Below are 114,777 nucleotides of genomic sequence, written 5' to 3'. Positions count from 1 at the left end.
CTCGGTTCCGTTGCGAGCGCAAGCCGACTTCCCCAAAGCCGCAAGGCTACTAAAAACGGATGAATTTTCATCCGTTTTTCGTTTGCGGCCGTGGCGCCGTACCGCGCATTTCGTCGTGTACGGCCGGCCCACCGGCAACGAGGCGCGTCTTGGCCTCGTGATCGGCAAGAAGTATGCACCGCGCGCGGCGACGCGTAATCTGGTCCGCCGGATCGCTCGTGAAGCCTTCCGGCTGCGGCGCGCGGAATTCGGCGGTTGGGATGTGCTGCTGCGTCTACATACGCGTTTCGACAAAAAAGCTTTGCCGAGCGCGTCGTCGCCGCCGTTAAAGGCGCTGTGCCGCAGCGAAATCGAGGCGTTGCTCGACAAGGCAGCGCGCGAAATTACCCGTCGTCAGGCGCCGCCCGCGGAAGCGCCCCGGACGGATTGACGCAGTGACCACCCGCACCACGGCCGCCGCCACTGGCGTGGCGCCGGCAGCTTCAGGGCGCGGTCGTCGCCCGGTATTTCACGTTGCGCGGCGCCGTCCCGCCGCACCTGCCATGCAAACGGTACTCATCGCTTTATTGCGTTTTTACAAGCTTGCCGTGAGCCCCATGCTCGGCAACCGGTGCCGTTTTTACCCTTCCTGCTCTGATTACGCGCGCGAGGCAATCCAGTATCATGGCGCCGCGCGCGGGACTTATCTCGCCGTGAGGCGTGTTTGCCGCTGTCACCCGTTTTCCGCGGGCGGCATCGATCTCGTCCCGCCACCCACTTCTGAAAAGCGCTGACGCGCCGTTCCATCGACACTGAGACAACGCATGGATATCAAACGCACCGTCCTATGGGTCATCTTTATCATGTCAGCTGTCATGCTGTTCGACAACTGGCAACGCGACCACGGACGCCCGTCGATGTTCTTCCCGAGCACGACGCCGACCCAGACCGCAGGCAGCGCCGCGCCGGGCACCACGACGCCGGGCACCCAGCCGGCCGATCTGCCGGCCACCAACGCGGCCGCGCCCGGCAACGCGCCGGCAGCTGCACAATCGCAACTCGTGAAGTTCAGCACTGACGTCTATAGCGGCGAAATCGACACCCGCGGCGGCACGGTGTCGCGCCTGTCGCTCGTCAAGCAGGGCGACGGCAAGCAGCCGGATCTTGTGATTACGCTGTTCGACCGCACGAACAACCACACGTATCTGGCGCGCACCGGCCTACTCGGCGGCGATTTCCCGAATCACAACGACATCTTCACGCTGATGCCGAATCAGCCGACCCAACTGGCTGACGGTCAGAACTCGTTCCAGATGAGCTTCGAGTCGCCGGAAAAGGGCGGCCTCAAGGTCATCAAGACGTACACGTTCACGCGCGGAAGTTACGTGATCGGCGTGGAGACGAAAGTCCAGAACGTCGGCACCACGGCAGTGACGCCACAGGTCTATATGGAACTGGTGCGTGACGATCAGCCGGTCGAAACACCGCGCTTCTCGCACACGTTCATCGGACCAGCTGTCTACACGAACGAGCATCACTTCCAGAAGATGACGTTCAGCGATCTCGACAAGAACAAGCAGAACTTCGCGACGTCGGCCAACGATGGCTGGGTCGCGATGGTCCAGCATTACTTCGCGTCGGCGTGGATTCCGCAGGAAGGCACAAAGCGTGAGTTCTACGCCGAGAAGTTCGATCCGTCGCTGTATCGCGTCGGCATGAAGCAGGATCTGCCGACCATCCAGCCGGGCCAGACCGTCAGCGTGTCCGCGCGTCTGTTCGCCGGTCCGGAAGAAGAGAAGATGCTCGAAGGCATCGCACCGGGGCTCGAGCTCGTGAAGGACTACGGCTGGGTCACGATCATCGCGAAGCCGCTGTTCTGGCTGCTGTCGAAGATCCACAGCTATGTCGGCAACTGGGGCTGGTCGATCGTGCTGCTCACGGTGCTGATCAAGGCGGTGTTCTTCCCGCTGTCGGCCGCGAGCTACAAGTCGATGGCACGCATGAAGGCGATCACGCCGCGCATGCAGGCGTTGCGCGAGCGCTTCAAGGGTGACCCGCAGAAGATGAACGCGGCGCTGATGGAGCTGTACAAAACCGAGAAGGTCAATCCGTTCGGCGGCTGTCTGCCGGTCGTGATCCAGATTCCGGTGTTCATCTCGCTGTACTGGGTGCTGCTGTCGTCGGTGGAAATGCGCGGCGCGCCGTGGATTCTGTGGATTCAGGATCTGTCGCAGCAGGACCCGTACTTCATCCTGCCGATCCTGATGGCCGTGTCGATGTTCCTGCAGACTCGCTTGAACCCGACGCCACCGGACCCGGTTCAGGCGAAGATGATGATGTTCATGCCGATCGCGTTCTCGGTGATGTTCTTCTTCTTCCCAGCGGGCCTCGTGCTGTACTACGTCGTGAACAACGTGCTGTCGATCGCGCAGCAGTACTACATCACGCGGATGATGGGCAGCTCGAAGGCGAAACCGGCCTGATGTTCTGTCCCGCGGCGGCCGGCATGGCCGCCGCCGACCCAAGCTGAAAACGAAAAGCCGCCCGGTGCGAACCGGGCGGCTTTTTTTATGGTGCGGTTGAAGGAAATGCGGCGCGCGGCCGCGTGATTAATCTTCGTCGCTCACTCTTCGTCAGAATCTTCACCATAGAAGCGCACGATCATTTCCTCGACCAGGTTTCGGTCTTTCGGCGTCAGCGATGCGATCTTCGAAGCCAGCTCGATCGTTTCGGGCGTCGGCGGGTACTTTTCGCCGCGGGCCATCGGTCTTGCGCTCGTGCCGGGCGGCGGTCCGTAATGGAGCCAGTGCTCCTTGACGTTCAACCATTCGGCGAGCGTGCGCAACTTGTCCGGCTTTGGAATCGTCGTGCCCGTCAGCCATTTGTGCGCGGTCTGCGGTGTCACGGGACGCTCGCCGTGATAGCGAAGATTGAACTGCTCGGCGAGTTTGGTCCCGCCGCGAATTTTCAGCGGCTCGAGCAGATCTTTCAGCCTCCTCGCGAAGGCGGCTTTTTCTTTGTCGGTTGGCATGGGCCAGATTGTGCAATTCAGCGTTCACCCAGTTGACAACCGATCAAGCTTCCATTTCTCCTATTTGAGATAGTTTTAGCTTGCAGCGCGCGCCAGACAACGCATAGCGCGAAAACGAATTTTTTCATCTCTCTGTTGCCTGGCTTGCCTTTTCCAGAACTGCAGGTCTTGTTTTGTCTCGACGGTTCTTAAGTACCGTAGTAATGATCCTAGCTTATTTAAGATAAATCCGAGTTCTTCAGACGACAGGCCGAGCAAGCACATCATCCGCTTCGCCCCCTTGCCGCAAGTCCATCAGTTCGAGACACGCGCGTTACAATGCCTCGCGCCCTTTCCATCGGCGCGGCCCTGCCCTTCCCCTCGCGTTTTCGCCCGACTTCCCATGCTCACGACCGACTCCGATCCCATCGTTGCCATTGCTACCGCGCCCGGCCGGGGAGGCATTGGCGTCGTCCGGATCTCGTTCGGCCGTGCCGGAGAGGCGGCGGCCCGGCCCTTGATGCAGGCGCTCACCGGCCAGACGCTCGCGCCGCGTCACGCGAGCTACGTGCCATTTCTCGATGCGAGCGGCAATCCGCTCGACCGCGGCATCGCGCTGCACTTTCCCGCGCCGCATTCATACACCGGCGAGCACGTGCTCGAACTGCAGGGCCACGGCGGCCCGGTGGTGCTGCAGCTGGTGCTGCAGCGCTGCATCGACGCCGGCCGCGCGTTCGGTCTGCGCCTCGCCGAGCCCGGCGAATTCACGCGCCGCGCTTTCCTGAACGACAAACTCGATCTCGCGCAGGCCGAAGCCGTCGCCGATCTGATCGAGGCAAGCACCGAGGCCGCTGCGCGTTCGGCCGGCCGCTCGCTCGACGGCGCCTTCTCGCGCGACATCCATGCGCTGGTCGAAGAAGTGATTACGCTGCGGATGCTGGTCGAAGCGACGCTCGACTTCCCTGAAGAGGAAATCGACTTTCTCGAAGCCGCCGACGCGCGCGGCAAGCTCGCGCGCATTCGCGAGCGTCTCGCGCACGTGCTGAGCGAGGCGCGCCAGGGTGCATTGCTGCGCGAGGGTTTGTCGGTCGTGCTGGCGGGGCAGCCGAACGTCGGCAAGTCGTCGCTGCTGAACGCGCTTGCCGGCGCCGAACTGGCGATCGTCACACCGATCGCCGGCACGACGCGCGACAAGGTCGCACAGACGATCCAGATCGAAGGCATCCCGCTGCACGTGATCGACACGGCCGGCCTGCGTGAGACGGAGGACGAGGTGGAGAAGATCGGCATCGAGCGCACGTGGGGCGAGATCGAGCGCGCGGACGTGGTGCTGCATCTGCTCGACGCACGCACCGGCATGACGGCCGACGACGAAACGATCGCCGGGCGCTTTCCGCGCGGCGTGCCGGTCGTGCGCGTGCTGAACAAGACCGACCTGACTGGGCTCGCGCCGGCGACGCAGGCGCTCGACGCCGATCTCGAACTCAGCGAGGTGCGATTGTCGGCGAAGAAGGGTGACGGCGTCGCGTTGCTGCGCGACGAACTGCTGCGAATCGCCGGCTGGCAGGCAGGCGCGGAAAGCGTCTATCTCGCGCGCGAGCGGCACCTGATTGCGTTGCGCGCGGCCGAGGAGCATCTGGCGACCGCCGCCGCGCATGCTGAGCAGAATGCGCAGGCGCTCGATCTGTTCGCCGAGGAATTGCGGCTCGCGCAGGATCAGTTGAATTCGATTACCGGTGAGTTCAGCTCGGACGATCTGCTCGGAGTGATTTTCAGTCGATTCTGCATCGGCAAGTAACGCCGGAGTTGCATGTCCGCAGGCGTTCGCCGTCGCACAGCCCGCCGCGATCAAATAAGCACTGCTTCGGCGCGACCGGAAATCACATCCCGTCGACCAAAAACCGGTTCATTTTTTGGTACACAGCCAACGTAAAGGTTTAAAATCCCCGCTGTCCGAGTCTCAACGTACAGCGTCCAGCATGCCTCGCCTCGCCACCCCGCTCACAGAATCCGAGATCCGCGCGCTCGAACCGCGCGCGGCCCGCTACTGCGTCGCCGACGGCAACGGCCTCGTGATCGAGGTCATGACGACCGGAACCAAGGTCTGGCGCTTCCGCTATACGTTGAACGGCAAGCGTCAACCGCTCGCGACGATCGGCGATTACCGGATGATTTCGCTGCGCGTCGCGCGCGCGAAGGCGCAGAAGTACGCGGCACTCGTCGCGCAGGGCATCTCGCCGGTCGCGACCGCGCGCCGCGATCGCGGCGCCGAAAGCAAGGCCGACGTGCTGCGAGAAGCGGCCGAGCTTTATCTCGCGACGGCGCTGGCCGGCAAGTCGGACGAATATCGCCGCACCACGCGGCGCGCGCTCGACAAGGACGTGCTGCCGGCGATCGGCAACAAGCCGATCGGCGCGGTGAGTGCCGACGATATCGTCACGATCTGCGAGCGCATCAAAAGCCGCGGTTCGCCGAAGATGGCGCTGCACACGCGTAACGTCGTGAAGCGCCTCTACGCGTACCTGATCGCGCGGCAGCTCGCGACCAGCAATCCCGCGGAAGTCGTGCCCGCGCGCTCGATCGCGACCTTCGACAGCCGCACCCGCGTGCTGTCCGGCGCCGAGATCGGCGTCACGCTGCGCACGATCGACACGTCGAACATCCGCCGCCCGCTGAAGCTCGCGCTGCATCTGCTGGTGCTGACGATGGCGCGCAAATCGGACCTCATCGAATCGACATGGGCCGAGTTCGATCTGGACGACGCGCTGTGGACGATCCCCGCCGCGCGCCTGAACGCGCGCGAGGATCGCATCGTCTGTTTGCCGCGTCAGGCGGTTGCGCTGCTGCGCGAACTGCAATGCGCGCGGACCAGCGAGAAGTTCGTCTTCCCGAGCGTCAGGGGCGACGATCGGCCGATCGCGAAAAGCACGCTGAACCAGGCAGTCAAGGCATTGGGGCTCGACGTCGAGCATTTCGTGCTGCATGACTTTCGTCGCACCGCGTCGACGCACCTACGTGACATGGAGCTGCAATCAGGCGCCGAGGGCGACACCACGCAGCGTGAAGCGGCGCGCCAGCGGCGCCTGCTTCAGGGTTGGGCCGACTTTGTCGATAGCCAGATAGAAGTCGCACGGCAAGCGGCGAACGGGATGACTTGACGGCATTGTCATGGGTTTTGGCGCCATGCGACGCTTGCCGTCATGCCGCAAACGGGATGGTACACAGGCCGATGCGACCTCTCCCCAAACCTACGCAAATAAACGAAAAGCTATAAAACGATCAGGTTTCGAAGTCGGCCGGAAACGCGCCTTTTCCGCTTCTCGCGGCCGCTTCACATCGTCGTTCCTTCCCCGCTTCCATCGCCTAAACTGACAGATGGATGCACGCCGATACGGAGGTTCCGATGTCTGAATCGATGCTCGCCTACCTGCTGGGGCCCACCGTCATGCTGCTGGTTGGCATTGCCATCTGGATGATGTCGCGTCACCACGACCCGTCCAAGCCACCCAGGCTCGAGCGCTGGCTAGATACGCATTACGCGGAGTGGCTGCATCACAAGCATTAGGCCGTGCCTTACATAGAAAAGGCCGTCGCACTGGGCGACGGCCTTTTTGTCTGCGCGCTGCTCATGCGGATCATTCGCGCATCAGAGCCTTCACAGGCTCACCACTGCGGCTGAGGTTGCGGCTGCTCGTACCCATACTGTCCGGGCGGCGGTGCGCCGCACGCGACATAGGCGCGCTGGTACTGGTCATAGCAATAGCCGGGCGGCGGTGCCGCGTAAACCGGCGCGGGCTGATACGCGGGCTGCGCATAGACCGGCTGCGGATAAGCGACCACCGGCGCCGGCGTCAACGCCGAAGTGACCACCGCGCCCAACACCGCGCCGCCGATCAGCGCCCCCACGACGTCCCCGCCGTTTCCGTGCGCGGACGCCTGGCCCGCCACCGTCAAACTGCCCGCCATTACCAACGCCACTGCGATCTTTTTCATATTGAGCTCCCGCCGTTCAGGCATGGATGAATTGTCGCCGGTGCGCACGGAAATAGATGCTGCAGTTGGTAACGGGGCATTAACTCTGTAACAGCCGCATAACGATCAGCATCGGCGCGGCGATGGTGGTGCTGTCTGTCGCCGAGCCGGTGACGACGCTGATCGAAGCCGCCGCCGTGGGCGTGTATCGCGCGCAACACGACGGCAAGAATCAGGTGGCGATGAGCGGCTGAGTCCCAGGCGGCCCTCCCCACCTTCTCTTTCAGGCCACCACGGCTCGCGTATAGCGCCCGGCCGGCGCGCTGTGCGACAGATTCGGCTGCAGATGCAGACGTGCGCTGTTCAGCCGCTCCCAGTCGGCGGCATCGGGTAACGACGGGATCGTCACCAGCTCACCCTGATCGAGGCCGGCGAGCGCCGCGTCGACCATGTCCTCGGCGCTCATCACGATCTGCGAAGGCAGGTTCTCGACCGCGAGACCCGCGCGGTCCCAGAACGCCGTGCTCGTCGCGCCCGGCAGCACCGCCTGCAACCGCACGCCCTTGCCGCCCACCTCGTGATGCAGTGACTGCGTGAGGTTCAACACGTACGCCTTGGTGCCGCTATAGGTGCCGTTCAGCAATTCCGGCGACAGCGCGACGATCGACGAGATGTTGATCACCGTGCCCGCGCCACGCGCGATGAAGCCCGGCAACACCGCCGCCGTCAAGCGGGTGAGCGCGGTCACGTTCAAGTCGATCATCTTCTCGAGCTGATCGATGTCCGAGTCGATCAGCGTCGAGGTTGCGCCGACGCCCGCGTTATTGACCAGCATCGTGATGCCGCGCTCGGCGCGCAGCTGGTTCTCGATGCGGTGCACGTCGGCCTTGTCGGTCAGATCGGCACTGACGGTGCTCACGAGGCGGCCGGTCTCCTTCGTAAGCCGGTCGGCGAGACTGTTCAGGCGCGCGCCGTCGCGCGCGATCAGCAGCAGATCGTAGCCGCGCCGCGCGAGCCGGTCCGCATAGACCGCGCCGATACCCGAGGAGGCGCCCGTGATCACCGCCGTGCCCTTGCCCTCGTTCGAACCGCCTTGTACGCCCTTCTCTGCCTGCGTTGCCATTGAAGCTCTCCTTGCGGGCTGCGCGTATTGCGGCCGCCCTATCCGTTGAATGGGAACATCCGTGAACTCGCCGCCCCGCTCCCGCACTGATGCGGCGGTGTTGACGAGCTGAGTGTAGGCGCGTACCGTTTTGTCTCAAATGTCATATTTCCCTCGTTTCAGGACATCGCAATGAAACGCATCGGCGTGGTGGTGTTTCCGGGCTTCCAGATCCTCGACATGATCGCGGTGTCGATTTTCGAACTTGCCAATCAGGGCACCGACGTGCCTGCGTACGACGTCACCGTGATCTCCGAGCACGGCGGCATGGTGCGCAGCTCGTCGGGCGTCGAAGTCGCCACGCGGCCGCTCGGCGATCCAGCCTATGACACGGTGATCGTCACCGGCGCGATGGAGATCGCGCCGTCGTCGCCCGGGCTGCTCGCGTTTCTGAATGACGCGCTCGCCGTCTCGCGCCGCACCGCGAGCATCTGCACAGGCGCGTTCGTGCTCGCCGAAGCGGGCATTCTCGACGGCCGCCACGCGACCACGCACTGGGCTCATGCGCGCGATCTTCAGCGGCGCTTTCCGCGCGCGCGGATCGACGAGGACCGCATCTTTATCGTCGACGGCTCGGTGTGGACGTCGGCCGGCATGACCGCGTGCATCGATCTGTGTCTCGCGCTTGTCGAGAACGACCTCGGCGTCGCGGTGTCGCGCGCGATCGCGAAGAAGCTCGTCGTCTATCACCGGCGCACGGGCGGACAATCGCAGTACTCGGCAATGCTCGATCTCGAACCGAAATCCGATCGGATCCAGAACGCGCTGTCGTATGCGAAGAGCCATCTGCGCGAGGCGCTGAGCGTCGAGCAGCTCGCCGACGTCGCGCATCTGAGTCCGCGCCAGTTCAGCCGGGCGTTTCGCGACGAGACGCGCCAGTCGCCGGCCCGCGCGATCGAGGCGCTGCGCGTCGAAGCGGCACGCACGATGCTCGAAACCGGCCGTCATTCGATCGAAACGGTAGCGGCCGACACTGGCTTCATCGACACCGAGCGGATGCGGCGCGCGTTTCTGCGCGCATTCGGCCAGCCGCCGCAAGCGATCCGGCGCGCCGCCCGCGTGCCGTGAGCAATCTGGTGGAGAATAGGAAACCTGCGGTGTGAAGCTGGGCAAAAAAACAGTCTCCCGCTCGACCCGTGAATCGAACCCAGCCTAAACGAGTAAAGGAAACGCGATGAGCTACAACGACAGCAACCCGTTCGCCAAAATCCTGCGCGGCGAACTACCGTGCATCAAGGTGGCCGAAAACGACCAGGCTCTGGCTTTCATGGACTTGATGCCGCAAGCCGACGGCCATCTGCTCGTCGTGCCGAAAGAAGCGGTGGCGGAAATTTTCGATCTGTCGGATGCAGCGCTCGTCGCGTCGATGCGCATGGCGCAGAAACTCGCGATCGCGGTGCGTGCGGCACTGCGCCCGGACGGGGTGTTCATCGGCCAGTTCAACGGTGCGGCGGCGGGACAGACGGTGCCGCACGTTCATTTCCACGTGATTCCGCGCTGGGAGGGTCAACCGCTGAAGCTGCATGCGCGCGAACTCGCCGATACGGACACGCTCGAGGCGCTCGCCACACGGATTCGCGCGCACTGGCGCGCCCATTGAAGAAGCACGACGCGAGGCGCACTGATGCGCATCGCATCGCGGTCACGTTCGGTAACAACTGTAAAAGCCGTTGCAACCGTGAATAGGCGCGGCGCCGTTAGACTGCTATTGCCTTGTGTTCAAGGCATTGAGTGTGGATCTCTTTTTAGCCTGCCCGCAGTGGCAGGCTTTTTTCTTTGGGCGATCCGCTTCGCAATCTCAGACCCGATCGCGCGAACGGCGCAACGGATGCCGCCAGTCGATGCGTCGGGGTCGCGCTGGCAATGGCCGGTCTTCGTGCAGGTCTCGGTGCTCCTGCCACAATTCGTCGGAAAAAAGAAACATAACGATCAGCAGCGGAACGACCAGAAAAATCCCGAGTATGACGTGCTCGTTCACGATAGCCTCCAGTCGCAGGAGATTCGTTTCAATTGTAGAGCAACGCTTATATCCGCATGGCGGCCAGGCGCGTCGGAAAGATGCTCGATCAGCGGCTGGCACTGTTTATCTTCTACATCTGCCTCGTTATTGCGCATGCCGGCCTTTGCCCGCTGAATGACTTTGTGTGCGACGCACAAAGCGGCGGATTAAATAGTAGTAATTCTCTTAATTTCTCCTACGCGTTTACGAGAATACGCGCGCAAAGCTTTACCAGTTAAAGGCGCGCGAACGATCAATTTATTATTTATCCGTTTCATTGCTGTTCGATCAGGGGTTTGGTCAAGCCTTAATCAGCAGCGACACTGGGTGCGACAATTCGACACTGTTGCAACCGCACACAAGATGTGCTTGTCGTTCTCCATGGTTCTCCTAGAGTGCAAGTTGTGGGTCAATCGATAAAGTTAAATACATAGCTAACCCGAGTATTTTTTCGGCCCGCACCGGAGGAAGAAATGAAAACTCGAATTGCCGTTGTTTTCGCCATTGCGGGTTTGGCTGCCGCTAGCGTTCAGGCGCAAGACGTCGTGATCAAGCCGCAGCAAACGATCCAGTTCAAGGCCAATGGGTATGGTTGCGTATCGAAAGACAAGCTCGATGCCGCCGACCACCACGCGCAAGCCGGCGAACAGCAGCAAATGCAGGAATTCTTCTCCGGATACCAATGCGTATCGACGCCGACCGACTCAAGTTTCCGTGTGGTGCGCGTAGTTGGCCACGACGTCGAGTTCGTGAATGCCGGCAATAGCGACACCGAAGGACTCTGGGCGAACGACCGATTTATCAAGCAATAAGCACAACACCGGTATTCCGGCAAAAGCCGGAATGCGGTCGCATGCGTGTCCGCGCGGCTTTGAAAAGTCGCAAGCGTGAACGCGTGAGCTGAAAGACGGCTTGGCCATTCAAATGCCAAGCCGTTTTTTTATTGCCCTTCATGCCGGCCCGGCTTCGCGTGCGATAAAAAAAGCCGATGCGGATTTTCTCGATCCGCGTCGGCAGTACGCCTTCTCGCAAAGCGCAGGAAACCGGCCGCGAGCAACGGCGCGTCAGTGCACGCGCTTGCTGCGGCGGAACTGGTCGAACAGCACCGCGAGCAGCAGGATGCCGCCGCGAATCAGGTATTGGTAGAACGTCGGCACGTTCAGGAGGCTCATGGCGTCCTGCACCGAGCCCATGATCAGCACGCCGACCAGCACGCCGGAGATCGTCGCGACACCACCCGTCAGCGACACGCCGCCGAGCACACACGCGGAAATCACACCGAGTTCCAGCCCGACCGACGTCTTCGGATCGCCGAGGCTCATGCGCGACGCGAGCATCACGCCCGCGAAACCGGTCACGAGGCCTTGCAGCACGAACACGGTGATCTTGATGCGCGTGACGGGCAGCCCCGCGAGCACGGCCGCTTCACTGTTGCCGCCGACGGCCAGAACGTTCTTGCCGAATACGGTCTTTTTTAGCAGGAAGCCGAACAGCACGAAGCCGACGATGTTGCTCCAGATCGGATATGAAATGCCGAGGAACGCGCCGCCGCCGAGATCGAAGAAGCGCTCCTCGGAGATCATCACCGCGTCGCCGTTCGACGTGATGTACGCGAGGCCGCGCACGACCTCCATCATCGCGAGCGTGACGATCAGCGAGTTGATCTTGTAGCGCGCGACCAGCGTGCCGTTGACGAGCCCGACTGCGCCGCCAGCGAGCACACCGGCCGCGACGCCGACGAACACGCTATGCGTCGCGGTGATCAGCACGGAAGCGACCACGCCCGAAAACGCGACGATCGACGCCACCGACAAGTCGACCTCGCCGAGCGCGAGCACGAACATCATCGTGACGGAGATCGAGCCGATCAGCGTGACCGACAGCAGCAGGCCCTGGATATTGCGCGTGCTCAGAAAGTCGGGGACCGTGAACGACAGCACCGCGAACAGGATGATGAACACCATCACGATGCCGGATTTGTTGATCAGGTCCCAGGTGCGCGCGGCGCGGGCGGTCAAGCCCGCGGAAGCGACGGCGGGGGTCGAGGAATCGGTTGAAGGTGTGTTCATGATGTCTGTTCCATTCAATGCCGTTTTCGTTGCGGTATTCGGTAAGAGCTCGGGTGGCGCGACCCGGTTGGCGATCAACGCGGCAACGCCAGCTTGATCAACGCATCGGGCGTGGCCTGCGCCTTCGGCAGATCGCCGACGATGCGGCCTTCCTTCATCACGATCACGCGATCGGTCACGCCGATCACCTCGGCGAGATCGCTCGACACGACGATGACCGTGCGGCCCGCCTCGGCGAGCCCATACAGCAGCCCATAGATCTCGCTGCGCGCGCCGACGTCGATGCCACGAGTCGGCTCGTCCATGAGGAACACATCGATCTCTTCCGCGAGCCAGCGCGACAGGATCACCTTCTGCTGATTGCCGCCGGAGAGCGTGCCGATCGGCGTGTCGCCGTTGCGTGTCTTGATCGCGAGCCTGCCGATGAACTCGCGCGTGGTCTGCGCTTCCTTGCGGTTGTTGAGCACGTTGAAGCGGCTGAAGTGGCGGCGGCAGCTGATGTTCAGGTTGTCCGAGACTGACGCGATCGACACGATGCCTTCCTGCTTGCGATCCTCGGGACACAGCGCGACACCGGCGCGCACCGCGTCGCGCGGCGTGGCGAACTGCACGCGCTTGCCCTTCAGCGCGACCTCGCCGGCGCTCGGCTTGACCGCGCCGTAAATCAGCTTCATCAGCTCGGAGCGTCCCGCGCCGACGAGCCCGAAAAAGCCGACGATCTCGCCCTTGCGCGCCGAAAACGTGGCTGCCTCGCGCAGGCCCGGTCCCATCACGCCATCGACCTGAAGCTGCACCTCGCCGAGTTCGCGCGCGCGATAGCCGTACACGTCGGCGATCGAACGGCCCACCATGCAGCTGATCAGCCGGTCGCGATCAAGTCCCGCGCCGGCTTCGAAGGTCTCAATGCGGCGGCCGTCGCGAAACACGGTGACGCGATCGCACAGCTCGTAGACTTCATCCATCCGGTGCGTGACATAGATGATCGCGCGGCCTTCGGCCTTCAGTGCCCGGATGATGCGGAACAGTTGCGTCGTTTCGCGCGACGACAGCGAGCTGGTCGGTTCGTCGAACGCGATCACGCGCGCGTCGCGCATCAGCGCCTTGCCGATTTCGATCATCTGCCGCTGACCGATCGACAGATGCTTGACCTGTTGCGACGGATCGAGCTTCTCGCCAAGCCGTTCGAGCTCGCGCATCGCGCGTGCGACCAGTGCCTTTTCGTCCAGTACACCGAACCGATTTGGCAGCGCGCCGAGCATCAGGTTCTCGGCGACGGTCAGCTCCGGCACCAGATGCAGTTCCTGATAGATGATGGCGATGCCCGCGGCGATCGCCGCCTTGGTCGTCGCGAACTGCTGCTCGACGCCATCGAGCGACAGCGTGCCCGCAACTGGATGATTGACGCCGGACAGCACCTTCAACAGAGTGGACTTGCCGGCGCCGTTTTCGCCCATCAGGCCGTGCACCTCGCCGCGGCGCACTTCGAGCGAAACCTGATCGAGCGCGAGCACGCCCGGAAAGCGCACGGTGATGCCGTCGAGCCGGAGATAGGGGGTCTCGGATGCGGGCGTCAATGAAGGCGAGGGCGCGAGCGCGGCCCCGCTGGCATGCGACCCGGTGAATAAGGACGTCATCGAAAAACCTCGAACGGATGGAACCTGAGCGGGCCGCGCTCGCGCGCTGAACGCGCCGCGCGATGCGGCCCGCCATCTGCTGCGGGAACTCCGCTTAGATACCCAGTTCCTTGCGCACGTCCTGCCAGTTGCCGCGCACCATCAGCTTGCCGGTGGTCTGCGTGTCGGCGGGCGGCTGCTTGCCGTCCTTGATCCATTCGACGAGATTTTCCGTGCTCTCTTTGCCGTGGTTCGTCGAGCTGACGGCGATCGTGCCGAAGAAGCCCGTCGGTTCCTTCTTCTGGAACTCGGCGAACGCCTCGCCCGCGCCGTTGATGCCGACGCCGATCACGTCCGCGGCGGGAATATGCAGCTGCTCGGTCGCGCGCACGCCGCCGAGCACGCTTTCCTCGTTGAGCGCGAAGATCACCCACTTCTTGATGTTCGGATGCTGCGCGAGCACCGGCGACACCGCGTTGAAGCCGCCTTCGTCGTCGGTGGTTTTCTGCGGCGCATCGAAGATGTTTTCCTTCTTGAAGCCGCCGGCGAGCAGCGACTGCGTCGCGCCGTCGGTGCGCAGCTTCGCGGTCGGCAATTCGTAGTCCGTGATACGCAGCGCGCCGACTTCTTCAGGCTTCCAGCCGCGGCGCTTCATTTCTTCGCTGATCGCCTGGCCGACCTGGTTGCCGATCTTGAACGCCGACATGCCGAGGTGCGGCACGTTGGCGAGCGGCTTGCCGGTCGAATCGACCAGCTGATCGTCGACGGTCACGAACTTCATGTTGTAGCGCTTCGCGCGCGCCTGAATCGCCGGTCCGAGGCGCACGTCGGGCGCGCAGATCACGAAGCCCTTCGCGCCTTGCGCGCCGAGGTTGTCGATCGCGGCCAGCACTTTTTCGCCGTCGGGCGTACCGATGTTGACGACCGAGAATCCGTCCTTCTGGCCGACCGCGGTCGCGGCCTTCTGTTCGTTGATGAACCACGCCTGTTCCGGCATTTTCACGAGGAAGCCGACCTTGAGCGGCTCGTCGGCGCGCGCGGACAGTTGCGCGGCAAACGGCGCGGCGAGGGCGGCGGCGGCCATTGCGGTCAGGGTCAAACGGCGAAGCTTGCTGGTCATCTCTTGTCTCCTCAGACTAAAAAGCTGCATCGATGTCATGTAGTTGCAGCGGGGTAACGCGGGCGGCGAAAGCCGTGGCTCGGCTCATCGGGTCTAGCCCGCCACGTATGCCGTTTTCACGGCGGTCCAGAACGCGGCATCGCTGGCGCCGTAAGCCGACGCCTTGCGCCCGCCGCCAGGTCCGTGATGTTCCACGGCCGTGGTCGGCAGATTGATCGTGACGAGACCGCTCTGCACGTGGCGGCGAAAATGCCGCGCGCGTTCGAGCGAGCGCGTGCAGATGCCGGCGCACAGTCCGTAGGCGGTGCCGTTCGCGAGATGCAGTGCGTGTTCGTAATCGTCCGCGCGCAGCACGACCGCGAGCGGGCCAAAAATCTCTTCGCGCGCGATGCGATGCTCCGGTTCGCCGATGAACAGCGCCGGCTCGAAGAAATAGCCGCGCGTCGCGCGCGTGAGCGCTCGCCCGCCGCGCAGCAACTGCGCGCCTTCCTGCTCGCCGATGCGCACGTAGTCGAGATTGCGTTCGAGTTGCGCGGTGTTCGCGAGCGGGCCGATATCGGTGCCGTGCTTCAGCGCGTGATCGACGCTGAGTCTCGCCAGCTTCGCCTGCAACGCGTCGACGAACGGCGCGAACACCGCGCGCTCGACGATCAGCCTTGCGGCCGCCGTGCTGCGCTGGCCCGCCGCGCTGAAGGCGCCGGTGAGCGCCGCGTCGACTGCGCCGTCGAGATCGGCGTCGGCCAGCACGACGAACGGATTCTTGCCGCCCATCTCCAGCTGCACGCGCGCCTGGCGCGCGGCGGCGGCCTGCAGCACGCGCGTGCCGGTGTCGGTCGAGCCGGTAAAGCTGATCGCCGCGACGAGCGGATGCGCGACGATGCGCGCGCCGACCTTGCGCCCGCTGCCCATCACGAGATTGAACACGCCGGCCGGCAAACCCGCTCGACTGACGATCGACGCCAGCGCCGCGGCGCAGGCCGGCGCCGATTCGGCCGGCTTGTAGACGACGCAGTTGCCGTGCGCGAGCGCAGCGCCGATCTTCGCGGCGGCAATCGCGAGCGGCGCGCTCCACGGCGCGATGATGCCGACCACCCCGAGCGGCTCGCGCGTCACGTCGATGTCGACACCGGCACGCGCCGACGCGTGCGGCTCGGCGAACGCGCGCAGCGCCTCGGCCGCAAACAGCTTGAACAGTTGCCCCGCGCGCGTCGCTTCGGCGAGCGCTTCGGCGAGCACCGTGCCGACTTCACGCGCGAGCAGCCTGCCAAGCTCCTCGCGGCGCGCGAGCATTTCGCTGCCGATCGCATCGAGCGCGTCCGCGCGGCGCTGCGCGGAGGCGAGCGACCAGTCGCGAAACGCCGCGTGCGCGGCCTCGATCGCGCTATCGGTCTGCCGCACGTCGGCGCGCACGTATTCGCCGACCGGCTCGTCGAGATCCGACGGATTGAACGACACGCCCGCGGTCGCGCCGGTCTCCCATCCGCCGTTGATGTAGTGGCGAAATGGACTGGCAATGAGCGGAACGAGCAGATCGCGGTTCATCGGCGGAAAAGGGCGCACAAAAGTACGGCGCGACGCGGGCGCCTGATCAAAAATCTCAAGGAAGTTCGCAAAGTCCACGAATGGTATGAGCGGCCCCAATAACTTTCCAATCCCTTTTTTGGTCTCTCCGATATCAGTTTCGATATGGCATCATGGAAGCTTCAGCGGAACAACGTATAAACATCGCTTGTAAAACCCGGAGACCACGCAATGACGCGTAGCTATTCGAACTGGTTCGTGCGCGCGCGGCTAAAGACGCGCCAGTTGCTGCTGCTTGCCGCGATGGAGGAGGAGGGCAACGTGCGCCGCGCGGCCGACGTGCTCGGCATGACGCAGCCGGCCGCGTCGCGTCTGCTGAAGGAACTCGAGGACATGCTCGGCGTGAGCCTGTTTGACCGCACGCCGCACGGCATGCACGCGACGCTGTACGGCGAGGTGATGATCCGCCACGCGCGTATGGTGTTGTCGAACCTGAGTCAGGCCCACGACGAAATCTCGGCGTTGCGCGCGGGGCTCGCGGGTCAGGTGCGCATCGGCGTGATCGCAGCGGCCGCCGCGACGATGGTGCCGCTCGCGATCGCGAGCGTGAAGGAGCGCTATCCGCAGCTGCAGATCTGGACCGAGGTCGAGACCTCCGACGTGATGTTGCCGCGGCTCGCCGAAGGCGATCTCGACATCATGATCGGCCGCGTCCTGGAGCGTCAGAACCAGTTCAAGACCGACGTGCGCTACGAGCCGCTCGCCGACGAACCCTTGTGCGTGGTCGCGCGCCCCGGCCACCCACTCGAAAATGAAACGGATTTGACGCTGCGCGGCATCGTCAACGCGAGCTGGGTGCTGCATCCGCCGGGCAGCGTGCTGCGCCATCGCTTCGATATGATGTTTTCGCAGATCGGCCTGAATCCGCCGCAAAACGTCGTCAATACGAACAACTTCCTTGCGATTTCGAGCCTGCTGCTGCAAAGCGATATGTTGGCGGTGCTCCCGGACGAAGTGGCGCGTCAATACCAACAGTACGGCGTATTGAAGCGCGTACCGATCGATTTACCGTGCAGGATGGATACATTCGGTATCATCACGCGCCAGTCGCATCTGTTGTCTCCGGCGGCCGCGGTCGTGCTCGAAGCGTTGCGGGACGCGGCTCGCGACGTATACGGCACGGCCACGGAGCCCGCAGTGGCCCGGTAAATGCTTCCTCCTGTGTCACAGGCACCGGCCCACGGCGCGGGAGGAACATGCGATGTACAGCAAACACAAGAAACGGCAACGCGCCGTCGACGATTCATTTTCGCTGCGCTCCTGTGGAGCGGGCGCCTGGTTTAGCAACGGCATGGCTCTCAAATCGACGATATACAAGGCTGAACTGCAGATCGCGGACATGGACCGGCACTATTACGCCGACCATTCGCTGACGATCGCGCGTCACCCCTCCGAAACCGACGAACGGATGATGGTCCGCGTCGCCGCGTTCGCGCTGTTCGCACAGGAACGGCTGGAGTTTTGCAAAGGTTTGTCGGATGTCGACGAACCCGATCTGTGGGCGAAGGACCTGACCGGCGCGATCGACACGTGGATCGAGGTCGGCCAGCCCGACGAGCGGCGCATCGCGAAGGCGAGCGGCCGCGCGAATCACGTGATCGTGATCGGGTATGGCGGGCGGACCTCGGAGATCTGGTGGCAGGGCGTGCGCAACAAGGTGGAGCGCCTGCGCAACGTGACGGTATGGACGCTCGGCGAAGACGTCGCGGCATCCCTCGGCTCGCTCGCCGAACGCACCATGCGGCTGCAATGCACCGTGCAGGACGGCGAGGCATGGCTTGGCAGCGCCGAAGCCGATGCGGTGAAGATCGACTGGACCGTACTGAAAGCCCCCGCCGACGCGTGATTGCACAGATCTGAAACGGTTTTAGCGCAGTTTCGTTTTCGCATTCAGAGCGATGTGACCCGTGCCGCTTCCGGCGGCCCCTTCAGTTCGACCATGTTGCCCTCCGGGTCGAACAGATACAGCGACGGTCCGAAGCCGTCCGCACCATAACGCACCCCCTGTTCGCCGAGCCGCGCGCCATGCGCGCTCAGATGCGCCTTCAGCGCGTCGGCGTCGAACGACTCGACGCGCAGACACAGGTGATCCATGTTGCGTCCCGCTCCCGCCGCGCCGTTTTCCGCGCGATCCAGCTTCGCACCGGCCTGCAGCACATCGATCAGCGAACGTCCCGCGCGCAGTTGTGTGAGGCCAAGTTCGCGCTGCTCCTTTTCAACGCTGCAACCGAGCACGTCGCAGTAAAAGCGCGACAACGTGTCGGCGTGGGTCGCGCGGATCACGACGTGGTCGATCTCGCGAATGTGGATTTTCATGTCGAACGCCCTCTGGCTGTTTCGGAGAACCGATTAGCGAAGTGTAGGAGAAAGGGCGGGGCGGATCGTCGGGAAAGCGCCGGCAGGGCCGAGAAAAACGCGGGCAAAAAAAGCCTGCTGCACAAGGATCTCTAGATTTCTCACACGAGATTAGGAGGCACTAGTTCGGAGTAAGCAATACGCAAACGTTTGTTTTGTGATTGTAATAAAATGTTGTTTACGGTGGCGCCTAGGTCTGGCACGCTTTGTGAATTAGAGCAATGAAAAAACAACAATGACTGTATCCGGGGATGTGTTTTTTAGTATTGTCGGAGTGGCGATCCTGGCAATGTCTGACGTTGGCGCGGTAAAGACTCGCCTGCACAAGGCTATCGCACGACGGCTCGCAAGGGATAGGCAAGGCAGCGCAGACCTCTTAGTTGATCACGGCTCTCTCGCGGAAAGTCCAAGCAAGAGCGAACCAGCAGATGTTGCTTCGGCCTATACCGACCGTGACTTCGAAGAAGCGGTCGCCTTCGCGATCGAAGTCGAACGCGAGCGCCAGATGCCCTACCCACATGAGTGGGAATAACGCCCTATACAATCCGATGACCTGCGGCTGATCATGGCCGACTACAGCCCGTCTGCAAGCCGCCTCCTCGGAAATCCGCGAAAAACCAAAAAAAAAGCCCGCTCAAGTGGAGCGGGCTGAATCCATATCAGGAGGAGACATGGAGGAGACAGTTCCTAATATACACATCGGGTTGGTGCGACGCAATAACTTTTTAAGGGAAAACCCGACATCGTGCCAAATTGTCGCAATTTGAGGCGAAAAGCCCGGCCAGCAGGCGGTTCGAAGCGTTTCGGATTGCGATTTAACGAGTTTTGACCCTACAACAACCAAGCGAAAGCGCGGTCGAATGACAGAGCAAGAACCGGCGCGTACTGTGTAGAGATCGGGCCTACATTGATGACCATCGTCATCACCTGCTCATCCGGGCTCCGAGGACATCATGAACGCCACCACCCGCCAATTCGCCACCGTGCACACCGCCGGCGACGTCGACACCACCCAGTGGCGCACCGACGACGAACGCTGGGACGCCGTCACGCACCGCGACCGCGACGCCGACGGCGCATTCTTCTACGCGGTCAGGACGACCGGCGTGTTCTGCCGGCCATCTTGCGCGTCGCGCCTGCCGCACCGCGAAAACGTCGCCTTCTTCACCGATGCCGCCGCTGCTCGCGCCGCGGGCTTTCGCGATTGCAAGCGCTGCCAGCCCGGCGGCCTGCCGCGCGAGCTCGACATCGTCGCTCGGGCGTGTGCCGCGCTCGACGCCGATCCGCAGCAGCGCCTCACGCTCGCGCAACTGAGCGACGCCGTGCACGTGAGCCCGTTTCATTTGCAACGCCTGTTCAAGCGCGTGGTCGGCGTGTCACCGCGTCAGTACCAGGCCGCGCAGCGCGGCGCCGCGTTGCGCGATGCGCTGCAAGGCGGCGCCGACGTCACGCGCGCGACGCTCGACGCCGGTTTCGGCTCGCCGTCGCGGATGTACGACAGCGCGCCGGCCGAGCTCGGTATGGCGCCGTCCGCGTATCGGCGCAAAGGTGCCGGGCTCACGGTGTGCTACGCGAGCGCGCCGAACTCGCTCGGCTTCGTGCTGGTCGCCGCGACAGACAAGGGCATCTGCAAGATCGGCTTCGGCGATGACCCCGCCCCGCTGATCGATGAATTGCGCGGCGAGTTCGCGAATGCCGAGCTGCGCGAAGACGCCGGGCGGCTCGCGCCGTTCATCGCGCAGATCGACGCGTATCTGCGCGGCACTCGCCAGGACTTCGACCTGCCGCTCGATATCGCCTCGACCGCATTCAAGCAGCGCGTGTGGGATGCGCTGCGGCGCATCCCGTACGGCGAGACGCGCAGCTACTCGCAGATCGCCGAGGCCGTCGGCTCGCCGCGCGCGGTGCGCGCAGTGGCCAGCGCATGCGCGACGAATCCAGTCGCGCTCGCGATTCCATGCCATCGCGTCGTGCAAAAGGGTGGGGCGCTCGCCGGCTATCGCTGGGGGCTGCCGCGCAAGGCCGCCTTGCTCGACAATGAGGCGCAGCACGCAGGCGGCGTTTCAGCCGGCGACGCGAGCCGTGCCGATACCGACGCTCATTCCCGCAACTCCCAACTGGATCACGCCGCTTGAGCACGCTTAACGACGTCGCAACGCTCGAATTACCGTTCAAGGCACCGTTCGACTGGCCTCGGCTGCTGCGGTTTTTCAGCGGCCGCGCGACGCCCGGCGTCGAGGCCGTCGAGGACGGCGCGTATCGCCGCGCGATCGACTGGAACGGTGACAGCGGCACGCTCAGCGTGCGGCTGCATCCGCGCAAGCGCTGCATCATCGCGAGCATCGAAGGGCCGGCGAGTCGTCACGCCGATGCGCTCTCGACGCCAGTCGCGAAGATGTTCGATCTGCGTGCTGATCCGAAGAAGATCGCCGCCGCGCTCGCCTCGGACCCGTGGCTCGCGCCGCTCGTCGCTGCGGTCCCCGGTTTGCGTGTGCCGGGCGCGTGGTCGGGCTTCGAGCTGGTGGTGCGTGCGATCGTCGGTCAGCAGGTCAGCGTGAAGGCCGCGACGACGATCATCGGGCGGCTCGTGCAGCGCGCGGGCGAACGCATCGACGGGCATCCACATGAAAACACCGCGTGGCGTTTTCCGACGCCGGCCGCGCTCGCCGGAGCCGATCTCGCGCAGATTGGCATGCCGGGCAAACGCGTCGCTGCGTTGCAGGGCTTCGCGCGCGCGGTCGCGAGCGGCGACGTGCCGCTCGACAGCGATGCCATCGACGCCGCAAGCCTGCGCGCCGCATTGCTTGCGCTCGCGGGCATCGGGCCCTGGACCGTCGAATACGTCGCGATGCGCGCATGGCGTGATCCCGACGCATGGCCCGCGTCGGATCTCGTGCTGATGCAATCGATCTGCGCGCGCGATCCATCGCTCGTGCGGCCCGCGCAGCAGCGCAGCCGCACCGACACGTGGCGGCCTTATCGCGCGTATGCCGCGATGCATCTGTGGAACGAGGTCGCTGATCGGGCTGGCGCGGCGCGCGGCGGATGAGTGTCGCCGTGGCATGGCGATGGTGATGGCGTAGCTCAGCGCAACCCTCCTCCAGCGAGGCGGGCGCAAGCAGCCGTTCTGGCGAGATGTTAAAGTGCCCGCTACCGAAAATTCCGCCGAACGCTGTCAGCCGCTGTACCGTCTGCGAATCATCAGGCGATACACAGCGTACCTGCAACGCGCGACTCGCATCAATGCCAAACACGACACCTTCCCGCGCGACCGACGCGCTTTCGCACCGCTTGTCCGTGCTCGGCTCGGGCCCGCAGCGCGATGCGCTGATACGCGGTCTGCGCGGCATCGAGAGGGAAAGCCTGCGCGTGACGCGCGACGGCCAGCTCGCCATGACGCCGCATCCGCGCGCGCTCGGCTCGGCGCTGACCCATCCGTCGCTCACAACCGACTACTCCGAGGCGCTGCTCGAGCTGATTACCCCGGCCGAGCAGGACGTCGCCGAAACGCTCGCGCAGCTCGACCTGCTGCATCGCTTCGTCTACGCGGAGCTCGGCGACGAAATCCTGTGGAACAACTCGATGCCGGGCCTGTTGCCCGCCACCGACGACGGCATTCCGATCGCGCACTATGGGACGTCGAATATCGGCAAGCTGAAGTACGTGTATCGCGTCGGCCTCGCATTGCGCTATGGCCGCACGATGCAATGCATCGCCGGCATCCACTACAACTATTCGCTGAACGAAGAAGTGTGGCGACTGCTGCACGCCGATCAGCGATCCACCGCGAACACCGTCGACTTCCAGTCCGACCGCTACCTCGCGCTGATCCGCAATTTCCGGCGCACCAACTGGCTGCTGATGTATCTGTTTGGCGCATCGCCGGCGCTCGATCGTCGATTTCTCCGCGATCGCAAACACACGCTCGACACGTTCGATGCCGACACGCTGTATCGCCCGTACGCGACGAGCCTGCGCATGAGCGACCTTGGCTATTCGAACACCACCGCGCAAGCCGCGCTGCGCGCCGACTACGACACGCTGCCCGGCTATCTCGACGCGCTCTCGAAGGCCGTCAGCCAGCCTTACCCGGCCTACGAGAAGATCGGCACGCAACGCGACGGCGAGTGGGTGCAGATCAACACCAACGTGCTGCAGATCGAAAACGAGTTCTATTCGACGATTCGTCCGAAGCGGGTCACGTATCCGGGCGAGCGGCCGCTGCATGCGCTCGCCGCGCGCGGCGTGCAATACGTCGAGGTGCGTTGCATGGACATCGATCCGTTTGAGCCGACCGGCATTTCCCTTGAAACGTCGCGCTTTCTCGACGCTTACCTGCTCGTGTGCGCGCTCGACGACAGCGCGCCGCTACCGCCGCTCGCCTACACGGAAGCGAACCAGAACTTCGGCCGCATGACGATGGAAGGTCGCAAGCCCGGCCTCGAGCTGATCCGCGACGGCAAGCCGGTCGCAATGACCGACTGGGCCAACGAACTGCTCGCGAAAATCGACGCCGCGGCCGCGGTGCTCGACAGCCTGAACGGCGGCGACGAACATGCGCGCACGGTCGCCGCGCAACGCGCGAAGCTCGCGGACGTGTCGCTGACGCCGTCGGCGCGCGTGCTGCAAACGATGCGCGACCGGCAGCAGAGCTTCCTCGCGTTCGGCCTCGCCCAAAGCGAAGCGCACGCCGCGTACTTCCGCGCGCGTCCGCTCGACGCCGCGCAGTCCAAGGCGTTTGCAGACCTCGCGCTGCAATCGCTCGACGAACAGGCGAAGCTCGAACGCGAAGAAGTCGGTTCGTTCGATGCGTTCGTGGCTGCGTATCGGGCCTATACGCTCAATCGCTTTAGCGTCTGAGCGTTCGCCCCCATCTCGAGACGCAGACAAGCGGCCCGCGCGGCCGCTTTTTCGTTGCCCCAAATAACTCCGCGCGTCGTCGCAATTCTCTGATCTGGATGAAACACGGCCTCGGCGTGCCGGTCCAAAATGTTATGACACGATGCACATGGGGAGGTATCGACGTGAAGAACAAAGGTCTTTTGGCCGCGCTGTGTCTCGTGGCGACGGCAGCATGCTCGACCCAAGGTCAGGTCGATCCGGACGTCATGCAGATCGCGACCGAACCGCTGACGTGTTCGAACAAGGCCGAATGCGATCTCTGGTGGCAACGGGCGCACACATGGATCGCGAGCCATTCGAAGTACGAGATCGCGATCGCTAACGACTCGTTGATCCAGACCACCGGACCCGACGGCGGCAAGCGCACGCTCGCGTATCAGATCACGCGCGCCGCGAATCCCGACGGCACTACGACGATCGGCTTTTCCGCGCATTGCGACAGCTCGCTCGGCTGCAAGCCGAATCCGTGGGAAGCGGGTGCGGATTTCAAGCGGTATGTGAGAGGCGCGGGCGCCGGCGTGCCGCAAGGCAGCGCGACACCAATGCAGAACGCGCCCGATGCGACGCATCCGGAGACGCTGCCCGGCAAAACGACGACGCTGCCGAACGGCGAGGCGATGTCGCAATAGCGGACTGATGCGCGGCGTCGGCAGCGGCGCTCCAGGCACCGTTGCCGCGCCGTCTACCTCAGTGTCCTAACGAAGCCCCGGCACCGTTGCGCGGCTTCGTCATCCACACGAGCAATGCCAGCACGATAAACGCCGCGCACGAGATGCGGAAGAAGTCGTTGGTGGCCATCATGTACGCCTGGCTCGTTACCACCTGGTTCAGCTGCGCGGTCAGGCTGTCGCCGGACAACCCCGCGCCCGCGAGCGCATTCGTATAGGCATTGGTGTTCGCCGAATATGCGTTGACCGTATCGGCCAGCATCGCGTGGTGGTAGATCGTGTCGTTTTCCCAGAAGGTCGTGCTGATCGCCGTGCCGATCGCGCCCGACAACGTGCGGAAGAAGTTCGACAAACCCGAGGCGCTCGCAAGACGCTCGTCGGGCACGCTGGACAGCGTAATCGTCGTCATCGGCACGAAGAAGCACGCGACGCCGATGCCCTGTACGAGCCGCGGCAGGATCACGTGGCCGAACGGCACGTCGAGCGTGAACGTCGAGTTCCAGAACGACACGATCGCGAACACGATAAACGCGAAGCTCGCGACCATGCGCAGATTCAGCCGATGCATGTTCTTGCCGATCATCGGCGACAGGAACAGCGCGAGCAATCCGACCGGCGCCGTGGCGAGACCCGCGAGGCCGGCCGTATAGCCCATCACCGTTTGCAGCCACAGCGGGAAGATCACCACCGAGCCGAAGAACGCCATGAAGCCGAACGAGATGATCACCACGCCGAGCGCGAAGTTGCGATCCTTGAACAGCGACAGGTCGACGATCGGCTCCTTCTCCGTCAACTCCCACACGAGCAGGAACGCTATCGACACGAGCGCGATCACGCCGAGCGTGGCGATGAACGTCGAGTTGAACCAGTCGCGGTCCTTGCCGAGGTCGAGCATCATCTGCAGACACGACACACCGGTCACCAGCAACACGAGGCCGATCACGTCGATGCGCTGGCGCGTCGTCTGCGTCTCGCGGCCCCGTAGCAGCAGGTACGCGCAGAACGCCGAGAACAGGCCGATCGGCACGTTGATATAGAAGATCCACGGCCACGTGAAATTATCCGTGATGTAGCCGCCCATCACCGGGCCGAAGATCGGCGCGCAGATCACGGTCATCGCCCATAAGCCGAGCGCGAGGCCGCGCTTCGCGGGCGGGTAGGAGCGCATCAGGATCGTCTGCGACAGCGGCACCATCGGCCCGGACACGAGCCCTTGCACGAGCCGGAACGCGATCAGCGATTCGAAGTTATGCGCGAAACCGCAGGCCGCCGATGCGATCGTGAACAGCAGTACCGACAGCGTGAAAAGTCGCACCTCGCCGACGCGTCGCGCGAGCCAGCCGGTCAGCGGCACGGCGATGGCCGAGGCGACCGAGTACGACGAGATCACCCAGGTGCCCTGGCTTGTCGCGACGCCGAGGCTGCCGGAAATGGTCGGCACCGCGACGTTCGCGATCGAGGTGTCGAGCACCTCCATAAAGGTGCCCAGTGCAAGACCGACGGTCAGCAGCGCGAGCGCGCCGCCTTGCAGCGGGACGGGTTCGGTGACGGGCAGCGCGGCGTTGGAAGCCGTGGTGTCCATAGGTTGTTCTCCTCAGGTGGCAAAAGCTTGTCGCGGCAGCTTTATCACGCGTTTCAGACGCGGTGTTTGCATGCCGGATCACCCTCTGCCCAGACAGATATCTTAAGACAATAACGCCTTCAAAAAAGGCGCCTCTTGGTTGCGCTGCTAGTACTTCGTGATGAAGCGCCGCCTGGTGACGACGACTGCGCTTCGCTTCAAGTCTGTGGCTCGTCGGGCTGGGGCGCCGGTCCGCAGCCCACGCCGGCTTCTCCCTCGGGACCGTTCGCGATGAAACGGGCGAGCAGGTGAATCAGCGTCGCGTGCTCTTCGGCCGTAAAGCCGCGCAATTGATCGTTCAGCACGGTCGCCCCCAGATTCGGCAATTGCCGCGCGGCGTCATGGCCCTGGGGAGTCAACTCCAGCTTCACCATGCGACGGTCGTCACTGCTGCGCGTGCGCACGACGAAGCCCTTTTTTTCCAGGCGGTCGAGCAGACGCGTCATCGAACCGCTGTCGTACGACATCGCGCGCGACAGCTCGAATGGCGTGCTCGCGCGCCGCGACGACAGCATCAGAATCACGCCGATCTGTTGCGCGGTGAGCCCGAGCGGCTTGACCGCGCGGTCCGTGCGCTCCACCAGCACGTTACGCGCTTTCGTCAGGTAGTAGCCGAGACTGCTCGTGAGCTCGACCTCGTCCGCTTTGTAGGGGCCATCAGTCATGGGGTATCCGCAACATCCACAAGCAAATCGAAGTTTAGCTGCCTAAGCAGACAAGTCAAATCACATTTTGCGGTGCACGACCGGCCAACCTAAAAACAACAGTCGAAATGTCCGCGCGGCGCAGTATCTTGAAATTTAATTGCATAGTCAATATTATGACTAGCAATGAGTTTCGCGCGTCCTGCGCCATTTGAGACCATGTTCTGACCGATCGACGCACGCCGCCCCGCTCGCGACGCGCGCAACAGGATTTCCCCGATGCCGTACCTCAAAAACACGCTTGGCGGCCTCAGCCGCTCACTGACCGATTCCGCACTTCACAGCTTCCAGGGCCGACACCGTTGGTGGAAGCTCGCGCTGTTCGCGGGACTGATGGTGCTGCCGGGCGGATCGGTGGGCGTCGCGCTGCTCGCTTGGGTCGAGCATCGACGGGGGACGAAGCAGGCGAAGAACGACAGCGCCACGCTCGCGGAATCCAACGAGATCGTGCTGCCTAAGGAAAGCTTGGCGATTGAAGCGACAGACGTCGCGGCAGCCAACAGCGGCAGCGCTTGCGTTGCGCCCGGCGGTGCATCGTGCCGGGCTTCGGCGGGCAAACTCGCGCGCCAGCGTCAGCGCAAGCAGACCCAAACCGCAGATTCGCGCCTCTAACGACGCGCCGCTTCCCAACGCGCTTTCGAGACACCCGTTTGCTTCCGCTCGCCGCCTGAGCCGCAGCGCACCCGCAGTTCCTCGTGCCTGCCGGTAACAACGCGTAACCATCGCGTCGCCGCAAGTAACACACCTGCGCAGCGCGTCGCATTAACCTTTCAGCTTTCAGTTTCCCGCGCTCGCGCGGACTCATACGCTAACATTCCGGCAGACCATGATCTCGCCCCGCCGGTGGCGCCGCTCCCTGCCGCACCGCGGCGTCCAGAAGGAATTCATTGCATGCAGTCTGATCGAATCGCGCGCGCGCGGGCGTTTGCGCCGCGCGTCCTGACCCTCGCCATCAGCGCGGCCTGCGCGACGCTCGTCGCCGCCTGCGCGGTCGGCCCGAACTATCAGCGGCCGGCCACCCAGATCCCCGCGTCGTTCAAGGAAGCCGCGCCCGGCTGGAAGGTCGCCGAACCGGCCGATCAACACGACCGCGGCAACTGGTGGGCGATCTACGAAGACCCGAAGCTCAACGAACTCGTAGACAAGCTCAACGCCGCGAACCAGACCATCGCGCAATTCGCCGCGAACTACCGGCAGGCGCGCGCGCTCGTCGGCGAAGCGCGCGCCGCGTACTTCCCGACGATCGGTGCGTCGGCGGGCGTGACACGCTCCGGCAACGGCACGCAAACCGGCGGCAATGCGACGACGGCGACGAGCCGCGCCGGCATCAGCAACAGCTTCAACGTCCAGATGCAGGCGAGCTGGGAACCGGACCTGTGGGGCTCGGTCACGCGCTCGGTCAACGCACAGACAGCCGGCCAGCAAGGTGCGGCCGCCGACCTCGCGAACGCGCGCCTGTCGGCGCAAGCCACGCTCGCGCAGACCTACTTCCTGCTACGCGCGCTCGATTCCACGCAAAAGCTGCTAGACGACACCGTCGAGGCCTATCAGCGCTCGCTGCAGCTCACACAGAATCAGTACGCGGCCGGCGTCGCCGCGCGCTCGGACGTGATCCAGGCGCAAACCCAGCTGCAATCGGCGCAGGCCGCCGCGATCGACAATGGCATCCAGCGCGCGCAGGACGAGCACGCGATCGCGGTGCTGATCGGCGTGCCCGCGTCGACGTTCTCGCTGCCGCCGATGCCGCTCACCGCGACGCCACCCGCCGTGCCCGCGCAAATGCCGTCTGCGCTGCTCGAACGCAGGCCGGATATCGCGTCCGCGGAACGCAAGGCCGCTGCGGCGAACGAGCAGATCGGCGTGGCGATCGCCGCGTTCTTCCCGTCGCTGACGCTGTCGGCGACCGGCGGCTTCGAGAACTCAGTGTTCTCGCAACTGCTGACCTTGCCGTCGCGCTTCTGGACGCTCGGCCCGCAACTGGCCGGAACGATCTTCGACGCCGGCCTGCGCCAGGCGAAAACCGAGGCCGCGCGCGCCACCTACGACGCCGATGTCGCGACCTATCGGCAAACGGTGCTCGCCGCGTTCCAGGACGTCGAGGACAACCTCGCGTCGCTGCGCATCCTCGAGCAGGAAATCGTCGTGCAGCGGCAGGCGGTCGACTCGGCGCGCCAGGCGCTGGCGATCGTCACGAACGAGTACAAGGCGGGTACGGTCGGTTTCGTCAACGTGCTGACCGCGCAGACCACGGCATTCACGGCCGAACAGAAGCTCGAGACCATCGCCGGGCAGCGGATGGTGTCGTCGGTGGGTCTCGTGAAGGCGCTCGGCGGCGGCTGGGACGTGTCGCAGATGGATCGCGAGACCGGCGATGTCGCCGCGCCCGCACCGCTGCCGGCGTCGGCTCCAGCGGCTGCCGCAGTGGCGGCACCCGGCGCGACGTCCATCGCGCAAGGCATCACGCAAAGCGCAGACGCGCCGCAAGCGCGGGTGCAGAGCAAATAACGGCCGCCGCGCGCGCCTCGGTCAATGCGAAGCGCGCAGCGCAAAACAGCGCACCTCAGTGCACGAACGTCAGCGCCACCGTATCCGGTCCGCTCGGCCGGCCAAGCAGATTCAGCAGGCCGGCGAGGTTGTCGTGCTGCTCCGGCGCGGCGCTCGCCGTGCCACGAAACGACGTCGATGCGGCCGAGACCGTGCCGGTGCCGTTCAGCGTCAACGGTCCCTTCACCGTGCTCAGATCGAGCGCCGACGACATGCCCTGCGCCTGAAACCTGACCCGGTACGACCCGAGCGGCTTCACGAGCGACACGCGTGAGCTGAGGTCGTCGAGCATCATCGTCAGTTGTCCGAACGCTTCGCCGTTGAAGCTACGCCAGTCGGACCACGACAGCTGCACGTTGCCCTGCAGATCGAGCGTGTTGAACGGCGCGCCGAGCCCCGCGAGCAGCGACGCCGGCACCACGAGCACGCCCGGCGTGACGGTTGCCCCGCGCAGTGTCGCATCGACCGTGATCGGGTCGGGCATCGCTTCGCTTTGCCGCATGACCATGCGCACACGCCCGGTGAAAAGCGGCCAGAAGGCGGTGCGCCATTCGATCCGCCCAGGCAGCATTGTCGCCGCGCTCATATCGGAACCGGCGGCCAGCATCAGCGTCGCCGAGCCGTGCCACAGCGAGCCCTCGGCGTCGACGAGATTGACATGCCCGTGCGTTTGCCGCGCGAACTGCGGCGTAATCCAGGCGGCCGGCAGCAACGCGAGCGTCACGGCCGCGACCGACAAAATGGCCACGACCAGCCACGGCAGCGCCACACGCAGGCGCCACATCCAGTAATTCATTCGAGATCCTGTCGCGAGCGGCGCGTTGTTATTTCGCGGTCGATGGTTGCAGCGCCACCGTCAGGTCCACCTGGCCGTCGTCCTTCAACGCCGTGATGTGAGCCTCTGAGACCTGCACCTTGAACTGCTTGCGCACGTCATCGACCCACGTGGTCCAGGCGGGAAACGCCACGTTTTTCATCTGCACCTGCACCGCGTTGCCAACGAACTGCACCTGCGTCGCGGCGAGGCCATGCTCGCCGAGCGATGCGCTCAGCGCGTCCTTGAGCGCGGCGCCGGTCGGCGCGACACCTTGCGCGGCCGCCGACAGCGAGCGTGCCTCGTTGGCCTGCGAGGTCATCTGCGCGAGCTGGCGCTGCAGACTGGGCAGCGATTCGTGCAGATGTGCGCGGCCTTCCTGCGCGGGTGCCCACAGCACCGACCACGCGATCGCCACGGCGAGCGCGGCGCCGCCCCACGTCAGCAGCGCTTTTTCACGATCAGTGCGCTGTTCCCAGAAGCCAGCCCATGTTTGAGCGAGTTCAGCTTTCATTGTCCGTTCCTGATGGTCCACTTTCCGGTACTGCTGTCGATCGCGCCGGTGAGGCCGTTGCGCGCGAGGCGCTTGGCAAAGTCGGGGTCGACCTTGATCGCGGGTTTGAAGGTCACGTCGAGGCGGTGGTCGTGATAGTCGAGCGCGGCGATGCCGTTGACCGGCAGAGGCGACAGCGAACGCGCGAGACCGTCAGCGATGGACAGGAAATCCTCCGGCGACAACTCGCCCGCCGCGACCCGCAATTGCTGCACCTGACGCGCCATCTGATCTGGCGCGTCGAGCACGACGGTCGTCTTCGGGAACGTGTTGAGCAGCAACTCCGTCATCTGCGTGTTGATCGCGTCGCGCTGACGCGAGAGCATCAGCCACTGCACGTTCGCGCCGATGATCGCGACGACGAGCGCGGCGATTGCGAGTCCGATCGGAAGACGCAGACGCCGCAGCGTCGCACGATCGAGGCGCCACGGCTGCGACGCGAACTCGAACTGGCACAGGTCGAAGCGGCATTCGAGCGCGCGCCGCGCGAGCTGTTCGAACGGCAGAGGACTCGCGCCGTGGATGTGCGCGGCGAGCCGTGCGGGACTCGTCGTGGTGTGGCTCGGCTCGTTGCCGGGCACCTCGGTCAGCATGTACAGCGAGACCGGAGCCGCACCGGCGAGCGCGGCGAGGGTTGCATTGACCGCGTTGGCAGGCGCCGCGAGGCCTTCGCCCTGCGCGCCGCGCGCAATCGCCAGTTCGACGCGCGGCACGCCGCTGTCGACCGCGCCTTCGAGCAGCAGCGCGGGCGCGGTCTGCACCACCGCACCGAGCACTGCCGCCACCATCGGCACGATGGCCGGCGCTTCGGGCGCCACCACCGGCTCGCGCGCGTCGGCTGTTTCATCGACGCTCGCGGCCACTTCGGCCACCGGCGCCTGCGGCAGGCAACGCGTGACCGGCACCGCGCGCAGACTGCGATGACCGGCCGCTGTGAACGCCTCGCAGACGAAACGGAACCAGCCGCGATCGACGATCGCGAGCAGGTGCCGGCCATCGCCGAGCCTCTGCGGATCGACCGCGATATGGCAGGTCTGCGGGTCCTGGATCAGTTGATCCTCGACGATATTAGGCAATGCCTGGCGCAGCTTCGGGCCGCGTAGCGGCGGCAGCGTCGCGGGCATCAGCAGCAGGTCGCGCGCGGCGACCATCAGCACCGTCGTGCTCGCGCGCGGCAGTAGCGCGAGCGCCGAGCGGCCGGCGCGCTGCGTGCGCCCCGCCTTATCGAGCAGCAGAAATGTCAGCTCGGGCAGTTGCCATTCCTGCGAGGGCACCGCCGGATCACGCGGCGGCAATAGGACGATCAGCGTGCTCAAAGGCCACCCTCTCTGTGGATTGCATTATTCATAGTTGGTCTTGTACCCGCACGATACGCGTGGTGTGAGTCAGCGGATCGCGATAGACGAGCGTCGTGCGATCCACTTCGGCGCGCTCGTGCTGCACACTGCCGTGGACTAAAAAGTAGTTCGAGTTGACGTCGAACTGGTTCTGATCGATCGACACCGACGGCACGCCAGCCGCGGTCAGCGCGAGCGACACGTCGCCGACGTTGCGGAAGAACACGGTCTGCCGCCGCGCGACGAGTGCCTGCGCCTGCGACACCGTCATGCCCGGCACCACTGCCGCGATCACTTCGGCCGACGCGGTGTTCATGTTGATCGCGGTGGTCGTGGGCAACACGGTGACGAACGGGCGCAGCCGCGCGATGGTCTCCGGCGTATAGCCCGGAATGTCGAGCAGCGAATCGACGCTCGTCATCAGGAGCGGCGCGACCGCCACGTTGTCGTCGCCGTCCTCGATGCCGGGCTGGTTCGCGAAGTTGCCGCCCGTCATGCCGCCGCCACCGACCTGCGTCGAACTGGTGACCGAGGTGCCGGTCTGAAAGCGCGTCGCCGATTGCGACAGCCCCGCACGCATGTGCAGCGCGGTCACTTTGGCGAGCTGTCCGCTCAGGCCGAGCGACACGAGCAAACGCTGATACGCGGCCATCTGCTCGGCGCTGATCTGCATCACGCCGGGCGCCGGACTCGCGACCAGATTGCGCAGATTGAATCGGGATTGCGCGTCCTCGATCGAGCCTGACAGGTACGTCGCCGCACCTTGCTCCGCACGCACCTCGCCGATCTGGCCGAGAAAATCCGACAGCCGTGTTTTTGCAATCGGCACGCCCCACAGGCCACCCAGATACGTGATGCCCGCCGACGTATCGCCTTCGGAACGCAGGATCAGCCGCGTCCAGTCGAGCGCCCCGCGCGCAACCCACTGCGCCTGCGACAGCAGCCGCTGATTCTCGATGCGCCGGATCTGCACCTGCTGGCGCCACAACATGCCGGACACGAGGACCGCCGACAGCGCGACGACGAGCAGCGCGCTGATGATGGCCGCGCCGCGCTCGCGTGCACGCGAACCCGACGCGGACTTTTTCGGCAACGACGAGGAGAACGTCATCTCATTCTCCGACCAGAAAAACGCGCGTGATCGGCCGCGCGAGCGACGTCGCGCCGATGCTGATCTCGAGCCCCGTCACCGAGCGCGGCATCGGCGCGTTGCCGAGCTGCGGCACCTTCAGGTTGTTGGTGGCCTCCGTCATCGCGGTTTGCACGTCGTTCATCTGTGTGGTCCAGCCGAGCTTCGGCACATACATGCGCGCCGAAATCGAACCGACGCCGCCCATCAGCGGCACCGCGCTCCAGCCTTCGTCGCTGCCGTGCAGCGCGCGTCGCAACTCGCCGACATTGCCAAGCGGCGGCGACGCGTAGCGCACCACCCGGCCGTTCGAGATCTGATAGCGCACCACCTGAAGACGCGGCGCGATGCCCGGCAGCACCATGTGCCGCACGATCTGCAGCGTGTTGCCGTTGATCGAAACCGCGGCCTCACCCGATTCGTCCCCGGCGGCCTGGCGCGCATCGATGCGCATCTGGTCGAACAGCTGCGCGAACACGCGCTCGTCTTCCATCGCGTTCGTGATCGTCGTGCGGCCGCGGATGATCTGATCGAGTCCGCGCCACGACAGCACGGCGATGACCGCGAGGATCGCGATCGCGACCAGCAGTTCGATCAGCGTGAAGCCGCGCGCGCCGTACCGGCGGCGGCGCTCACAGCGAGCGGTTGGTTTCATTCGCGACCACCGTGACCATCTGGGCAAGATTGCCGGTTTGCCCGGGCATCGTCACCATTACTTCGACACGGCGAAACACCGGATTGGGCGTCGCCGTCACATGCTCGGTACAGAGCAGCTGCAGATTGCCTTGCGAGCAATCGAAGCTCGTTGAGCCGATGTTCGGCCATACATGCTTCAGATGCAGTTGCGCGAGCGTGTTATCCGCGCTCCAGCCGGCGAGCAGACGCCGGTGCAGATCGGCTTCGCCGCTCGCGAGACTGCCGACCGCGCGCAGCGACGCGGCGAGCGCAACCGCGATGATGGCGAGCGCGACCAGCACCTCGATCATCGTGAAGCCGCGCGACTTGCGGCCCGCGCCGTGACGCATCATGAAGGGGGAGGGGGCGCATGCGGCCCTGCCATAACGACGCATCGGCATCTCAACGCACCTCGTAGCGGCCATTGCCGGTACCGACGATCGTCGCCTGGCCGGCCGCCGAAAACAGCGTGACCTGCACCGGCACGTCGATCGCTTCGGTACCGAACACGATGCGATCGGCTTGCGAATCCGAGCCCGGGTAGCTGATCGCGACACCGGTCACACCGCCTTCCCACTGACGCGGTCCGAGCAGATCGTCGCGCAGCGGACGCCAGCCGTCTTCTGTGCGCTGATCGAAACGGAAGCCGCCCTCTAGCGGCCGCCACGCGATCGGCCGCGCGCGCACCTGCGCTTCGTCGCCGGCGGATTCGAACAATAGCGCGAGACGCTGCGCTTCCTCGTTCAGATCGGTGCGCGGATTACGCGTCATCGTCACCGCGGTCAGCGACACGAGCAGGCCCGCGATCACGAGCACAACCATCATTTCGAGCAGCGTGAAGCCGGCCGCGCGGCCGCGGCGCTGGCGCAAGCGCGGCCGCGAAACCGTACACGAATTGTCCACGCGGGACTTGCAAGCGGACGTGCGCATAGTGCCGGCCATCGACGATCAACGAAAATTCAAACAGCAATGCATCGGTGAAGCACGCGCGCCTCGACGCGCCGCGAAAATTGCGGCGCGGCGGGCAGGGCGCTCGGCGAAACCAGCGGCCAAACCGATGGCAAAGAGGGCGCGTACATGGACATCTTCGAGCCTGGCGGGAACCTGGGGTTCGGCGCGTTTATTGCCAGGACCCGACGTCGGCATCGTTGCCTTCGCCGCCCGGTTTGCCATCGGCGCCGTAGCTGAACACATCGATCTCGCCGTGCACGCCCGGATTCAGGTACTGGTACGGATTGCCCCACGGATCGTTCGGCAGACGCTCGAGATAGCCGCCGTCCTTCCAGTTGTTGGGGACCGGGTCGGTGGAGGGCTTTTCGATCAGCGAGCGCAGACCCTGTTCCTGGGTCGGATAGCGGCCATTGTCGAGGCGATAGAGCTTCAACGCCTGCATCACGGTGCCGATATCCTGCTTCGCGGCGACGCGCCGCGCTTCGTCCGGACGGCTCATGATCTTCGGCACGATCAGCGCGGCGAGAATGCCGAGAATCGCGATCACGACCATGATTTCGATCAGCGTGAAACCACGCTGACGACGGCTGCGCGGACCCGCGTTGTCAGCGCGGCGAATGGTCGACAGTTGCATAGCTTGCTACCTCTTTTCAGGTGAAATTTTCGACTCCGGCTGTCAGATTGAACACGCCGGGCCGGTCATTTTAATGTCATGCAGTTGAAGGGTTTCAACCCACCGCAATTTTCACAATAGTCCGTACAATGAGCGCATGAACGCCATCCAAATCCGCCTCCTGTCGCTCGCGGTGTTCGCCGCTTTCTGTGCGACGCTGACCTACTGGGTCATCACGCTCACCACGATGTCCGGCGCGCCGTTGCCGGCCGCCGCCGCACATACGCAGGTCTCGACCGACCAGGCCGCAGCACTGTTCGGCGGGCAACTCACGCGCAACGTCAATCAGGACATCCATCTCTTTGGCATCCTCGCGTTGAGCGAAGGCGCCGCGGCGATCGTCAGCGTCGGCGGCGAACCGCCTCACGCGGTGTCGCTTGGCAGCGCGCTCATGCAAGGCACCAGACTCTCCGAAGTTCGCGCCCGCTCGATCATCATCGACCGCAACGGCGCCCACTCCGAAATATTCCTGCCCGCCAATGCCGGCGGACCTACCATCTACGTGCGCTGAAACCTGAAACGATTGCGCGGCTGATGCGGTAAGCCGCGCAATTCTTTCTTTTCCTTCCTCGCGCTGCTGCTACTGCACGAGGTTGTTCAGCTCGATGATCGGCAGCATCACCGCGAGCACGATCACGAGCACCACGCCCCCCATCGCCAGAATCAGCAGCGGCTCGAGCAGGCTCGTCAGGAACATCGTGCGACGCTCAAGCTCGCGCGCTTCGCCGTCGGCCGCGCGATCGAGCATCGTCGTCACGTCACCGGTCGCTTCGCCCGAGCGGATCAGGTGCACGAGCACCGGCGGAAACGTCTTCGTATTGCCGAGCGCGCGCGACAGCGACGTACCTTCGCGCACCCGCACGATCGCGTCGTCGATGTTCTCGCGCATCGCGTTGTTGCTGAGCGTTTCGGCCGCGGCCTGCAACGCGCGCAGAATCGGCACGCCCGCCGCGGTCAGAATGCCAAGCGTGCTCGCGAAGCGCACGGTGTTATAGCCGCGCACGAGCTTGCCGATCAGCGGCGCGGTGAGCAGCCAACGGTCGAACGCGAGACGCGGCGCCGGTTGCCTGAGCGTCGCGCGCACCAGATAGCCGACCACGAGCACGCCGATTAGCATCGCCCACCACCAGTGCCGCACGAAGCCGGACAGCGCCATCATCACGATCGTCAGAAATGGCAGTTGCTGTTTCGTGCTCGCGAACACGTTGACGACCTGCGGCACCACATAGCTGAGCAGGAACGTGACGATGCCGAACGCGATGAACGTGACGATCGTCGGATAGGTGAACGCCAGCACGATCTTCTGCTTCAGTGCGTTGCGCTGCTCGATATAGTCGGCGAGCCGCGACAGCACCAAACCGAGCTTGCCCGTGTGTTCGCCGGCCGCGACGAGCGCCCGGTAGATCTCGGGGAAATCCTTCGGATGCTGCTGCAGCGCGTTGGCGAGCGAATGACCGCCGAGCACTTCGGCGCGAATCGCCGCCATCAGCTCGCGGATGTAATCGCGCTCCGACTGCTCGGTCAGCACCGCGAGAGCTTCGTCGAGCGGCAAGCCGGCGATCAGCAGACTCGCGAGCTGCCGCGTCAGAATGGCCTGCTCGCGCTGCGACAGACGACGCCCGAGCGCGAGCCGCCGATTGCGCTCGCCGCGCGTGCGCGATGCCGCTGGTTCGACGACGAGCGGGGTGAGCCCCTGCGAACGCAGGCTCGTGCGCGCGCCGCGCGCGCTGTCGGCGTCGAGCACGCCTTTTTGTGGCTTGCCCGCCGCGTCGATCGCTTCAAAACGAAATGCCGGCATGCGCTTACGCTCCGCCCGTCACGCGAATCACTTCTTCGAGCGACGTCAGTCCCGACGCAAGCCAACGCTCCGAATCGTCGCGCAGCGTGCGCATGCCCTGCGAACGGCCGGCTTCGAGAATTTCGGCATCCGCCGCGTTGCGGTGGATCAGCGAGCGGATCGTTTCGTCGATCAGCAGCAACTCGTAGACGCCGCGCCGTCCCGCGTAACCGGATTGGCCGCAACGGTCGCAGCCGACCGGATGCCAGCGCTTGCTGCCGTCCTCTTCGGTGCGCTCTTCGCGGCACACCGGGCATAGACGCCGCACCAGCCGCTGCGCGAGCACGCCGAGCAGCGATGACGCCAGCAGATACGGCTCGACGCCCATGTCGGTCAGTCGCGTGACGGCAGATGCCGCGTCGTTCGTGTGAAGCGTCGCGAGCACCAGGTGGCCCGTCAGCGATGCCTGCACCGCGATCTGCGCGGTTTCGAGGTCGCGGATTTCACCGATCATGATGACGTCCGGGTCCTGACGCAGAATCGAGCGCAATGCGCGTGCGAAGCTCATGCCGATCCGCTCGTTGACCTGGGTCTGGCCGATGCCGGACAGGTCGTATTCGATCGGATCTTCCACCGTCATGATGTTGGTGGTCGCCGTTTCCAGTCGCGACATCGACGCATACAGCGTCGTGGTCTTGCCGGAACCGGTCGGGCCCGTCACGAGCACGATGCCGTGCGGCTTGCCGATCAGCTTGTCGAACTGGCCGAGCGTGTCGGACGCCATGCCGAGCGCTTCGAGATTGAGTCGTGCCGCGTCTTTTTCGAGCAGACGCAGCACCGCGCGCTCGCCGTGACCGGTCGGCAGCGTCGATACGCGCACGTCGACCGGGCGACCGCCGACGCGTAGCGTGATGCGGCCGTCCTGCGGCAGACGTTTTTCCGCGATGTCGAGCTGCGCCATGATCTTGATCCGCGAGATCAGCGCGCCGTGCAGCGCTTTTTTCGGCCGCACCACATCACGCAGCGTGCCGTCGACGCGAAAGCGCACCACGGACGCATTCTCGAACGGCTCGATGTGGATATCGGATGCCTGCTCGCGCGCCGCTTGCGTGAGCAGCGCGTTGATCATGCGGATGATCGGCGCGTCATCTTCCGACTCGAGCAGATCCTCGACCTCGGGGATGTCCTGCATCAGACGCGACAGATCGACTTCGCCTTCCACTTCTCCGACCACCTGCGCAGCGCTGCCGTCCTGGCGCGCATACGCCTGGTTGATCGCCTGCGCGAGCTCGTCGGCGGGCATGCGCACGACCGACACCGTGCCGTAATTGCGCGCGACTTCGGCAAGCGCGGCTTCGCTCGTGCGCTCGCTGATCCAGACTTCGAGGCTGTCGGCATGCTGATGCGCGACCAGAATCTGGCCGCTGCGCGCAAAGCCGTACGGCACGAGCCGGGCGGCAAGCGGCGACGGCGCCGCGCGCTCGCCGTCGGCGCCGTCACTGTTCAGCAGACGTTGCGATGGCGCGGTTTGCGCGGGCGTCTGCGTCACGGATGCGCTCCCGGCGACACCGTGCTCGACACCACGCCGCTTGCCGGATCGACGACGGCGGCTTGCGGCACCGCCTGCGGCGGCATCTGTTGAGGAACCTGTTGAGGGATCGGTTGCGGTGCCTGCTGCTGGCGGCGCATCTGGTTCAGGTCGAACAGGTTCATCGCCGGCACCCCGCCCTGGCTCGGGCCGACTGGCATCGGCGGCACGACTGGATCGTCGTGATCCTTCATGACCCTGTTGTCCGAACGGTACGCACCCTGCACACCCTGGATGTAGTCGTAGCGGTTCGCCGAGACGGCCTGCGTGGTTTCGCGGTCGGCGAGGATCACCGGGCGCAGGAAGACCATCAGGTTGGTCTTGTCGCGCGTCTTCTGCTCGGAGCGGAACAGCTGGCCCAGCCAGGGAATGTCGCCAAGCAGCGGCACCTTGCTGTTGCTGACCTGGTAGTTGTCCTGCATCAGGCCGCCGAGCACGATGATCTCGCCGTTATCGCACAGCACGGTCGACTGGATCGAACGCTTCGTGAATTCCGGGCCCTGCGGGTTCGTCGACGCGTTGTTCGTGCCGTTGACGATCGCCGAGTCTTCCGTGTAGAGCTGCAGCTTCAGGATGCCGCCATCGGTAATTTGCGGCTTCACGTGCAGCGTCAGACCGATGTCGACGCGGTCGAACGTGTTGAAAGCCGTGCTCGTCGTGCTGCTCGTCAGGTTCGAATACGAGCCGGTCTGGATCGGCACGTTGGTACCGACGATGATCTTCGCTTCTTCGTTGTCGAGCGTGATCAGGTTCGGTGTGGACAGCACATTCGCGTCGGCGGTCTGCGACAGCGCCTGCAGCAACGCGCCGAGACCCTGAACGCCAAAAATGTTGTGAATCCAGCCGACGTTCAGGCCTTGTTGCAGGCCCTGGGTGCCCAGCGCCGTCGCGAGGCCGCCGGTCGATCCAGCCGCGGCCGCCGCGGCCGTCAGGTTGATGATGCTGTTGCCCGAGCCAGTCGCCAGGTTGGTACCGGCAAATAAGTTACCGTTCGCGACCTGCCACTGAATACCGAGGTTGCCGCTCGTATTCGAATTCAGCTCGACGATCAGTGCCTCGATATACACCTGAGCGCGACGCGCATCGAGCTGGTCGATCACCGCGCGCAGATTACGGTACACCGCCTCGGGCGCCGTGACGATCAGCGAGTTGGTCGCCGCATCGGCGGTGATCATACCGCCGCCCTGGTCCTCGCTGCCCTTCTCCTTGTCGCCACCGAGGAAGCCGCCGGACTCCTTGCCCGAACCGGAAGAGCCGCCCATCGGCGACGAGCCCATCGAACTGCTGCCGAGACCACCCGACGGCAACGGCGCCGTGCCGGCAACGCCCGTCGAAGTGCTGCTGCCGCCCCCACCGCCGGCGTTCTGGTTGAACGCGTTGGCCTCGTTCGAGCCAGCCGACGAACCGCCTTCGCCGCCGGCGCCCTTACCGAGCATCGAGCGCAGCGTGCGCGCGAGCTTTGTCGCATCCGCGTTGCGCAGCGGCACGACGTGAATGTTGCCGGGCATCGTGGTCGGCACGTCGAGCTGTTTCGCGAGCTCCTTCGCCGCCGCGAGGCGTGCGGTGTTCGATGCGCGCATCAGCAGCGAGTTGGTGCGCGCATCAGACGAAATCGACACCTTCAGCGTCGCGTCCGTGCTGCCGATCGAGCCCGGGTCGAGCATCTTGTTCAGCTGCTGCGCGATGTCGATCGCGTTCGCGTTCTTCAGCGGCACGACCGCAACCGACTGGCCCGCCGCGCTATCGACGCCCGCGATGATCTGCGCGATGCGCCGAACGTTGTCGGCGTAATCGGTAACGACAATAGTGTTGTTAGAGGGGTAGGCTGCGACGGTGTTGTTCGGCGAGATCAGCGGACGCAGTACCGGCAGCAGGTTGTTGGCCGATTCGTTCCTCAGTGTGAAGACCTGTGTGACGACCTGGTCGCCGCGCGCGGTCGGCACGTTGCCCACATAGGTCGGCACGCCTTGCAGCTTGGCGTCCGCCTCGGGCACCACTTTCAGCACGCCATGATCCTGTACGAGCGCGAAGCCCTGCATGCGCAGCGCGGACTGCAAGGTTTTGAGTGCCTGATCCTCGGGCACCGCGTTTTCGGAGACGAGGTTCAGTTGCCCCTTCACCCGCGGATCGACGATGATCGTCTTGCCGGTCGCAGCGCCGATCGCTTTCGCGACCTGATCGATGTCGGCGTTGACGAAGTTCAGTGTCACCTGTGCCTGTGCTGCCTGCGCGGTGATCAGTCCAGCCACCAGCAGCGCCGTTGCAACGCGACGCAAAGCCATACTATTTCTTCTCATGGGATGTGATATCGATACCGGCAGCCTCGGCCACCGACGGTCATGCGATGCGGACCTGGCAGCAAGCCGCCGCCCAATCGGCCTGTGAGCCCGCCTTAACAGCGAACTTCGCTTCGAGCTCAGGCGCCCCGACGTCCGAAAAGATCGAACAGTAACAGCTTTTCATGTCGGATTTGAAACAAAACGAGCGACCGCATGCGAATCCGTTAAAGATTCACGCTGCCGTTATTAAAATGAAAGCTAACCGGCACCACCGTACGCTCCCGACATTAGCCGGGCTTATGCGGTCTTATGTCGGTTAGCCAACTTGACGATGATCGGACTGCCGGTATGATACGAGCCGTTCGACTCGCTGTTTTGTGTTTGCTGACACGGGTTTTCCCCGATGTCCGACAAACGCCCGGCCAGCTTGCTGTTGCGGCCGCATAGCGGCCGGCAAACCGCCTTACCAATTCTTACCTCGACTTTAATTAGTCGTCTTGATTGATGAAACGTCCGCTTGTCACCGTCACCGCCACGCTCGCGCTGTTTGCCGCAGCCGCCTCCGCGCGCGCCGACTGCTTCGACGAGGCGGCGAAGTACCAGAAGGTCAATCCGCTCGTTTTGCGGGCAATCGCCTGGCAGGAGTCGCATAACCGGCCGGATGCCCAGCACAAGAACGCGAATGGCTCGACCGACTACGGTGTGATGCAGATCAATTCGATACATCTGCCGGTGCTCGCGCAGTACGGGATCTCGCAGGGCACGCTGATGGAGCCGTGCAAGAACGTTTATATCGCGGCGTGGCATCTGCGCCACCAGATGAACAAGTACGGCAATACCTGGCAGGCGGTCGGTGCCTACCACTCGGAAACACCGGCGTTGCGAGACAAGTACGCCCAGCAGATCGTCGCGATTCTGCGCAGCTGGAAGTTGATGCCCGCGCAGTAAGCTTTTTCTGGCGCCGTGGCCCGCGCGGGCCGCACCCGTTTTGATGCACAATGCGGCTTCATGCTGCCGCCGCGCCGTCGCAGCGCCGACGGACTGACCCCGCGCCCGGCACGCCTTCCAATCTTCCCGTATTCCGTACCGCGATGAACCAGCCGCTATTGCCCATCACCGTGCTCTCCGGTTTTCTGGGCGCCGGCAAGACCACGCTCCTGAACCATATCCTCGCGAATCGCGCCGGCTTGCGCGTCGCGGTGATCGTCAACGATCTCGCCACCGTCGATATCGACCCAACGCTCGTGCAGACTCCGGCCGAGCCGCCACGTGTCGGCGAACAGGTGGTTGAACTCACGAACGGCTGCATCTGCTGCACGCAGCACGACGATCTGCTGGATGAAATCCATCGCCTCGCCGGCGAAAAGCGCTTTGACGCGTTCGTGATCGAATCGACCGGCGTCACCGAACCGATACAGATCGCCGAGACCTTCACGTTCGTCGACGACAACGACGGCGCGTCGCTTGCCGATGTCGCGCGGCTCGACACGATGGTCACGATCGTCGATGCCTTCAACTTCCTGCGCGACTACGCGTCGGCCGACGCGCTCTCCGAACGCGGCATCGCAGTCACCGAGGACGACGACCGAACGGTCGTCGAACTGCTGATCGAGCAGATCGAGTTTAGTGACGTGCTTGTCGTGAACAAGATTGATCTCGTCAGCGCCGACGAACTCGCACGTTTGCAGCGCATCCTCGCGTGCCTGAACCCGCGGGCCGTGCAACTCGTGAGCCGCTTCGCCGAGGTGCCGCTCGACCAGGTGCTGAACACCGGGCGCTTCGATTTCGACGCGGCGTCGAATGCGGCGGGCTGGCTCGCGGCGCTCGAGCACGAACAAGAGCACGAGCACGGCGCTCAGCACGGCCACACGCATCACAGCGAAGCCGACGAATACGGCGTCGGCCATTTTGTCTATCGCGCGCGCCGGCCCTTTCATCCGCAGCGGCTGTGGGAGTTGCTGCATCAGGAGTGGAAGGGTGTGCTGCGTAGCAAGGGTTTCTTCTGGCTCGCGACGCGCAACGATATCGGCGGCTCGCTATCGCAGGCAGGTGGCGCTTGCCGGCATGGTCCGGCGGGCATGTGGTGGGCTGCGCAGGATCGCAGCGAATGGCCGGAAGGCGACGACGAGCTGGCCGCCGAAATCGCCGCGGACTGGTACGGCGCACCGGACGATATGAGCATCGGCGATCGTCGTCAGGAGTTCGTGCTGATCGGCGTCGATATCGATCCCGCCATCTGGCGCGCGAGGTTCGACGCGTGTCTCCTCACCGACGACGAATACGCGCTAGGGCCGCAAGCCTGGCAGCAGTTCCCCGATCCGTTCCCGGCGTGGGACTTCGATGATGACGATCACGATCACGATCACGGCCACCATCACCATCATCACGGACACGGCGACGACTGCGAGCATTGCGGACATGGCCAGACCGTGCATCGTCACGACTGAGCGAAGCACGCGGCGTGTTTGAAGCACACCGCATGGACGAAAAAAAACCCGCCATTGGCGGGTTTCTCGCGGGTGTCAACTGCCCGACGGTAATCTGCTTAGCGCTTGTTGACCGCGTCCTTGAACGCCTTGCCTGCCGTGAACTTGACTGTCTTGGCAGCCGGAATCTTGATAGTTTCGCCGGTCTTCGGATTGCGACCCGTACGCGCTGCGCGCTTGCCCGAACCAAAGCTCCCGAAGCCGATCAGCTGGACCGCATCACCCTTCGACACAGACTTCTTGATCACATCAAGCAACGTGTCCAGCGTTTCACCGGTTTGAGCTTTGCTGGCGCCCGTCTGTCCTGCGACAGCGTCGATCAGTTCCTGTTTGTTCATTAAGGTTCCTTTCTGAGTTTAGGTTGATACGAACAGCGCGACCGCGCCGATTATACGTGCGCGCACCGCGCCGTCGAGCAGCTGCGGTCCTGATCCTGAAGATCTCTCGCGCCAAACAGAACCCTGTTCGGCGGCCGTGCTGCCGCTCCCTTCGCGGCGCTTGCTATGATAGCGCAGCGCAAACCCAATCAGGATAAGGCTTTCGAAGAAATGCGCGGTTCTCGGGCCGTTCTTGCGAGGAAATCGAAATTTTGCCCCTCTGCACCCCCTAAACGAGGCCTGAAACCCAGTCCTGGCGGGGCTTGGCGTTGGTTTTTTCCAACGCGGCAAGGCGCCCGCACGTGTCCCGGTGGGTCTTTTAGGACGAATCGCGAGCGGCACGCACCGACTCGGTCCATCGAACCTGCTCTTTCGAGCGTCCTTTTGAGCGTGTTTTTTCGTCGCGCATGACCGATCCGCTGATCTCCGCCGTCCTCGCTTTCCGCGACAACGGCAGCCCCTATTCACCGTTCTACGACGACATCTATCACAGCGCCGTCGGCGCGCTCGAGCAGGCTCACTACGTCTTTCTGCGTGGCAACGAATTGCCCGAACGATGGCAAGGCCGTCGCACGTTCACCGTGCTTGAAACCGGGTTTGGCATCGGCATCAACTTTCTCGTGACGTGGGCTGCATGGCGCGCCGATCCCGCACGCTGCGAGCGGCTGCATTTCGTGTCGACCGAGAAGCATCCGTTTAGCGCTGCCGATTTGCGCCGCGTCCTCGCGATGACGATCTCCGAACCGCTGATATCCGAACTCGCGGACACGCTCGCGACCGAATGGCCGATGCTCGTGCCCGGCACGCACCGGCTCGAATTCGAAGGCGGACGAGTCGTGTTGACGCTGATCTTTGCCGATGCAGTCGAGAGCCTGCCCGCGTTGCGGCTGCGTGCCGACGCGTTTTATCTGGATGGCTTCGCACCAGCGAAAAATCCGGAGCTATGGAGCCCGGCCATCTTCAAGTCGCTCGCACGCGTCGCGGCCGATGATGCGACCTTCGCCACTTACACCAGCGCGGGCGACGTCAAACGCGCACTGACGCAATGCGGCTTCGAGTATCGGAAGGTCGACGGCTTCGGCTGGAAACGCGCGATGCTGGTCGGCCGCTTCGCGCCGCGCTGGCGCGTGCGCCGTTATGAGCCACCCGCGCCGTTCGCGTACGACGCGCGACATGCGGTCGTGATCGGCGCGGGGCTGGCTGGCTGCGCGGTGATCGAACGGCTCGCGGCACGTGGCTGGCGCGTCACTTCACTCGAACGGCATGCGTCGGTTGCGCAGGACGCGTCCGGCAATCCGGCCGGCGTATTCCACCCAATGATTTCGCGCGACGACAGCGTCGCGTCGCGCGTCACGCGCGCGGGCTTCCTTTACGCGCTCAATCGTTGGGCCGCGCTCGAACGGGCAGGGCATCAACTCGCGCGGGGCGATCGCGGCTTGCTGCAGATCGCCGCGGACGACGACGAAGCGCGCGCGATCGGCGACGCGATCGCCACGTTCCGCTATCCGTCCGACTACGTGACGCCGGTCGGCGCGGCCGATGCAGCGCAACTCGCCGGCATGCCGATCGCGCGTGGCGGCTGGTTCTTTCCGCGTGGCGGCTGGATCGATCCGGCCTCGCTGTGCGCGGCGCAGCTCGCCGCGGCAGGCGGGTTGGTCGAACGACGCTTCGGCGTCGACGTCGCGCGTCTCGAACGTTCCGGCGATCAGTGGACCGTCTTCGACACCGCGGGCAATGCGCTCGCGCGTGCGCCGGTCGTGATCGTCGCGGGCGCACATGAAGCCGCGCCCATCGCCGGCTTGCGTTATGCGCCGACGCGCAGCATTCGCGGTCAGTTGAGCTTGCTGCCGGCGGGTACCGTCGCGCCGCTCACGTTGCCCGTGATCGGCGAGGGCTACGCGGTGCCGCTCGCGAACGGCGTCACGCTGACGGGGGCGACCTATGAACTCGATGACCCCGACACGTCATTGCGGGCCGACGGTCATCGCGAGAATATCGAGCGCGTCGCACAGATGCTGCCCGCGTTCGCAGGCGCACTCGATGCCGCGCCGCTGACCTCGCTCGCAGGTCGCGTTGCGTTTCGTTGCGTGACCTCCGACCGCATGCCGATGATCGGCCAGCTCGCCGACGAAGTCGCGGCTTCGCGCGACGCTGCGCGCCTACGCGGTGCATGGCCGCTCGATCTGCCACGCGTCGACGGCCTGTACGGCGCATTCGCCTATGGTTCTCGCGGGCTGGTGTGGGCCGCGCTTGGGGCTGAGCTGATCGCATCGCAGATCGAAGGCGAGCCGTGGCCGCTCGAACGCGACCTCGCCGAAGACATCGACCCTGCGCGTTTTTTGCTGCGCGCGTTGCGGCAAGGGACGGTCAGTTAACCGGCTGTGACTATTTCGAAGTTAACCACTGCGTCGGGCAGATGAGCGCCGCCCACCGGGTAAACCGCGTTAACCGGCGTTCCGGCTTATCCACCGCAACCTGTGGATAACTGCGCAGTTAACCTACGCAAGTCGTGTGGAACCATTGTGGACGTAAACGGGGTAACTCGAACGTCGCGAAAAAGCGCGAAAAGTTGCTCGCGTATACCGGCGGCTGCCGCACATGCTGTGCATCCGGTTATGCGGTCGGCAACTCGCTGATTCATTTCGGTAAACGTGGGTTATCCACAGAAACCGAGGCATCTTGTTAACTGTTACTACGTATACATACGGTAAACCAGTAAACAGCAAAGCCGGGGGCTAACGCCCCGCCCATCGGGCTGGCTGAATTCCATTCGATTTCGCGTAAACGGATCTCCCATTGCCTCGGGTAAACGTAGACGCGCGTAAACGAGCAAGCGGGAAACGCAGACGAAACCACATATCGAGATCACACGCGCCGCGTAAACACTGGCGCTCGAGTCCGCTGTTCGCGAGGTAGTCGAAACTGGCGTGATATGTCGAAAAAAGGTCGCTTTTTCCGTTCGTCGCGAAAATAACGTACTTATTTACCGTTTTGCCAGCAAGTTAACGTCTTTTCGGTCGATGCGGAAAAAGCTGTGGCACAATCCCCGTTCTTTTCCGCGCCGTGCCACAGCATCTGGCGGCACGCGCAGCATTGGAACGGTGCCGGTCAAACAGAATCTGATTCGAAGTCGACGGCGTTCCTTCACCGTGCGTGTTGCACCAGCCGCATCCGTGAATGTGCCGGACTCTGTGCGGTTCTTTGCGTGCGCGGCGCGTTCCGATCATCCGATCATTGAAACCTCGCAACGCTGACTTCGCGAAGCGCTTGCGACAACGAGCGCGCTCGGTTCGCTCGTGCCACGGCGTGCGTCTGCGTCGTTTCGTGTCGTCTGCCGTTGCTGCCAAGGAGAACCCATTACGATGAATTCGGCGTTTTCGTTTCTGCCAGCGTGGCCGCTTTCACCTGACGCCATTTTCTGGGCAGGTCTTGCGTTGCTTGCCGCCGGTCTGTGCGGCGAGCTCTGCTATCGCGCCTGGCGTTTACCTCGTATTTCCGGCTACGCGGTGATCGGCCTCGTGGCCGGCACGGCTGGCTTTGGCGTGATCGATGCGGAATCCGCGAGCGCCGCGCGGCCGCTGCTCGACGTCGCGCTCGGCCTGTTGTTGTTCGAACTGGGCAGCCGGCTGGATTTGCGCTGGATTCGCCGTAATCCGTGGCTGATCCTGTCGAGCGTCGCCGAAGCCACGCTGACTTTCGTGCTGGTACTGCCGGTGCTTCTGTTCCTGCACGTGCCGTTGATGGTCGCGACCGTACTCGCCGCGATCGCGATGGCGACATCGCCGGCGATGGTGATCCAGCTCAAAACAGAACTGCGCGCCGAAGGCCAGGTCACGCAGCGTCTTCTGACCTTGACCGCGCTGAACAGCATGTATGCGGTCGTGATTGAAAAGCTCGTGTCGAGCTGGCTGCATCAGGAGGTTTACGGCAACGTGTTTGCGACCATCCTGCAGCCGTTGTATCTGCTGGTCGGCTCGCTCGTGCTCGCGTATCTGCTCGCGCGCACCTGCACATTCTTTTATCGGCGCCTTAACATGCACGACGAGCATTCGTTCGTCGCGCTGTTCGGTCTCGTGCTGCTCGCGATCGCGATCGCGCATCTGTTTAAGCTGTCGACGATTCTCGCGCTGCTCGCCGCAGGCATCATCGTGAAGAATCACGAAGCGCGTCCGCAGTTGTGGCCGCAGCATTTCGGCACGGCCGGCTGGCTGCTGACCGTTATCCTGTTCGTGTTGACGCTGACGTCGTTCGAGTGGAAGCACATCGCGTTGGGCGGAGTTGCGGCGCTGGGGCTGATCGTTGCGCGGCTCGCGGCGAAGCTGGTCGGCGTGCTTGCGTTTGCGAAGCCAAGCGGCCTGAACTGGAAGCAGGGCGTGGCGCTGGGGCTGTCGTTGTCACCCATGTCGGCGCTTGCGTATCTGCTCGTCGACGACACCTACAACCTTTATCCGAATTTCGATCCGCAACTGCGCGCGATCGTCATGTGTTCGATCTTCGTGCTGCAGATTCTCGGGCCGTGGCTCGTCTATCGCAGCCTCGCGCTCGTCGCTGAGCGGCGCGAGGAGTAAGCGCGAAACGCGCATTTTGTTGGCTCGCGCGTTTCACGAACCCTTTTTCAACACCATCGCTTCAAACGACCTGACCTAGGGGACGCCATGTCACTCGAACCCTTCATCGATTCGAAACCGTTTACGTTCGGTATCGAGCTCGAAATGCAGATCGTCAATACGCATGACTATGATCTGACCAAAGCCGGTACGGACCTGCTGCGCCTTATCAAGGATGAAAAAATCCCCGGCAATATCACGCCGGAGATCACGGAGAGCATGATCGAGCTGTCGACCGGTATCTGCACGTCGCACGAGCAGGCGGTCGCCGATCTACGCAAGATTCGCGACACGCTGGTGTCCGCAGCCGATCATCTGAACGTCGGCCTGTGCGGCGGCGGCACGCATGCCTTCCAGCAATGGAGTGAGCGGCAGATCGTCGATACGCCTCGCTTTCAGTATCTTTCCGAGTTGTACGGCTATCTCGCGAAGCAGTTCACCGTGTTCGGCCAGCACGTGCACATCGGGTGCCCGAATCCGAACAGCGCGCTGTATCTGCTGCATTCGATGTCGCGATTCATCCCGCATTTCATCGCGCTGTCGGCGTCGTCGCCTTTCGTGCAGGGCGTGGATACCGGATTTCATTCGGCACGGCTGAATTCCGTGTTCGCGTTTCCGCTGTCGGGCCGGGCGCCGTTCGTGCTGACGTGGGACAGCTTCGAGGAGTACTTCTCGAAGATGGTCCACACGGGCGTGGTCAACAGCATGAAGGATTTCTACTGGGACATCCGCCCGAAGCCCGGCTTCGGCACGATCGAAGTGCGGGTGATGGATACGCCGTTTTCGGTGGATCGCGCCGCGGCTATCGCCTGCTACATCCAGACGCTCGCGCGTCATCTGCTGCTCGACAAGCCGATCACGCCGCAGGAAGACGACTATCTGGTCTACACGTTCAACCGTTTCGAGGCCTGCCGCTTCGGACTCGGCGGTACCTGCATCAATCCGCAAACCGGGGAACGCAAGACGATTTCCGAGGATATCCTCGAAACGCTCGAACGGATCGCTCCGCACGCGCAAGCGCTCGGTTCGGTCAACGCACTGGCCGAAATCGGCGCGATCGCGCGTGGCCAGGTCAATGACGCGAAGTGGCTACGCAGCGTGTTTGCGCAGGAAAAGTCCTTACACGAAGTGGTGCGGCAACAGTGTCTGCAGTGGCGTGCGTAGTCGTGAAGACTGCAAAAAAACGTTTGCGTGCGCTACGTACGCGACGTTTCGACGAAACCCGCCGCGTGCGGGTTTTTTTTCGTAAAAATTTTTTTATGATTTTTCACGCGCGCAGCCCTTCAGGTTTTCCGAAACTTTACGTATACAAGCGTAGTATTCGTAAGCAGGCTTGCTAAAGGCTGTGGACAACTGAATAATTTCTTGCAAAGTCAACGCGCTGGGGAAATGATAACTGGGCTCGTAAAACCGCTGTCGGCCAAGCCCTGCAAGCAGAACCGAGGAATCGTTCAACTTGCTGCAAGTGCTTGTTGTAAAACGCTGCACAGGCTGTCCAAACGTTTTCCCCTGCTTATCCACAGCCCCCTTTGGATAAGTTAGCTGTACGATTTGCAGCTCTCGCATAGAATGTCGTTTTCGCCGCCTGGAGCTTCCAAGGCGGTATATTTTTGAGATAGTAAAAACGGCTTCATCCGCGGTTGGGAGAAGCTACCCCACACACGCAACGGGCGTATTCCGGCAAGCAGTCGCCGGCATCGCACCGAAACGGTAAATAAACGAATCGAAGATTATGAGCGAAGGCGTATACGGAGAACAGGCAAACGGGCGAGTGACCCACAGCCTCTTGCGATTGAGCACGGCGATGCGAAGCCAGGCTTGGGAATGGGCGGAAGCCGCAGGCCTTACGCCGACCCAGGGCGAAATCCTCGTGCTGTTGATGCAACGCAAGGGGCCGATGCGTCTCGGCGAAATCGCGCGTGAAACGGCGCTGACCGCCGCGACCACCAGCGATGCGGTGAGCACGCTCGAAACCAAGGGCCTGGTCGAAAAGCGTCGCGCACTCGACGACGGTCGTGCGCTCGCGGTACGCCTGACCTCGCGTGGCCGCACCGCGGCCAAACGCGCCGCGCAATGGCCGGACTTCCTGAGCAAGGCGGTCGGTACGCTGCGCGACGAGGAGCAGGCCGTGTTCTATCGCACGCTGCTCAAGACCATCTATCAGCTCGAAGCGCAAAACACGATCCCGTCGCATCGTATGTGCCTGAGCTGCACGCATTTGCAGCCGAGCAAGAATCCAAAGAAGACGCCGCATCACTGCGCGCTGCTCGACCTGAACATGGCGGACACCGATCTGCGTCTCGACTGCTCCGTGCACGAAACCGCGGACGTCGCCACCCAGAAGAAAACTTGGAAGATCTTCGCCCAGTAACGCGGCGTCTTCCGGGGCAATCCGCTAACATGGCCTGGCCGGCAGCGGCGGGCGGCATGCGCCGTCTGTCTGCCGGCTGGCGCCGTGCAAGGATTGAGTCGTTGCCGGCAAGTCGTTAGTTAACCTGAAGATAGGGTAGGCCGATGAACCGGGAAGTACTGGCCATTCGCCATGTGCACTTCGAGGATCTGGGCAGTCTCGAGCTCGTGCTCGGCGAGCGCGGGCGTCCGGTCCGCTATCTCGATGTGGGCCTCGCCCGTATCGAGGCGCCCAATCCGGTTGCCGCGTCGCTGATGGTCGTGCTCGGCGGCCCGATCAGCGCCTCTGACGAGGCGCTCTACCCCACGCTCAAGCCGCTGCTGTCGTTGATCGAAAAACGCATCGCGGCCGGTCTGCCGACGCTCGGCATCTGCCTCGGCGCACAACTGGTCGCGCGGGCGCTCGGTGAGCGCGTCTATCCTGCGGCTCAGGCCGAACTCGGCTGGACGCCGCTCACGCTGACCGATGCCGGTCGCGTCTCGCCGCTGCGCCATCTGGATGGCGCTCATACGTCGATGCTGCATTGGCATGGAGATACCTTCGATCTGCCCGCCAACGCGACCCGTCTCGCTTCGACTCCGGCCTGCGAGAATCAGGCCTTCACATGGGGCGATCACGTGCTGTGCTTGCAGTGTCATCCTGAGATTCGCACCGACCGGTTCGAGCCCTGGCTGATTGGGAATGCGAACGAACTGGCCGGCCGCGGCATCGACGCGCGTCAGTTGCGCGCCGACACCGCTCGATACGGCCCCGCGCTCGAAGCCGCCGCGTGTCGCATGTTCGGCGAATGGCTCGATCAGGTCGAGTCGAAAGTCTGATTGGCTAACCGAATGGCCCCGTTGGCGTCCGACCAGGCGCCACGTTCATGCAGTAAACCCCTTGCAGTGCTATGCTCGATCGCTCTCGGGCTTTCATTGGGCGTAATCCATGAGCGCGCTTTTCTCTCCGCTCACGCTGCGTAGCGTGACGCTTCCCAATCGTATCGTCGTCTCCCCGATGTGCCAGTATTCCGCGGAACGCGGCGAAGCGACCGCATGGCACATGATTCACCTCGGCAGTCTCGCGCTGTCCGGCGCGGGCATGCTGTGCATCGAAGCAACCGCAGTCGAACCGGATGGCCGCATCACGCCGGGCGACCTCGGCTTGTGGGACGACGCGACCGAAGAGGCACTCGTGCCGGTGCTGGCCACGATCCGCAAGCATTCGCATATCAACGTGACGATGCAACTGGCGCACGCGGGCCGCAAGGCATCAAGCCATGTGCCGTGGGAAGGCGGTCAGCTGATTCCGGTGTCGCAAGGCGGGTGGCTGCCGCATGCGCCGTCGTCCTTGCCGCACAAGCCGGGCGAGGAACCGCCGCTGGCGCTCGATGTCGCCGGCCTGAACCGGATTCGCGAGGCGTTCGCCGCATCTGCGCGGCGTGCCGCGCGTCTTGGCATCGATGCGCTCGAAGTGCATGCCGCGCACGGCTATCTGCTGCATCAGTTCCTGTCGCCGATCGCGAATCAGCGCACCGACGACTACGGCGGCTCGCGCGAAAACCGCATGCGTTTTCCGCTCGAAATCTTCGACATCGTGCGTGCCGCATTCCCTGCCGACAAACCGGTCGGCGTGCGCGTGTCGGCGACTGACTGGGTCGAAGGCGGCTGGACGCTCGAAGACACGATCGCGTTTGCGCACGAGCTGGAAAAGCGCGGCTGCGACTGGATCGACGTGTCGTCGGGTGGCGTGTCGCCGTTGCAGAAAATTCCGCTCGAACCGGGCTATCAGATCCCGTTCGCGAAGGCGGTCAAGCACGCAACCGGTCTCGCGACGATCGGCGTCGGACTCATCACCGATCCGCTGCACGCCGAGCAGTTGATCGAAGCGGGCGATGCCGATCTGATCGCGCTGGCTCGTGCGTTGCTCTATAACCCACGCTGGCCGTGGCATGCCGCCGCGCAACTCGGCGCGACCGTCGAAGCGCCGCCGCAGTACTGGCGTTCGCAGCCGCGCGATCAGAAAGCGCTGTTCGGCGAGATTTCGTTCGGTCAACGGTGACGCCCGTCGTACGTTGAACAAACGGAGCGGCTGACTGTTGAAGGAAGTCGCCGACAGCGTGTAGGATGCCGGTTGTGGCGCGATGCGCGTCGCAAGTCGACGCGGCGCTCGCAGGGCGCCGCGTTTGTTATTCGCGTCAGAAAAAGCCGCGCGCAAGACGCGCCTGACGATTGCCAGACTTCATTCCCCAGTTCTTCACAAGGATTCATTCAATGAATTCACGCAGGATCGCCGTGCGCCGTTCGGGTGTGCACGGCAAAGGCGTGTTTGCTCTCGAGCCGATCGCGGCCGGCGAGCGGCTGATCGAATACAAGGGCGAGCGGATTAGCTGGAAAGAAGCGTTGCGCCGTCATCCGCATAATCCGGCCGAACCGAATCACACGTTTTATTTCGCGCTGGATAACGGCAAGGTCATCGACGGCAAGGTGAACGGCAATAGCGCGCGCTGGATCAACCATTCGTGCGCGCCGAACTGCGAGGCCGAGGAAATCGACGGGCACGTGTACGTGCACGCGCTGCGCGATATCGCCGAAGGCGAGGAAGTCTTTTACGACTACGGGCTCGTGATCGACGCGCGTCAGACAAAGAAGCTGAAAAAGGAATACGAATGCCGCTGCGGCGCGCGCAAGTGCCGCGGCACGATGCTGGCGCCGCCGCAGAAGGGCAAGGGCGGCAGCAAGCCGGAGAAGTCGGGCAAGTCGGCGAAGAAATCGAAGAAGAAATGAGGCGCGGCCCGGGAGTGAGGCCGCTCACATCCCTATAAATCCACCGGCGCCGAGTGCGCCGGTTTTTTTGTGGTGCGCCGCGCATTGGCATCGTGGGCGGTGCCAGCACCTGCGGACTCACCTCGCGGCAACAACGGAATTCTCACGATAAAGCGTGCGCCTCCCTCCGGCGCATCCTCGTAATGCACGCTGCCATGATGCAGCACCATGATGTCGTGGACGATCGCGAGGCCCAGACCCGCACCGCTGTCGACGCCCGCGTCGGCCTGCCCGTCGCCCCGGAAAAATCGCTTGAACAGATCCGCCTGCTGCGAACGCGGCACGCCTGGCCCGTTGTCTTCGACGACGATCTCGGCCATGCGCAGATCGTCATTCGAGGCCTGCGAAACCGTCACCGTGATACGGGCGCCGTCGGCGCGCGAGGGTGGCACATACTTCAGCGCGTTATCGAGCAGATTCGCGATCACTTCGTGCAGCAGCACCGGGCTGCCGCGCACCATCAACGGCTCACCGTTCGACGGATCGTCGAGGCGCTGGAAGCCGAGATCCACGTGTACCCGAAGCGCGCGCGGCACCCACTCGGCGCCGGTGTCGAATGCGAGCGCGGCCATGTCGAGATTGACGAAGCGGGCCGCCTGCTCGCCTGGCTCGGCGCGCGCGAGCGACAGTAACTGATTCGACAGCCGCACCGCGCGATCGGCCGCGGCGCGCAGCTCGCGCACGGCCGCGAGCGTCTGCTGCGGATCGCGCGCGACGGCGGCCTGCTCCGCATGCAGCTTCACCGCGGTGAGCGGTGTGCGCAACTGATGCGCGGCATCGGCGATGAATTTGCGTTGGGCGTCGAGGGCGGCTTTCAAACGATCGAGGAGCGCATTCAGCGCGCCCGTCAGCGGACGGATCTCGACCGGCACATAGGTTTCGTCGACCGGTTCGAGTGACGTGTGGGTCTGCCGGTTCAGTGAATCGGCGAGCGCAGTCAGCGGATTGAGCTGCTGATTGACGACGCGCCACACGATCACCCAGCCGGCCAGCAGCAGCAACAATAGCGGCATCATGATCGCAACCAGGAACTCGGCGGCGATGCGGAAGCGGTGATGCACCGGCTGGCCCACTTCGACGACGATCGGATTGCCGTTCGGCTGATCGACCCGCACCTGCGCGACGCGCACGGTCACGCCTTGGTGCTGCGTCTCGAATACGTATGCGTAATGCATGCGGCGCACGTTGGTGCCTTGCAGCGGCAGATCGTTGTCGCCGGCAATTTCGGTTTCGCCGTTGCTGATCCGGTAGACCAGATGTTCGACCGGGTCGGAGAACATCGCCTGCGCGAGCGGCGGCACCGTGACGGGCGCGTCCGGTCCGGCAATCTGAATCTGTTTGGAAATTGCGGTCGCGAGGTCCGCGAGCGAGCGGTCGACCACGTGCTGCGTGTACTGCCAGGCGAGCCAGTAAGCGATCAGGCCGCTCATCAGCGCGAGCAGCGACAGGGGAGCAGCGAGGCGTCGCAGCAGCGTGCGGCGCAGACTATTGGCGGCCGGCTGGTGCATGTTCGTACGCGCGGGAAAGTGGCAACTGCGGTGGCAACGACGCGAAGCGCCCAGAGACCGTTTGGATGCCGGCACGGCGCGCAGCGGGCGCAGCCGCTGCGCGGCGCCGGTCCGGGGCCGTCAGGCCGCGACTCGCTGCGCGGCCTTCACGACGATCATGCGGCCTGGCGAATTTCCTGCAACAGGTAGCCGAAGCCACGCACGGTGACGATTTCGACACGGCAGTTCTCGAGCTTCTTGCGCACGCGGTGCACGTAGACTTCAATCGCGGTATCGCCGAGATCGCCGCCGAAGTGCGTGAGGTGATCTTGAAGCTGCGCCTTGCTGACCACGCGGCCATGACGCAGCAGCAGCATTTCGAGCACCGCGAACTCGCGCGGCGACAACTCGAGCGGCTTGTCGTCGTTGAAGATGCGGCGATCGACGCCCGACAGGCGTACGCCACCCAGCGACACCTCCGGGCGCGGCATGTCACCGTGCGGACCGCTGCGGCGCATCACCGCGCGAATGCGCGCTTCGAGCTCGGCGGGTTCGAACGGCTTCAACATATAGTCGTCGGCGCCCGAGTTCAGGCCCTGGACGCGATCGTTCAGTTCGTCGCGCGCGGTCAGGATGATCACCGGCGTGTGACGATTACTCTGGCGGAAACGCGACAGCAGCGTCATGCCGTCGATGCCCGGCAGACCCAGATCGAGAATCACGAGTTCGTGGCGGTTTTGCGTGAGGGCCTGCTCGGCAAAGATGCCGTCATGGACCATGTCGACGGTGAAGCCGGCTTGTTCGAGACTGCTTTGGATGCCGCGTGCGATGGGGCGGTCATCTTCGATGAGAAGGAGTCGCATGGATTTCGCTCAAGTACAATGGGTTTAGGCGTTTGGGCAAGTGGTTCGCCGGGGCGCCTGCTACACAGGCAGCGTGCGAAGCGGCGGAAAACGCGCCGCAAAGCCGCTGTCGAGCTGCCTCGAAGCACCTTACCAGCCGTCGCGAAGTCATGTCCGAGATAAGCATTCACGAACTGGAAGCCGCGATCAACTTCTGGCGCGCCCGCTCACCTTCGAGCGGCGACGAACTCGTTCTGTGCAAGGAGGCAAGCGCGCTCTCCAAGCCATATGCGCTGCTGATTGTACAGCGTCAGAAGTCGCTATCACTGGATCGTTTCGACCCGATTGCAAGGCAGGCGTGGGAAGCTTACGTTCAACTTAATAATAGCCTGTAGATCTGAAGGTTTACCCAGGGAATTGCCTGCATTGCCCTTTCATTGTGGCCTGATTACGCGACCAGCCGTGGATAAACACGCGTCAAAGCCCGTAATTATTTGTATCAGGCAGCAATACTGTCGATGAACGTGGCCAGCGCGATGTCGCGTTCGGTCACGCCATTCGCTTCATGGGTGGACAGCATGATGTCAACCTTGCTGTACACGTTGAACCACTCGGGATGGTGATCCATTTCCTGCGCCTTGATGGCGACGCGCGTCATGAAGCCGAACGCCTCATTGAAGTCGGCGAACTCGAATGCGCGGCGAATCGCGTCACGCTCCGGCACGCTTTCCCAGCCATGCAGTTTCGCCAGTTGCCGGGTGCGCTCCCCGGAAGTCAGTTTCTGAATCATGGTGTGTCATCGCTGGTGTGCCAGCCTTCGCGGTTTCCTCGCGTGATTACGAAGTCGCTGTCGAACACGTCGCCGGCCGCATAGGCGGGTGCGTTGGCGAGCTTCGCCAGCAGCGGCGCGAAGTCGGTTTGCGCGACGCCGAACAGTTGCGCGAAGTCATCGATTACGAAGTAGGTTTTCTGGAACGTGTCGATCCGATAACGCGTGCACATCACACGTTCCAGCGCGAAGCCGAGACGGTTCGGCGCCGCGCTCTGCTGGCTGTAAAGCGTCTCGCCCTTGCTCGAGACGATGCCCGCACCGTAGATCTTCACGCCGTTCGGACTCCCTGCATCGCGGATCAGCCCGAACTCCACTGTGTACCAATAAAGCCGCGCGAGCAGCGGCAGCGCGCCCGCGTGATTGGCCGCCAGTGCGGCGCGGCCGTACGCGTGCATGTAGTCGGCGAACATCGGGTTGATCAGCAGCGGCACATGGCCGAACAGATCGTGAAAGCAGTCGGGCTCCTGCAGATAGTCGAGCTGGTCCGGGCTGCGCATCCACCACGTAACCGGAAAGCGGCGATTCGCGAGATGCTCGAAAAACACCTGATCCGGCACGAGGCCGGGTACCGCGACGATGCGCCAGCCGGTCGCGGGCGTGAGCTTCGCATTGACGTCGGCGACGCACGGCACCCGGTCGGGCGGCAGGCCAATGCGCTCGACGCCCGCGAGGAATTCATCGCAAACGCGGCCTTCGAGCAAGGTCGTTTGCCGCGCGTATAGCTGTTGCCAGACCGCATGATCGACCGCGCCGTAGCGTTCGATCGGCTGGTCGATCGTAAAGTCGGCGCGGATTTCGAGACCGGCGTCGAACGGTTCCTTGAGTTTGGCGGTGCTGGCGGCGGTGGACATGGCGAAGCTGCTCTAACAGCTTGAATTGCGTGAGATCGGTGAATGCAAGTGTAGAGCGGAGCACACGCGGGAAGGGCGCAAGATTGGCGAGATGATGCGACGATGTGCAATAATCGTGCATTAAATAGCCATTTGATGCGGGAAATGAACATGCTGGAACTCGATCACTTCGATCTCGCGCTGCTCGACGTGCTGCAGCGCTTTGGCCGCGCTACGCATCAGCAGCTGGCCGAGCAGGTGCCGCTGTCGCCGTCGCAGATCGGACGGCGCTTGCAGCGGCTGGAACAGGTCGGTGTGGTGGATGGCTATCGCGTCGTGCTACGGCCCGAAAAGCTCGGGCTCGGCGTCACCGCCTTCACGAGCCTGAAGCTCAAGCATCACGGCGATTCGATCATCGAGCAGTTTCAGCAGCAAATCGACGTACTGCCGGAAGTGCTCGAATGCCATGCGGTCGTCGGCGATGCCGACTATCTGCTGCGCATCGTCGCGCCGGATCTGAATTACCTGTCGACCTTCGTGATGAAGAAGCTGATGCGCGTGCCGGGCGTCGATAGCGTGCGCTCGAATATCGTGCTGACCACGTTCAAGCGCAATGGGCCGTTGCCGCTGGGGCATCTGGCGCCGGGGGCGGCGGCGGGTTGAGGGATTGACGAGATTGCCGGCGACGCCGGCAGGTGGAAAGAGGGAGCCGCGCGTACGGTGCCGCGGCTCCTGCGGTGCCCCGAGCTTTATGCCGCCTGTTTTGGCTGATCTTCGGCATTGAGCAGATCGACATAGGCGACCGGCACGAGATCCGCTTCGGACACGCCGAGGCTTTTGAACATCGCGTGCGCTTCGGCATGCCCGCCTTCTTCGTCGTCATTCTGCGCGAGCACCACTTCGAGTTCGACGAAATCGCCGAGACCGTCAACGCGATCCAGATGGATCCGCGTGCGCCCGATCAGATACACGTGCCGTTCCTTCGAGACGATGCCGCGGGTGGTCAGGGCGGTCGCGAGCAGCGCATGCATTGCTTCGGGATTCGTCACCGGACTGCGCGTGTAGTACGACGCCTTTGGGCCGTCGCGGTCGTCACGCTGATAGAAGATCAGCTCGGCCGGCGTGCCGTCGTCGAACTGACGCAGCTTCAGGCGTCCGCGCGGCACGTCGTAGAAAAAGTCCTGCTGGCGGAAGATCAGCGGAGCCTCCGTCGCGAGCTGCGCGGCGCGCTCGCGCAGTTGGTCGAAGTGCTGGGCGCGGGCTTTGATTTCGATGTTGCGTGCCATGTCAGGCTCCTGTCGATGGATGGAGTGACCGGCGGCTTCCGCGGTTGCTGGTGTTGCCGGGGAGAAGCCGCCGGGAAGGACAAAGTCAGGCGGAAGGGAAAGCGGCGCGAGGCCGCGGCGCGGGCGTAGATCGACAATCTAGCAAAAACTTCGTGACAAGTTGGTTTCAGTGCGGCGCTCAGGTGGGAGAGGGGCGGGCATTAGCGAGACTCATATCGCAACGCGAGTCGGACCGCCCCCGCTCAGGTCGCCCACTGCTGTTCGATCAGCTTCAACGCCGCCGCGATCGCCGGCTCGTCCTTGCGCTCGTCGAGCGTAATGAAGCTCAACTGGGTCGGCACCGTGATGCCGTCGACGATCGTCAGCGCGTGCGCATGCGCCTCGGCGATCGCGGTCGCGTCGCGCGCGAGCGTGAGACCGACGCCCGACTTGACCAGATCGAGCATCGACGGCTCCTGGTCCACCTCAGCCACCTTGACCGGCTTCACGCCCGCCTCGCCGAAGCACCGCGACAGCAGCCGGTTGTGCGCGGACGCCGGCGGCGTCCAGATCCACGGCAGCGCCGCGAGCGAGCGCCAGTCACGCGCACCCTTCACGCGATCTTTCCAGCCCGCCGGCGCGAGCACGCGATACTGGAAATGCGTGAGCGTGACCGCGTGAAACGTGGCGCCATCGCGGGTGTCCTCGTCGGACGGCAGGCCGATGTAGTAGCCGACGTCGAGCTCGCCCGCGCGAATCTGCTCGCGCACCCAGCCTGACATGCCGTGGCGCAGCGCGGTCTCGATCTGCGGCCAGGTCTCGACGAGCTGCTTCAGGAAACCGCCGAGGCGCAGAAACTCGGGGTCGAGAATCGTGCCGATGCGCAGGCGCCCGCGCACCTCCTGGCGCAGCGTCTGCGCGGCGCGTTGTACGTCGGCTGCCGCGCCGAGCGCGCGTTCGGCGTGCGGCAACAGCGCCTGGCCGTCGCGCGTCAGCGCGAGCCCGTGCGAAGTCCGCGTGAACAGCGTCACGTCGAGCGTCTCCTGCAAGTGCTTGATTTGCAGGCTGACGGCAGGTTGGGTCAGGTGCAGTTGCACCGCGGCACGCGTGAGGTTGCCCTCGCGTGCGACGGTGACGAAGGCCCTAAGCAGAGTCAGATCCATAACCTGATATTAGCGCGGCTTATAGCGCAATTGAGCATTACTCATTGGATTTGTCGTCCGTAAGCGCCGTACGCTTGGCATTCAGCATGCTTCGGCGCGCAGTATCGAGCGCGAAGCGGAAGATTTCACAGGAAGAGGAACGAGATGAGCGAGACATATCAGAACGAAACCGCGCCGAACGAAAGCGCCCAGGACGTCGCAGCACGCCGGGCGGCTGGCGCACGCGCGCTGAGTCATTTCATCAACGGCAAGCCCGTCGAAGGCACGAGCGGGCGCTTTGGCGATGTCTTCAATCCGGCGCTCGGCAGGGTCAGCGCGCATGTGCCCCTCGCGAGCGTCGCCGAGGTGGATGCCGCGATCGCGGCCGCGAAAGCCGCGTTTCCCGCATGGAGCGAAACCGCGCCGATCAAACGCGCGCGCGTGCTGTTCAAGTTCAAGGAATTGCTCGACCGTCATCACGACGAACTTGCCGAGTTGATCACGCGCGAGCATGGCAAGGTGTTTTCCGACGCGAAAGGCGAGGTGATGCGCGGCATCGAAATCGTCGAATTTGCATGCGGCATCCCGAATCTGCTGAAGACCGACTTCACCGATCAGATCGGTGGCGGCATCGACAACTGGAATCTGCGTCAGCCGCTCGGCGTGGTCGCGGGTATCACGCCGTTCAATTTCCCGATGATGGTGCCGTGCTGGATGTTCCCGGTCGCGATCGCGTGCGGCAACACCTTCGTGCTGAAGCCGTCCGAACGCGATCCGTCCGCGTCGAACCGGCTCGCCGAACTGCTGAAGGAAGCTGGCTTGCCGGACGGCGTGTTCAACGTCGTGCACGGCGACAAGGTCGCGGTCGACGCGCTGCTCGTGCATCCGGAAGTGAGCGCGCTGTCGTTCGTCGGCTCGACGCCGATCGCCGAATATATCTATACGGAAGGCACGAAGCATGGCAAGCGTGTCCAGGCGTTGGGCGGTGCCAAAAATCACCTCGTCGTGATGCCCGACGCCGATCTCGACCAGGCCGTCGACGCACTGATCGGCGCCGCCTACGGTTCGGCCGGCGAGCGCTGCATGGCGATTTCGGTGGCGGTCGCGGTGGGGCATATCGCCGATGAGCTGATCGAGCGTCTGACGCCGCGCGTGAAGAGCCTGAAGATCCTCGACGGCATGGAAGCGGCCGCCGAAATGGGGCCGCTCGTTACCGGCGCGCATCGCGACAAGGTGGTCGGTTATATCGACGCTGGCGTCGCGGCGGGCGCAAAGCTCGTCGTCGATGGGCGCGGTCATGCGGTCGCGGGGCGCGAGAAGGGCTTCTTCCTCGGCGGCACGCTGTTCGACGACGTCTCGCCCGAGATGAAGATCTACCGTGAGGAGATTTTTGGACCGGTGCTGTGCGTCGTGCGCGTGCCTGACTTTGCTTCCGCGGTCGAGCTGATCAACGCGAATCAGTTTGCGAACGGCGTGTCGCTGTTCACGTCCGACGGCGGTATTGCGCGCGCGTTTTCGCGCCAGATCGAGATCGGCATGGTCGGCATCAACGTGCCGATTCCGGTGCCGATGGCCTGGCATTCGTTCGGCGGCTGGAAGAAGTCGCTGTTCGGCGATCATCACGCGTACGGTGAGGAAGGCGTGCGCTTCTACACGCGCTACAAGAGCATCATGCAGCGCTGGCCCGACAGCATTGCGAAGGGCGCTGAATTCACGATGCCGGTCGCCAAATAGTCGGGCGGTTGCGTGCAACATCAAGTCCGCACGCGCTCCACAAAAAATAAAAGCCCTTCGCCGCGCATGCGTTGGAACGCTCAAGCGTCCACGCATGCGCGGCAAAAATGCTTAGGAGACTGAACGATGAGTCATAGCGACAGTACGCCCGGGACCCCACGGCGGCTCGAAGGCGAGTTCGACTACATCATTGTCGGTGCGGGCACCGCGGGCTGCGTGCTGGCGAACCGGCTCACCGAAGATCCCGACGTCCAGGTGCTGCTGCTCGAAGCCGGCGGCAAAGACGACTACCACTGGATTCACGTGCCGGTCGGCTATCTGTACTGCATTGGCAATCCGCGCACGGACTGGCTGTACAAGACGCAGGCCGAACCGGGTCTGAACGGCCGCGCGCTGTCGTATCCGCGTGGGCGCGTGCTCGGCGGCAGTTCATCGATCAACGGCATGATCTATATGCGCGGCCAGCGCGAAGACTACGACGAATGGGCGCGCGTGACGAACGACAGCGCATGGTCATGGAACGCGGTGCTGCCGGTCTTCAGGCGCAGCGAGGACCATTACGGCGGCGCCACCGAATCGCACGGTGCAGGCGGACCGTGGCGCGTCGAAAAGCAGCGCCTCAAATGGAAGATTCTCGAAGAGTTTGCGCAAGCCGCGCAGCAAACCGGCATTCCCGCCGCTGACGATTTCAATCGCGGCGACAACACCGGCGTCGGCTACTTCGACGTCAATCAGAAGCGCGGTATTCGCTGGAATGCGTCGAAGGCATTTTTGAGGCCCGCGCTGAAGCGCGGGAATCTGACGGTCATTACCGGTGCCCACACGCAGCGTGTCGTGTTCGATGGCCGCCGCTGCAGCGGGGTCGAATATCGTGGCGGCGAGGTCGACTATCTCGCCAAAGCACGTTGCGAAGTGATCCTTTGCGCGGGCGCGGTCAACTCGCCGCAACTGCTCGAACTGTCCGGCGTCGGCAATGGCGCGCGTCTGCAGGATCTCGGCATCGAGGTCGTTCAGGATCTGCGCGGCGTCGGCGAAAATCTGCAGGACCATCTGCAACTGCGCATGGCGTATCAGGTGCAGGGCGTGCGCACGCTGAATACACTGTCCGCGCACTGGTGGGGCAAGCTGATGATCGGCATGCAGTACGCATTGTTTCAGAGCGGACCGATGTCGATGTCGCCGTCGCAACTCGGTGCGTTCGCGAAGTCCGACGCCGACGATCGCTCGCTCTCGCGACCCGATCTCGAGTATCACGTGCAGCCTTTGTCGCTCGATCGCTTTGGAGAACCGCTGCATCGCTTCAACGCGTTCACGGCTTCGGTGTGTCAGCTGCGCCCCACGTCGCGCGGCAGCATCCATATTGCGTCGGCCGATGCGGCTGCGCCGCCGTTGATCGCACCGAATTATCTGTCGACCGATTACGACCGCCACGTCGCCGCGAACGCGCTACGGCTCACGCGTCGCATCGTCGCTGCGCCCGCGCTCGCGCGCTATCAGCCGCGGGAGATTCTGCCGGGCCTCCAGTATCAGAGCGAAGAAGAATTGCAGCAGGCCGCGGGCGCGGTGGGCACGACGATCTTCCATCCGGTCGGCACCTGCCGCATGGGCACGAGCGACGATCCCGCCGCCGTCGTCGATAACCGGCTACGCGTTTTCGGAGTCGAAGGCTTGCGGGTCGTCGATGCCTCGGTGATGCCCAACATTACGTCGGGCAATACCAATTCGCCGACGCTGATGATCGCCGAGCGCGCGAGCGACATGATCCGCGAGGATCGTCGCGCGCGCGTGAGCGGCAGCATGGCCGCGCCAACGAGTGTCGCCGCGTTGATGTCAGCCGTGTGACATGCTGCGTGTGCGCACGGCGCGGGCCTCGTTCACTAAGTGCAAATCCCAATGAATGCGCTGCATCATTGGCGCGACAATGTCAGCGATGTGCGTGCCGCGCCGTGGGTAACATCGGGATTGGTGCGGCACGCCAACGAGCGGCAAGGGGTGCCGCCAACATAACAAGTCGCGCAGAGCTTCGCGCGGAAAGATCGTAATGCTTCGCCTTACTCCGTATGGAAGGGAACATGATTCTCGGCGATACGATTCTCGAAACGCGCGGCCTCACCCGTGAGTTCAAAGGCTTTGTCGCCGTGAACGGGGTCAACCTGCGCGTGCGCCGTGGCTCGATCCATGCTCTGATCGGCCCCAATGGAGCGGGCAAGACCACCTGCTTCAATCTGCTCACCAAATTCCTCGAGCCCACCGCGGGTCAGATCGTTTTCAACGGCATCGATATCACCAGCGAACGTCCTGCGCAGATCGCGCGGCGCGGCATCATCCGTTCATTCCAGATCTCCGCGGTATTTCCGCATCTGACGGCATTGCAGAATGTGCGCATCGGTTTGCAGCGCTCGCTCGGCACCGCGTTTCACTTCTGGAAGAGCGAGCGTACGCTGCAGCGTCTGAACGATCGCGCGATGGATCTGCTGACCCAGGTCGGCCTGACCGATTTCGCCGACGTGTTGACGGTCGAGCTTGCATACGGCCGCAAGCGCGCGCTCGAAATCGCGACCACGCTCGCGATGGAGCCGGAACTGATGCTGCTCGACGAGCCGACGCAGGGCATGGGTCATGAGGACGTCGACCGCGTAACCGCGCTGATCAAAAAAGTATCGGCGGGCCGCACGATCCTGATGGTCGAGCACAACATGAACGTGATCGCCGGTATCTCCGACACGATCACCGTGCTGCAACGGGGTGAAGTGCTCGCCGAGGGCAGCTACGCGGAAGTGTCGAAGAATGCGCTCGTGATGCAAGCCTACATGGGCAGCGCCGACGCGGCGCTCGCCGGAGCCCACGCATGAATACGACGGTCGAGCGCGAAGGCGTCGAGGCGAACGAAACGAAAAGCGGCGCACCCGCGCTGGAAATCGCGGGACTGCAAGCCTGGTACGGGGAATCCCATATTCTGCACGGCGTCGATCTGTCGATCGGCCGCGGCGAGGTCGTGACGCTGCTCGGGCGCAATGGCGCGGGCCGCACCACGACGCTGCGCGCGATCATGGGCCTCACGGGTCGCCGCACCGGCTCGATCCGGATCGGCGGACGCGAAACGATCGGTCTGCCCACGCATCGCATCGCGCATTGCGGCATCGGCTATTGCCCGGAAGAACGCGGTATTTTTTCGAGCCTGTCGTGCGAGGAAAATCTGCTGCTGCCGCCGCCCATCGGCGACAAGGCGCACATGATGTCGCTCGAGGAAATCTACGCGATGTTCCCGAACCTGTACGAGCGGCGCATGAGTCAGGGCACGCGGCTCTCAGGCGGCGAACAGCAGATGCTCGCGGTCGCGCGGATTCTGCGCACCGGCGCGAATCTGCTGCTGCTCGATGAAATCTCGGAAGGGCTCGCGCCTGTGATCGTGCAGGCGCTCGCGCGTATGATCGTCACGCTGAAGGCGCGCGGCTACACGATCGTGATGGTCGAGCAGAACTTCCGCTTTGCCGCGCCGCTCGCGGACCGTTTCTATGTGATGGAACACGGCATGATCGTCGAGCATTTCGGGGCCGGCGAGCTCGAAGGCAAGATGCCGGTGCTCCATGATTTACTGGGCGTATAGACACGGACTCCCTCACGCCCGACTGCCTCTGATAACCACAAGCGAATAACCAGGAGACACGCATGAAAAGAAACCCACTCGCGCGGCTTGCCTCACTCTGTTTCGCGGTCGCCGCCGGCGCCGCACTGACGCTGGGCAGCGCGCAAGCGGCCGACGATGCCGTGAAGATCGGTTTCATCACGGATCTGTCGGGACTGTACGCGGACATCGACGGGCCGGGCGGTCTTGAAGCGATCCGGATGGCGGTCGCAGACTTCGGCGGCAAGGTCAACGGCAAGCCGATCACGGTGTTGTACGCGGATCACCAGAACAAGGCGGACATCGCGGCGTCGCGCGCTCGCGAATGGTTCGATCGCGATGGCGTCGACATGGTGATCGGCGGCACGAACTCGGCGACCGCTCTGTCGACGAACACCGTCGCGGGCGAGAAGCACAAGGTCTACATCAATGTCGGCGCCGGTGCCGATACGCTGACCAACGAGCAATGCACTCCGTACACGATCCACTACGCGTATGACACGACCGCGCTGGCAAATGGCACGGGCTCGGCGGTGACGAAGCAGGGCGGCAAGACGTGGTACTTCCTGACGGCAGACTACGCCTTCGGCAAGGCGCTTGAAAAAGCGACCTCGGACGTCGTGAAGGCGAACGGCGGCCAGGTACTCGGCGCGGTGCGTCATCCGCTGTCGGCATCGGACTTCTCCTCGTTCCTGCTGCAGGCGCAGGCGTCGAAGGCGCAGATCCTCGGTCTCGCGAACGCGGGCGGCGACACGATCAACTCGATCAAGGCCGCGAAGGAGTTCGGCATTCCGAAGACGATGAAGATCGCCGCGCTGCTGATGTTCATCAACGACGTGCACAGCCTCGGTCTCGACACGACGCAAGGTCTCGTGCTGACCGACAGCTGGTACTGGAACAAGAACGCCGACACGCGCAAGTGGTCGCAGCGCTATTTCGACAAGATGAAGAAGATGCCGTCGAGCCTGCAGGCTGCTGACTACTCGGCGACGATGAACTATCTGAAGGCGGTGCAGGCGGTCGGCACGACCGATCCGGACAAGGTGATGGCGCAGCTGCGCAAGACGAAGATCGACGACTTCTACGCGAAGGGCTACATCCGTGAGGACGGCAGCATGATCCACGACATGTACCTGATGCAGGTGAAGACACCGGCCGAATCAAAAGAGCCGTGGGACTACTACAAGATCATGGCGACGATTCCTGGCGATCAGGCCTTCACGACCAAGGCGCAGACCCGCTGCGCGATGTGGAAGTAAGCGCGGGCTCCGAGTAAGCGGTCGCGGACCGCGCAGACCTGGGAGAACCGCCGGCGGTGCAGGGGCGCGCGCTGGCGGTTAAGCGTTTCAGATGCCGCACGTGATGAGCAGCATCCGCTCGTCGCGTGGCGGCCGGATCGTGCGTAACCGATCTCACCTTGACGATGGCTTGAAGGGCTAAGGGCTTCAATGGACATCTTTGGCGTTCCGCTACCGGCGATGCTGAGCCAGCTTCTGCTCGGGCTCGTGAACGGCTCGTTCTACGCGATTCTGAGCCTCGGGCTGGCAGTGATTTTCGGCCTGCTCAACGTGATCAACTTCGCGCATGGCGCGTTGTTCATGCTCGGCGCGATGCTCGCGTGGATGGGGCTGTCGTATTTCAATCTGCCGTACTGGGTGATGCTGGTGCTCGCGCCGCTGATCGTCGGGCTGGTCGGCATCGTGATCGAGCGCTCGATGCTGCGCTGGCTTTACAAGCTCGATCATCTGTATGGTCTGTTGCTGACGTTTGGTCTCACGCTCGTGATCGAAGGCGTGTTCCACTCGATCTACGGCTCGTCGGGCCAGCCGTACGACGTGCCGGCGGCGCTGTCGGGCGCGACCAATCTCGGCTTCATGTTCCTGCCGAACTATCGCGCGTGGGTGGTCGTCGCGTCGCTCGTCGTATGCTTCGCGACGTGGTTCGTGATCGAGAAGACGCGGCTTGGCGCGTATCTGCGCGCGGGCACCGAAAACCCGAAGCTCGTCGAGGCGTTCGGCATCAACGTGCCGCTGATGATCACGCTGACCTACGGCTTTGGCGTCGCGCTTGCGGCGTTTGCCGGTGTGCTCGCGGCACCGGTGATTCAGGTGTCGCCGCTGATGGGCCAGTCGATGATCATCACCGTATTCGCGGTGGTCGTGATCGGCGGCATGGGCTCGATCATGGGCTCGATTCTGACCGGCCTGATGCTCGGCGTAGTCGAAGGACTGACGCGGGTGTACTACCCCGAAGCGTCGGCGACCGTCGTCTTCGTGATCATGGCGCTCGTGCTGCTCGTGCGTCCGGCGGGTCTTTTCGGCAGGGAAAAATGATGCAGAGAAAAGTGCTCTACGGTCTGCTGCTGATCGTGCTGCTCGCGGTGCCGGTGCTCGGCATCTATCCGCTCTTCGTGATGAAGGTGCTGTGCTTCGCGCTGTTCGCGGCCGCCTTCAATCTGCTGATCGGCTATACGGGCTTGCTGTCCTTTGGTCACGCGATGTTCCTTGCGTCGGCTGGCTACGTGGCAGGCTATGCGATGCAGACGCTCGGCTTTTCGCCGGAACTCGGTGTGGTGAGCGGCACCGCGGTGGCGACGCTGCTTGGGCTCGTCGTCGGTTTCTTCGCGATTCGCCGTCAGGGCATCTACTTCGCGATGGTGACGCTCGCGCTCGCGCAGATGGTCTACTTCGTGTTCCTGCAGGCGCCATTCACGCACGGTGAAGACGGCCTGCAAGGCGTGCCGCGCGGCAAGCTGTTCGGCATGCTCAGTCTGTCCTCGGATGTCGCGCTGTATTTCGTCGTGCTCGCGGTGATCGTCGCAGCGTTCCTGCTGATTGTGCGCATCGTGCATTCGCCGTTCGGGCAGGTACTCGTCGCGATCAAGGAAAACGAGCCGCGTGCGGTGTCGCTTGGTTACGATACCGACCGTTTCAAGCTGCTCGCATTCATTCTGTCGGCTGGCCTCGCGGGCCTCGCGGGTTCGCTGAAGGTGCTGGTGCAAGGCTTCGAAACGCTGAGCGATGCCTATTGGACGATGTCCGGCCTCGTGATCCTGATGACGCTGGTAGGCGGCATGGGCACGCTGTTTGGCCCCTTGCTTGGCGCCGCGCTGATCGTGTCGCTCGAAGACCGGCTCGGCGATATCGGCTCGGCGCTGGCGTCGGTGACAGGCATCGACTGGTTCCACTCACTCGGCGAGTCGGTGACGATCGTCACTGGGCTGATCTTTATCGCGTGTGTGCTTGCGTTCCGACGCGGCATCGTTGGGGAGATCGTCGCACGTGTGCGGCCGCTGCGAGCTTGAGATCATCTGTTTGATCGGGCCTGCAAGGTCGCGCGCTTGATGCAGTGCGATAAACCATTCCTTCGGCATCCGATCTAATTGCACCTCTTCATGAAGGTCCGCTGAATCAGAGGGTTGAGCGAACTTGCGGCAAATTGTGCGGCGTAAATCCGCCGAACCTGCCCCAGTTCGGTGCCGCAGTGCACCACTAGGGTAATTGCTAGTTGTTACAGCTTAGGCGGTCGTTTAATCTTCACCCAGTTCTGATGCACCACGAATTTGCAGGTGGAGAACGAGGAGACAATTGAGGCACTAAGTGCCCAGAAGAAAGCGCTGTTGGATTGATATCCAACAGCGCTTTTTCATTTGCGCTCTCGAATTTATTCGGCGCAATATCCGGCTAATCCGCAAGCCATTTTTTATTCCCCGCGAAGCGCTGTCTTTAAACGTCGCAAGTCTGCGAGCTGCTTGCAGCGCGGCGCTTGCGTCCGCTAAACTCGTCATTTACCGACCACTGGGTCGGCAATTAAATTCGTGGATTTAATTGCAATTGAATAATGGGGTTAATAGAGGAGCAGGATGAAGTCGGCATTGCGATGGATCAGCGCGGCAGTGGTCGCCACTGGAGTTTCGGCTGCATGGAGCGGTCATGCATTCGCGGACGTGAAAATCGGCGTCACCGTGTCGGCAACAGGGCCTGCCGCCTCACTCGGGATTCCGGAAAAGAACACGATTGCGCTGCTGCCGAAAGAAGTAGCGGGCCAGAAAATCGACTACATCGTCCTCGACGACGCGACGGACTCCACTCAGGCGGTCAAGAACACCCGCAAGCTCACTAGCGAAGACCACGTCGATGCGCTGATCGGCTCGACCGTCGTACCGAACTCGCTCGCCATGATCGACGTCGCCGCCGAAACCTCTACGCCGATGATCTCGATGGCCGCGGCCGCGGGCATCGTCGAACCGATGGACGCGAAGCGCGGATGGGTCTTCAAGACGCCGCAAAACGACATCCTGATGGCTACCGCGATCGCGCAGCACATGGCGAATCACGGCGTGAAAACGGTCGCGTTCATCGGCTTTTCCGACGCGTACGGCGAAAGCTGGTTCAAGGAATTCGGCAAGGCTGCTGACCTGGCGAAGATCAAGATCGTCGCGAACGAGCGCTTTGCTCGCAACGATGCATCGGTTACGGGCCAGGTGCTGAAGATGATGTCGCAGAACCCGGACGCGGTGCTGATCGCGGGCGCGGGCACGCCGGCCGCGCTGCCGCAGAAAACATTGAAGGAGCGCGGCTACAAGGGCAAGTACTATCAGACGCACGGTGTCGCGAACAACGACTTCCTGCGCGTGTGCGGTAAGGATTGCGACGGCACGTGGCTGCCCGCCGGCCCGCTGCTGGTCGCTGAGCAACTGCCCGATGCGAATCCGGTGAAGAAGAGCGCGCTTGCGTACAAGCACGCGTATGAAACCGCGTATGGCGCGGGCTCAGTGTCGACGTTCGGCGGTCACGCATGGGACGCGGGCCTGCTGTTGCAGCATGCGATCCCGCTCGCATTGAAGAAGGGCCCGCCCGGCACGCCGGCATTCCGCGAGGCGCTGCGCACCGCGCTCGAAGGCACGAAGGATCTGCCCGCGTCGCATGGCATCTTCAACATGAGCGCGAACGACCACGCCGGTCTCGATCAGCGGGCGCGTGTGATGGTGCAGATCGTCGACGGCAAGTGGAAGCTGACCAGCGACTGAGCGAAGGCTCTGCGCCGAGGGACCTCATCGAAAAAGACGCGTGCAGTTGACGCGTCTTTTTTATTGCCTGGGCATGGCGTCGGCAGCGCGCAAAAGTGTGGTTTCGCTGCTTCAGGGCAAACCCGCATTTAGTGCACGCTCTCTTGACCGTCGATATCGCAGAACGCAAGCTACTAACATATTAGTGGTTTGTCGGTGATTGATCGGAACACAGCCGCGGCACAGAAAGGCGAAGGTATGCGCGTCGAGCAGGGAAAACCATGCTTGGCACACCTGGTCCCGCTCAATAGATTCAGACACCCGGCCCAGCAAGCCGGCTTACAGAGAGGCGCTATTCAAGGCGTTTGGAGACTCGCAATGAAAATCACAAGGCATTGGGTACGCACCAGCATCGCGATGGCGCTGATGTGCGGCGCGGGGGCGGCATTCGCGCAGGTGAAGATCGGTGTCACGCTGTCGACGACAGGGCCGGCCGCATCGCTCGGGATTCCTGAGAAGAACACGATCGCACTGCTGCCGAAGGAGATTGCCGGTAAGAGCGTGCAGTACATCATTCTCGACGACGGGTCGGATACCAGCAAGGCCGTGCAGAACACGCGCAAGCTGATCGACGAAGATCACGTCGACGCGATCATCGGCTCGACCGTCACGCCGAATTCGCTCGCAATGCTCGATCCCGCCGCCGAAGGCAAGACGCCGGTGATCTCGCTCGCGGCATCGGCAGCGATCATCCAGCCGATGGATGCGAAGCGCGCATGGGCGTTCAAACCGCCTCAGAACGACAGCCTGATGGCCGATGCGATCGCCGATTACATGCAGCATCACGGCGTGAAGACGGTCGGCTTCATCGGCTTCTCGGATGCATACGGCGAAAGCTGGAACACGACGTTCGACGCCGCGGCGAAAGCGCACAACCTGAAGATCGTGTCGAACGAGCGCTTCAACCGCACCGACGCATCGGTGACGGGCCAGGTGCTGAAGACGATCGGCGCGAATCCCGATGCGGTGCTGATCGCGGGCTCGGGCACGCCGGCGGCGTTGCCGGCCAGGACGCTGAAGGAGCGTGGCTACAAGGGCAAGATCTATCAGACGCACGGTGTCGCGAACAACGATTTCTTGCGCGTTTGCGGCAAGGATTGCGAAGGCGAGCTTCTGCCGGCCGGTCCGATTCTCGTCGTCGATCAGCTGCCGGACTCGAACCCGGTGAAGAAGTCGTCGGAAGCCTATAAGAGCGCGTATGAGAAGGCGTATGGCGCGGGTTCGGTCGCGACCTTCGGTGGTCACGCGTGGGATGCCGGCCAGATGCTGCAGGCCGCGATTCCGGTCGCCTTGAAGACCGCGCAGCCGGGCACGCCCGAGTTCCGCCTGGCGCTGCGCAATGCGCTCGAAAACATCAAGGAGCTGCCGGTGTCGCACGGCATCATGAACACCACTGCGACCGACCACAACGGCCTCGACCAGCGCGCACGCGTGATCGTGCAGATCGTCGACGGCAAGTGGAAGCTGCAGAACGATTAAGACCCTCTACAAAGACAACTAGCGGTACGCGCCTCTCGCGCAATCTGCGGTGCATGACGCCGCATTGCCATTGTGTTCGACGACAATGGCATCGACCGCCGCGCCGGGACACGGCGCGGCGGTTGTCTTTTCAGGCATTGCAGGTCGATGGCCGAGTACGAGCCGCGCCGTCACGACCGTTTCCCGGTATTTCGATTTCGACGCTTCAGGACGAGGAAGTATGGATCTATCAATTGCGGCGATCCTCGCGCAGGACGGCATCACGACCGGCGCGATCTACGCGCTGCTCGCGCTTGCGCTGGTGCTGGTGTTCTCCGTCACGCGGGTGATCTTCATCCCGCAAGGGGAGTTCGTTTCGTACGGCGCGTTGACTCTCGCCGCACTTCAGACGCAGAAGTTTCCGGCCACTTGCTGGCTGTTGATGGCGATGGGCGCCGCATGCTTCGTCGTCGAGACGACAGCCGTGTTGCGGCGCGTGGAGCGACGCCGACGTGCGGCACGTACGCTGCCCGTGCTGGCAGGGAAGTACCTGCTGTTCCCGATTGCGGTCTACGCGCTCACGCGCGGCATTTTCCTGCAGCCGCTGCCGATGATTGTGCAGATCGCGCTGACGCTCCTGATCGTGATTCCGATGGGGCCGTTCGTTTATCGGCTCGCAATTGAGCCGATCGCGGAAGCGACCACGCTGCTGCTGTTGATCGTCGCGGTGGCCGTGCATTTCGCGATGGTCGGTCTCGGCCTCGTGATGTTCGGCGCGGAGGGCTCGCGCACCAACGCGTTTTCCGATGCGACGTTCAACGTCGGCACGCTGTCGATCTCCGGGCAGAGCCTGTGGGTGATCGGCACCGCGGTCTTTCTGATCGGCGCGCTGTATCTCTACTTCGATCGATCGATCTCTGGCAAGGCGTTGCGCGCGACGTCGGTGAACCGGCTCGGCGCGCGGCTCGTCGGCATCGGCACGACGCAGGCGGGACGTCTCGCGTTCACGCTCGCAGCGGGGCTTGGCGCGTTGTGCGGCATCCTCGTCGCACCGCTCACCACGATCTACTACGACTCGGGCTTCCTGATCGGATTGAAGGGCTTCGTGGGCGCAATCATCGGCGGTCTGGTCAGCTATCCGCTCGCGGCGGCCGGGTCGATTCTCGTTGGTCTGCTGGAGTCGTATTCGTCGTTCTGGGCCAGTGCTTATAAGGAAGTAATCGTGTTCACGCTGATCATCCCGGTGCTGCTGTGGCGCAGTCTTGCGAGCCCGCATGCCGAAGAGGAAGGGGAGTGACGCGATGAAACGGATCATGCAAAAGAAGTTCTTCTGGCTGTTCCTCATCGTCCTGTTCGCGTTACCGGCGCTGCCGCATCCGATTCATGTGCCCGAGTACTGGGTCACGCTGCTCAACTACATCGGCCTGTATTCGATCGTCGCGATCGGCCTCGTGCTGTTGACCGGTATCGGCGGCATGACGAGCTTCGGGCAGGCCGCGTTCGTCGGCATCGGCGCCTATGCGACCGCGTATCTGACGACGAACTTCGGCGTGTCGCCGTGGCTCGCGCTGATCGCTGGCGTGATCGTCACTGCGCTGATCGCGCTGATGCTCGGTCTCGTGACGATGCGTCTGTCGGGCCACTTCCTGCCGCTCGGCACGATTGCGTGGGGGCTTGCGCTGTTTTACCTGTTCGGCAATCTGGACATGCTTGGCAAGTACGACGGGATCAACGGCATCCCGGTGTTGAATGTTTTTGGGATAAACCTCGAGTCCGGCCGCCATATCTATTACCTGATCTGGGTGGTCGTGCTCGGTGCGGTCGTTTCTGTTCAGAATCTGCTTAATAGCCGGCCGGGCCGCGCGATTCGCGCGCTGCGCGGTGGTGGTCTGATGGCAGAGTCGATGGGGGTCAACACCGGCTGGATGCGCGTCGTGATCTTCGTTTATGCGGCGGTGCTCGCATCTGTGTCGGGCTTTCTCTACGCGCACTTGCAGCGCGCGGTGAATCCCACGCCATTCGGCCTGAATCACGGCATCGAGTTTCTGTTCATGGCAGTGGTGGGTGGCGTCTCGCACGTCTGGGGCGCGGTGCTAGGCGCGGCGATTTTGACCGTGCTGCAGGACTATCTGCAGACGCTGCTGCCGAAACTGCTCGGCGAGAACGGCAACTTCGAAGTGATCGTGTTCGGAATCATCATGGTGCTGTTGCTGCAGTACGCGCGACAGGGCGTATGGCCGTTCGTCGCGCGCTTCTTTCCGCGCGGCCCACGTGCGCATCTCGCGGATCATGCGGAGCCTCTGCCGCAGCGCAACAAGCCGCGGGCCGGCGAAGACCTGCTGACGGTGAACAAGGCGCGCAAACAGTTCGGTGGCCTCGTCGCGGTGAACGACGTGAGCTTCGAGGTCAAAGCAGGGGAAATCATCGGGCTGATCGGGCCGAACGGCGCCGGCAAGTCGACGACGTTCAATCTCGTGACGGGCGTGCTCCAGGCGTCGAGCGGCGAGATCACGTTCCACGGCGAGCGCATCGATGCGCTGAGTTCACGTGAAATCGTCAAGCGGGGCATCGGCCGGACGTTCCAGCACGTGAAGCTGCTGCCGGGCATGACCGTGCTCGAGAACGTCGCGATCGGCGCGCATCTGCGTGGCCACGCGGGCGTGTGGCGCAGCGTCGTGCGGCTAAACGGCGCAGAAGAAGCGCGACTGATGGCTGAAGCCGCACGGCAGATTCGTCGCGTCGGCCTCGAACAGCATATGTACGACGAAGCGGGCAGCCTCGCGCTCGGTCAGCAGCGAATACTAGAAATTGCGCGCGCGCTGTGCTGCGATCCGACTTTGTTATTGCTCGACGAACCGGCAGCAGGTTTGCGCTATCAGGAAAAGCTGCAGCTTGCCGATCTGCTGCGCCGGCTGAAGGCGGAGGGGATGAGCATATTGCTCGTCGAGCACGACATGGATTTCGTGATGAATCTGACGGACCGGCTCGTGGTCATGGAATTTGGCACGCGGATCGCCGAGGGGCTGCCACAGGAACTGCAGCAGGATCCCGCAGTGCTCGAAGCCTATCTGGGTGGGGTGGAATGATGGAAAACAGGACGACGACCGGCGTAGCGGCGGCGGGGCTGATTCTCGAGGTGAATCAATTGTCGGTCCGCTATGGCAAGGTTGAGGCGCTGCACAATGCGGCGATCAAGGTGCGGGCGGGGGAGATCGTCTCTGTGATCGGCCCGAACGGGGCCGGCAAATCGACGCTGCTGAATGCGATCATGGGCGCGTTGCCGACCTCCGGCCATGCGAAAGGCGCGATTACCTATCAGGGAGATGACGTCAGCGCGGTGCCGGTCGAAAAACGCGTCGCGCTCGGTATGTGCCTGGTGCCGGAAAAGCGTGAGCTGTTCGCGTCGATGACGGTGGAAGATAATCTGCTGCTTGGTGCCTACCGACGCAAGCGGGCAGGGGAGCGCAATTTTCTCGATCAGCTGGAACCGGTGTTCGAGCTGTTTCCGCGACTGAAGGAGCGGCGCAAGCAGGCGGCCGGCACGCTGTCCGGTGGCGAGCGGCAGATGCTCGCGGTCGGCCGCGCGTTGATGGGCAAACCCGATCTGCTGATGCTGGACGAACCGAGCCTCGGTCTAGCGCCGCTGATTGTTAAGGAGATTTTCCACATCATCAGCGCGCTGCGGCAGACCGGTGTCGCGACGCTGTTGATCGAGCAGAATGCGCGCGCTGCGTTGCAGATCTCGGACTACGGTTACGTGCTGGAAACCGGCGAACTGGCACTGGAAGGACCGGCGACTGACCTCGCGCAGAATCCGCGCGTGATCGAAACCTATCTCGGCCTGGCTAAAAAGGTCGCGTAAGTCCGCACTTTTTGGGCGGTTGCTCTCTCAGGAAGCGGTGTGTTTCACGTGAAACACACCGCTTTTTTATCGTTTCGCCAATCGGACGAAATTCGGGCCGAAACCGAACCCGTTATAATCCGCCCATACATTTCCTTTAAAGGCTCACGCGACGATCTGGCGTGAGATCCCGCGATGCTTTTTCCCACAGAATTTGACGTAATCGTCGTCGGCGGTGGTCATGCCGGCACCGAAGCTGCTTTGGCGTCGGCGCGCATGGGCAATAAAACGCTGCTTTTGACCCATAACATTGAGACTTTAGGGCAGATGAGTTGCAATCCGTCGATCGGCGGTATCGGCAAAGGCCATCTGGTCAAGGAAGTCGACGCGCTCGGCGGCGCCATGGCGGCCGCGACCGACGAAAGCGGCATCCAGTTCCGGATCCTGAATTCGTCGAAAGGACCGGCGGTTCGCGCTACGAGGGCTCAGGCTGACCGCGTGCTGTATAAGGCGGCGATTCGTCATCGTCTGGAGAATCAGCCGAACCTGTGGCTGTTCCAGCAGGCCGTGGACGATCTGATGGTCGAGGGTGATCGCGTCGTCGGTGCCGTCACGCAAGTGGGCATTCGTTTCCGCGCGCGCGCGGTGGTTCTGACGGCCGGCACGTTCCTCGATGGCAAGATTCACGTGGGGTTGAACAACTACACCGGCGGCCGCGCCGGCGACCCGGCTGCGGTTTCACTGTCGGCGCGGCTAAAAGAGCTGAAGTTGCCGCAAGGGCGTCTGAAAACCGGCACACCGCCCCGCATCGACGGCCGTACGATCGACTATTCCCAGCTCGAAGAGCAGCCGGGCGATCTGGATCCGGTACCGGTGTTTTCGTTCCTCGGACGCGTCGAGCAGCACCCGCGCCAGGTGCCGTGCTGGGTCACGCATACGAATCAACGCACGCACGACATCATTCGCGGCGGTCTCGATCGTTCGCCGATGTACACGGGCGTGATCGAAGGGGTGGGGCCGCGCTATTGCCCGTCGATCGAGGACAAGATTCATCGGTTTGCGTCGAAGGAATCGCATCAGATTTATCTCGAACCCGAAGGCCTGACGACTAACGAGTTCTATCCGAACGGAATCTCGACGAGCCTGCCGTTCGACGTGCAGCTTGAGCTGGTGCGTTCGATGCGCGGCCTTGAGCATGCGCATATCCTGCGGCCCGGCTACGCGATCGAGTACGATTATTTCGATCCGCGCGGGCTCAAGGCATCGCTGGAAACCAAGGTGATCAGTGGGCTGTTCTTCGCTGGTCAGATCAACGGCACGACCGGCTACGAAGAGGCGGCGGCACAAGGCGTTCTAGCCGGTATCAACGCCGGTCTGTTCGTGCAAGGCAGGGACGCGTGGTGCCCGCGCCGCGATCAGGCTTATCTTGGCGTGCTGGTCGACGATCTGGTCACGCGCGGTGTGTCAGAGCCGTATCGGATGTTTACGAGCCGTGCCGAATATCGTCTGAGCTTGCGCGAAGACAACGCCGATATGCGTCTGACGGAGATCGGCCGTGAACTAGGTGTGGTCGATGACGCCCGCTGGGACGCATTCAGCCGCAAGCGCGACGCTGTTTCACGTGAAACACAGCGCCTGCGTTCAACGTGGGTCAATCCTAAGACGTTATCCGCCGACGAAGCGACAGCCTTGCTCGGTAAGCCGATCGACCACGAATACAGCCTCGCAGACTTGCTGCGTCGTCCGGGCGTCAGCTACGACGGCGTCTGCGGACTGCGGGATGGCGCCTGCGGCGCGCCCGAAGCGCTGGCCGAAGACCCAGTGCTGCTCGCGCAGATCAAGGAACAGATCGAAATTGGCGTCAAATATCAGGGATACATCGACCGGCAGGCCGATGAGATCGAGCGCAACGAGGCGCAAGAGAACACGCGTCTGCCGGAAGGGCTGGACTACACCGAGGTACGCGGGCTGTCGTTCGAAGCCCGCCAGAAGCTGATGCAGTTCCGGCCGGAAACGATTGGACAGGCGTCGCGTATTTCGGGCATCACGCCGGCCGCTATCTCGCTGCTGATGGTGCATCTGAAGCGCGGTCTGGGACGTCGTCCGTCGAAAACCGCCGAACCCGGCGCCGACAGCAAGCCGGTGGTGCAATGACGATTGCGCAGAGGGGAGTCGACCAGCAGGCGCTGACGTCGTTGCTGGCCAACGGTGTCCACGAGCTTGGCATCGATCTGAGCGACGAGCAGCAGCGCAAGCTACTCGATTATGTCGCGCTGCTCGCAAAGTGGAACAACGTCTACAACCTGACGGCGATCCGCGATCCGCGGCAGATGCTGATCCAGCACATCCTCGATTCGCTGTCGATCGTGCCGCATCTGGCGCCGCGTGGGCCATCGTCGGTGCTCGACGTCGGTTCGGGCGGCGGTCTGCCGGGGATCGTGCTCGCGATCGTGCTGCCCGATTGGACCGTCACCACGAACGACATCGTTCATAAAAAAACCGCCTTTCAGGCACAGGCGAAGGCCGAGCTGGGCCTCGCGAACCTCTCGGTCGTGACCGGCCGTGTGGAGACGCTGCGGCCCGGCGCCGAAGTACCGGCAAAGTTCGACGTAATCGTCTCGCGCGCATTCGCAGAACTCGCGGATTTCGTTACACTGGCCCGTCATCTGGTTGCGGAGCACGGCGCGATCTGGGCGATGAAAGGTGTGCGGCCGGATGACGAAATCGGGCGGTTACCGGCGGGCTGCCACATGGAACAGATCATCAGGCTGAACGTGCCGTCGCTTGACGCCGAGCGGCATCTGATCGAGGTGCGGGTGGACGCCGAAAGCTGATGGCCGCTGTGGCCTCGAAGCACCCCCAACGATTTTCACTTCATCCAAGCAGCAATAGGGACACACCAACGATGGCAAAAATCTTCTGCGTTGCGAACCAGAAGGGCGGCGTCGGCAAAACGACCACCACAGTCAATCTGGCCGCGAGCCTGGCAGCGCAGGGACAGCGAGTCCTTCTCATCGATCTGGACCCGCAGGGCAACGCCACGATGGGCAGTGGTATCGACAAGGCCGAGTGTACGAACACAGTCTACGAGGTGCTCGTGGACAACGTCCCGGTGGCCGATACGCGTGTGCGGCCCGAGGCGGTCGGCTACGACGTGCTGCCCGCGAACCGCGAGCTTGCGGGCGCCGAAGTGGAGCTCGTGAGCATGCAGCATCGAGAGCGTCAGCTGAAGACGGCGCTCTCGGCGGTCGAAGGCGAATACGATTTCGTGCTGATAGATTGCCCGCCGGCTTTGTCGCTGCTAACGCTCAACGGACTGTGCGCCGCCCACGGCGTCGTAATTCCGATGCAGTGTGAATACTTCGCGCTCGAGGGGCTGTCCGACCTCGTCAATACGATCAAGCAGGTTCACGCGAACCTGAATCGCGATCTCAAGGTGATCGGTCTGCTGCGCGTGATGTTCGATCCGCGCATCACGTTGCAACAGCAAGTCTCGGATCAATTGAAAGAGCATTTCGGCGACAAGGTGTTCGATGCGGTAATTCCACGCAACGTGCGATTGGCCGAGGCACCCAGCTACGGGCTGCCGGGCGTGGTGTTTGACAGGGCGTCGCGTGGCGCGCAGGCGTACGTGCAGTTCGGCGCTGAAATGATTGAGCGGGTGCGTGCGCTGAGCGACGCGCACCAGGCATCCTAAGCGGATCGAGGAAGCACGATGAATGCAGTAGCAAGGAAGAAGGGACTTGGCCGCGGTCTGGAAGCGTTGCTCGGCGGCACCGCGGATATCACCGAGGCGGTGGTGATCGACGGCGCGCCGAACGTGCTGCCGCTCGCCAAGATGCAGGCGGGCAAATATCAGCCGCGCACGCGCATGGACGAAGGCGCGCTGCAGGAGCTCGCGGCGAGCATCCGCGCGCAAGGACTGATGCAGCCGATTCTGGTGCGTCCGATCGCGGCGGATCGCTACGAGATTATCGCGGGCGAGCGGCGTTTTCGCGCGGCGCGCATCGCGGGCCTCGACGAGGTGCCGGTGCTCGTGAGGGACGTGCCGGACCAGGCCGCCGCTGCGATGGCGCTGATCGAAAACATTCAGCGCGAAGATCTGAATCCGCTCGAAGAGGCGCAGGGCATCCAGCGCCTGCTCGACGAGTTTAATTTCACCCACGAGCAGGCGGCGGAGTCGGTGGGCCGTTCGCGTAGCGCGGTGTCGAACTTGCTGCGTCTGCTTAACCTCGCGACGCCGGTGCAGACGATGTTGCTCGCCGGCGATCTGGACATGGGCCACGCTCGTGCGCTGCTCGCCGTCGATGCGGCGACGCAGATCACGTTGGCCAACCAGGTCGTCAACAAGCGCTTGTCCGTGCGCGAGACCGAAAAGCTGGTCGCGATGACCACGAAGGTGACGCCGGCGGTCAAGGTGCGCGCGAATCCGGATGGCGGCCGCGACACGCGACGGCTGGAAGAGGAACTATCGGACCTGCTGGCGGCGACGGTGAAAATCAAGCTCGGCCGACGCGGTCGCGGCCAGGTGTTGGTCGACTTCGGCGATCTCGATGCGCTGGAAGGCATTCTGGTTCGCTTGCGCGGGAGCGCGAACGTTTGAGCGGAGATACGCACGACAGGGCAAGGTGGCGAACGACGAGCGGCCTGTGCATGAGCAGCGCCGCGAGTCAATCTATCTCAGTGCGAACAATTACCGTGGATTCCTAAATAACCCGCGCGAAAATAATAAGGAATACTAGTTTTGAGTGGCCGGTACGTGCGCGGTGACCATCCTTGCGTGCCGCTATCACAAAGCCGCTTGACCATCATTGATTTTCGCGGCCCTGATGATTCAGGTCAATCGATGATCTGTCCCATTTGCACCTTAAAAAAGAGGCATTTGTTGCATTTTCGAGACGTCCGTCGCAGCGTCGAAACGGTCTGCCGACAAGCTTCGACCCATGCGATGCGCCGCACGGGATTTGCCGCCCCCCGCCCACCTTACATTCGACGTGTTTAGCGTCGTTAGCATACGTTTTACCGCATGGCGAAGGCACGCTTCACGCCGTTATAGGCCGGCCTAAAGTCTTGAATTGCCTGCAACTATCGCTTACAATCGCCCGGATTTAATTGCACGGCAACCCCGTAAGCGCTGCGTAAATTCGCGGGCTGAACGAGACTTTCGGAACATTGCGATGGCGGTCAAAACGTCGAATCTGTCGCCGGAGAATGGTGACGACAGACACCGCGCTGAACGCTCCGCTCCCGAGACGTCCGGCAGTCGGCAGTTCGACCCGGGCGAAGCGTGGGATGACGCGCAGGAAGATAACAATATCGTTCCGCTCACACGGGCCGAGGCGGAAAAGCTGTTTGGTCCCGGTGTGGGTCGTCCATCGCGCGTGACGCCGTTCAGAGTCGTCGCGGCGCAAATGGTTTTGTCCCTGGTCGCAACGCTGTTGTGGTGGCTGTTCTACAAGCCGCCGGGCGCTGCTGCGCTGTCCGCGCTCCTGGGGGGAGCGATCTGCTGGGTGCCGGGCGCGTTGTTCGCGGCACGATTGAAAAGCCAGGGCGGCGCCGAGACTGTAATGAGTTGGATGATCGGCGAAGCCCTCAAGATGGGGACAACGATTGCGATGTTTGTCGCAATCGCCTTCTGGTATCACGACGTACGCTGGATTCCGCTGCTCGTTACCTACCTCGTCGCGCTGAAGACTTACTGGATCGCCTTGGCGTGGCGCTAAGGTAGCAGCAAAAAAAATAGCAGCAAAAAGAATTTAAGGCCGGCGCGTGGCGCCGGCACGGGTGTGCGGATGAGACAGGGCCCGCACCCGGCGCGTTCCCGTAATAGAGTATTTCAGCGGGAGCGGCCTCAGACGATTTTCGACAATTTGGGTGGCTTTAACGATATGGCAGCTAGCGAAGGCACGCGCGCAATGGATCCGTCCGAGTACATCGCGCACCACTTGCAGAACTTTTCCACCGCGCATCAGACGTCGATTTTCGACATCCACGTGTGGAATCTCGACACCCTTTTCTGGTCGATCTTGTGCGGCCTCGTCACGATCTTCGTGCTGCACATGGCAGCCCGCAAGGCAACGTCCGGCGTGCCGGGCCGTTTCCAGTGCGCGATCGAAATGCTGGTCGAAATGGTCGAGGATCAATCGAAGGCGATGATCCACGGCTCGCGCACTTTCATCGCGCCGCTCGCACTGACTGTGTTCGTCTGGGTCGCGCTGATGAACTCGCTCGACTTCGTTCCCGTCGACCTGCCGAGCCGCCTGATCGGCTGGCTGGGTCTCTCCGAAGTCATCCCGCACCACCGCCTCGTACCGACCGCCGACCTGAACGGCACGATCGGCATCGCGCTCGGCGTGTTCGTGCTGATGATTTACTACAACTTCAAGATCAAGGGCGCTGGCGGCTTCGTGCACGAACTGCTGTCCGCTCCGTTCGGCGCGCATCCGCTGCTGTGGATCCCGAACCTTGCACTGAACATCATCGAGTTCGTCGCGAAGACGGTCTCGCTCGGCATGCGGTTGTTCGGCAACATGTATGCGGGCGAACTGTTGTTCCTGCTGATTGCCCTGCTCGGCAGTATCTGGAGCTTCGGCGCGGACACGACGGTGCTTGGCTTCATCGGCCACGTGGTCGCCGGCACAGTGTGGTCAATCTTCCACATCCTGATCGTTCTGCTGCAGGCGTTCATTTTCATGATGCTGACGCTGGTGTACATCGGCCAGGCACACGACACGCACTAACCTGCGCCGTCGGCAAAAGAATCGCAGTTTTTCAAATCCCAGTTCCAACCAGTTCTAAAAGACTTTTCACAAAGGAGTGATCATGCAAGCTTTCATCGCCAACATCCAGGGTCTGACCGCCATCGGTATCGGCATCATCATCGGCCTGGGTGCAATCGGCGCCTGTATCGGTATCGGTCTGATGGGCGGCAAGTACATCGAAGCATGCGCCCGTCAACCGGAACTGATGAACCCGCTGCAAACCAAGATGTTCCTGCTGGCTGGTCTGATCGATGCGGCGTTCCTGATTGGCGTTGGTGTGGCAATGCTGTTTGCGTTCGCGAACCCGCTGCTCTCGAAGCTGGCAGGCTGAGGTTCCTCGGAGGTTTGCGCCTGAGCTATAACTGGTAAAGGCGCAGGGCGGAACGGGTACTGGGGCGCTGATCGAACAGAATCGATGAGCGCCTTGCCGTTTCACTTTCCGAACAAGCAACATTTAAGGAAACACCGTGAATCTAAACGCAACCCTGTTTGCGCAAATGGTCGTGTTCCTGATCCTCGCGTGGTTCACGATGAAATTCGTGTGGCCGCCGCTGATCAACGCCCTCGACGAGCGCGCGAAGAAGATCGCCGACGGTCTGTCCGCCGCGGAAAAGGGCAAGCAGGAACTCGAAGCCGCTCACAAGCGCGTCGACCAGGAACTCGCCCAAGCTCGCAACGACGGCCAGCAACGCATCGCCGACGCTGAAAAGCGCGCTGTCGCAGTCGCCGACGAAATCAAGGCTCAGGCGCAGGCGGAAGCCGCCCGCATCATCGCGCAGGCGAAGGCCGACGCGGATCAGCAAGTCGTGAAGGCACGCGAAGCGCTGCGTGGCGAAGTCGCCGCACTCGCAGTGAAGGGCGCTGAACAGATCCTGAAGCGCGAAGTCGACCAGGTAGCTCACGCTGACCTGCTGAATCAACTGAAAGCCGAGCTCTGATCATGGCCGAACTTGCAACCATCGCCCGTCCGTACGCGGAAGCGCTGTTTGGCGTGGCCGAAGCTGGTGACATCGCCGCCTGGTCCACGCTCGTGCAGGAGCTGGCACAGGTTGCGCGTCTGCCCGAAGTGCTGTCGATCGCCTCGAGCCCGAAAGTGAGCCGCGCCCAGGTCAGCGATCTGCTGCTGGCAGCGGTCCAGTCGCCGCTCAAGGACAACGCGCAAGCGAAGAATCTGGTGCAGATGCTGATGGACAACCATCGCCTGCAATTGCTGCCAGAAATCGCCTCGCAGTTCGAAGAGTTGAAGAACGCCCGCGAAGGGGCGGCAGATGTGCTGATCGTCAGCGCATTTCCGCTCGAAGGTGCGCAGTTGAACGAACTCGTCGCAAGCCTCGAACGCAAGTTCAAGCGCAAGCTGAAGCCGACGGTCGAAGTCGATCCGTCGCTGATCGGCGGCGTACGCGTGACGGTCGGCGACGAAGTGCTCGATACCTCGGTCCGCGCGCGGCTCGCCAGCATGCAAACGGCCCTGACGGCCTGAAGCGCCTCGCGCTTTAGCGGCTGGCACGCAACAGAATTGACTATCAGGAGCGAATAATGCAACTCAATCCCTCTGAGATCAGCGAGCTGATCAAGAGCCGGATCCAGGGCCTTGAAGCGAGCGCAGACGTTCGCAACCAGGGCACCGTGATCTCCGTGACCGACGGTATCGTGCGTATCCACGGCCTGTCGGAAGTGATGCAGGGCGAAATGCTCGAATTTCCGGGCAACACCTTCGGTCTCGCACTGAACCTCGAGCGCGACTCGGTCGGCGCCGTGATTCTGGGTGAGTACGAACACATTTCGGAAGGCGACATCGTCAAGACGACGGGCCGCATTCTGGAAGTGCCGGTGGGTCCGGAACTGCTCGGCCGCGTGGTCGACACACTCGGCAACCCGATCGACGGCAAGGGCCCGGTCAACGCGAAGCAAACCGATGCAATCGAAAAGATTGCTCCGGGCGTGATCTGGCGTAAGTCGGTTTCGGAACCGGTCCAGACCGGTCTGAAGTCGATCGACGCGATGGTGCCGATCGGCCGTGGCCAGCGTGAGCTGATCATCGGCGACCGCCAGTGCGGCAAGACCGCAGTCGCAGTCGACGCGATCATCAACCAGAAGGGCAAGAACCTCGTCTGTATCTATGTCGCGATCGGCCAGAAGGCTTCGTCGATCATGAACGTGGTGCGCAAGCTGGAAGAAACCGGCGCGCTGGAATACACGATCGTCGTGTCCGCTTCGGCTTCGGATTCGGCTGCGATGCAGTACCTCGCACCGTACGCCGGCTGCACGATGGGTGAATACTTCCGCGACCGCGGCCAGGACGCGCTGATCGTTTATGACGACTTGACCAAGCAGGCTTGGGCATACCGTCAGATCTCGCTGCTGCTGCGTCGCCCGCCGGGCCGTGAAGCTTATCCGGGTGATGTGTTCTATCTGCATTCGCGTCTGCTCGAGCGTGCTGCTCGCGTCTCGGAAGAGTACGTCGAGAAGTTCACCAACGGCGAAGTGAAGGGCAAGAGCGGCTCGCTGACGGCACTGCCGGTCATCGAAACGCAGGCAGGCGACGTGACCGCATTCGTTCCGACGAACGTGATCTCGATTACCGACGGCCAGATCTTCCTGGAAACCGACCTCTTCAACGCAGGTATCCGCCCGGCAATTAACGCTGGCGTGTCGGTGTCGCGTGTGGGTGGCGCGGCTCAGACGAAGGTCGTGAAGAAGCTGTCGGGCGGTATCCGTACCGACCTCGCGCAGTACCGTGAACTCGCTGCGTTCGCGCAGTTCGCATCGGACCTCGACGAAGCGACCCGCAAGCAGCTCGAGCGCGGCCGCCGCGTGACGGAACTGCTCAAGCAGCCGCAGTATCAACCGCTGCAGGTGTGGGAACTGGCTGTGTCGCTGTTCGCGGCGAACAACGGATATCTCGACGACCTCGAAGTTGCTCAAGTCCTGCCGTTTGAGAAGGGCCTGCGCGACTACCTGAAGGCGAGCCATGCTGACTTGGTCAAGCGCATCGAAGATACCAAGGAACTCTCGAAGGACGACGAAGGCCTGCTGCACACGGCCGTCAAAGACTTCAAGAAGTCCGGCGCTTATTGATCCGCGAGTGATCCGCAAGGCATAAACGGACCTTGAAGCGGCGCGGGCCGCATGCGAATGCTCCCGCGCTGCTTCGGCCGCTTTGCATGGGACCCGAGTAAGCGCTGAAGCGCTAACTCGGGCCGACAAAGGAGCAAGCAATGGCTGGAATGAAGGAAATTCGCGGCAAGATCAAGAGCGTGCAAAACACGCGCAAGATCACGAAAGCGATGGAGATGGTGGCCGCATCAAAGATGCGCCGCGCTCAGGAGCGCATGCGCGCTGCTCGCCCGTATGCCGACAAGGTCCGCGATATCGCTGCGCACATGAGCCGTGCGAACCCCGAGTATCGTCACCCGTTCATGGTGTCGAACGAAGGCGCGAAGGCGGCCGGTTTCATCCTCGTCACGACCGACAAAGGTCTGTGCGGCGGGATGAACACCAACGTGCTGCGCGCGTCGCTGCAGAAGTTCAAGGAACTGGAAGGCCAGGGCAAGACGATCGAGGCAACCGCGATCGGCAGCAAGGGTCTGGGTTTCCTGAACCGTCTGCAGGCGAAGGTCGTGTCGAACGTCGTGCAGCTGGGCGATACGCCGCATCTGGAAAAACTGATCGGCGCCGTCAAGGTGCAGCTCGACCTGTACTCGGAAGGCAAGGTCTCGGCGGTGTACCTCGCGTACACGCGCTTCATCAACACGATGAAGCAGGAGCCGGTGATCGAGCAGCTGCTGCCGTTGTCGGCAGACCAGTTCGAGCGCAAGGAAGAAGACGGTACGACGCCGAGCACGCAGTGGGACTACATCTACGAGCCGGACGCGCAGGCCGTGGTGGACGAACTGCTGGTGCGTTATGTCGAAGCGCTGGTCTACCAGGCCGTCGCGGAAAACATGGGATCGGAACAATCGGCCCGGATGGTCGCGATGAAGGCCGCTTCGGACAACGCGAAGACGGTGATCAACGATCTGCAGCTCAAATACAACAAGAGCCGTCAGGCCGCGATCACGAAAGAACTGTCGGAAATCGTCGGTGGAGCGGCGGCCGTCTGACCCCGGTCAGGCAGGTCGTTTCGTGTGCGCCCGCAGCGGCGCACCCATCGGAGAAACTGCGCCTTTGCGCGAGTGAAGAATTGAGTATCTAAAGGAAAAGCGATGAGTACTACTGCTTTGGTAGAAGGCAAGATCGTACAGTGCATCGGCGCGGTGATCGACGTGGAATTTCCGCGTGAAACCATGCCGAAGATTTACGACGCGCTCATTCTCGAAGGTTCGGAGCTGACGCTCGAAGTCCAGCAGCAGCTGGGCGACGGCGTGGTCCGTACCATCTGTCTGGGTGCTTCGGACGGTCTGCGCCGCGGCACGGTCGTGAAGAACACGGGCAATCCGATCAGCGTGCCGGTCGGCAAGCCGACCCTCGGCCGTATCATGGACGTGCTGGGCCGCCCGATCGACGAAGCCGGCCCGATCTCCAGCGAAACCACGCGTGCGATCCACCAGAAGGCTCCGGCGTTCGACGAACTGTCGCCGTCGACGGAACTGCTCGAAACCGGCATCAAGGTTATCGACCTGATCTGCCCGTTCGCGAAGGGCGGTAAGGTGGGTCTGTTCGGTGGCGCCGGCGTGGGCAAGACCGTGAACATGATGGAACTGATCAACAACATCGCGAAGGAACACGGCGGTTACTCCGTGTTCGCCGGTGTGGGCGAGCGTACCCGCGAAGGGAACGACTTCTATCATGAAATGAAGGACTCGAACGTTCTCGACAAGGTCGCGCTGGTGTACGGCCAGATGAACGAGCCGCCGGGCAACCGTCTGCGTGTCGCGCTGACCGGCCTGACGATGGCCGAGCACTTCCGTGACGAAGGCCTCGACGTGCTGTTCTTCGTCGACAACATCTACCGTTTCACGCTGGCCGGTACCGAAGTGTCGGCGCTGCTCGGCCGTATGCCGTCGGCAGTGGGCTATCAGCCGACGCTGGCTGAAGAAATGGGTAAGCTGCAAGAGCGTATTACGTCGACCAAGACTGGCTCGATCACGTCGGTGCAGGCCGTGTACGTCCCTGCGGACGACTTGACCGACCCGTCGCCGGCTACGACCTTCGGCCACCTCGACGCAACCGTCGTGTTGTCGCGTGACATCGCTTCGCTCGGGATCTACCCGGCAGTGGACCCGCTTGATTCGACCTCGCGTCAGATCGATCCGCACGTGATTGGCGAAGAGCACTACTCGATCACGCGCGGCGTGCAGCAGACGCTGCAGCGCTACAAGGAACTGCGCGACATCATCGCGATTCTGGGCATGGACGAGCTCGCGCCGGAAGACAAGCTCGCCGTCGCGCGCGCTCGTAAGATCCAGCGTTTCCTGTCGCAGCCGTTCCACGTCGCTGAAGTGTTCACGGGTTCGCCGGGCAAGTACGTGCCGCTGAAGGAAACGATCCGTGGCTTCAAGATGATCGTCGAAGGCGAATGCGACCACCTGCCGGAACAGGCGTTCTACATGGTCGGCACGATCGACGAAGCCTTTGAAAAGGCCAAGAAGATCCAGTAAAGGTCGGGTGTAACGAAGCGGGCGCGGGCCTCGCGCGTGTCGGTACGGTTGATGTATCGATACGCAAAGCCGGCGCCTGTCATTACGATCAACCTGCCTTGCATGGGACGAGAGTAAGCGCTTGACCGCTGACTCTCGTCGACAGGAGTCGACACATATGGCAACCATTAAAGTAGACGTCGTCAGCGCGGAAGAGGAAATCTTCTCGGGCCAGGCAAAGTTCGTCGCGCTGCCGGGCGAAGCGGGTGAACTCGGCATTCTGCCGGGTCACACGCCGCTCATCACGCGGATCCGTCCGGGTGCGGTGCGCATCGAAGTCGAAAACGGCGAAGAAGAGTTTGTATTCGTCGCCGGCGGCATCCTCGAAGTCCAGCCGGGCGCAGTGACGGTTCTCGCCGACACGGCGATTCGCGGCAAGGATCTCGACGAAGCCAAGGCCGAAGATGCACGCAAGCGTGCGCAGGAGGCGTTGCAGAACACGGGCTCGAACCTCGAGTACGCGACCGCTCAAGCGGAACTTGCATACGCGACGGCACAGCTCGCGGCAATCCAGCGTCTGCGCAAGCTGCGCGGCCAGCACTGAAGCAGTACGGAGCAGAAAGAAGCAGCCCGCGCGGCTGCTTTTTTTGATATTTGGTTGACGTTTACGTAAAGGTCGGCAAAATCCACCAGGTCGGAGAAAGAGGCGGCGGCTCCCGGCGGTCCGCGTGATGCGCTGCGGGTAAGACTTGATGCCGGGCGAATCCACGTCGGTGCACAATCGATTTCAAATTCATTTCAATCGAGCGCACCTGCGCTCACGGAGACAACACCATGGCAACGCATAGCTCGGACGAAGGTGCGCTCATCGAACCAGCGGATGGACTGTCGTACGTGCGCGGGTCGACTGAAAATCCGTTGAGCGAAGCAACCGTCGGTGAGTTCCTGCGTGACACCGCCGCGCGTTTTCCAGACCGGCCGGCCGTGGTGTTTCGCGAGCAGCGCATCCGCTGGACGTGGAGTGAATTCGCGCAAGAAGTGGATGTGCTCGCGTCCGGACTGCTTGCGCTCGGTATCGCGAAGGGCGACCGCGTCGGCATCTGGTCGCCCAACCGCGTCGAGTGGCTGCTGACACAGTTCGCGACCGCGCGTATCGGCGCGATCCTCGTCAACATCAATCCGGCCTACCGGCTTGCGGAGCTCGAATACGCGCTGAACAAGGTCGGTTGCAAGGCGGTCATCAGTGCCGAGCGCTTCAAGACGTCGATGTACCTCGAGATGTTGCGGGAACTCGCGCCTGAACTGGCGACCCAGGCGCCGGGTGAGCTGCATGCCGCGCGGCTGCCGGAGCTACGGTATGTGATCCGCATGTGCGACACTGAAGCGCCGGGGATGCTGAGCTTTTCCGACGTGATCGAGCGCGGCCGTGTGTCGCTCGACGCCACGCGGCTCGATGCAATCGGCGCGACGCTGTCGTGCCGCGAACCGATCAACATCCAGTTCACGAGCGGCACGACGGGCAATCCGAAGGGCGCGACTCTCACGCACCGCAACGTCGTGAACAACGCACGCTATATCGCGATGGCGATGCGGCTCACCGAGCAGGACGGCCTTTGCATTCCGGTGCCGCTGTATCACTGCTTCGGGATGGTGCTGGCGGTGCTCGCCTGCGTGTCAGTCGGGGCGAACATGGTGTTTCCCGGCGAGGGCTTCGATCCGGCCGCGACGCTGGCGGCGACCGCGGAGGAAAACTGTACCGCGCTGCACGGCGTGCCGACGATGTTCATCGCCGAACTCGACCATCCGACCTTCGCCTCATACGACTTCTCGCGGTTGCGCACTGGCATCATGGCCGGTTCGCCGTGTCCGATCGAGACGATGAAGAAGGTCGTCTCGAAGATGCATCTGAGCGAGATAACGATCGCCTACGGCATGACGGAGACGAGCCCGGTGTCGTTCCAGAGCTCGACGATCGATCCGCTCGACAAGCGTACGACGACCGTCGGGCGCGTCCAGCCGCATCTGGAAGTGAAAATCGTCGATCCGCTCGGCAACGTCGTGCCGGTCGGCGAAACTGGCGAGCTATGCACGCGCGGCTACTCGGTGATGCTCGGCTATTGGGACGACGACGCGAAGACGCGCGAGAGCATCGTCGATGGCTGGATGCACACAGGGGATCTGGCGACGCTCGACGCGCAAGGATACTGCAACATTGTCGGTCGCCTGAAGGACATGCTGATTCGCGGCGGCGAAAACATCTATCCGCGCGAGATCGAGGAGTTCCTGTTCCGTCACCCGAAGATCCAGAGCGTGCAGGTATTTGGCGTACCAGATACGAAGTACGGCGAGGAAGTATGCGCGTGGATCGTGCTGCGCGCGGGCGAACAGGCGACCGCCGAAGAAATCCAGCAGTTCTGCCAGGGACAGATCGCGCACTACAAGGTGCCGCGATACATCCGTTTCGTCGACGAACTGCCAATGACCGTGACCGGCAAGGTGCAGAAATTCGTGATGCGCGAACGGATGATCGGCGAATTGAAGCTCAGGGAAGACAAGACTGCATGACCTTGCCGCGGCGCACCAACCAGCCGATGCGAACAGGAAGCGAGGAGCAGAAATTGACGCCGCGCGGCGGTTGTTTTGTCGCGCGCAAACGTTTGATCAGACGAAAAAAAAGCGGGCCTGGAGCCCGCTAAAAACCACACGCTACGGGGTTAGCGCGAGGAGACCAAAGATGGGACGGATATCACGACGACCCTGCGTCGACTACGGCCCCAACAAGGATGCCCCTTCACAGGGCTTCGGCAAACGCCGACCGGCAAGTGCATCGTATCCGCTCACACTACACACTCGGCCACATCCGTGTTGAAACCGTTGAGGGCATTGTGGGCGAATTACTCTATAAACGCGGTAACAAAGTGTTTCAGGTTGTAACGCCCGCCAGATAAGGCGCTCCGGGATTTATTGCCAAAAACAAAACATTTAAAAGTAAGTATTACCGATGACTATAGCGCATTTTCATACGTATGATTGACGCCATTCCGGACGCATACTGCGGTATAAATCGGGCCGCTGATTCCGCATGAAATCGTTGCATGTGCACCTGTCGAGTGGCGCATTCCTCGTCTTGCAGGAGTTGCGACTCTGCCCCGAAATACGTCGCAATTCGGTGATAACCTGCGTCGCAGTGCAACAAAGCAAACCCCGACGCACGTCGTATAAAAAGAAGGCGAGGTGCACGACCATAAGGCGGGTCCAGATGGTTGTTTAGGGTCGACGATATCTCCCTTAGTTACATCATGCCGCTGCCCCGACACGAAATCTTCAGGCCGTCGCCGACGGCCCGCAATGGTCGCGCCAGCTCTACTTCAACCACTTATCGGAAATGGCCTGATACTCGCCGGTGGCTCGCGCGAGATGCAGCCACTGATCGACGTATTGCTGGAACGCGACGTCGCCGCGCGGCAGCAACCATGCCTTCTCGCCGTACTGGAACGGCTTGTCCGGATGTACCGAGCACAAGCCCGGATTGAGCTTCTGCTGCAGCAGCGTTTCCGACGCGTCCGTAACCATCACGTCCGCCTTGCCGGCGAGGATCTGCTTGAAGATCGTCACGTTGTCCGGATACACGGTCACGCTTGCATGCGTGAAGTACTGGTTCGCGAACTTCTCGTTAGTGCCGCCCGGATTGACGATCACTCGCGTGGAAGGCTGATCGATCTGCGCGACCGTCTGATATTTGTTCATGTCGTCGCAGCGGACGATCGGCGTCTTGCCGTCGATCATGTAAGCCTGCGTGAAGAATGCGTGCTTCTGGCGCTCGAGCGTCGGCGACACGCCGCCAATGCCGATGTCGCACTTCGTGACGAAGTCGTTCATCAGGTTCGCCCATGAAGTCTTGACGAACTCGACCTTCCCGCCGAGCGACTTCGCGAGCGACTCCGCCATGTCGATATCGATACCTTCGAACTGGCCATCGCCCCTGTAGAACGAGTACGGCTTGTAGTCGCCGGTCGTGCAGGCGCGCAGCGTGCCGCGGCTGATGATGTCGTCGAGCCTGGACGGCGCGGCCGGCGCGTTTTGCGCGCTGGCCACGCCGACGTGCATCAGGACGCCGGCGAGCGCACCGAGCATTGCGAGTGCTGCCTTCTTCATCGAGTCTCCTTGTGGTGTGTGATTGGCCGGCAAAGCTGTCGGATAGTAGCTTGGCAGCGCGGGCTTGAACATTGGCCGTTCAGCCAGGTCCAGCCGGGCAGCGGAAGGCAACCAGCCCCGACGCGTGAGCCGCTGGCCGCTCATCCACGCGGGCCCGAACCGCTGTCCGCTCGCCTCCCGAGACGCGCCGTCGCCACAGTGATTACCCCGCCAGGCGCGATCTCCCGAGCCGCGTCCGGTAAAATGCTCTTTTGCCCTTGGCTCTTCAGTCGCACGCAACGTGGCCCATCAACTCCTGAACGACACTTTCCTGCGCGCGCTGCTGCGCCAGCCGACCGACTACACGCCGATCTGGCTGATGCGGCAAGCCGGCCGCTACCTGCCGGAATACAACGCCACGCGCGCTCGCGCGGGCAGTTTCCTCGGCCTCGCGAAGAACCCGGCGTTCGCGACGGAAGTTACGTTGCAACCGCTCGATCGCTATCCGCTCGACGCCGCGATCCTGTTCTCCGACATCCTGACCGTGCCCGACGCGATGGGCCTCGGGCTCGAGTTCGTCAACGGTGAGGGGCCGAGATTTGCCCATCCGGTGCGTACCGAAGACGACGTCGCGCGCCTCGCGGTGCCCGACATCGACGCAACACTGCGCTATGTGACCGACGCCGTGCGCGAAATCCGCTCGGCTCTGAAGGACGCCCAAGGCCGCCAGCGCGTGCCGCTGATCGGCTTCTCAGGCAGTCCGTGGACGCTCGCGTGCTACATGGTCGAAGGCGGTGGCTCGGCGGACTTTCGCACCGTCAAATCGATGCTTTATGCGCGTCCCGATCTGCTGCAGCGAATTCTTGAGGTCAACGCGAGCTCGGTGGCCGCCTATCTGAACGCGCAGATTGAAGCCGGCGCGCAAGCCGTGATGATTTTCGACACCTGGGGCGGTGCGCTTGCCGATGGCATCTATCAGCGCTTTTCACTGCGCTACATCGAGCAGGTGGTCAGCCAGCTGAAACGCGAGCACGACGGCGAAAAAGTGCCGGTGATCGCCTTCACCAAGGGCGGCGGGCTGTGGCTCGACGACATCGCAGCGAGCGGCGTCGACGCGGTGGGCCTCGACTGGACCGTGAATCTGGGCAAGGCGCGCGAGCGTGTCGGGGGCAAGGTGGCGCTTCAGGGCAACATCGATCCGTCCGTGCTGTGTGCGCCGCCTGCCGCGATCCGGATGGAAGCGCGCGCGGTGCTCGACAGCTTCGGCAATCATCCCGGGCACGTTTTCAATCTCGGCCACGGCATTTCGCAGTTCACGCCGCCGGAGCACGTCGCCGAACTGGTCGACGAAGTGCATCGTCACAGTCGCGCTATCCGTAGCGGTGCGCATGCCCCTGCGTGAGGCTGTAATCGTTACCGTTTCTTGATGCATCGCAGCGAATTGGGCTCTCGGCCTAAGGATGCAAGTCTCGCGCAGAGGCCGTCAGATGGCGGTCTTGTGATTGTCAAGACTTGACTTATGCACATTCCCCACGCTGCGGCGCGGTAGAGGGTTTGATCGTGCCCCGACCCTTGCACATACTCGGCGCATTTGATCTAAGCCTTGTCTGACAAGGGTTTCCGGGGAGAGCGATGAAATGTGCGAAAGCCCACACAAGGCCGCCGCCACGTCGTTTGCGGCCCGTCGGAGCGAAGTTCTCAACAAAGTTATCCACAGGACCGCGAGCCGAGTGCAATTGTTCAGCCGAATCCAAAACTTAGCGGCGAAATTGAAGTTTTACTTTAACTTCGACGGCGCTGGGTCCCGCAGGGCCGACCCTGCGATTCGACTTCGCTTCGCGGCGGCTCAACCTCTGCGCCTCGCAGCGTGAGCGAAGTGTTCGTCCGCGTCGCGCTGGACCATCCGTTGCCGACTCTGTTCGACTACCGCTGCGACTCATCCGAGGCGGCTGCGGTGGGCACGCTCGTCAGCGTGCCATTCGGCAAGCGGCACGTGGTGGGGCTCGTCTGCGAAGTGGTTACTCACAGCGAGGTGCCGGCCGAGCGGCTGCGGAATGTGGATAAGGTCTGCACGACGTGCCCGCCGGTGTCGGAGCACTGGCTCGCGCTCGCCGCCTTCGCCGCGGACTACTATCAACGCGGTCTCGGCGAGGTGGCGTTGCCGGCGCTGCCGCAGTCGCTGCGCGACGCGTCGCGCTGGTCGCGGCTGTTCGCGCCGCAGGAGCGCTACCGATTGACGCCCGAGGGCCGCGCGGCCTTGCCTGACGCATTGCCACCCCGCGCGACGGCGCTCCGAACGCTTGCGCAGGCGCTTGCCGACACCGACTTCCTGCTCGCGGCCGACGCCCGCGCGCTGCACCCGAAGGCGCTGGCGACACTCGACACATGGCAGACAGCAGGCTGGGTGACGCTCGACGTGATCGATGCAGCCGCGGTGCCTGCCGCCGCATTTTTGCCGGACGCGCCCGCGCCGGCCCTCCCGACATTGACCGACGAGCAGGCCGACGCCGTCGATGCGATCCGCGACGCCGATGGCTTCGCTCCATTCCTGCTGCACGGCGTGACGGGCAGCGGCAAGACCGAGGTGTACCTGCGCGCACTCGCCGGGATTCTGGACGCGAAACCCGATGCACAGGCGCTCGTGCTGGTGCCTGAAATCAACCTGACGCCGCAGTTCGAGGCGGCGTTCCGCGCCCGCTTCGCCGCGCTCGACGACAGCGCGATCGTTACGCTGCACAGCGGCCTCGCCGAAGGCGAGCGTGCCCGCAACTGGTTTGCCGCACACACCGGCCGCGCACGCATCGTGCTTGGCACCCGGCTCGCGGTGCTCGCGTCGCTGCCACAATTGGCGATCATCGTTGTCGACGAGGAGCACGATCCGGCCTACAAGCAGCAGGAGGGCTTGCGCTACTCGGCGCGCGATCTCGCGATCTACCGGGCGAAGCAGCTTGGCGTGCCGGTCGTGCTCGGCTCGGCGACACCGTCGCTCGAGAGCTGGTGGCAGGCCGACCAGGGGCGCTACAAGCGGCTCACGCTGTCGCGCCGGGCCGTCGCCGACGCCGTGTTGCCGAGCGTGCGCCTCATCGATCTCGAAGACGAGCGCCGGCGCGGGCGGGCGTCGATCGAAGGCTTGTCGGGTCCGCTGATCGCCGCGCTGAAGGCGCGGCTCGAACGCGGCGAACAGAGCCTCGTGTTCCTGAACCGCCGCGGCTATGCGCCGCAACTCGCATGCGATGCGTGCGGCTGGGTGGCCGGTTGTCCGCGCTGCAGCGCCTACGTTGTGCTGCACAAGCCCGAGCGCGCGCTGCGCTGCCACCACTGCGGCTGGGAGTCTCGTATCCCGCGTTCGTGCCCGGAGTGCGGCAACGTCGATATCGCGCCGCTCGGACGCGGCACGCAGCGCGTCGAGGAAACGCTCGCGGGCGCGGTGCCGGGTGCCCGCGTGCTGCGTATCGATGCCGACAGCACACGCCGCAAGGGCAGCGCGCAGGCGCTGTTCTCGGACGTGCACGCGGGCGAGGTCGATATTCTGGTCGGCACGCAGATGATCGCGAAGGGGCACGACTTCCAGCGCGTGTCGCTGGTTGGCGTGCTGAACGCCGATACCGCGCTTTTTTCGCACGATTTCCGCGCGAGCGAGCGTCTATTCGCTCAACTGATGCAGGTGAGCGGCCGCGCGGGCCGCGCCGGTCTGCCGGGCGAAGTGCTGGTGCAAACACGCTATCCGCGACACGCGCTCTATCACGCGCTGGGCCGCCACGACTACGTCGGCTTCGCCAATGCGACGCTCGCCGAGCGACGCGACGCGCACCTGCCGCCGTTCGTGTACCAGGCGCTGCTGCGCGCCGAAGGCCGCACGCTCGAAGCAGCGCTTGCGTTTTTGCAGCAGGCCGCGGATGAGCTCGCGCAGATCCCGGCCGCCGGGCGCGTGACCGTCTACGACGCGGTGCCGCTTACGATCGTCAAGGTGATGCACGTGCATCGTGCGCAGTTGCTGATCGAAAGCGCCTCGCGCGCCGCGCTGCAGGCCACGCTGCGCGCGTGGCAGCCGCTGTTGCGCGCGCTCAAGGGCGTGTTGCGCTGGAGTCTCGAAGTCGATCCGCTCGACATCTGACGCCACCGGCCAGATGACGCCCGCCATACTTCTTTGCGTCATATCCTTAGAGCGAATGATCGTTTCGTTTTGCGACGGCGCTCGCCTATAGTCGCGAAATCGGCGCATTTTGCGGCTAAACGACAATAAGTTCGCGCCGATGCCACTCAACTTCCTCGGGGCATCTGCAATGAGCGACACCCATCACACCGCGCCGGCCGGCGCCGCGCCGGGTCAACCGCAAGGTACACAAAACGCGCAAACCGCACGGGGCAGCGGTTTTTCGCTGACTGAAGACTGGCTCGCCGCTGGCGTCGGCCTGCTGGTGATCGTGATTGCATGGGCGTTGTTCGCGTCCGGCAGCAGCATCAGGTGGCTGGCCGTTGCGCCGGCCAAGTGGTCGAGCGTCGCGCAAGCCGCGCAGGACATCGGCAAGCATCTACCCAACTACGTCGCGCTATTCGCGACATTCGCCGTGTTATTCGGCGCGAGCGTCGCCCTGCTCAGGCAGCGTGTCGGCGCGTTTCTGGCCGCGTTCGTCGTCGTGTTCGTCGCTTCCGCGCTGATCCTGACGCTCGGCGCGTGGGTCGACGCGTCGAGGTACAACCTCGAGCCGCCCCTCGTCGCGCTCGCGCTCGGGTTGATCGTGTCGAACGCGTTCAAGCTGCCGGAGTGGCTCGCGGCGGGGCTGCGCGTCGAGTTTTACATCAAGGTCGGCATCGTGCTGCTCGGTGCGACGCTGCCGTTCACGCTGCTCGTGTGGGCCGGGCCGGTCGCGGTCGCGCAGGCGAGCATCGTGTCGCTGGTGACGTTCTTCGTGATCTTCCTCGTTGCGCGTGCGTTCGGGCTCGATCGACGCTTTGCCGCGGTGCTCGGCGTCGGCGGTGCGGTGTGCGGCGTGTCGGCGGCGATCGCGATTGCCGGTGCGGTGCGGGCAAAGCGCGAGCAGGCGTCGGTGGCGATCACGCTGGTCGTGCTGTGGGCGATCGTGATGATCTTCGTGCTGCCGTTCGCGTCGCGCTCGCTCGGTCTGCCGACGGCCATCGCCGGGGCGTGGATCGGCACGTCCGAATTCGCCGACGCCGCCGGCATTGCCGCCGCCCAGGCATACGGCGATTTCGCGCGGCATGCGGGTGGCGCGATAGCCGGCGCACCGGAAGCGTCGTTGCAGGCGTTCACACTAATGAAGGTGGTGGGGCGCGACATCTGGATCGGCATCTGGGCGTTCGTGCTCGCGATCGTCGCGACGACGCGCTGGGAAGCGCAGGACAGCGGCGTCACCGCGCGCGCGAACGTCGGCGAGATCTGGGCGCGTTTCCCGAAGTTCGTCATCGGTTTCGTGATTGCGTCGGCGCTGGTCACGTGGATCGCGAGCCATTATTCGCTCGCCGATTACCGCAAGGTCGTCACGCCGGAATTCGTCGCGCCGATCACGGTGCTGCGCACGTGGGCGTTCACCTTCTGCTTCCTGAGCATCGGTCTGACGACGCGCTTCCGCTCGCTTGCCGCGACCGGTCTGAAGCCGTTCCTTGCGTTCACGGCGGGCGTCGTGGTCAATATTGCGATCGGCTATGCACTGTCTGCGCACGTGTTCGCGTCGTACTGGAACAGCCTCGGATAGCGCCCGTGAAAATTCTGACGGTTCGTACCGCCGGCGCCCCGGCTTATGCAGGCGCCGTAGAGCGCGGCAGCACAGCCCTCGCGCCGTGCTGCTCTGGATGCCTGCATCGCGTGGCAGAGCGCAATGCGCTCGAGCAGCGCATTGCGGGGCTCGTCGCGTTCAGTTCGGGGTTCGGCGCGAGCGTTGCCGATAGCCGGCTGTGTCGTCTGCACGACCAGCTTGTATCGCCCGACGACGTCTGTGCGCGGTTCGAGCCGATTGCGCCGCCGCTCGGGCCGCGCTGACCCAACAGCGACCTTTAGGCGCAATCCCGGCGCGCCAGTGTTCCCGCGCCAATCCAGTCGCACATTCACTCACGCGCGCATCCGGTTTTATGAGCCGTTGCGCGCGCTTTTCTGATCTCAGTCGCTCAGCGCGCTTCGCGTATTGGCCGCTGATCCACGCGAGGCCGCGCTCGCACGGTGATGCTCCTCTTCCCGACGATTCGAGCCGCCGGTCGCGCCTCGAACGAAGAACACCGCACAGGCCGCGCACATCGCCCAAATGCCCAGTATTACCATCCACTTTTCCATCTCACCAACCCTCGCGAACCCCGTTTATCTTTTCTGCGTACCCGGAAAATCGATGTTTCCGGTCGCCCGTCGTCGTACTTCTGGTTATCGGCGCGCGAAGTCGTTTGATAAGGCTTATTTCAAAAAGAATCACGCCAGGGAAAGTACCGAGCGCAAGCCCGCCCGTCCGGCTGTTGAGCATCACGCTGAAACCCGCGTCCAGTAGGGCTTCCAGCGGGGTGCAACCGTCGCGTCGGTTTGGTTGCACCTTTTTATTGGGAGGCGTACGATTCGGCCAACTTTTAGTCTTTCGCCAGGCTCGCGCCCGGTATCAAAGAAGGAAACATGGCTAGCACCACCCTTGGCGTCAAGGTCGACGACCTCCTGCGTTCCCGGCTCAAAGATGCCGCCACCCGCCTCGAGCGCACTCCGCACTGGCTGATCAAACAGGCCATCTTCGCGTACCTCGAAAAGATCGAGCACGGCCAGTTGCCGGCCGAACTGTCGGGCGCAACCGGCACGGCTGATCTCGGCGACGGCGCGGCGGTCGCGAACGAGGAAGACGGCGCCTCGCATCCGTTTCTCGATTTCGCGCAGAACGTGCAACCGCAGTCGGTGCTGCGCGCGGCGATTACCGCCGCGTATCGCCGCCCAGAGCCCGAGTGCATGCCGTTCCTGCTCGGCCAGGCGCGTCTGCCGGCCAACCTCGCGGGCGACGTGCAGGCGTTGGCCGGCAAGCTCGTCGAAACGCTGCGCTCGAAGAGCAAGGGCGGTGGTGTCGAAGGGCTGATCCACGAATTTTCGCTGTCGAGCCAGGAAGGCGTCGCGCTGATGTGTCTCGCCGAGGCGCTGCTGCGCATTCCCGATCGCGCGACCCGCGACGCGCTGATTCGCGACAAGATCAGCAAGGGCGACTGGAAATCGCACGTCGGCCAGGCGCCATCGCTGTTCGTCAACGCGGCGACCTGGGGGCTGATGATCACCGGCAAGCTGGTGACGACCAATAGCGAGACGAGCCTGTCGTCGGCGCTCACGCGCCTGATCGGCAAGGGCGGCGAGCCGCTGATCCGCAAGGGCGTCGACATGGCGATGCGCCTGATGGGCGAGCAGTTCGTGACCGGCGAAAACATCTCAGAAGCGCTCGCGAATAGCCGCAAGTACGAGGCGCGCGGTTTCCGCTATTCGTACGACATGCTCGGCGAAGCGGCGACCACCGAGGCCGACGCGCAGCGCTACTACGCGTCGTACGAGCAGGCGATCCATGCGATCGGCAAGGCCGCGGGCGGCCGTGGCATCTACGAAGGTCCGGGGATCTCGATCAAGCTGTCGGCGCTGCATCCGCGCTATTCGCGCGCACAGCAGGAACGCACGATGAGCGAGCTGCTGCCGCGCGTACGCACGCTCGCGATCCTCGCGCGCCGCTACGACATCGGTCTCAATATCGACGCCGAAGAGGCCGACCGGCTCGAACTATCGCTGGATCTGCTCGAAGCGCTGTGCTTCGATCCGGAGCTGCAAGGCTGGAACGGCATCGGCTTTGTCGTGCAGGCGTATCAGAAGCGCTGCCCGTTCGTGATCGACTACCTGATCGATCTGGCGCGCCGCAGCCGTCACCGTGTGATGGTGCGGCTCGTGAAGGGCGCGTACTGGGATTCGGAAATCAAGCGCGCGCAGATCGATGGCCTCGAAGGCTATCCCGTGTACACGCGCAAGATCTACACAGACGTGTCGTACCTCGCGTGCGCGAAAAAGCTGCTCGGCGCACCCGATGCCGTCTATCCGCAGTTCGCGACGCACAACGCGCATACGCTGTCGGCGATCTATCACCTCGCCGGCAACAACTACTACCCCGGCCAATACGAGTTCCAGTGCCTGCACGGGATGGGCGAGCCGCTGTACGAAGAAGTCACCGGCCGCGACAAGCTGAACCGCCCGTGCCGCGTGTACGCGCCGGTCGGCACGCATGAGACGCTGCTCGCGTACCTCGTGCGCCGGCTGCTCGAGAACGGCGCAAACACGTCGTTCGTGAATCGCATCGCCGACGATTCCGTCGCGATCAAGGAGCTAGTCGCCGATCCGGTCGAGGAAGCGTCGAAGATCGTGCCGCTCGGCGCGCCGCACTCGCGTATTCCGCTGCCGCGCAATCTGTACGGCGCGGAACGGCTCAATTCGATGGGTCTCGATCTGTCGAACGAACATCGGCTTGCGTCGCTGTCGTCGGCGCTGCTCGCCAGCGCACACCATCCGTGGCGCGCCGCACCGATGCTCGAAGACAACGAGATCGCCGTCGCGACAGGTGGTGCGGCGCGCGACGTGCGCAACCCGGCCGACCAGCGCGATCTCGTCGGCACGGTGGTCGAAGCGAGCGCCGAGCACGTGAGCGCCGCGCTCGGCCACGCGGTGGCTGCCGCGCCGATCTGGCAGGCGACGCCAGTCGAGGCGCGCGCCGATTGCCTCGCGCGTGCCGCTGATCTGCTCGAAGCGCAGATGCACACGTTGATGGGGCTGGTGGTGCGTGAAGCGGGCAAATCGCTCGCGAACGCGGTCGCGGAAATCCGCGAGGCGATCGACTTCCTGCGCTACTACTCGACGCAGATCCGCAACGAGTTTTCGAACGACACGCATCGGCCGCTCGGCCCGGTGGTCTGTATCAGCCCGTGGAATTTCCCGCTGGCGATTTTCATGGGCCAGGTGGCCGCCGCGCTCGCGGCCGGCAACACGGTGCTCGCGAAACCGGCCGAGCAGACGCCGCTGATCGCCGCGCAGGCGGTGCGGATTCTGCGCGAAGCGGGCGTGCCCGCGGGCGCGGTGCAACTGCTGCCGGGCAATGGTGAAACGGTCGGCGCCGCGCTGGTCGCCGATCCGCGCACGCGTGCGGTGATGTTCACCGGCTCGACCGAAGTCGCGCGTTTGATCAACAAGACGCTGTCCGGCCGACTCGATCCGGATGGCAAGCCGATTCCGCTGATCGCCGAAACCGGCGGCCAGAACGCGATGATCGTCGACTCGTCGGCGCTCGCCGAGCAGGTCGTGGCCGATGTGCTGCAATCGTCATTCGACTCTGCCGGTCAACGATGTTCGGCGTTGCGCGTTCTTTGTCTGCAGGACGAGGTCGCGGACCGTACGCTCGAAATGCTGACGGGCGCGATGCGCGAGCTCGCGCTCGGCAACCCGGATCGCCTGTCAACCGACGTCGGCCCGGTGATCGACCTCGACGCGAAGCGCGGCATCGACGCGCACATCGCGGCGATGCGCGACAAGGGCCGCAAGGTCGAGCAAATGCCGCTGCCGGATGGCGCGACGCAGGGCACCTTCGTGCCGCCGACGCTGATCGAGCTCGACAGCATCGACGAGCTGAAGCGCGAAGTGTTCGGCCCGGTGCTGCACGTGGTGCGCTATCGCCGCAGCCAGCTCGACAAGCTGCTCGAACAGATTCGCGCGACGGGTTATGGTTTGACGCTCGGCATCCACACGCGCATCGACGAAACGATCGCGCATGTGATCAGCCGCGCGCACGTGGGCAACATTTATGTGAACCGCAATGTGATCGGCGCGGTGGTCGGTGTGCAGCCGTTCGGCGGCGAAGGGTTGTCGGGTACCGGGCCGAAGGCCGGTGGCGCGCTGTATCTGCAGCGTCTGCTCGCGACGCGGCCGGGTGGTTTGCCGAAGTCGCTCGCGCAGGCATTGGTGGTCGAAGTACCGCAGGCGGCGGAAAAGGGTGACAATCCGGCGGCCGCGCTGACCGCGCTGCGTGACTGGCTGATCGCCGAGCGCGAGCCGCAGCTCGCCGCGCGTTGCGACGGCTACCTCGCGCATGTGCCGGCGGGCGCGACTGCGGTGCTGTCGGGGCCGACCGGCGAGCGCAACACGTACACGCTGGGTCCGCGCGGCACGGTGCTGTGCATCGCGTCGACGGCGAGCGGCGCGCGCGTGCAGTTCGCGGCGGCGCTGGCGACGGGAAATCGTGCGTTGTTCGAAGGCGCGGCCGGCGAACAATTGGTCTCGCAGCTGCCCGCGTCGCTGAAGGCGCACGCGAGCGTGAAGAAGAGTGCCGATGCGCCGTTCGACGCCGTGCTGTTCGAAGGCGACAGCGACGAGCTGCTCGCGCTCGTGAAGGAGGTCGCGAAGCGCGCGGGGCCGATCGTGTCGGTGCAGGGCGTCGCGGCCCGTGCGCTCGCGAGCGGCGACGAGGACTACGCGCTCGAGCGTCTGCTGACCGAGCGCTCGGTCAGCGTGAACACCGCCGCGGCAGGCGGCAATGCGAATTTGATGACGATCGGTTGAGCGAACCTCGGCGATCCACTCAATAGAACGGAAGCGGAACGGCGACCCCGACACCGCTTCATCCACACCTGGTATGAAGGAGAAGCTATGCAACACAAAATGAAACAGCTGGCAGGCGCAGCTCTGGTTGCCGCAATGTCGCTGGCGGGGACAGCTAACGCTCAATCGACGGAAGACGTGAAGATCGGTTTCGCCGGTCCGATGACGGGCGCACAGGCGCACTACGGCAAGGACTTCCAGAACGGCATCGTGCTCGCGGTCGAAGAGTTCAACGCGACGAAGCCCGTGATCGGCGGCAAGCAGGTTCGCATCGTGCTGGACTCGGCCGACGACCAGGCCGACCCGCGCACCGGCACGACGGTTGCGCAGAAGCTCGTGGATGACGGCATCAAGGGCATGCTCGGCCACTTCAACTCGGGCACGACGATTCCGGCCTCGCGCATTTACGCGAACGCGGGCATTCCGCAGATCGCAATGGCGACCGCACCGGAATTCACGCAGCAGGGCTTCAAGACCACCTTCCGCATGATGACGTCCGACACGCAGCAAGGCTCGGTTGCCGGCGCGTTTGCAGTGAAGAACCTCGGCATGAAGAAGATCGCGATCGTCGATGATCGCACCGCTTATGGCCAGGGTCTCGCCGATCAGTTCGAGAAGGCAGCGAAGGCGGCTGGCGCGACGATCGTCGATCGTGAATACACGAACGACAAGGCCGTCGACTTCAAGTCGATCCTGACCAAGCTGAAGTCGTCGAACCCGGATCTGATCTACTACGGCGGCGCGGATTCGCAAGCGGCACCGATGGTCAAGCAGATGAAGCAGCTCGGCGTGAAGGCGCCGCTGATGGGCGGGGAAATGGTCCACACGCCGACCTTCATCAAGCTCGCCGGCGACGCGGCAAACGGCACGGTGGCCTCGCTCGCCGGTCTGCCGCTCGAAGAAATGCCGGGCGGCAAGGCGTACGTCGAGAAGTACAAGGCGCGCTTCAACGAAGACGTGCAGACGTACTCGCCGTACGCATTCGATGGCGCGATGGCAATGTTCACCGCGATGAAGAACGCGAACTCGACCGATCCGGCCAAGTACCTGCCGGTGCTCGCGAAGACGTCGAAGCCGGCGGTCACGACGACCGACCTCGCGTACGACGCGCGCGGCGATCTGAAGAACGGCGGTATCACGCTGTACAAGGTCGTCGATGGCAAGTGGACGACGCTGCAAAGCGTGGGCGGCAAGTAAGTTTCTTGCTGAAGCGTTTTATGATGAAAAAACCCCGCTTCGGCGGGGTTTTTTATTGCGCCGCAAACGTAGCTCCACTACTCGCCGCGCATCTTCCTCCCCTGCTCACGAACCTGCTCGAGCGTCGCTGCGGGTGTGCTCGCTTCCTGCGGCATACGAATCTCGATCACAGCCGGCAACTGCGATTCCATCGCGCGTTGCAACGCCGGCAGGAAATCCCCGGTGCGCTCAACGGTCTCGCCATGTGCGCCGAACGATCGCGCGAATGCCGCAAAGTCCGGGTTCGTGAGACCGGTGCCATGCACGCGATGCGGATAGTGCCGCTCCTGATGCATGCGGATCGTGCCGAAGTGGCTGTTGTTGACGACGATGAACAGCACGCGCAGGTCGTACTGCATCGCCGTCGCGAGCTCCTGGGCGGCCATCATGAAGCAGCCGTCGCCGGCGAGCGCGACCACCGCGCGTTGCGGATACAGCGACTTCGCCGCGAGCGCGGCCGGCACGCCGTAGCCCATCGCGCCGCTCGTCGGCGCGAGCTGCGAGCGGAAGTGTCGATACGAGAAATGGCGATGCAGCCAGGTCGCGTAATTGCCCGCGCCGTTCGTGAGGATCGCGTCGTCGGGCAGACGCGCACGCAATTGCTCGATCACTTCGCCCATCTGCACGTCGCCGGGGATCGCGCGCGGCTCGCGCCATTCCAGATACGCGCGATGCGCTTCCAGGGCCGCACCCGCCCAGGCGAGCTTGCCGGACGACGGCGGCTTCAGTTCCGCGAGCATCGCCGCAAGTTCCGGCATGCCGGATACGATCGGCAAATCGGCCGCATACACGCGACCGAGTTCTTCCGCGCCCTGATGCACGTGCACGAGCGTCTGCTTCGTCTTCGGAATGTCGAGCAGCGTGTAGCCGTTGGTCGTCGCTTCGCCCAGGCGCGGACCGAGCGTGAGCAGCAGGTCGGCATCGCGAATGCGGTGCGCAAGCGCGGGGTTGATGCCGAGACCGACGTCGCCCGCGTAGTTCGGATGGTCGTTATTGAAGGTGTCCTGGAAGCGGAACGCGAGGCCGATCGGCAACTGCCAGGTTTCGATGAAGCGACGCAGGTCCGTGCATGCGGCCGGTGTCCAGCCACTGCCGCCGGCGATCACCATCGGCCGTTGCGCGCCTTCGAGCAACTCGCGCAGCTTCGCGATCTGCGCGGCCGACGGCGACGCCGCGACGCGCTGATAAGCGGGCGCGCCAGGCACCGCGTCGCAGGCATCGCTCAACACGTCTTCCGGCAGAGCCAGAACGACCGGCCCCGGCCGCCCCGAGGTGGCCGTATGAAACGCATGGCTCAGGTATTCGGGGATGCGCTTCGGGTCGTCGATCTGCGCGACCCACTTCGCCATCTGACCGAACATGCGTCGATAGTCGATCTCCTGAAACGCCTCGCGATCGAGATGCTCGCGCGCGCATTGACCGATCAGCAGGATCATCGGCGTCGAGTCCTGAAACGCGGTGTGCACGCCGATCGACGCATGCGTTGCGCCCGGCCCGCGCGTGACGAACGCGACACCTGGGCGGCCGGTCAGCTTGCCGAGCGCTTCGGCCATGTTAGCGGCCGCGGCTTCATGACGGCAGACAATCGTCTGAATGCGCGCGGTTTCGTCGTGCAGCGAATCGAGCACGGCGAGAAAGCTTTCGCCGGGAACGCAGAACACGCGTTCGACGCCGTGCGTCAGCAACGCATCGACGACGAGGCGCGCGCCGGTCGTGCGCGCAGTGTGGGAAGCGGAAACGGGAGCATTCGGCAGCGACATTGCGAAGAAGCCTCCTGGTAGTGCGTGAGTGCGATGGAATGGAGCCGCGTCGACGGACCATGCAACGGCGGCCGATCGGCGCTTCGACAGCTTACGCCGAGCACGTGGGCGCTGTCATGGCGCAGTCAATCCAATGCCGCGCTCAACGACTCAACACTCGACGATATTCACCGCGAGCCCGCCGCGCGACGTTTCCTTGTACTTGGTCTTCATGTCCGCGCCGGTTTCGCGCATCGTCTTGATCACCGAATCGAGCGACACGTAGTGACTGCCGTCGCCCCGCAACGCCATACGCGCGGCATTGACCGCCTTCACCGATGCCATCGCATTGCGCTCGATACACGGAATCTGAACCATGCCGCCGACCGGATCGCAGGTGAGCCCGAGGTTGTGCTCCATGCCGATTTCGGCGGCATTCTCGACCTGTTTCGGTGTGCCGCCCATCACGGCGGCGAGCGCGCCCGCGGCCATCGAGCACGCGACGCCCACTTCGCCCTGGCAGCCCACTTCGGCGCCGGAAATCGACGCGTTCAGCTTGTACAGGATGCCGATCGCAGCGGCCGTCATCAGGAAGTCGATCACGCCCTGCTCGTTCGCGCCCGGCATGAAACGCGTGTAGTAATGCAGCACCGCCGGAATGATGCCGGCCGCGCCGTTGGTCGGCGCGGTGACGACGCGCCCGCCCGCGGCGTTTTCTTCGTTGACGGCGATCGCATAGAGATTGATCCAGTCGACCATCGACAGCGGATCCTGCAGCGCGCGCTCAGGGTTACCGGTCAACGCGCGATACAGCTGCGGCGCGCGCCGCTTCACCTGTAACGGGCCGGGCAAATGACCGTCGGCATCGGGATTGTTGATGCCGCACCCGCGCGCGACGCACGATTGCATCACGTCCCAGATCTTCAGCAGACCCGTGCGCGTTTCTTCTTCGGTATGCCAGACGCGTTCGTTTTCCCACATCAGCTGCGCGATGCTTTTGCCGCTCGACGCGCACAACGCAAGTAATTCGTTGGCGGTACGAAACGAATGCGGAAGCTGATCGACCGCGCTCAACACCTTCGTGTTCGGCGCGCCGGCCGTCACGACGAAGCCGCCGCCGACCGACAGATAGGTCGACTCGCGCAGCGTCGCGCCTTGCGCATCGAACGCGAAGAGCTTCAGTCCGTTCGGATGCTCAGGCAATGCCTGGCGATAAAACGCGATGTGCTCTTTCTGCACGAACGGCACCTCATGCGTGCCGAGCAGCGCGAGCTTGCGCGACACGCGCACCGCTTCGAGCCGCTGCGCGATCGTGTCGGGGTTGACGGTGTCGGGCGCATCGCCCATCAGGCCTAGCATCACACCGCGATCGGTGCCGTGCCCCTTGCCGGTTGCGCCGAGCGAGCCGTACAGCTCCGCTTTCACCGACGCGGTGGTGTCGAGCAGCCCGTCGCGCTCGAGTCCGTGGACGAACATCAGCGCCGCGCGCATCGGCCCAACCGTATGCGAGCTCGACGGACCAATGCCGATCTTGAAGAGATCGAAGACGCTGACTGCCATGTCCTGCTCCCTGCCAATAGATAAATAGATTATCGCGCCGGCAGCGGCAAACACACGGCGAGCCACGCGGGCGGCGTCGGTGCGAGCTGCAGCGCGACTGGCGTAAAGCGTCCGTCGAGACGCGCCGCCAGGTGAAACAGTTCGGTCGCGTTCTTCGGGTCCCACGTACCCGAATAGCCGGGCAAGCCGGCCTCACGACGTTTTGCATCGAATGCGACGTTCGAATGCACGAATTCCTCATGCGTCTGGCCGCCGGTAGCAAACGGCACCAACCAGTTCAGCGCGGCAAGCAGCGTCGCGCCGTTGGCGCCCTTCTCCTGCAGCCAGTTGCGGTTGTGGCGGCGCGCGGCGAGCGCGGCCGTCACGAGCGGTTGCAGATCGTAGGTCACATAGTGCAGCGCATCGCGCTCGCCGAAGTCGATCGTCGAGCCGTCCGGTGCGATGTTGTCGCCGATATGCTCGACGAACAGCCGCTGCGCGGCGTTGATCATCTTTCGATTGTCGAGCGTGAACGCGGCCATCGCGATCAGCTTGATCCGGTGGCTTTGCCAATTGTTACGGAACGTGCCCGTGAGCGGCCGCGGCTGCGCGTCGATCTGCGCGATGTAACCGTTCGCGAACTTCGTCAGAAACGCCATCGTCGCGTTGCGCGTTTTGACGGGCAGTGCGCTTGCCGTCATGTCGTACGCGAGAATCAGCCCTTCGAAACGCGTTTCGTCGATCGGATTGAAGCTCGGCTGATACGTCGTGACCCACGCATACAGCAGACGGTCGACGAACTTCAGGAAGCGGTCGTCGCTGGTCGCGCGCCACGCGAGCGCGGCGTCGCGCAACAGGTCGAGATCCTTCTGCGCTTCGACGCTCTGATCGTAGATGCCCTCGTGCGGCAGCGTGCCCTCGGTGTGCAGTTTCGCGAGCGCACGCGGCTGCTCGTTCAGATGCGCCTGCACGTTGGCGACAAGTGCCTTGACCCCGGGATCGGCATTGGTGCGCTCGCTCGTTTGCAGCGCGGGCGCCGCGCAGAAATTCATCGCGGCCTGCGCCTCATTCAGCGGCAGCAGCACGGCCGCGCCGGCCAGCAGCGCCGCGTAAGCGGGCCGCCACGCACGGGTAGCCGCTTCGGCCCGGCTTTGCATCAATCGCACCTTTCGCGCCATGCGCAACTCCTCGTTAGGCTGATCAGGTGTGTGATGTTAGCCGGTTGCGGCATTCAACGACAGGAGTGCGCGTGACGTCCCGCTGACCCGCTCTCACTCGTAATCGGCGACCGGCACGCACGAGCAGAACAGATTGCGATCGCCGTACACGTTGTCCGCGCGGCCGACCGGCGGCCAGTACTTGTTCGCGATCAGCGTCTTCAGCGGATAGGCGGCGGTTTCGCGCGCATACGCATGCTTCCAGTCATCGGCGATCACGACCGCCGCCGTGTGCGGCGCGTGCTTGAGCGGATTGTCCTCGCGGTCCGCGCGGCCTTCCTCGACCGCGCGGATTTCCTCGCGGATCGCAATCATCGCCTCGATGAAGCGGTCGAGTTCTTCCTTCGACTCCGACTCGGTCGGCTCGACCATCAGCGTGCCCGGCACCGGGAAGCTCATCGTCGGTGCGTGGAAGCCGTAGTCGGCGAGGCGCTTGGCGACGTCGTCGACGGTGACGCCGCTCGTGTCCTTGATCGGACGCAGATCGAGAATGCACTCGTGCGCGACGAGGCCGCCTGGACCCGAGTACAGCACCGGATAGTGCGGCGCAAGTTTGTTCGCGACGTAGTTCGCGTTGAGAATCGCGGTTTCGGTCGCGGCGGTCAGGTTCTTCGCGCCCATCATCGCGATGTACATCCACGAGATCGGCAGGATCGACGCCGAGCCGTACGGCGCAGCCGATACCGCGCCGATGCCGTGCTCCGCGCGCTCATAGCCCGACGAAGTCTGGTTGGGCAGGAACTGCGCGAGGTGCGCGCCGACCGCGACCGGGCCGACGCCCGGTCCGCCGCCGCCGTGCGGAATGCAGAAGGTTTTGTGCAGGTTCAGGTGCGAGACGTCGCCCCCGAACTGACCCGGCGCGCACAGACCGACCATCGCATTCATGTTCGCGCCGTCCACGTACACCTGGCCGCCGTGCGCATGGACGATCTCGCAGATTTCACGGACGTTCTGTTCGAACACGCCATGCGTCGACGGATACGTGATCATGATTGCCGCGAGCTTGTCGGCGTGCTGCGCGGCCTTCTTCTTCAGGTCTTCGATATCGACGTTGCCCTGGGCGTCGCATGCAACGACGACGACCTGCATACCGGCCATCTGGGCCGACGCCGGGTTCGTGCCGTGCGCCGATGCGGGAATCAGGCAGACGTTGCGATGCGCTTCGCCGCGCGATGCGTGATACGCGTGGATGATCAACAGACCCGCGTACTCGCCCTGCGAGCCCGCGTTCGGCTGCAGCGACACGGCTGCGTAGCCGGTCGCGGCGACCAGCATCTGTTCGAGCTGATCGATCATCTCGCGATAGCCGACGGTCTGCTCGGCCGGAGCGAACGGGTGGATCTGGCCGAACTCGGGCCACGTGACCGGCAGCATTTCCGAGGTCGCGTTCAGCTTCATCGTGCACGAACCGAGCGGGATCATCGAGCGGTCGAGCGCGAGGTCCTTGTCCGACAGGCTGCGCAGATAGCGCAGCATTTCCGTTTCCGAATGGTGACGGTTGAACACGTGATGCGTCAGGTACGCGCTCGTGCGTTCGAGCTCAGCCGGCACCGAAGACACATCCGATGCGCTCAATGCAGCATCGAGTGCATCGACTTGCGGCACATCGCCGGCAAAGGCGGCCTGCGCGAACGCCGACAGCAGGTCAGCCAGATCGCTGCGGGTCGTGGTTTCGTCGATCGAGATGCCGACGCGCGTGTCGCTCACGTGGCGCAGGTTGATGCGCTTGGCGGCGGCGGCGTCATGCAATGCCTGGGTGCGCGCGCCCGTTTCGAACGTGAGCGTATCGAAGAACGTATTGTTGACGAGCTTGTAGCCGAGTTGCTTCGCGCCTTCGGCGAGCAGCGCGGCGACGCGGTTCACGCGCAGCGCGATCGTTTTCAGACCGCGCGGGCCGTGATAGACCGCATACATGCTCGCCATGATCGCGAGCAGCGCCTGCGCGGTACACACGTTCGACGTCGCCTTCTCGCGGCGGATGTGCTGCTCGCGCGTTTGCAGCGCGAGACGCAGCGCGGGGTTGCCTTGCGCGTCGACGGTCACGCCGACCAGACGCCCCGGCATCTGCCGCTTGAATTCGTCGCGCACCGCGAGGTACGCGGCGTGCGGGCCGCCGAAGCCGACCGGCACGCCGAAACGCTGCGTATTGCCGACCGCGACGTCCGCGCCCCATTCGCCCGGCGGCGTGAGGACCGTCAGCGCGAGCAGGTCGGCGGCGACGACCACATGGCCGCCCGCCGCGTGGATCGCTTCGGTCAGCGCGCGGTAGTCGCACACGTCGCCGTTCACGCCCGGGTATTGCAGCAGCACGCCGAACGCGTTCGCGTCGGCGGCTTCAGCAGCCGGGCCGACTTTCACTTCGATGCCGACCGGCGTCGCGCGCGTCTTCACGACTTCGATGGTTTGCGGCAGCACGTCGTCGGCTACGAAGAACACGTTCGACTTCGGCTTGCCGACGCGTTGCAGGAGCGTCATCGCTTCGGCGGCGGCGCTCGCTTCGTCGAGCAGCGAAGCGTTCGAGATGGCGAGGCCGGTCAGGTCGGTAACCATCTGCTGGAAGTTCAGCAGCGCTTCCAGACGGCCTTGGGAAATTTCAGGCTGATACGGCGTATACGCGGTGTACCACGCCGGATTTTCCAGCACGTTGCGCAGGATCACCGTCGGCGTATGGGCGTTGTAATAGCCCTGGCCGATGTAGGAGCGGAACACCTGGTTCTTGTCCGCGAGCTCGCGCAGTGCGGCGAGCGCTTCGGCTTCGCTCTTCGGTTGCGCGAAGGGGCCGAGCGGCAGTGTTTCGGTGCGGCGGATCGTCTTCGGGATGACGGCGTCGATCAATGCCGCGCGCGACGCGAAGCCGAGTGCTTCGAGCATCGCTTGCTGGTCGGCCGCATCCGGGCCGATATGCCGTTCGGCGAAGGCGTCGTGCACTTCGAGCGCGGCGAGCGAGAGAGGAGTGCGGTTCATCAGACGATCCGGGTGTTCGAGCTTCATGGGTGTTCCTGGCGGTGCGGCGCGCGCCGTTTTGCGAGCGCCGCACCTGACGGTTAAAACGGAAGGTGAATCAGGCTTTGACTCAGGCGCCGATCGACTTCGCGTACGCGTCGGCGTCGATCAGGCGGTCGAGCGTCGCGTCCGCGGCCGGCTTGATCTTGAACAGCCAGCTGTCGTACGGCGCGCTGTTGACCGCGTCCGGCGAGTCGCCGATGGCCGGGTTCGCTTCGATGACTTCGCCCGAGACCGGCGCGTAAATGTCGGAAGCTGCCTTCACCGATTCGATCACGGCGACGGTAGCGCCCGCGGTGACGGACTTGCCCAGTTCCTGGACTTCGAAGAAGACGATGTCGCCGAGCGCTTCCTGCGCGTGGTCGGTGATGCCGACCGTCAGCGTGCCGTCCGCTTCGGTGCGGACCCATTCGTGCGATTCGGTGTATTTCAGATCGGCCGGGATGCTCATCGGATGCTCCTAAACAGTATGTTCGGTAGTGTTTTGAATGTAGGGGGCGTGCGCCGGCCGCTTAGACCGCCAGCACCTTGCCGTTGCGCACGAACGGCAGTTTTACCACGCTTGCGGGGCAGGCTTTGTCGCGAATCTGGACGTGCACGGTGTCGCCCGGCTGCACGCCTTTCGGCACGCGCGCGAAGGCGATCGACTCCTGCATGGTCGGCGAGAACGTGCCGCTCGTGACTTCGCCGTCGCCGTGCGGCGTGACGACTTTCTGATGCGCGCGCAGCACGCCGGCGGCCTTGCCGTTTTCCTTCAACAGGATCAGGCCGACGAACGCGGCGCGCGAGCCGTCGGCTGCGAGCCGGCTCTTGCCGACGAAGTCGCGCGGCGCGCTCAGGTCGACGGTCCACGCGAGGCCGGCGTCGAGCGGCGACACGTTGTCGTCCATGTCCTGACCGTACAGGTTCATGCCGGCTTCGAGGCGCAGCGTGTCGCGCGCGCCGAGACCGGCCGGGCGTACGCCTTGGGCGGCGAGCGCATTCCACAGCGCTTCGACGTGCGTAGCCGGCACGATGATCTCGAAACCGTCTTCGCCGGTGTAGCCGGTGCGCGCGATGGTGAGTTCGCCGAACGGGGTGGCTTCGACCCGCGCGGCGTTGAACGGCTTCAGCGCTTCGGTCGCCGCGCGCACTGCTGGCACGGTTTGCCAGGCTTTTTCGCGCGCGTTCGGGCCTTGCACGGCAATGATCGCGAGATCGCGGCGCGCCGTGATGGTGAGGCCGAAGCCGCCCTCGACGTTGAGCTGGCCGAACCAGTCGATGTCTTTATCGGCGGTGCCGGCGTTGACGACCACGCGGAAGTGATCTTCGCCGAAGTAATAGACGATCAGATCGTCGATCACGCCGCCGTTCGGGTTCAGCATGCAGGAGTAGAGCGCGCGGCCCGGCGTTTGCAGCTTCGCGACGTTGTTTGCGAGCGCGTATTCGAAGAACGCGCGTACGCGCTCGCCGGTGAAGTCGACCACGCACATGTGGGACACGTCGAACATGCCGGCGTCGGTGCGCACCGCGCGATGTTCCTCGATCTGCGAGCCGTAGTTGACGGGCATGTCCCAGCCGCCGAAGTCGACCATGCGGGCGTTGAGCGCGCGGTGAGCGGCGTGGAGCGGGGTGTGTTTGAGTTCGGTCATGGGGCCTCGGGCGTCTCGCGAAACAAAAAAGGCCATGCGGCGCTACGCCTCGCGGCGGTGTGCCTGCGAGCGTGCTTCTGCATGACCCCTCTGTCCTCGATACCTGAGAGATTGCGCTGCCGTGACTCTGATTCGTCACGATGAACGCGCGCCCCTTCGGTGGGCAGCCTGCCAGCTGTGCACGACGTGCGACGCGGATGGCTACTGCCGCTCTCCAGAGTGCGAAATAACCGCGGGAAGGCGGGTTCTTTCGACGCGGTCGGTCCTTTTGCCTGAGAGTTTGCGGGTGTGCCCCTTCGGCGGCGCGGCCTGCGTGTTTTCGCTTGCCAGCGCGCTCTCCCGACGCGTGCGGCGAATGTACGCGACGGGCCGGGGCTTGTCAAATAAAGGCCCGCGAGCGGTGCGGGGGCGGGCGCGGCGGTTTGGCGGCGTCAAAAAAAGCGCGGGACCCGAGGCCCGCGCTTTAGTGGCGCTTCTTTCCGTGCCGTCCATCACCGCACGATGAGCGGTAGTGGGTGCTCACCTGGCGGCTCGTTTGCCGCCCCAGTTTGCCGACTGATTCGCCGGCTCACTCGCCGATCGCATGAGCGGCGTTATCCAGCTCCTGATTCAGCACGCGCTGTTCTTCCGCCGACAAACCGCCGCCATGCTGCGAGGCCATGTCATGCGCTTCCTGGCGGATCGTCTCGAGGCGGTGGTGCAGCCCTGCGCCTTGCGACGGCGGGTAATAGCCCTGATTCACGCGGTTGTCGATACGGCGTGCAAGATTGTCGATGCGGCCGTTCACCTGACGCAGGCGCTGATCGGCGATCTGCTGAGGAGTGGGGCCCGGATGCGGCGCCGGTGGAGGCGTCACCACGCAGGCGGCGACGGAGCTGAGCAGCACGCATGCGGCGAGGGCACGGATGATTCGAGACATGGATTTTCCCGGAGTCGTTGTCGTATTGGATTGCTACCCGCTAGCAACGGATGACGACGAACGCCCGCTGACTCGGCAGCGGGCGAATTTGTAACGTTATGTTCCTTTCCGGAGCGTCAGGAAGACCCGCGCCGACGGCCTTCGCAGCGCGGAAGTCCGCGCCGTTTTTGGTACACAGAGTGGGGCGGCGCGGTCTCGGCGGCCGGCGGCGCAGGGCTCAGCGAATGCGCTCGAACGGCAGCCGCACGCCCTGTTCCGAGCTGCGCTGGGCCAGTTCGATGATCGTCATCACGTCGACTGCGTCGCGCGCACGGATCGGGAACGCGACGCCGTTCTGGATCGCGTCGGCCAACGCAATATAGAAGCCGGCGTACTCACCGTTCCGGGTCGGCAATTCGCGCTCGACTTCCTGGTCGCCTTCAAGCACGCGCAGCAAGCCGGGGGTATTGCCGGCGCCGAAGCCTTCGTCGCCGGGGCGCAGGCCAGCCTTCAACTGATCTTCCTGCGTATCGAGTCCGTGCTTCACGTAGCTGCCGCGCGTGCCGTGG

101 protein-coding genes and 2 riboswitches (2 of these 103 cut by a window edge) are annotated in these 114,777 nt (G+C 63.6%); of the genes, 62 read left to right on the top strand and 39 right to left on the bottom strand.

Annotation, left to right across the window (positions count from 1 at the left end):
• The 3 genes from L0U81_RS16025 to yidC form a co-directional block, all read left to right on the top strand.
• Positions 1-430, top strand: partial view of a ribonuclease P protein component gene (locus tag L0U81_RS16025; RefSeq protein ID WP_442793412.1) — the 3' portion only. Its footprint begins 50 nt before the window's first position; 430 of the gene's 480 nt are visible here — the last part of the coding sequence; the start codon falls outside the window, past its left edge; the stop codon is at positions 428-430.
• Between the two features lie 112 nt (positions 431-542).
• Complete coding sequence (gene yidD / locus L0U81_RS16020) at positions 543-773, top strand: membrane protein insertion efficiency factor YidD (RefSeq protein ID WP_187632646.1); 231 nt, start codon at positions 543-545, stop codon at positions 771-773.
• A gap of 30 nt (positions 774-803) precedes the next feature.
• On the top strand, positions 804-2,462 hold the full coding sequence (yidC, locus tag L0U81_RS16015) for a membrane protein insertase YidC (protein WP_233804154.1): 1,659 nt from the start codon (positions 804-806) through the stop codon (positions 2,460-2,462).
• Positions 2,463-2,602: 140 nt separating this feature from the next.
• Here the strand turns inward: yidC and L0U81_RS16010 are convergent, their stop codons facing one another.
• Positions 2,603-3,010: a transcriptional regulator gene (locus L0U81_RS16010; RefSeq protein WP_008921740.1), complete on the bottom strand. Its 408-nt coding sequence runs from the start codon at positions 3,008-3,010 to the stop codon at positions 2,603-2,605.
• A 382-nt stretch (positions 3,011-3,392) separates the two neighbouring features.
• Between L0U81_RS16010 and mnmE the strand changes: the two genes are divergently transcribed.
• From mnmE to L0U81_RS15995, 3 genes are all read left to right on the top strand, one after another.
• On the top strand, positions 3,393-4,787 hold the full coding sequence (gene mnmE / locus L0U81_RS16005; RefSeq protein WP_233804152.1) for a tRNA uridine-5-carboxymethylaminomethyl(34) synthesis GTPase MnmE: 1,395 nt from the start codon (positions 3,393-3,395) through the stop codon (positions 4,785-4,787).
• 181 nt (positions 4,788-4,968) lie between these two features.
• Positions 4,969-6,147 (top strand): tyrosine-type recombinase/integrase, encoded by a 1,179-nt coding sequence (locus tag L0U81_RS16000; RefSeq protein WP_233804150.1) that lies wholly within the window; start codon positions 4,969-4,971, stop codon positions 6,145-6,147.
• 245 nt (positions 6,148-6,392) lie between these two features.
• Positions 6,393-6,554: a hypothetical protein gene (locus tag L0U81_RS15995; protein WP_233804148.1), complete on the top strand. Its 162-nt coding sequence runs from the start codon at positions 6,393-6,395 to the stop codon at positions 6,552-6,554.
• Between the two features lie 98 nt (positions 6,555-6,652).
• On the opposite strand, the gene L0U81_RS15990 is transcribed toward L0U81_RS15995, so the two are convergent.
• Positions 6,653-6,982: an ecotin precursor gene (locus L0U81_RS15990; protein WP_233804146.1), complete on the bottom strand. Its 330-nt coding sequence runs from the start codon at positions 6,980-6,982 to the stop codon at positions 6,653-6,655.
• Between the two features lie 262 nt (positions 6,983-7,244).
• Positions 7,245-8,084: an SDR family NAD(P)-dependent oxidoreductase gene (locus L0U81_RS15985; RefSeq protein WP_233804144.1), complete on the bottom strand. Its 840-nt coding sequence runs from the start codon at positions 8,082-8,084 to the stop codon at positions 7,245-7,247.
• Between the two features lie 171 nt (positions 8,085-8,255).
• Here L0U81_RS15985 and L0U81_RS15980 point away from each other — a divergent pair, with 171 nt between their 5' ends.
• Both L0U81_RS15980 and L0U81_RS15975 read left to right on the top strand, forming a co-directional pair.
• Positions 8,256-9,191 (top strand): GlxA family transcriptional regulator, encoded by a 936-nt coding sequence (locus tag L0U81_RS15980; RefSeq protein WP_233804142.1) that lies wholly within the window; start codon positions 8,256-8,258, stop codon positions 9,189-9,191.
• A gap of 106 nt (positions 9,192-9,297) precedes the next feature.
• Positions 9,298-9,723, top strand: coding sequence for an HIT family protein (locus L0U81_RS15975; protein WP_233804140.1), 426 nt, complete (start codon positions 9,298-9,300; stop codon positions 9,721-9,723).
• A 198-nt stretch (positions 9,724-9,921) separates the two neighbouring features.
• Here the strand turns inward: L0U81_RS15975 and L0U81_RS15970 are convergent, their stop codons facing one another.
• Positions 9,922-10,101, bottom strand: a complete 180-nt coding sequence (locus L0U81_RS15970; RefSeq protein WP_233804138.1) for a hypothetical protein — start codon at positions 10,099-10,101, stop codon at positions 9,922-9,924.
• A 494-nt stretch (positions 10,102-10,595) separates the two neighbouring features.
• Between L0U81_RS15970 and sap1 the strand changes: the two genes are divergently transcribed.
• Positions 10,596-10,934 (top strand): surface attachment protein Sap1, encoded by a 339-nt coding sequence (gene sap1 / locus L0U81_RS15965; RefSeq protein WP_233804136.1) that lies wholly within the window; start codon positions 10,596-10,598, stop codon positions 10,932-10,934.
• Between the two features lie 252 nt (positions 10,935-11,186).
• On the opposite strand, the gene araH is transcribed toward sap1, so the two are convergent.
• The 4 genes from araH to L0U81_RS15945 all read right to left on the bottom strand — a co-directional run bounded on the left by araH (position 11,187) and on the right by L0U81_RS15945 (position 16,466).
• Complete coding sequence (araH, locus tag L0U81_RS15960; protein ID WP_230560944.1) at positions 11,187-12,191, bottom strand: L-arabinose ABC transporter permease AraH; 1,005 nt, start codon at positions 12,189-12,191, stop codon at positions 11,187-11,189.
• Between the two features lie 74 nt (positions 12,192-12,265).
• On the bottom strand, positions 12,266-13,825 hold the full coding sequence (gene araG / locus L0U81_RS15955; protein WP_233804134.1) for an L-arabinose ABC transporter ATP-binding protein AraG: 1,560 nt from the start codon (positions 13,823-13,825) through the stop codon (positions 12,266-12,268).
• Positions 13,826-13,919: 94 nt separating this feature from the next.
• Positions 13,920-14,924 (bottom strand): arabinose ABC transporter substrate-binding protein, encoded by a 1,005-nt coding sequence (locus L0U81_RS15950; protein ID WP_233804132.1) that lies wholly within the window; start codon positions 14,922-14,924, stop codon positions 13,920-13,922.
• Positions 14,925-15,017: 93 nt separating this feature from the next.
• Entirely contained in the window at positions 15,018-16,466 is a 1,449-nt protein-coding gene (locus L0U81_RS15945) for an aldehyde dehydrogenase family protein (RefSeq protein WP_233804131.1), read from the bottom strand.
• A gap of 210 nt (positions 16,467-16,676) precedes the next feature.
• Between L0U81_RS15945 and L0U81_RS15940 the strand changes: the two genes are divergently transcribed.
• Both L0U81_RS15940 and L0U81_RS15935 read left to right on the top strand, forming a co-directional pair.
• Positions 16,677-17,654, top strand: coding sequence for a LysR family transcriptional regulator (locus tag L0U81_RS15940; RefSeq protein WP_233804130.1), 978 nt, complete (start codon positions 16,677-16,679; stop codon positions 17,652-17,654).
• Positions 17,655-17,796: 142 nt separating this feature from the next.
• The gene (locus tag L0U81_RS15935; RefSeq protein ID WP_233804378.1) at positions 17,797-18,351 is read left to right on the top strand and encodes a YaeQ family protein; all 555 of its coding nucleotides are present in this window, start codon (positions 17,797-17,799) and stop codon (positions 18,349-18,351) included.
• A 44-nt stretch (positions 18,352-18,395) separates the two neighbouring features.
• On the opposite strand, the gene L0U81_RS15930 is transcribed toward L0U81_RS15935, so the two are convergent.
• Positions 18,396-18,821 carry a VOC family protein gene (locus L0U81_RS15930; protein ID WP_233804128.1) on the bottom strand — a complete coding sequence of 142 codons (426 nt, stop codon included), beginning with the start codon at positions 18,819-18,821 and terminating at the stop codon, positions 18,396-18,398.
• A gap of 274 nt (positions 18,822-19,095) precedes the next feature.
• On the opposite strand from L0U81_RS15930, the gene L0U81_RS15925 reads away from it, so the two are divergent.
• The 5 genes from L0U81_RS15925 to L0U81_RS15905 all read left to right on the top strand — a co-directional run bounded on the left by L0U81_RS15925 (position 19,096) and on the right by L0U81_RS15905 (position 24,391).
• Complete coding sequence (locus tag L0U81_RS15925) at positions 19,096-19,392, top strand: hypothetical protein (RefSeq protein WP_233804126.1); 297 nt, start codon at positions 19,096-19,098, stop codon at positions 19,390-19,392.
• Positions 19,393-19,813: 421 nt separating this feature from the next.
• Positions 19,814-20,995, top strand: coding sequence for a bifunctional DNA-binding transcriptional regulator/O6-methylguanine-DNA methyltransferase Ada (gene ada / locus L0U81_RS15920; protein ID WP_233804125.1), 1,182 nt, complete (start codon positions 19,814-19,816; stop codon positions 20,993-20,995).
• Positions 20,992-21,909 (top strand): DNA-3-methyladenine glycosylase family protein, encoded by a 918-nt coding sequence (locus tag L0U81_RS15915; protein WP_233804123.1) that lies wholly within the window; start codon positions 20,992-20,994, stop codon positions 21,907-21,909. The genes ada and L0U81_RS15915 overlap by 4 nt, the downstream gene beginning before the upstream one ends.
• 194 nt (positions 21,910-22,103) lie before the next feature.
• Positions 22,104-23,720 carry a glutamate--cysteine ligase gene (gene gshA / locus L0U81_RS15910; RefSeq protein ID WP_233804121.1) on the top strand — a complete coding sequence of 539 codons (1,617 nt, stop codon included), beginning with the start codon at positions 22,104-22,106 and terminating at the stop codon, positions 23,718-23,720.
• A 164-nt stretch (positions 23,721-23,884) separates the two neighbouring features.
• Positions 23,885-24,391 carry a hypothetical protein gene (locus L0U81_RS15905; protein ID WP_233804119.1) on the top strand — a complete coding sequence of 169 codons (507 nt, stop codon included), beginning with the start codon at positions 23,885-23,887 and terminating at the stop codon, positions 24,389-24,391.
• A gap of 58 nt (positions 24,392-24,449) precedes the next feature.
• On the opposite strand, the gene L0U81_RS15900 is transcribed toward L0U81_RS15905, so the two are convergent.
• Both L0U81_RS15900 and L0U81_RS15895 read right to left on the bottom strand, forming a co-directional pair.
• Complete coding sequence (locus tag L0U81_RS15900; RefSeq protein ID WP_233804117.1) at positions 24,450-26,012, bottom strand: DHA2 family efflux MFS transporter permease subunit; 1,563 nt, start codon at positions 26,010-26,012, stop codon at positions 24,450-24,452.
• A 197-nt stretch (positions 26,013-26,209) separates the two neighbouring features.
• Positions 26,210-26,716 carry a MarR family winged helix-turn-helix transcriptional regulator gene (locus L0U81_RS15895; protein WP_233804115.1) on the bottom strand — a complete coding sequence of 169 codons (507 nt, stop codon included), beginning with the start codon at positions 26,714-26,716 and terminating at the stop codon, positions 26,210-26,212.
• Between the two features lie 258 nt (positions 26,717-26,974).
• Between L0U81_RS15895 and L0U81_RS15890 the strand changes: the two genes are divergently transcribed.
• Together L0U81_RS15890 and L0U81_RS15885 are read left to right on the top strand one after the other, a co-directional pair.
• Positions 26,975-27,367, top strand: a complete 393-nt coding sequence (locus L0U81_RS15890) for a hypothetical protein (RefSeq protein ID WP_233804113.1) — start codon at positions 26,975-26,977, stop codon at positions 27,365-27,367.
• A 279-nt stretch (positions 27,368-27,646) separates the two neighbouring features.
• Positions 27,647-29,260, top strand: coding sequence for an efflux transporter outer membrane subunit (locus tag L0U81_RS15885; protein ID WP_233804111.1), 1,614 nt, complete (start codon positions 27,647-27,649; stop codon positions 29,258-29,260).
• Positions 29,261-29,315: 55 nt separating this feature from the next.
• Here the strand turns inward: L0U81_RS15885 and L0U81_RS15880 are convergent, their stop codons facing one another.
• The 8 genes from L0U81_RS15880 to gspG all read right to left on the bottom strand — a co-directional run bounded on the left by L0U81_RS15880 (position 29,316) and on the right by gspG (position 35,392).
• The gene (locus tag L0U81_RS15880; RefSeq protein WP_233804109.1) at positions 29,316-30,095 is read right to left on the bottom strand and encodes a type II secretion system protein N; all 780 of its coding nucleotides are present in this window, start codon (positions 30,093-30,095) and stop codon (positions 29,316-29,318) included.
• Positions 30,096-30,123: 28 nt separating this feature from the next.
• Entirely contained in the window at positions 30,124-30,627 is a 504-nt protein-coding gene (locus L0U81_RS15875) for a type II secretion system protein M (RefSeq protein WP_233804107.1), read from the bottom strand.
• Positions 30,624-31,982: a type II secretion system protein GspL gene (gene gspL, locus L0U81_RS15870; RefSeq protein WP_233804106.1), complete on the bottom strand. Its 1,359-nt coding sequence runs from the start codon at positions 31,980-31,982 to the stop codon at positions 30,624-30,626. The genes L0U81_RS15875 and gspL overlap by 4 nt, the downstream gene beginning before the upstream one ends.
• Positions 31,983-32,010: 28 nt before the next feature.
• The gene (gspK, locus tag L0U81_RS15865) at positions 32,011-33,114 is read right to left on the bottom strand and encodes a type II secretion system minor pseudopilin GspK (protein ID WP_233804104.1); all 1,104 of its coding nucleotides are present in this window, start codon (positions 33,112-33,114) and stop codon (positions 32,011-32,013) included.
• A 1-nt stretch (position 33,115) separates the two neighbouring features.
• Entirely contained in the window at positions 33,116-33,787 is a 672-nt protein-coding gene (locus tag L0U81_RS15860; RefSeq protein WP_233804102.1) for a PulJ/GspJ family protein, read from the bottom strand.
• A complete protein-coding gene (gene gspI, locus L0U81_RS15855) occupies positions 33,765-34,160 on the bottom strand; it encodes a type II secretion system minor pseudopilin GspI (RefSeq protein ID WP_233804376.1) in 396 nt (131 codons plus the stop codon). Before gspI ends, L0U81_RS15860 begins: the two co-directional genes overlap by 23 nt.
• A gap of 49 nt (positions 34,161-34,209) precedes the next feature.
• Positions 34,210-34,749, bottom strand: coding sequence for a GspH/FimT family pseudopilin (locus L0U81_RS15850; RefSeq protein WP_233804101.1), 540 nt, complete (start codon positions 34,747-34,749; stop codon positions 34,210-34,212).
• A 178-nt stretch (positions 34,750-34,927) separates the two neighbouring features.
• Positions 34,928-35,392 (bottom strand): type II secretion system major pseudopilin GspG, encoded by a 465-nt coding sequence (gene gspG, locus L0U81_RS15845; RefSeq protein ID WP_233804099.1) that lies wholly within the window; start codon positions 35,390-35,392, stop codon positions 34,928-34,930.
• A 136-nt stretch (positions 35,393-35,528) separates the two neighbouring features.
• Between gspG and L0U81_RS15840 the strand changes: the two genes are divergently transcribed.
• Positions 35,529-35,942 carry a general secretion pathway protein GspC gene (locus L0U81_RS15840; RefSeq protein WP_233804097.1) on the top strand — a complete coding sequence of 138 codons (414 nt, stop codon included), beginning with the start codon at positions 35,529-35,531 and terminating at the stop codon, positions 35,940-35,942.
• A gap of 69 nt (positions 35,943-36,011) precedes the next feature.
• Here the strand turns inward: L0U81_RS15840 and gspF are convergent, their stop codons facing one another.
• From gspF to gspD, 3 genes are read right to left on the bottom strand one after another with little or no spacing between them, the layout of a single operon-like run.
• Positions 36,012-37,229 (bottom strand): type II secretion system inner membrane protein GspF, encoded by a 1,218-nt coding sequence (gene gspF / locus L0U81_RS15835; protein ID WP_233804095.1) that lies wholly within the window; start codon positions 37,227-37,229, stop codon positions 36,012-36,014.
• A 4-nt stretch (positions 37,230-37,233) separates the two neighbouring features.
• Positions 37,234-38,718: a type II secretion system ATPase GspE gene (gspE, locus tag L0U81_RS15830; protein WP_326489831.1), complete on the bottom strand. Its 1,485-nt coding sequence runs from the start codon at positions 38,716-38,718 to the stop codon at positions 37,234-37,236.
• Between the two features lie 35 nt (positions 38,719-38,753).
• Positions 38,754-41,078 carry a type II secretion system secretin GspD gene (gspD, locus tag L0U81_RS15825; RefSeq protein ID WP_233804093.1) on the bottom strand — a complete coding sequence of 775 codons (2,325 nt, stop codon included), beginning with the start codon at positions 41,076-41,078 and terminating at the stop codon, positions 38,754-38,756.
• Between the two features lie 501 nt (positions 41,079-41,579).
• Here gspD and L0U81_RS15820 point away from each other — a divergent pair.
• On the top strand, positions 41,580-42,023 hold the full coding sequence (locus L0U81_RS15820; RefSeq protein ID WP_233804091.1) for a lytic transglycosylase domain-containing protein: 444 nt from the start codon (positions 41,580-41,582) through the stop codon (positions 42,021-42,023).
• Positions 42,024-42,166: 143 nt separating this feature from the next.
• A complete protein-coding gene (locus L0U81_RS15815; protein WP_233804372.1) occupies positions 42,167-43,522 on the top strand; it encodes a GTP-binding protein in 1,356 nt (451 codons plus the stop codon).
• A 98-nt stretch (positions 43,523-43,620) separates the two neighbouring features.
• On the opposite strand, the gene L0U81_RS15810 is transcribed toward L0U81_RS15815, so the two are convergent.
• Positions 43,621-43,899: an HU family DNA-binding protein gene (locus tag L0U81_RS15810; RefSeq protein ID WP_233804089.1), complete on the bottom strand. Its 279-nt coding sequence runs from the start codon at positions 43,897-43,899 to the stop codon at positions 43,621-43,623.
• Positions 43,900-44,345: 446 nt separating this feature from the next.
• Between L0U81_RS15810 and mnmC the strand changes: the two genes are divergently transcribed.
• From mnmC to L0U81_RS15795, 3 genes are all read left to right on the top strand, one after another.
• Complete coding sequence (gene mnmC, locus L0U81_RS15805) at positions 44,346-46,313, top strand: bifunctional tRNA (5-methylaminomethyl-2-thiouridine)(34)-methyltransferase MnmD/FAD-dependent 5-carboxymethylaminomethyl-2-thiouridine(34) oxidoreductase MnmC (RefSeq protein WP_233804088.1); 1,968 nt, start codon at positions 44,346-44,348, stop codon at positions 46,311-46,313.
• A 987-nt stretch (positions 46,314-47,300) separates the two neighbouring features.
• Entirely contained in the window at positions 47,301-48,506 is a 1,206-nt protein-coding gene (locus tag L0U81_RS15800) for a cation:proton antiporter (protein WP_233804087.1), read from the top strand.
• An 87-nt stretch (positions 48,507-48,593) separates the two neighbouring features.
• Entirely contained in the window at positions 48,594-49,709 is a 1,116-nt protein-coding gene (locus L0U81_RS15795; RefSeq protein ID WP_233804085.1) for a YbdK family carboxylate-amine ligase, read from the top strand.
• Positions 49,710-49,802: 93 nt separating this feature from the next.
• On the opposite strand, the gene L0U81_RS15790 is transcribed toward L0U81_RS15795, so the two are convergent.
• Positions 49,803-50,111 carry a hypothetical protein gene (locus L0U81_RS15790; protein WP_233804083.1) on the bottom strand — a complete coding sequence of 103 codons (309 nt, stop codon included), beginning with the start codon at positions 50,109-50,111 and terminating at the stop codon, positions 49,803-49,805.
• 166 nt (positions 50,112-50,277) lie between these two features.
• Between L0U81_RS15790 and L0U81_RS15785 the strand changes: the two genes are divergently transcribed.
• From L0U81_RS15785 to L0U81_RS15770, 4 genes are all read left to right on the top strand, one after another.
• Positions 50,278-50,916: a MarR family winged helix-turn-helix transcriptional regulator gene (locus tag L0U81_RS15785; protein ID WP_233804081.1), complete on the top strand. Its 639-nt coding sequence runs from the start codon at positions 50,278-50,280 to the stop codon at positions 50,914-50,916.
• Positions 50,917-51,059: 143 nt separating this feature from the next.
• The gene (locus tag L0U81_RS15780) at positions 51,060-51,773 is read left to right on the top strand and encodes a glutamine amidotransferase (RefSeq protein WP_233804080.1); all 714 of its coding nucleotides are present in this window, start codon (positions 51,060-51,062) and stop codon (positions 51,771-51,773) included.
• 109 nt (positions 51,774-51,882) lie between these two features.
• Positions 51,883-52,995 carry an NADH:flavin oxidoreductase/NADH oxidase gene (locus L0U81_RS15775; RefSeq protein WP_233804078.1) on the top strand — a complete coding sequence of 371 codons (1,113 nt, stop codon included), beginning with the start codon at positions 51,883-51,885 and terminating at the stop codon, positions 52,993-52,995.
• 212 nt (positions 52,996-53,207) lie between these two features.
• A complete protein-coding gene (locus L0U81_RS15770) occupies positions 53,208-53,720 on the top strand; it encodes an SET domain-containing protein (RefSeq protein ID WP_233804076.1) in 513 nt (170 codons plus the stop codon).
• Between the two features lie 32 nt (positions 53,721-53,752).
• Here the strand turns inward: L0U81_RS15770 and L0U81_RS15765 are convergent, their stop codons facing one another.
• Positions 53,753-55,267 (bottom strand): sensor histidine kinase, encoded by a 1,515-nt coding sequence (locus L0U81_RS15765; RefSeq protein WP_233804074.1) that lies wholly within the window; start codon positions 55,265-55,267, stop codon positions 53,753-53,755.
• 155 nt (positions 55,268-55,422) lie between these two features.
• Positions 55,423-56,109, bottom strand: a complete 687-nt coding sequence (locus L0U81_RS15760; RefSeq protein WP_013090980.1) for a response regulator — start codon at positions 56,107-56,109, stop codon at positions 55,423-55,425.
• Between the two features lie 149 nt (positions 56,110-56,258).
• On the opposite strand from L0U81_RS15760, the gene L0U81_RS15755 reads away from it, so the two are divergent.
• The gene (locus tag L0U81_RS15755; protein WP_233804072.1) at positions 56,259-56,483 is read left to right on the top strand and encodes a DUF3717 domain-containing protein; all 225 of its coding nucleotides are present in this window, start codon (positions 56,259-56,261) and stop codon (positions 56,481-56,483) included.
• A 104-nt stretch (positions 56,484-56,587) separates the two neighbouring features.
• Here the strand turns inward: L0U81_RS15755 and L0U81_RS15750 are convergent, their stop codons facing one another.
• Both L0U81_RS15750 and phhA read right to left on the bottom strand, forming a co-directional pair.
• Positions 56,588-56,878 (bottom strand): 4a-hydroxytetrahydrobiopterin dehydratase, encoded by a 291-nt coding sequence (locus L0U81_RS15750; RefSeq protein ID WP_233804070.1) that lies wholly within the window; start codon positions 56,876-56,878, stop codon positions 56,588-56,590.
• Entirely contained in the window at positions 56,875-57,771 is an 897-nt protein-coding gene (gene phhA, locus L0U81_RS15745; protein ID WP_233804068.1) for a phenylalanine 4-monooxygenase, read from the bottom strand. Before phhA ends, L0U81_RS15750 begins: the two co-directional genes overlap by 4 nt.
• Before the next feature lie 150 nt (positions 57,772-57,921).
• Between phhA and L0U81_RS15740 the strand changes: the two genes are divergently transcribed.
• The gene (locus L0U81_RS15740) at positions 57,922-58,413 is read left to right on the top strand and encodes an Lrp/AsnC family transcriptional regulator (RefSeq protein WP_008917944.1); all 492 of its coding nucleotides are present in this window, start codon (positions 57,922-57,924) and stop codon (positions 58,411-58,413) included.
• Positions 58,414-58,499: 86 nt separating this feature from the next.
• Here the strand turns inward: L0U81_RS15740 and L0U81_RS15735 are convergent, their stop codons facing one another.
• The gene (locus L0U81_RS15735; protein ID WP_233804067.1) at positions 58,500-59,036 is read right to left on the bottom strand and encodes a class IV adenylate cyclase; all 537 of its coding nucleotides are present in this window, start codon (positions 59,034-59,036) and stop codon (positions 58,500-58,502) included.
• Between the two features lie 242 nt (positions 59,037-59,278).
• Entirely contained in the window at positions 59,279-60,178 is a 900-nt protein-coding gene (locus L0U81_RS15730; RefSeq protein ID WP_233804066.1) for a LysR family transcriptional regulator, read from the bottom strand.
• Between the two features lie 144 nt (positions 60,179-60,322).
• Here L0U81_RS15730 and L0U81_RS15725 point away from each other — a divergent pair, with 144 nt between their 5' ends.
• The 26 genes from L0U81_RS15725 to L0U81_RS15600 all read left to right on the top strand — a co-directional run bounded on the left by L0U81_RS15725 (position 60,323) and on the right by L0U81_RS15600 (position 90,788).
• Positions 60,323-61,891, top strand: a complete 1,569-nt coding sequence (locus tag L0U81_RS15725) for a CoA-acylating methylmalonate-semialdehyde dehydrogenase (RefSeq protein ID WP_233804065.1) — start codon at positions 60,323-60,325, stop codon at positions 61,889-61,891.
• A gap of 126 nt (positions 61,892-62,017) precedes the next feature.
• A complete protein-coding gene (locus L0U81_RS15720; protein ID WP_233804064.1) occupies positions 62,018-63,733 on the top strand; it encodes a GMC family oxidoreductase in 1,716 nt (571 codons plus the stop codon).
• A 230-nt stretch (positions 63,734-63,963) separates the two neighbouring features.
• Positions 63,964-64,743, top strand: a complete 780-nt coding sequence (locus L0U81_RS15715) for an ABC transporter ATP-binding protein (protein ID WP_233804063.1) — start codon at positions 63,964-63,966, stop codon at positions 64,741-64,743.
• Positions 64,740-65,498, top strand: coding sequence for an ABC transporter ATP-binding protein (locus tag L0U81_RS15710; protein WP_233804062.1), 759 nt, complete (start codon positions 64,740-64,742; stop codon positions 65,496-65,498). Before L0U81_RS15715 ends, L0U81_RS15710 begins: the two co-directional genes overlap by 4 nt.
• Before the next feature lie 62 nt (positions 65,499-65,560).
• Positions 65,561-66,775, top strand: a complete 1,215-nt coding sequence (locus L0U81_RS15705) for an ABC transporter substrate-binding protein (RefSeq protein ID WP_233804061.1) — start codon at positions 65,561-65,563, stop codon at positions 66,773-66,775.
• A gap of 189 nt (positions 66,776-66,964) precedes the next feature.
• Entirely contained in the window at positions 66,965-67,849 is an 885-nt protein-coding gene (locus L0U81_RS15700; protein WP_233804060.1) for a branched-chain amino acid ABC transporter permease, read from the top strand.
• A complete protein-coding gene (locus L0U81_RS15695) occupies positions 67,849-68,820 on the top strand; it encodes a branched-chain amino acid ABC transporter permease (RefSeq protein WP_233804370.1) in 972 nt (323 codons plus the stop codon). The genes L0U81_RS15700 and L0U81_RS15695 overlap by 1 nt, the downstream gene beginning before the upstream one ends.
• A 558-nt stretch (positions 68,821-69,378) precedes the next feature.
• On the top strand, positions 69,379-70,545 hold the full coding sequence (locus L0U81_RS15690) for an ABC transporter substrate-binding protein (RefSeq protein WP_233804059.1): 1,167 nt from the start codon (positions 69,379-69,381) through the stop codon (positions 70,543-70,545).
• A gap of 357 nt (positions 70,546-70,902) precedes the next feature.
• The gene (locus L0U81_RS15685; RefSeq protein ID WP_233804058.1) at positions 70,903-72,063 is read left to right on the top strand and encodes an ABC transporter substrate-binding protein; all 1,161 of its coding nucleotides are present in this window, start codon (positions 70,903-70,905) and stop codon (positions 72,061-72,063) included.
• Between the two features lie 220 nt (positions 72,064-72,283).
• Positions 72,284-73,339, top strand: coding sequence for a branched-chain amino acid ABC transporter permease (locus L0U81_RS15680; RefSeq protein ID WP_233804057.1), 1,056 nt, complete (start codon positions 72,284-72,286; stop codon positions 73,337-73,339).
• 4 nt (positions 73,340-73,343) lie between these two features.
• Entirely contained in the window at positions 73,344-75,128 is a 1,785-nt protein-coding gene (locus L0U81_RS15675; RefSeq protein ID WP_233804056.1) for a branched-chain amino acid ABC transporter ATP-binding protein/permease, read from the top strand.
• On the top strand, positions 75,128-75,904 hold the full coding sequence (locus tag L0U81_RS15670; protein WP_233804368.1) for an ABC transporter ATP-binding protein: 777 nt from the start codon (positions 75,128-75,130) through the stop codon (positions 75,902-75,904). Before L0U81_RS15675 ends, L0U81_RS15670 begins: the two co-directional genes overlap by 1 nt.
• Positions 75,905-76,078: 174 nt before the next feature.
• A complete protein-coding gene (gene mnmG / locus L0U81_RS15665; RefSeq protein WP_233804055.1) occupies positions 76,079-78,037 on the top strand; it encodes a tRNA uridine-5-carboxymethylaminomethyl(34) synthesis enzyme MnmG in 1,959 nt (652 codons plus the stop codon).
• Positions 78,034-78,717 carry a 16S rRNA (guanine(527)-N(7))-methyltransferase RsmG gene (gene rsmG, locus L0U81_RS15660; RefSeq protein ID WP_233804054.1) on the top strand — a complete coding sequence of 228 codons (684 nt, stop codon included), beginning with the start codon at positions 78,034-78,036 and terminating at the stop codon, positions 78,715-78,717. The genes mnmG and rsmG overlap by 4 nt, the downstream gene beginning before the upstream one ends.
• Before the next feature lie 71 nt (positions 78,718-78,788).
• Complete coding sequence (locus L0U81_RS15655; RefSeq protein WP_233804053.1) at positions 78,789-79,580, top strand: ParA family protein; 792 nt, start codon at positions 78,789-78,791, stop codon at positions 79,578-79,580.
• A gap of 18 nt (positions 79,581-79,598) precedes the next feature.
• Positions 79,599-80,486 (top strand): ParB/RepB/Spo0J family partition protein, encoded by an 888-nt coding sequence (locus L0U81_RS15650; RefSeq protein ID WP_233804052.1) that lies wholly within the window; start codon positions 79,599-79,601, stop codon positions 80,484-80,486.
• 574 nt (positions 80,487-81,060) lie between these two features.
• The gene (locus L0U81_RS15645; protein ID WP_233804051.1) at positions 81,061-81,606 is read left to right on the top strand and encodes an ATP synthase subunit I; all 546 of its coding nucleotides are present in this window, start codon (positions 81,061-81,063) and stop codon (positions 81,604-81,606) included.
• A 165-nt stretch (positions 81,607-81,771) separates the two neighbouring features.
• Complete coding sequence (atpB, locus tag L0U81_RS15640; RefSeq protein ID WP_233804050.1) at positions 81,772-82,623, top strand: F0F1 ATP synthase subunit A; 852 nt, start codon at positions 81,772-81,774, stop codon at positions 82,621-82,623.
• An 82-nt stretch (positions 82,624-82,705) separates the two neighbouring features.
• The gene (atpE, locus tag L0U81_RS15635; RefSeq protein ID WP_007180033.1) at positions 82,706-82,975 is read left to right on the top strand and encodes a F0F1 ATP synthase subunit C; all 270 of its coding nucleotides are present in this window, start codon (positions 82,706-82,708) and stop codon (positions 82,973-82,975) included.
• 136 nt (positions 82,976-83,111) lie between these two features.
• Positions 83,112-83,582 carry a F0F1 ATP synthase subunit B gene (locus tag L0U81_RS15630; protein ID WP_233804049.1) on the top strand — a complete coding sequence of 157 codons (471 nt, stop codon included), beginning with the start codon at positions 83,112-83,114 and terminating at the stop codon, positions 83,580-83,582.
• A gap of 2 nt (positions 83,583-83,584) precedes the next feature.
• Positions 83,585-84,124, top strand: coding sequence for a F0F1 ATP synthase subunit delta (locus tag L0U81_RS15625; protein ID WP_233804048.1), 540 nt, complete (start codon positions 83,585-83,587; stop codon positions 84,122-84,124).
• 56 nt (positions 84,125-84,180) lie between these two features.
• Complete coding sequence (gene atpA / locus L0U81_RS15620; protein ID WP_233804047.1) at positions 84,181-85,722, top strand: F0F1 ATP synthase subunit alpha; 1,542 nt, start codon at positions 84,181-84,183, stop codon at positions 85,720-85,722.
• A gap of 140 nt (positions 85,723-85,862) precedes the next feature.
• A complete protein-coding gene (gene atpG, locus L0U81_RS15615) occupies positions 85,863-86,747 on the top strand; it encodes a F0F1 ATP synthase subunit gamma (RefSeq protein ID WP_233804046.1) in 885 nt (294 codons plus the stop codon).
• Between the two features lie 102 nt (positions 86,748-86,849).
• Complete coding sequence (gene atpD / locus L0U81_RS15610) at positions 86,850-88,244, top strand: F0F1 ATP synthase subunit beta (RefSeq protein WP_233804045.1); 1,395 nt, start codon at positions 86,850-86,852, stop codon at positions 88,242-88,244.
• A 157-nt stretch (positions 88,245-88,401) separates the two neighbouring features.
• Positions 88,402-88,827: a F0F1 ATP synthase subunit epsilon gene (locus L0U81_RS15605; RefSeq protein WP_230561001.1), complete on the top strand. Its 426-nt coding sequence runs from the start codon at positions 88,402-88,404 to the stop codon at positions 88,825-88,827.
• A 230-nt stretch (positions 88,828-89,057) separates the two neighbouring features.
• Positions 89,058-90,788, top strand: a complete 1,731-nt coding sequence (locus L0U81_RS15600) for an AMP-binding protein (protein WP_233804044.1) — start codon at positions 89,058-89,060, stop codon at positions 90,786-90,788.
• A gap of 798 nt (positions 90,789-91,586) precedes the next feature.
• On the opposite strand, the gene L0U81_RS15595 is transcribed toward L0U81_RS15600, so the two are convergent.
• Positions 91,587-92,378 carry a transporter substrate-binding domain-containing protein gene (locus L0U81_RS15595; RefSeq protein ID WP_233804043.1) on the bottom strand — a complete coding sequence of 264 codons (792 nt, stop codon included), beginning with the start codon at positions 92,376-92,378 and terminating at the stop codon, positions 91,587-91,589.
• Between the two features lie 280 nt (positions 92,379-92,658).
• Here L0U81_RS15595 and hemE point away from each other — a divergent pair, with 280 nt between their 5' ends.
• The 6 genes from hemE to L0U81_RS15565 all read left to right on the top strand — a co-directional run bounded on the left by hemE (position 92,659) and on the right by L0U81_RS15565 (position 104,142).
• On the top strand, positions 92,659-93,759 hold the full coding sequence (gene hemE, locus L0U81_RS15590; protein WP_233804042.1) for a uroporphyrinogen decarboxylase: 1,101 nt from the start codon (positions 92,659-92,661) through the stop codon (positions 93,757-93,759).
• 465 nt (positions 93,760-94,224) lie between these two features.
• Positions 94,225-96,471 carry a primosomal protein N' gene (locus L0U81_RS15585; protein WP_233804040.1) on the top strand — a complete coding sequence of 749 codons (2,247 nt, stop codon included), beginning with the start codon at positions 94,225-94,227 and terminating at the stop codon, positions 96,469-96,471.
• Positions 96,472-96,640: 169 nt separating this feature from the next.
• Positions 96,641-98,071 (top strand): YeiH family protein, encoded by a 1,431-nt coding sequence (locus L0U81_RS15580; protein ID WP_233804038.1) that lies wholly within the window; start codon positions 96,641-96,643, stop codon positions 98,069-98,071.
• Positions 98,072-98,076: 5 nt separating this feature from the next.
• Complete coding sequence (locus L0U81_RS15575; protein ID WP_233804037.1) at positions 98,077-98,355, top strand: hypothetical protein; 279 nt, start codon at positions 98,077-98,079, stop codon at positions 98,353-98,355.
• Positions 98,356-98,967: 612 nt separating this feature from the next.
• A complete protein-coding gene (gene putA, locus L0U81_RS15570; protein WP_233804035.1) occupies positions 98,968-102,906 on the top strand; it encodes a trifunctional transcriptional regulator/proline dehydrogenase/L-glutamate gamma-semialdehyde dehydrogenase in 3,939 nt (1,312 codons plus the stop codon).
• Positions 102,907-102,993: 87 nt separating this feature from the next.
• Positions 102,994-104,142 (top strand): branched-chain amino acid ABC transporter substrate-binding protein, encoded by a 1,149-nt coding sequence (locus L0U81_RS15565; RefSeq protein ID WP_233804033.1) that lies wholly within the window; start codon positions 102,994-102,996, stop codon positions 104,140-104,142.
• Positions 104,143-104,219: 77 nt separating this feature from the next.
• Here the strand turns inward: L0U81_RS15565 and L0U81_RS15560 are convergent, their stop codons facing one another.
• The 8 genes from L0U81_RS15560 to L0U81_RS15525 form a co-directional block, all read right to left on the bottom strand.
• Positions 104,220-105,941: a thiamine pyrophosphate-binding protein gene (locus tag L0U81_RS15560; RefSeq protein ID WP_233804031.1), complete on the bottom strand. Its 1,722-nt coding sequence runs from the start codon at positions 105,939-105,941 to the stop codon at positions 104,220-104,222.
• A gap of 150 nt (positions 105,942-106,091) precedes the next feature.
• Positions 106,092-107,480 carry an L-serine ammonia-lyase gene (locus L0U81_RS15555; protein WP_233804029.1) on the bottom strand — a complete coding sequence of 463 codons (1,389 nt, stop codon included), beginning with the start codon at positions 107,478-107,480 and terminating at the stop codon, positions 106,092-106,094.
• A 29-nt stretch (positions 107,481-107,509) separates the two neighbouring features.
• Complete coding sequence (locus L0U81_RS15550; RefSeq protein ID WP_233804027.1) at positions 107,510-108,637, bottom strand: alginate lyase family protein; 1,128 nt, start codon at positions 108,635-108,637, stop codon at positions 107,510-107,512.
• Between the two features lie 93 nt (positions 108,638-108,730).
• On the bottom strand, positions 108,731-111,667 hold the full coding sequence (gene gcvP, locus L0U81_RS15545) for an aminomethyl-transferring glycine dehydrogenase (RefSeq protein ID WP_233804025.1): 2,937 nt from the start codon (positions 111,665-111,667) through the stop codon (positions 108,731-108,733).
• 82 nt (positions 111,668-111,749) lie between these two features.
• Positions 111,750-112,130 carry a glycine cleavage system protein GcvH gene (gcvH, locus tag L0U81_RS15540; protein WP_233804023.1) on the bottom strand — a complete coding sequence of 127 codons (381 nt, stop codon included), beginning with the start codon at positions 112,128-112,130 and terminating at the stop codon, positions 111,750-111,752.
• Between the two features lie 61 nt (positions 112,131-112,191).
• The gene (gcvT, locus tag L0U81_RS15535) at positions 112,192-113,310 is read right to left on the bottom strand and encodes a glycine cleavage system aminomethyltransferase GcvT (RefSeq protein WP_233804022.1); all 1,119 of its coding nucleotides are present in this window, start codon (positions 113,308-113,310) and stop codon (positions 112,192-112,194) included.
• Positions 113,311-113,390: 80 nt separating this feature from the next.
• Positions 113,391-113,538: riboswitch (glycine riboswitch) on the bottom strand.
• A 21-nt stretch (positions 113,539-113,559) separates the two neighbouring features.
• A riboswitch (glycine riboswitch) is annotated at positions 113,560-113,662 on the bottom strand.
• Between the two features lie 216 nt (positions 113,663-113,878).
• On the bottom strand, positions 113,879-114,229 hold the full coding sequence (locus tag L0U81_RS15530) for a hypothetical protein (RefSeq protein WP_233804020.1): 351 nt from the start codon (positions 114,227-114,229) through the stop codon (positions 113,879-113,881).
• Positions 114,230-114,446: 217 nt separating this feature from the next.
• Positions 114,447-114,777 carry the final stretch of an oxidoreductase gene (locus L0U81_RS15525; protein ID WP_233804019.1) on the bottom strand. Its footprint extends 719 nt past the window's final position, so 331 of the gene's 1,050 nt are visible here — the last part of the coding sequence; its start codon lies beyond the right edge, outside the window; it ends in the stop codon at positions 114,447-114,449.

The sequence above is a fragment of the Paraburkholderia sp. HP33-1 genome (assembly GCF_021390595.1).
In the GTDB taxonomy this organism is placed as follows: domain Bacteria; phylum Pseudomonadota; class Gammaproteobacteria; order Burkholderiales; family Burkholderiaceae; genus Paraburkholderia.
The sequence above is the reverse complement of the archived record's forward strand: the minus strand, read 5'-3'. Positions and strand labels throughout refer to the sequence as shown.

Excerpts from the sequence above, each read along its gene's own strand:
- yidD (WP_187632646.1), top strand. The coding sequence starts at position 543 with ATGCAAACGGTACTCATCGCTTTATTGCGTTTTTACAAGCTTGCCGTG.
- yidC (WP_233804154.1), top strand. The coding sequence starts at position 804 with ATGGATATCAAACGCACCGTCCTATGGGTCATCTTTATCATGTCAGCT.
- L0U81_RS16010 (WP_008921740.1), bottom strand. The coding sequence starts at position 3,010 with ATGCCAACCGACAAAGAAAAAGCCGCCTTCGCGAGGAGGCTGAAAGAT.
- mnmE (WP_233804152.1), top strand. The coding sequence starts at position 3,393 with ATGCTCACGACCGACTCCGATCCCATCGTTGCCATTGCTACCGCGCCC.
- L0U81_RS16000 (WP_233804150.1), top strand. The coding sequence starts at position 4,969 with ATGCCTCGCCTCGCCACCCCGCTCACAGAATCCGAGATCCGCGCGCTC.
- L0U81_RS15995 (WP_233804148.1), top strand. The coding sequence starts at position 6,393 with ATGTCTGAATCGATGCTCGCCTACCTGCTGGGGCCCACCGTCATGCTG.
- L0U81_RS15990 (WP_233804146.1), bottom strand. The coding sequence starts at position 6,982 with ATGAAAAAGATCGCAGTGGCGTTGGTAATGGCGGGCAGTTTGACGGTG.
- L0U81_RS15985 (WP_233804144.1), bottom strand. The coding sequence starts at position 8,084 with ATGGCAACGCAGGCAGAGAAGGGCGTACAAGGCGGTTCGAACGAGGGC.
- L0U81_RS15980 (WP_233804142.1), top strand. The coding sequence starts at position 8,256 with ATGAAACGCATCGGCGTGGTGGTGTTTCCGGGCTTCCAGATCCTCGAC.
- L0U81_RS15975 (WP_233804140.1), top strand. The coding sequence starts at position 9,298 with ATGAGCTACAACGACAGCAACCCGTTCGCCAAAATCCTGCGCGGCGAA.
- sap1 (WP_233804136.1), top strand. The coding sequence starts at position 10,596 with ATGAAAACTCGAATTGCCGTTGTTTTCGCCATTGCGGGTTTGGCTGCC.
- araH (WP_230560944.1), bottom strand. The coding sequence starts at position 12,191 with ATGAACACACCTTCAACCGATTCCTCGACCCCCGCCGTCGCTTCCGCG.
- araG (WP_233804134.1), bottom strand. The coding sequence starts at position 13,825 with ATGACGTCCTTATTCACCGGGTCGCATGCCAGCGGGGCCGCGCTCGCG.
- L0U81_RS15950 (WP_233804132.1), bottom strand. The coding sequence starts at position 14,924 with ATGACCAGCAAGCTTCGCCGTTTGACCCTGACCGCAATGGCCGCCGCC.
- L0U81_RS15945 (WP_233804131.1), bottom strand. The coding sequence starts at position 16,466 with ATGAACCGCGATCTGCTCGTTCCGCTCATTGCCAGTCCATTTCGCCAC.
- L0U81_RS15940 (WP_233804130.1), top strand. The coding sequence starts at position 16,677 with ATGACGCGTAGCTATTCGAACTGGTTCGTGCGCGCGCGGCTAAAGACG.
- L0U81_RS15935 (WP_233804378.1), top strand. The coding sequence starts at position 17,797 with ATGGCTCTCAAATCGACGATATACAAGGCTGAACTGCAGATCGCGGAC.
- L0U81_RS15930 (WP_233804128.1), bottom strand. The coding sequence starts at position 18,821 with ATGAAAATCCACATTCGCGAGATCGACCACGTCGTGATCCGCGCGACC.
- L0U81_RS15925 (WP_233804126.1), top strand. The coding sequence starts at position 19,096 with ATGACTGTATCCGGGGATGTGTTTTTTAGTATTGTCGGAGTGGCGATC.
- ada (WP_233804125.1), top strand. The coding sequence starts at position 19,814 with ATGAACGCCACCACCCGCCAATTCGCCACCGTGCACACCGCCGGCGAC.
- gshA (WP_233804121.1), top strand. The coding sequence starts at position 22,104 with ATGCCAAACACGACACCTTCCCGCGCGACCGACGCGCTTTCGCACCGC.
- L0U81_RS15900 (WP_233804117.1), bottom strand. The coding sequence starts at position 26,012 with ATGGACACCACGGCTTCCAACGCCGCGCTGCCCGTCACCGAACCCGTC.
- L0U81_RS15895 (WP_233804115.1), bottom strand. The coding sequence starts at position 26,716 with ATGACTGATGGCCCCTACAAAGCGGACGAGGTCGAGCTCACGAGCAGT.
- L0U81_RS15890 (WP_233804113.1), top strand. The coding sequence starts at position 26,975 with ATGCCGTACCTCAAAAACACGCTTGGCGGCCTCAGCCGCTCACTGACC.
- L0U81_RS15885 (WP_233804111.1), top strand. The coding sequence starts at position 27,647 with ATGCAGTCTGATCGAATCGCGCGCGCGCGGGCGTTTGCGCCGCGCGTC.
- L0U81_RS15880 (WP_233804109.1), bottom strand. The coding sequence starts at position 30,095 with ATGAATTACTGGATGTGGCGCCTGCGTGTGGCGCTGCCGTGGCTGGTC.
- L0U81_RS15875 (WP_233804107.1), bottom strand. The coding sequence starts at position 30,627 with ATGAAAGCTGAACTCGCTCAAACATGGGCTGGCTTCTGGGAACAGCGC.
- gspK (WP_233804104.1), bottom strand. The coding sequence starts at position 33,114 with ATGACGTTCTCCTCGTCGTTGCCGAAAAAGTCCGCGTCGGGTTCGCGT.
- L0U81_RS15860 (WP_233804102.1), bottom strand. The coding sequence starts at position 33,787 with ATGAAACCAACCGCTCGCTGTGAGCGCCGCCGCCGGTACGGCGCGCGC.
- gspI (WP_233804376.1), bottom strand. The coding sequence starts at position 34,160 with ATGATGCGTCACGGCGCGGGCCGCAAGTCGCGCGGCTTCACGATGATC.
- L0U81_RS15850 (WP_233804101.1), bottom strand. The coding sequence starts at position 34,749 with ATGGCCGGCACTATGCGCACGTCCGCTTGCAAGTCCCGCGTGGACAAT.
- gspG (WP_233804099.1), bottom strand. The coding sequence starts at position 35,392 with ATGCAACTGTCGACCATTCGCCGCGCTGACAACGCGGGTCCGCGCAGC.
- L0U81_RS15840 (WP_233804097.1), top strand. The coding sequence starts at position 35,529 with ATGAACGCCATCCAAATCCGCCTCCTGTCGCTCGCGGTGTTCGCCGCT.
- gspF (WP_233804095.1), bottom strand. The coding sequence starts at position 37,229 with ATGCCGGCATTTCGTTTTGAAGCGATCGACGCGGCGGGCAAGCCACAA.
- gspD (WP_233804093.1), bottom strand. The coding sequence starts at position 41,078 with ATGGCTTTGCGTCGCGTTGCAACGGCGCTGCTGGTGGCTGGACTGATC.
- L0U81_RS15820 (WP_233804091.1), top strand. The coding sequence starts at position 41,580 with ATGAAACGTCCGCTTGTCACCGTCACCGCCACGCTCGCGCTGTTTGCC.
- L0U81_RS15815 (WP_233804372.1), top strand. The coding sequence starts at position 42,167 with ATGAACCAGCCGCTATTGCCCATCACCGTGCTCTCCGGTTTTCTGGGC.
- L0U81_RS15810 (WP_233804089.1), bottom strand. The coding sequence starts at position 43,899 with ATGAACAAACAGGAACTGATCGACGCTGTCGCAGGACAGACGGGCGCC.
- mnmC (WP_233804088.1), top strand. The coding sequence starts at position 44,346 with ATGACCGATCCGCTGATCTCCGCCGTCCTCGCTTTCCGCGACAACGGC.
- L0U81_RS15800 (WP_233804087.1), top strand. The coding sequence starts at position 47,301 with ATGAATTCGGCGTTTTCGTTTCTGCCAGCGTGGCCGCTTTCACCTGAC.
- L0U81_RS15795 (WP_233804085.1), top strand. The coding sequence starts at position 48,594 with ATGTCACTCGAACCCTTCATCGATTCGAAACCGTTTACGTTCGGTATC.
- L0U81_RS15790 (WP_233804083.1), bottom strand. The coding sequence starts at position 50,111 with ATGCGAGAGCTGCAAATCGTACAGCTAACTTATCCAAAGGGGGCTGTG.
- L0U81_RS15785 (WP_233804081.1), top strand. The coding sequence starts at position 50,278 with ATGAGCGAAGGCGTATACGGAGAACAGGCAAACGGGCGAGTGACCCAC.
- L0U81_RS15780 (WP_233804080.1), top strand. The coding sequence starts at position 51,060 with ATGAACCGGGAAGTACTGGCCATTCGCCATGTGCACTTCGAGGATCTG.
- L0U81_RS15775 (WP_233804078.1), top strand. The coding sequence starts at position 51,883 with ATGAGCGCGCTTTTCTCTCCGCTCACGCTGCGTAGCGTGACGCTTCCC.
- L0U81_RS15770 (WP_233804076.1), top strand. The coding sequence starts at position 53,208 with ATGAATTCACGCAGGATCGCCGTGCGCCGTTCGGGTGTGCACGGCAAA.
- L0U81_RS15765 (WP_233804074.1), bottom strand. The coding sequence starts at position 55,267 with ATGCACCAGCCGGCCGCCAATAGTCTGCGCCGCACGCTGCTGCGACGC.
- L0U81_RS15760 (WP_013090980.1), bottom strand. The coding sequence starts at position 56,109 with ATGCGACTCCTTCTCATCGAAGATGACCGCCCCATCGCACGCGGCATC.
- L0U81_RS15755 (WP_233804072.1), top strand. The coding sequence starts at position 56,259 with ATGTCCGAGATAAGCATTCACGAACTGGAAGCCGCGATCAACTTCTGG.
- L0U81_RS15750 (WP_233804070.1), bottom strand. The coding sequence starts at position 56,878 with ATGATTCAGAAACTGACTTCCGGGGAGCGCACCCGGCAACTGGCGAAA.
- phhA (WP_233804068.1), bottom strand. The coding sequence starts at position 57,771 with ATGTCCACCGCCGCCAGCACCGCCAAACTCAAGGAACCGTTCGACGCC.
- L0U81_RS15740 (WP_008917944.1), top strand. The coding sequence starts at position 57,922 with ATGCTGGAACTCGATCACTTCGATCTCGCGCTGCTCGACGTGCTGCAG.
- L0U81_RS15735 (WP_233804067.1), bottom strand. The coding sequence starts at position 59,036 with ATGGCACGCAACATCGAAATCAAAGCCCGCGCCCAGCACTTCGACCAA.
- L0U81_RS15730 (WP_233804066.1), bottom strand. The coding sequence starts at position 60,178 with ATGGATCTGACTCTGCTTAGGGCCTTCGTCACCGTCGCACGCGAGGGC.
- L0U81_RS15725 (WP_233804065.1), top strand. The coding sequence starts at position 60,323 with ATGAGCGAGACATATCAGAACGAAACCGCGCCGAACGAAAGCGCCCAG.
- L0U81_RS15720 (WP_233804064.1), top strand. The coding sequence starts at position 62,018 with ATGAGTCATAGCGACAGTACGCCCGGGACCCCACGGCGGCTCGAAGGC.
- L0U81_RS15715 (WP_233804063.1), top strand. The coding sequence starts at position 63,964 with ATGATTCTCGGCGATACGATTCTCGAAACGCGCGGCCTCACCCGTGAG.
- L0U81_RS15710 (WP_233804062.1), top strand. The coding sequence starts at position 64,740 with ATGAATACGACGGTCGAGCGCGAAGGCGTCGAGGCGAACGAAACGAAA.
- L0U81_RS15705 (WP_233804061.1), top strand. The coding sequence starts at position 65,561 with ATGAAAAGAAACCCACTCGCGCGGCTTGCCTCACTCTGTTTCGCGGTC.
- L0U81_RS15700 (WP_233804060.1), top strand. The coding sequence starts at position 66,965 with ATGGACATCTTTGGCGTTCCGCTACCGGCGATGCTGAGCCAGCTTCTG.
- L0U81_RS15695 (WP_233804370.1), top strand. The coding sequence starts at position 67,849 with ATGCAGAGAAAAGTGCTCTACGGTCTGCTGCTGATCGTGCTGCTCGCG.
- L0U81_RS15690 (WP_233804059.1), top strand. The coding sequence starts at position 69,379 with ATGAAGTCGGCATTGCGATGGATCAGCGCGGCAGTGGTCGCCACTGGA.
- L0U81_RS15685 (WP_233804058.1), top strand. The coding sequence starts at position 70,903 with ATGAAAATCACAAGGCATTGGGTACGCACCAGCATCGCGATGGCGCTG.
- L0U81_RS15680 (WP_233804057.1), top strand. The coding sequence starts at position 72,284 with ATGGATCTATCAATTGCGGCGATCCTCGCGCAGGACGGCATCACGACC.
- L0U81_RS15675 (WP_233804056.1), top strand. The coding sequence starts at position 73,344 with ATGAAACGGATCATGCAAAAGAAGTTCTTCTGGCTGTTCCTCATCGTC.
- L0U81_RS15670 (WP_233804368.1), top strand. The coding sequence starts at position 75,128 with ATGGAAAACAGGACGACGACCGGCGTAGCGGCGGCGGGGCTGATTCTC.
- mnmG (WP_233804055.1), top strand. The coding sequence starts at position 76,079 with ATGCTTTTTCCCACAGAATTTGACGTAATCGTCGTCGGCGGTGGTCAT.
- rsmG (WP_233804054.1), top strand. The coding sequence starts at position 78,034 with ATGACGATTGCGCAGAGGGGAGTCGACCAGCAGGCGCTGACGTCGTTG.
- L0U81_RS15655 (WP_233804053.1), top strand. The coding sequence starts at position 78,789 with ATGGCAAAAATCTTCTGCGTTGCGAACCAGAAGGGCGGCGTCGGCAAA.
- L0U81_RS15650 (WP_233804052.1), top strand. The coding sequence starts at position 79,599 with ATGAATGCAGTAGCAAGGAAGAAGGGACTTGGCCGCGGTCTGGAAGCG.
- L0U81_RS15645 (WP_233804051.1), top strand. The coding sequence starts at position 81,061 with ATGGCGGTCAAAACGTCGAATCTGTCGCCGGAGAATGGTGACGACAGA.
- atpB (WP_233804050.1), top strand. The coding sequence starts at position 81,772 with ATGGCAGCTAGCGAAGGCACGCGCGCAATGGATCCGTCCGAGTACATC.
- atpE (WP_007180033.1), top strand. The coding sequence starts at position 82,706 with ATGCAAGCTTTCATCGCCAACATCCAGGGTCTGACCGCCATCGGTATC.
- L0U81_RS15625 (WP_233804048.1), top strand. The coding sequence starts at position 83,585 with ATGGCCGAACTTGCAACCATCGCCCGTCCGTACGCGGAAGCGCTGTTT.
- atpA (WP_233804047.1), top strand. The coding sequence starts at position 84,181 with ATGCAACTCAATCCCTCTGAGATCAGCGAGCTGATCAAGAGCCGGATC.
- atpG (WP_233804046.1), top strand. The coding sequence starts at position 85,863 with ATGGCTGGAATGAAGGAAATTCGCGGCAAGATCAAGAGCGTGCAAAAC.
- atpD (WP_233804045.1), top strand. The coding sequence starts at position 86,850 with ATGAGTACTACTGCTTTGGTAGAAGGCAAGATCGTACAGTGCATCGGC.
- L0U81_RS15605 (WP_230561001.1), top strand. The coding sequence starts at position 88,402 with ATGGCAACCATTAAAGTAGACGTCGTCAGCGCGGAAGAGGAAATCTTC.
- L0U81_RS15600 (WP_233804044.1), top strand. The coding sequence starts at position 89,058 with ATGGCAACGCATAGCTCGGACGAAGGTGCGCTCATCGAACCAGCGGAT.
- L0U81_RS15595 (WP_233804043.1), bottom strand. The coding sequence starts at position 92,378 with ATGAAGAAGGCAGCACTCGCAATGCTCGGTGCGCTCGCCGGCGTCCTG.
- L0U81_RS15580 (WP_233804038.1), top strand. The coding sequence starts at position 96,641 with ATGAGCGACACCCATCACACCGCGCCGGCCGGCGCCGCGCCGGGTCAA.
- putA (WP_233804035.1), top strand. The coding sequence starts at position 98,968 with ATGGCTAGCACCACCCTTGGCGTCAAGGTCGACGACCTCCTGCGTTCC.
- L0U81_RS15565 (WP_233804033.1), top strand. The coding sequence starts at position 102,994 with ATGCAACACAAAATGAAACAGCTGGCAGGCGCAGCTCTGGTTGCCGCA.
- L0U81_RS15560 (WP_233804031.1), bottom strand. The coding sequence starts at position 105,941 with ATGTCGCTGCCGAATGCTCCCGTTTCCGCTTCCCACACTGCGCGCACG.
- L0U81_RS15555 (WP_233804029.1), bottom strand. The coding sequence starts at position 107,480 with ATGGCAGTCAGCGTCTTCGATCTCTTCAAGATCGGCATTGGTCCGTCG.
- L0U81_RS15550 (WP_233804027.1), bottom strand. The coding sequence starts at position 108,637 with ATGGCGCGAAAGGTGCGATTGATGCAAAGCCGGGCCGAAGCGGCTACC.
- gcvP (WP_233804025.1), bottom strand. The coding sequence starts at position 111,667 with ATGAAGCTCGAACACCCGGATCGTCTGATGAACCGCACTCCTCTCTCG.
- gcvH (WP_233804023.1), bottom strand. The coding sequence starts at position 112,130 with ATGAGCATCCCGGCCGATCTGAAATACACCGAATCGCACGAATGGGTC.
- gcvT (WP_233804022.1), bottom strand. The coding sequence starts at position 113,310 with ATGACCGAACTCAAACACACCCCGCTCCACGCCGCTCACCGCGCGCTC.
- L0U81_RS15530 (WP_233804020.1), bottom strand. The coding sequence starts at position 114,229 with ATGTCTCGAATCATCCGTGCCCTCGCCGCATGCGTGCTGCTCAGCTCC.